Here is a 107,988-nt window from a genome sequence, read left to right on the forward strand (position 1 = left end):
GTGAAGTCGATCCGCGCCGCGAGGGCCGCGCTCGTCGTCCGGAGCACCGAGGCGTAGGCGCCGTCGGCGGGGAGACGCAGGTCGACGTCGGCGTGCTTGGCGGTCGACGGGACGGTGACCTCGGACATGGGCTTCCTCGGGGAGCAGGCGTGGACGAACGGGATGGGCGATGCTGTGCGACGGCCGATCACGTGGAGGTGGTCGACGCCCCGGGCGGCACGGCGTCCCACCCGAGACGATGCGACAGGGCCGGTGTCGGGACTACTCCCCAGACACCGGCCCTGGCAAACGCGAGACGGAGACGCTCAGGCCTTCTTGGTCTCCCAGAAGATGTCCGCGATCTCGTCGATCTTGGCCAGCAGCTGGTCGGCGACCTCGGCGTCCATCGTGCCCTTGGTGCCGGTCGCGCCGGCGAGCTTGGTCGCCTCGTTCACCAGCGTGTGCAGCTGGGGGTACTTCTCGAAGTGCGGAGGCTTGAAGTAGTCGGTCCACAGCACCCAGAGGTGGTGCTTGACCAGCTCGGAGCGCTGCTCCTTGATCAGCACCGCGCGGGTGCGGAAGTCGGGGTCGTCGCTGTCGTTGACCTTGGCGATGACGGCCTTGATCGACTCGGCCTCGATCCGGGCCTGGGCCGGGTCGTAGACGCCGCACGGCAGGTCGCAGTGGGCCGAGGCCTCGACGGTGGGGGCGAAGAGTCGCGCGAACATGGCGTTTCCTCTCGGAGGGCCCGGGGCGATGTGCCTCAGGCGGCGGTCGGCATGAGAAGTGCAGGATCCGGACGCAGCGCCCGTTCCCTGAAGCGTGGAACTCTGGGGACACTACTCCTCATGCCGGACGACGCGACCACCCCTCCGCCCGTCGGAGCGACGGCCGGGCGAGCCCGGTTCGGCATGGCCATCGTGCGTGGCGGGTCGATGGTGCCGACGTTGGCTGCGGGGGACCGTCTCCTGGTCGGCTACCGCCGTAGGCCCCGACCCGACGACCTGGTGCTGGCCCGCTTCCCCGACGGCCTCATCGTCGTCAAGCGCGCGGCGGAGCGACGCGGCGGTGGCTGGTGGCTCACCAGCGACCAGCCCTCGATCGGGGTGGACTCCCGACACCGGGGCGTCATCGCCGACGACGCCGTGCTCGGCGTCGTGCTGGCCAGGCTCTGGCCACGTCCTCGCCTGCGCTGGTGATGTCGACGGGCTCTGCGCCGGGTCCCGGGGCGTGATGGTGCTCCGGCGCTCTCCCGCTCGAGCGGTGCATGCCCGCGAGACCGATGCCGGCGGCCGCGAGCCGTATGGGAGGATGAACGATCGTGACCGCTGCTGACTCACGACCCCATCCCCATGCCGGCGACCCCGTGTTCGACCTGCATGTCGGAGGCAAGATGCAGACCGTCTCGACGGTCGCGCTCGAGGGTCCTGACGATCTCTCGCTCGCCTACACGCCCGGAGTCGCCCTGGTGTGCGAGGCGATCGCAGCCGACCCGGAGATGACGCAGCACTACACCTGGGTGCCCAACACGGTCGCCGTGGTCACCGATGGCACCGCGGTGCTCGGCCTGGGCGATATCGGTCCCGCCGCCGCCATGCCGGTGATGGAGGGCAAGGCGGTGCTCTTCAAGCAGTTCGGCGGGGTCGACGCCGTCCCGATCTGCCTGGACACCACCGACACCGAGGAGATCATCGAGACCGTCGTGCGGCTCGCGCCGAGTTTCGGCGGTATCAACCTCGAGGACATCTCGGCCCCGCGATGCTTCGAGATCGAGGATCGGCTCAAGGAGCGCCTCGAGATCCCGGTCTTCCACGACGACCAGCACGGCACCGCCGTGGTCGCGCTCGCCGCGCTGGTGAACGCGCTCAAGCTCACCGGGCGTCGGCCCGAGGACACCCGCGTCGTGATCTCGGGCGCGGGCGCCGCAGGTATCGCGGTGGCCAAGATCCTGCTCGGCGGCGGCATTCGTGACCTCGCGGTCACCGACCGCAAGGGTGTGCTCCACTCCTCGCGCGACGACCTGACCCCGGCCAAGCGCGCGCTCGCGGAGATGACCGCCGACGTCACCGGCCGTCAGGGTTCGCTCGCGGACGTGCTCGACGGCGCCGACGCCTACCTCGGGCTCTCCGGCGGCACGGTGCCCGAGGAGGACGTCGCGCGGATGGCGCCCGACGCGATCATCTTCGGCATGGCGAATCCCACGCCGGAGGTGCACCCCGACATCGCCCGCAGGTACGCGCGCGTGGTGGCCACGGGGCGCTCGGACTTTCCGAACCAGATCAACAACGTGCTCGCGTTCCCCGGCATCTTCCGGGGTGCCTTCGACGTCCGCGCGACCGCGATCACCGAGGGCATGAAGCTCGCGGCGGCCAACGCGCTGGCTGAGCTCGTCGGCGACGAGCTGAGCGAGGACTTCATCATCCCCTCGCCCTTCGACCCCCGTGTGGGACCGGCGGTCGCCACCGCCGTCGCCGCTGCGGCGCGCGCCGACGGCGTCGCTCGGCTCTGATCCGACCCGGCACTGCGGTCTTCGGCCTGCTCGGCTACTGACCGCCGGCGTTGGGATCACGCCACGCGCGCTCGAACGGCAGTCGCCAGGCTCGCGGAGCGATGAGCTGGTGGATGGCGTTGGGCCCCCATGAGCCGGGCTGATAGCTGCGCACCGGCGGTGTCGCCCGCAGCATCTGCTCCGACTTCGCCCACAGCGTCTCGACGCCCTCGGCCGAGGTGAAGAGCGTGCGATCACCGCGGATCGCATCGTGGATCAGCCGTTCGTAGGCCTCCAGGACGGCGTAGCGCCCGCTGGTGTCGACGGTCGCGAACTGCATCGACAGCTTCTCCAGCTTCATCCCCGGCCCGGGCCGCTTGCCATAGAACGACAGCGAGATCCGCGAGTGGTCCGCCAGGTCGAACGTGAGGTGGTCCGGGCCCGCCGTCCCCGCGTTGGAGCCGTCCGGGAACATCGTCAGCGGCGGCTCCTTGAAGGCGATCGAGATGATCCGGGCGCCCTCGGCCAGTTTCTTGCCCGTGCGGAGGTAGAACGGCACGCCGGCCCAGCGCCAGTTGTCGATCTCCACCTTCAACGCGATGAACGTCTCGGTGTCGGAGTCGTCGGCGACCTGGTCGGCGTCGCGGTAGCCCGCGTACTGCCCGCGCACGACCTGTGTCGGGTCGAGCGGGCGCATGGACCGGAACACCTTCAGCTTCTCCTCGCCGATCGGTCCCGGCTCGAGCGAGGTCGGCGGTTCCATCGCCATGAACGCGAGCACCTGCATCAGGTGTGTCACGACCATGTCGCGGAAGGCTCCGGTGCCCTCGTAGAACGCGATCCGGTTCTCCAGCCCGAGCGTCTCCGGCACGTCGATCTGCACGTGGTCGATGAAGTTGCGGTTCCAGATCGGCTCGAAGAGGCCGTTGGCGAAACGGAACGCGAGGATGTTCTGCGCCGCTTCCTTGCCGAGGAAATGGTCGATGCGGAAGACCTGGTCCTCGTCGAACACCGCGTGTACCTCGGCGTTGAGGGCCTGGGCGGAGGCGAGGTCGGTGCCGAACGGCTTCTCCATGATCACCCGGGATCGATCGACGAGGCCGGCCTCGCCCAGTTCGCGGATGACGTCGCGTGCGGCGCGCGGCGGCACGCTCAGGTAGTGCAGACGGCGGACGTCGGCGGGGTCGCCGAGCTCCGCCTCGCATTCGCCGACCAGGCGGGCCAACGCCTGCGCGCCGTGCGACGTCGGGATGTAGCGCAGTCGGCTGCCGAACTCGCGCCACCGGTCGTCGGTGATGTCACCCTCGCCGAACTCCTCGCAGGCCGCCCGTGCCAGCCGTTCGAACGCGTCGCGGTCGATCTCCTCGAGCGAGGTGCCGATCACCCGCACATCGGGCATCAGCTTGGCCTCGAAGAGATGGAGCAGGCCTGGCAGGAGCTTGCGTTGGGCCAGGTCTCCGGTCGCGCCGAACAGCACGACGACGTTGGGGTGATCCATACCCCGACGGTAGTGCGGCCGGCACACCGGTAGGTGACAGCCAGGTGTCGGTCGCCGACGTCGGGGTCGCGAACCGTCAGTAGGGTCGAGGGCATGTTCGCCGTGTACGCCGAGTCCTTCTCCTCCGACAGCCCGCTCGACGGCCTGGTGATCGGCGAACAGCCCGATCCCGTGGTGCCGGAGGGGTGGACGACGGTCACCGTCAAGGCTGCCTCGCTGAACCACCACGACGTGTGGTCGCTCCGCGGTGTCGGCCTCAAGCAGGAGCAGCTCCCGATGATCCTGGGCTGCGATGCGGCCGGCGTCGACGCCGACGGCAACGAGGTCGTCGTCCATGCCGTGATCAGCGACCCGGGTTGGCGTGGCGACGAGACCTTCGACCCTCGTCGCTCGCTGCTCTCCGAGCGTCACCCGGGCACGTTCGCGGCGACCGTCGCGGTGCCGCGCTCCAACGTCGTCCCCAAGCCGGCGTCGATGTCGTGGGAGGAGGCGGCCTGCCTGCCGACCGCATGGCTGACCGCCTACCGGATGCTTTTCACCCGCGGCCAGCTCAAGGCCGGCGACACGGTGCTCGTGCAGGGGGCGGGCGGCGGCGTCGCGACGGCCTGCATCATCCTTGCCCGCGCGGCGGGCCTGCGCGTGCTGGCCACCAGCCGCGACGAGGCCAAGCGCGCCCGCGCGATCGAGATCGGCGCGCACGAGGTGTTCGAGTCCGGCGCCCGGCTGCCGGTCAAGGTCGATGCGGTGATGGAGACCGTCGGGCGCGCGACCTGGTCCCACTCGATCCGTGCACTGCGACCGGGCGGCTCGATCGTGACCTCCGGTACGACGTCCGGCCCGAAGCTGGACGACGCCGAGCTGACCCGGATCTTCTTCCTCCAGCTCAACGTCATCGGCTCGACGATGGGGACGCGTGACGAGCTCGCCGCGCTCGTCACGATGCTGGATGCGACCGGCACCCGCCCCCTGATCGACCGCGTGCTGCCGATGGAGCAGGCCGTCGAGGGCTTCGCTGCCATGGCCGAGGGCGACGTCTTCGGCAAGATCGTCTTCACCCGCTGACGTGCGCCACCTGGTCACCGGTGCAGGATCGGGCATCGGCGCAGCCCTCGCCGATGCGCTGCACGCGCGCGGGGACGATCTGGTGCTGCTCGCGCGATCGCCGGAGCGTGCCGAGGACCTCGCCGCGCACTACCCGGGAGCGCAGGTCATCGTCGCGGATCTCGCCGCTCCCGGCTCGGTCGGCCCCGTCGAGCTTCCCGGTCGGCTCGACTCGGTGGTCCATGCCGCTGGTGTGGTGGCTCTCGGCGAGGTGGCCGGCCTCGAGGAGGAAGCGCTGCGCACCCAGCTCGAGGTGAACCTGGTCGCACCGATCCTGCTCACCCGAGCTGCCCTGCCCGCGCTGCGTGCCGCGCGCGGGACCGTCGTCTTCGTCAACTCGACGGCGGGGCTCACCGCGAGCGCCGCGTGGGCGGCCTACGCCTCCTCCAAGGCGGGGCTCCGCGCCGTCGCCGATGCTCTACGTGCCGAGGAGGCTCAGCGTGGAGTGCGGGTGACGACGGTGTTCCCCAGCCGCACGGCGACGCCGATGCAGGCGCAGGTCCACGCCGAGGAGGGCCGCGACTACGACCCCGCCGACTGGATGAGCGCGGCGTCGGTCGCGGCGAGCATCGTGCATGTGCTCGATCTGCCTATCGACGTGGTTGCGCCCGAGATCGTGCTGCGCTCCAACGCTCGTTGACAGGTGGATCCGCACTGAGCCTAGATCCACCGGTTCTCGCCGGCTGCGCGACACCATCCGGGCGCGTTGGCGGCGTCGCCCACGCTCGTCGGTGCCACCAGACCGCCGTCGCGCGGGCGCCCTGCCACCACACCCGCCTGGTGCCGCTCGCCACGCCGACAATCGGCGGACCCAGGCTCAGGTGAGCGGCGGGCGCCGATCGGCCCACGGACGGGCCTTCTCGAGCTGTGCCGCCAGGCGCAGGAGCAGACCGTCCTCGCCGAGTCGGCCCACGAACTGAGAGCCGATCGGCAGGCCGTCCTCGGTCCAGTGAAGCGGCACGCTCATCGCCGGCCGACCGGTCAGGTTCGCCAGTTGGGTGTAGGGCACCCAGCCGAGATTGTCCTTCACCAGCTGGTCGACGATGGGCGTGTGCCGCAGCAGGCCGCCGGCCCGCGCTGTGAGCAGCCCACGCTGCGCCAGCCGCATCGGCAGCGGCTGCTCGAAGGCGCCGATCCGCGGGGGAGGGGTGGCAGTGGTCGGGGTCAGCAGCAGGTCGTACTCGGTGTGGAACTCCGCGAGACGCCGCACCGCGACCTGGCGGTTCGCCACGGCCTCGAGGAAGTCGACGGGGCTCGTCGCTCGGCCGATCGCCGCCATCAGCAACGTATCGTCCTCGAAGTCGCTGTCGGTGGCCGACGTCGCTCGCTTCGCATCGGCGACCGAGTGGGCGCAGTGCGCGAACCACGTGGTGAGGAAGTCCTTGGCGAGTGCGGCGTCGTCGAACGGCGCGCTGTCGAGTTCGACGACGTCGTGGCCGAGGTCGCGCAGGAGGTCGGCGGTGCTCTGCGCCGCCGCCAGAGCCTCGGGATGCGGATCGGGGTTGATCGTGCTCGCGGTGCAGACACCGATGCGCAGGCGAGGAATCTCCGCGCCGACCTCCGCCGCGTAGTCGGAGCCGACCGCGGGCAGGAACGGGGAGTCCGGAGCAGCGCCCGCGAGCACGTCGAGCATGGCCGCTGTGTCGCGGACCGAGCGCGAGATCACGCCGTCGGTCGCGGTGCCACCGAGCGCCTCGCCGAAGTGCGGACCGGAGGGGATCAGCCCGCGGCTCGGCTTGAGGCCGAACAGTCCGCAGGCCGAGGCGGGGATCCGGATCGAACCGCCGCCGTCGCTCGCGCCGGCCACCGGGACGATTCCCGCGGCCACCGCAGCAGCCGACCCACCCGAGGATCCGCCCGGGGTGTGGTCGAGGTTCCACGGGTTGCGCGCCGGCCCGTAGAGCGCGGGCTCGGTGATGCCCTTCGCGCCGAACTCCGGCGTGTTGGTCTTGCCGAACACGACGAGGCCGGCGTCGAGCCAACGCTGGACGACGTGGGAGTTCTCGGTCGCCCGCAGCTGCGACAAGGACCGAGATCCGCCGCTGGTCGGGTAGCCGGCCAGGTCCTGGTGCAGGTCCTTCAGCAGGAACGGCACGCCCTCGAACGGCCCTCCGGGAACAGCCTCGTCGCGATCGACATCGACGACGATGGCGTTGATCTGGTCGTTGACCTCGGCGGCGCGAGCTCGCGCTGCGGCCAGCACCTCGCGCGGGCTGACGTCGCCGTCGCGGATGAGCTCGGCCAGCGCCACGGCGTCGTGGTCTTGATAGTTCTCCACGCTGCGCAGCGTAGCCACGCCGGCCGCGCCGAGGGGGCACCTCGTGGTCCGGCGGTGTCAGTCCGTGCTCGAGCGCCAGCGCAGGGCACCGATGAGGACCATCCTGAGCTGGGTGCGCGCGGTCTGGGCCACCCGCGCCTCGGCCTCAGGTCTGCCCGCTGCGAGCAGGATCTGCTCGGCGGTCGCCACCATGGCTGTGACGATCAGGTTGGAGAGCACGCGCAGGTCCTCGCTCGACCACACGTCGGTACCCGGGAAGCGGGCGAGGTCGGCAGCGAGCTCGCGCTCGCAGAGCTCGATCTCGTGGCGGATGCTGTGCCGCACCGCCGGCGGGCCGGCCGTGCGCTCGCGGGCGATGAACGCGAAGTGGTCGTGCTCTTCCTTCACGTGGCGTGAGAGCACGTCGACCGAACTGTCGACGATGTCGGCGAAGGCAGGGTCGCTGCGACGTACGTCGCGCAGCATCGCGCGCAGTGAGACGAACGACTCGTCGACGAGGGCGAGGCCGAGGGACTCCAAGGAGTCGAAGTGCCGGTAGAAGGCCGTGGGCACGATGCCGACCTCTTTGGCCACCTGGCGAAGCGAGAGGGCCACCAGGCTGCTGCCTTCGCACAGGCGCAGAGCGGCGTCGAGGATGGCGCGCCGAGTGCGCTCCTTCTGCTCGATTCGCGTCACGGTCACCGCAGCAGTCTAGAGAAACTCATCGGGTAAACGGCTGTACACCGTGGTGAGGCTCACGCACGGTGGTGGTTGACGGTCCAGGGAGAGAGTCTCCATGCTTTGAGTGTACGAACGTTCACTCATTTGGAGGACGCATGAGCACGATGACCCCGGTCGCCCTGGCAGGCGTGGTCGGCCGCGGCGTGCTGCGCTCGCGCGTGGTCGCAGCGTTGACCTCGCCGCACGGTGTGGACCGCTACCTCGAACTGATCAATCCGATGTGGGCTGCCGACGAGGTCCGGGCACGCGTCATCGGTGTGCGTCGCGAGACCGATGGCGATGCTCCCGTGGCGACTCTCACGCTCCAGCCGACGTCGACCTGGCGCGGTCACCGCGCGGGCCAGTACGTCCAGGTGGGCGTGGACCTCCCGGGCTCGGCCAAGCGGCTGACGCGTTGCTTCACGATCTCCTCGGCCGCCTCGATGCCCGGGGAGACGATCACCCTCACCGTGCGGGCGCACGACGAGGGGCAGGTCTCCAAGTTCCTGGTGCGAGAGGCGCGCGAGGGCCAGATCCTGCACCTGAGTCAGGCGCAGGGTGAGTTCACGCTCGACGAGAGTCCCGCGACTCCGACGAACAACCACCTCGTGTTCATCACCGGGGGGTCGGGCATCACGCCGGCGATGTCGATGGTCCGCACGCTGCTGCGCGACGGCTACGACGGCACTGCGGGTCGACGCGTGACCTTCCTGCACTTCGCCCGCTCCGTCGAGGACCAGATCTTCGCCGCCGAGCTCGCCGAGGTCGCCGAGCAGGACAACGGCGTGGCGGTGCACCTGCGTTACGGCGACCACGTGTTCTCCGAGTTCGAGCTGCGCCGCCTGGTGCCGGACTTCCGCGACGTCGACACCTGGGCGTGCGGTCCGGCCGGTCTCATGGAGTTGATCCACCAGGCCTACGGCGAGAGCCCGCGTCTGCGCACCGAGTTCTTCAAGCCCCCGCGCACCAGTGCCGGCTCGGCCGAGGGCGACGTCGACTTCAGCGTCTCGGGCGTCGAGGCAGCCAACACCGGCGAGACGCTCCTGGAGCAGGCCGAGGCACTCGGCCTGAAGCCCGAGTTCGGATGCCGGATGGGCATCTGCTTCTCCTGTACCGCCCGCAAGACAGACGGCACGGTGCGCAACGTGCTGACGGGCGTGGAGTCCTCCTTGCCCGACGAGGACATCCAGATCTGCGTCACCGCGCCGCTCGGCGACTGCTCGGTCGACCTCTGACCTGCACGCCACCTGACATTCCGCACACGACCGCCGACCGACGAGAGGACAGCGATCATGACCGCCGCACCGACCTACCCCGAAGCCCTGCTGGAGAGCGTGGATCTCGATGAGACCCGCCGACTGACCGCCGAGGAGCTGGAGCAGTTCGGCGCCGAGATGGACGCCATCCGCCAGCGCATCCTGGCCGACCTCGGCGAGGCCGACGCGACCTACATCCGCAACGTACTGAAGACCCAGCGCGGGTTCGAGGTGGCCGGGCGCCTCCTGTTCTACCTGCCGCCGGCATGGCCGCTGGCCGTCGCGTCGCTGAGCATCTCCAAGATCCTGGAGAACATGGAGATCGGCCACAACGTGATGCACGGCCAGTACGACTGGATGGGCGACCCCGGCCTCAACTCGCGCATGTACGACTGGGACAACGTCTGCCCGGGTGAGCAGTGGAAGTACAGCCACAACTACATCCACCACACGTTCACCAACATCGTGGGCAAGGACCGCGACATCGGCTACGGCATCCTCCGCATGGACGAGGACCAGAAGTGGCACCCGTACTACCTGGGGAACCCGCTCTATGCGTTCCTGCTCATGGTGTTCTTCGAGTGGGGCGTGGCGATGCACGACCTCGAGGTCGAGAACATCGTGCAGGGCAAGCGGAAGCTGGAGGAGAACAAGTCGCTCCACGCCGGCATCATGCGCAAGGTCAAGCGACAGGCGCTCAAGGACTACGTGCTCTTCCCCGCGCTCACCGGCCCGCTCTTCCCGCTCACCTTCGCCGGCAACGTGGTCGCGAACCTGGTACGCAACGTCTGGGCGTTCAACATCATCTTCTGCGGCCACTTCCCGGCCGGTGTCGCCACCTTCTCCGAGGAGGAGTGCGAGAACGAGACCCGGGGCCACTGGTACTACCGGCAGCTCCTCGGCTCGGCCAACATCGACGGGGGCCGGCTGATGCACCTGATGAGCGGCAACCTGTCCCACCAGATCGAGCACCACCTCTTCCCCGATCTGCCGGCGCGCCGCTACCCGGAGATCGCGGGCGAGGTTCGTGAGATCTGCCAGCGCTACGGCCTGCAGTACAACACCGGCCCGCTGCACAAGCAGCTGCTGAGCGTCGGCAAGAAGATCTGCCGGATGGCGCTCCCGCCGCGTGGCGGCGCCTGAGACACTGACGGCATGGGTGACGAACTGACACCGCAGGGCCCCGATCGGCTCTCCAAGTCCGAGATCGGCAAGGACGTCGTGCAGTCCACTGCTGAGGCTGCGGCGACGACGGTCGGCGAGGTCGCGACCATCATCACCGGTGCGGTGAAGGACGTCGCGACCGCCATCGGCGGCTTCGCCACCGAGGTGTTCGAGATCCGTGAGTCGGCGCGCAAGGCCAGCCAGGAGCACGACGACCCGTTCGGTGCTTGAGGAGCGAGCCCAGCGAGCGTCTCGAGACCCGGTGAGCCGAAGGTCGCTCTCGGGCGCTGACCGGTGGTCGAGGAGGTCGCTCTGCGACTGTCACGAGACCCGGTGGGTGCAATGACCGCACCGAGCCCCGTGAAGCGCTCAGTGGAAGCGGAGCCGGAAGTCGGTCTGACGGAAGGACGCCAGCTGGCGCGCCTCGCGCATGAAGGCGAGCGGTCCGTCAGGGGCGAACTCCCAGCGGGCGCGGGCGGGCAGTGCCTTGGCGTTGCCCGACATCACCGCCCTCTTCTCGCCGCCTCCTTCGGGTAGTTCGGGCTGCCACACGTCGCCCTTGAAGGGGATGCGCGGCGCGACGCGCGAGACGTCGGTGAATCGCGCGGAGGCGATCGGCGCGCGATCGAGGCTGGCCGACCACGACGAGGTGGTGACCGGGCCCCGGCGCACCGATTCGTAGTCGAAGTCGCACAGCCACTTCGGGATCGCCCACAGCTCGCGTCCGCCGGCCACCGACGCGGGGCTGTCGACCCAGATGTCGGTGATGGTCACGGCCTTGTCATGGCCCTCGTCGGCGCGGGTGGCACGCGCCACCAGCAACTCCCCGTACGTGAGAGGGCTGCCTTCCTCGTAGGAGACGAACGCCGCACCGTAGATGCCGGCGGGGCGGGTCGCGTCCACGTCACGCTTGAGCTTGAACACCGTGAGCCAGAGGGAGCCGACCATGTCCCACGGGGTTGCCGGGTAGGCGACTCTCTCGTAGGGCAGATCCACGCTTTCAGTCATGACCGTGACAATAGGGTGACGTCGTGATCGTGGTGAACCGGTTCCGTGTTCCGGCCAGCGAAGGCACCTCGTTCCGTCAGGACCTCCAGCGCGCGCACGCGTCGCTGGCGGAGCGCCCCGGATATCTCGGCGGCGAGGTGGGCCGCAACCTCGACGATCCCGAGCTCTGGGTGCTCACCACCCGGTGGGAGCACGTCGGCGCCTACCGTCGCGCGCTCTCCTCCTACGACGTGAAACTCCACGCGGTCCCGACGCTCGGACGCGCCGTGGAGGAGCCGAGTGCCTACGAGGCCGTCGAACCGGGGGCCGTGCTCAATATCGAGTCGCCGCGCTCGTTAGGCTGAGGAACGCCCGACAGCCAGTCGCGCGTCCATCTCGCACAGGAGCAGAACACGTGGCCAAGCCGCCCCCGTCCACCGTCGACACCGTCGTCTCCCTCGCCAAGCGTCGGGGATTCGTCTACCCCTGCGGCGAGATCTACGGCGGCACCCGCTCGGCGTGGGACTACGGCCCGCTCGGGGTGGAACTGAAGGAGAACATCAAGCGGCAGTGGTGGCGCTCGGTCGTGCAGTCGCGCGACGACGTGGTCGGCCTCGACTCCAGCGTCATCCTGCCCCGGCAGACCTGGGAGGCGAGTGGGCACGTCGCGACGTTCACCGATCCGCTCACCGAGTGCCAGTCGTGCCACAAGCGCTTCCGCGCCGACCACCTGCAGGAGTCGGCCGCGGAGAAGCAGGGCGTCGACGACCCCGACAGCATCGACCTGGCCACCCTCGCGTGCCCCAACTGCGGGACGCGAGGCGCCTGGACCGAGCCGCGTCAGTTCTCGGGCCTGCTCAAGACCCACCTGGGTGTCATCGAGGACGAGTCGGGCCTGCACTACCTGCGTCCCGAGACCGCCCAGGGCATCTTCTTGAACTTCGCCAACGTGGTGACGAGCCAGCGGATGAAGCCCCCCTTCGGCATCGCCCAGATCGGCAAGAGCTTCCGCAACGAGATCACGCCCGGCAACTTCATCTTCCGCACCCGTGAGTTCGAGCAGATGGAGATGGAGTTCTTCGTCAAGCCGGGCGAGGACGAGGAGTGGCACCAGTACTGGATCGACACCCGCACCCAGTGGTACGTCGACCTCGGGATCGACCCCGACAACCTGCGCCACTACGAGCACGCGCAGGAGAAGCTCAGCCACTACTCCAAGCGCACCGTCGACATCGAGTACCGCTTCCGCTTCGCCGGCTCGGAGTGGGGTGAGCTCGAGGGCATCGCCAACCGCACGGACTTCGACCTCTCCACTCACGCCCAGCACTCGGGCAAGGACCTCAGCTACTTCGACCAGGCCAACAACGAGCGTTACGTGCCCTACGTCATCGAGCCCGCGGCGGGCCTCTCGCGCAGCCTGATGACGTTCCTGGTCGACGCCTACACCGAGGACGAGGCTCCCGACACCAAGGGCGGCACCCGCACCCGGACGGTGCTGCGCCTGGACAAGCGGCTCGCCCCGGTCAAGGTCGCGGTGCTGCCGCTGAGCCGCAATGCCGACCTCTCGCCCAAGGCGCGCGACCTCGCGGCCGAGCTGCGACGCACCTGGACCGTCGACTTCGACGACGCCGGCTCGATCGGCAAGCGCTACAGCCGGCAGGACGAGATCGGGACGCCCTACTGCGTCACGGTCGACTTCGACACGCTCGAGGACGGCGCGGTCACGGTGCGTGAGCGCGACACGATGGAGCAGTCGCGGGTCAGCCTCGAGGGCATCTCCACCTACTTCGCCGAGCGCCTGCTCGGCTGCTGAGGTGGAGGCGGGCGTGCGACTGCGTATCGGTGGTGCGCTCGCCGTGCTCGCGCTCGCAGGCTGCGGGGGCGGGTCGGGTGCGCCCGAGACGCCGTCGCCGTCGGACTCACCGAGCCCATCGGCGACCGCCAGCCCGGCGGCATCATCGGGAGCGTTGCAGAGCGAGCCCTACCTCGAGGTGCCTGACGGCGTCACGTTGGCGCCGCCCGGCACCGAGCGACGTCTCAAGGAGGCCGCGGTCGCGGCGTGGATGCCGCGGCAGGACCTCGTCGGCGTGCTCGAGGTCGACGTCCGTCGCCTGGAGCGCACCACCGTCGCTCGTTCCCTGACCGACTACTCCCTCGACGTCGGGGCGCGCGACGTCGTGCCGTACTTCGTGCACCTGCTCGTGCGCAACCGAGGCGCCACCGATCTCGGCAACCGCCAGGTGCCCCTCTACGCGGTGACCGACGCGCAGGAACTGGTCGGCCCGACCGGCATCGAGCAGGACTTCGCCGAGTGCCCGGGGTCGCTGTTGCCGGCGGTCTTCGCCCCGGGTGACCTCGCCCGCTCGTGCCTGATCTTCCTGATGCCGGCCGGCCGTTCCTTGAGCGCCGTCATGTTCCGGCCGCCCGAGGGCATCGTGCCGATCACGTGGACCGGTCCGGTCACCAACCTCGCGCAGAAGGATCGAGGTGGGCGACGCGCCGAGATCCCTGCGGACGAGCCGACCGCCGAGGCGCCGGACGACCCGGGTTCGTCTCCCGAGGTGTCCCCAAGGCCCTGATCTCGGCGGGATCGCGCGATGATGGGGGAGTGACGACGACTGCCGCTCCCGGGTTGCGCCTGGGCGACCTCGAGGTGGCGACGCCCGTGGTGCTCGCGCCGATGGCGGGCATCACGAACGCGGCCTATCGGCGACTGTGCGCCGAGCAGGGTGCCGGCCTGTACGTCTGCGAGATGATCACCTCGCGCGGCTTGGTCGAGCGCGACGCCATGACCCTGTCGATGCTGGCGTTCGACGACATCGAGACGGTCCGCTCGGTACAGCTCTACGGCACCGACCCCGAGTACGTCGGTCGTGCCGCGGAGATCCTCTGCGCCGAGTACGGCGTCGCGCACATCGATCTGAACTTCGGCTGCCCGGTTCCGAAGGTGACGCGCAAGGGCGGCGGCGGGGCCCTGCCGTGGAAGCGCACCCTGCTGGCCCGGATCCTCGAGCGAGCGGTGGCCGCCGCTTCGGCCTACGACGTCCCGGTCACCATCAAGACCCGCAAGGGTCTCGACGATCACCACCTGACCTATCTGGACGCCGGTCGGATCGCGCAGGAGGCCGGCTGTGCCGCGATCGCCCTCCATGGTCGTACCGTCGCCCAGGCCTACTCGGGGGTCGCCGACTGGGACGCGATCGGCGAACTGGTCGAACACGTCGACATCCCGGTGCTCGGCAACGGTGACATCTGGGAGGCGGCGGACGCCCTCAGGATGGTCGAGCAGACCGGTGCCGCGGGCGTCGTCGTCGGGCGCGGGTGCCTCGGCCGCCCCTGGCTGTTCCGCGATCTCGCGGCGGCGTTCGCCGGCGAGCGGGTCGCGACCCTCCCCACGCTCGGGGAGGTCGCCGCGATGATGCGACGTCATGCGGAGCTCTTGTGCCACCACATGGGGGAGGAGCGCGGCTGCAAGGAGTTCCGCAAGCACGTCACCTGGTACCTCAAGGGTTTCAGGGCGGGCGGTGAACTGCGTCGATCGCTCGGCCTCGTCGACTCCTTGGCTGCCCTGGACGACCTGCTGGCGGTGCTCGACCCGACCGAGCCGTTCCCCGTCACCGAGCTGGGGTCCCCGCGCGGGCGTCAGGGCTCGCCCCGCGAGCGGGTCGTCCTGCCGGAGGGCTGGCTCGACGACACCGATGGCACCGGGCTGGTGCTCGCCGAGGACGCGGGGGAGACCAGCGGGGGGTGACCAGCAGGGGTGACCGGGATCATGCGCCGGGAATCTGACGATGATTCAGATTTCTCCCAGCACCTGTGCTTGACTCCTTGACCGTGCCCGTCGGGTGACCGGCGGGCACTGTCCTGTCAGCAACAGCAAAGGATCAGCGCTGTGGCAGATCACCGCCACAAGCGGGACACCGATGCCCGCCGTCCGTTCCGGATGACCGCCGTCGCGGCCCCCCTTGCGGTCGTCGCGACCGCTTCCGCGGTCACGTGGGGGATCGTCGACTCCGACCCCGCCTCGACCGCCCAGATCACCTCGGCCGACGCGCCCGTGCGCGCCGATGCGGCCGCTGCTGCGGCCGACGCCGTCGGCACCGACGTCCGCGCGACGGCGTCGCGCAGTGGCGCGCGCCGCGACTCGGCCGAGCCGCTCAGCCAGGTCGATCGCCTGCTGCGTCCGAAGGCCAAGCGCCGCGCCATCGCGCAGGCCAAGCCCCAGCAGTGGACGACCGAGAACCTGAACCTGTGGACCGAGCCCGGCAAGCGGGCACGCAAGACGGGCGAGATCGAGGCCGGTTCCGTCGTCCGCCCGACGGGTCGCGAGCTCTACGGCCGCCAGGAGGTCGTCTGGGGCAAGAAGCAGACCCGGTGGGTCAGCGTCGGCTACCTGTCGAAGGAGAAGCCGTTCGCCCTCGGCGGCGACTGCACCAACGGCACGTCGGTCCCCTCCGGCGTCAGCCCGAACGTCGCCAAGGTCCACGCGGCCGTCTGCGCCGCGTTCCCGGAGATCACCACCTACGGCACCTTCCGCAGCGACGGTGAGCACAGCCAGGGGCTCGCCGTCGACATCATGGTGAGCGGCGACCGTGGCTGGGAGGTCGCGGAGTTCGTCCGCAAGTACTACGCCGAGCTCGGTGTCTCCTACGTGATCTACGCCCAGAACATCTGGTCGGTCGAGCGCTCCGGCGAGGGGTGGCGGGGCATGAGCAATCGCGGCTCGTCGACGGCCAACCACTTCGACCACGTGCACGTCACGACGTTCTGACCCCGTCCCCGACGCACTCCTAGCGCGCGGCCTCGTAGTCCGCGGTCTGCGGTCGCCAACCCGGCGGTCCGAAGACGTAGCCCAGTTTGTCGCGCACGGTCGGTGCGGCGCGGACGTCGCGCGCGATGGCGGCGTACTCGTGGGTCTGCAGGCGCCAGATGTTGTAGGTGCCGACCGGCGTCGTCAGTCCATAGGTCGGTCGGTGCTCCTCGGCCTGGAAGGTGCCGAAGAGCCGGTCCCAGATCACCAGGATCCCCGCGTAGTTGCGGTCGAGGTAGAGGGGGTCGCTGCCATGGTGCACCCGGTGGTGCGAGGGGGTGTTGAACACGAACTCGTACGGCGCCCAGAGTTTGCCGATCCGCTCGGTGTGCACGAAGAACTGGTAGACGAGGTTCACCGAGAACCCGAAGAAGACCAGCGCCGGTGGCACGCCGAGCAGCGGGAGCGGCAGCCACACGACGAGCTCGGCCGAGTTGTTCCACTTCTGGCGCAGCGCGGTGGCGAAGTTGAAGTACTCGCTGGAGTGGTGCGCCTGGTGGGTCGCCCACAACAGTCGGACCCGGTGGGAGATCCGGTGCGACCAGTAGAAGAGCACGTCGACGGCGACGATGGCGATCGCCCACGTCCACCAAGCGTCGGACGGCAGCTGCCAGGGCGCCACGTAGGCGAAGAGCGCGGCGTAGACCACCAGCCCGAGCGCCTTCCACGCCGTCAGGGTGGCGATGGAGACCACTCCCATGGTCAGGCTGGCCGTCGCGTCACGTCGCTCCATCCCGCCCCGAAGCGGCAGGGCGCGGCCGTCGGCTGCGCGCCGTTCGGCCGCTGGGCGTTCATCACCTAGCAGCGCCGCCGCCACCGCCTCGAGGGTCACGAACACCGCGAAGAAGGGGACGGCGAGCGCCACCGGGTCGCGCAGCGGCGGGGGGACGGCGTCCCAGAGGTCGGCGAGCATGTCCGGATGGTAGGTGAGCACGGTCGCGCCGTCTCGCGGTTGGGCTGGTGCCGATCGGCGGGTCGCACCGTCACGGGCGTCGGTAGAGTCGCCGCCGATGTCTGCGCACCTTCCCGTCGGTCAGATTCCGGCCGACGATCTCTATGACGAGGTCGATCGCGAGCGGTGCCTGCCCGAGCCGCCCAAGCGAGTCGATGCGCCGGTGCGGACGGCGTTCGAGCGCGACCGCGCCCGGGTGGTGCACGCGGCGTCGTCGCGACGGTTGGCCGCCAAGACGCAGGTGGTGGGGCCTCAGTCCGACGACTTCGTGCGCAACCGGCTCACCCACAGCCTCGAGGTCGCGCAGATCGCCCGTGACCTCTCGCGGGCGCTCGGCAGCCAGCCCGACATCGCCGAGACCGCGGCTCTGGCGCACGACCTCGGGCACCCACCGTTCGGTCACAACGGCGAGCGGGTGCTCGCCGACCTCGCGAGTTCGTGTGGCGGCTTCGAGGGCAACGCCCAGACGCTGAGGCTGCTGACCCGTCTGGAGGCCAAGGCGTTCGACGGGGACCGCTCGGTCGGCCTCAACCTGACCCGGGCGACGCTCGACGCGTGTACGAAGTACCCCTGGCCGATCGCCGACGCTGCCCCTACCGGGGGCGTGCACGGTGACGGCGTCGAGGTGACTGGCCGCAAGTTCGGCGTCTATGACGACGACCGCCCCGTGTTCGACTGGATGCGTCGGCCTGGCGTGGGCACGCGACGTTGCGTCGAGGCGCAGATCATGGACCTCGCCGATGACGTCGCGTACTCGGTGCACGACGTCGAGGACGCGGTGGTCGCGGGTCGGCTCGACCTGGCCCGCGTGGATCGCGAGGCGGTGTGGGCGACCGTGCGCGACTGGTACCTGCCGGAGGCGGACGACGCCGAGCTCGACGACGTCCTCGACGAGCTCGAGGCCGTCGCCAGCTGGCCGCAGCACGAGTACGACGGCACGCGACGTGGCCTGGCTGCGCTGAAGAACCTCACCAGCGACCTGATCGGTCGCTTCTGCGGAGCAGTCCAGCTGGCGACGTTCGCATCGACCGAGGGACCCCTGGTGCGCTACCGCGCCGACCTGGTCCTGCCCGAGCGCACCCTCCTGGAGATCGCGGTGCTCAAGGGGATCGCCGCCCGGTACGTCATGCAGGCCGCCGACCGCGTTGACCTCTTGAGCCGACAGCGCGAGCTGCTGTCCGAACTCACCACCGAGGTCTGGAACCGCGGCGAGAGTGCGCTGGACCGTTCGTTCGCCGCCGACTGGGCGACGGCCACCGACGACGCAGCGCGCCTGCGGGTCGTCATCGATCAGGTGGCGTCGCTGACCGACGCCAGTGCGGTCGCCTGGCACGCCCGGCTGCTGCCGTCGTCCCCAGCCTGACGTCGCGACCGCGCCGTCTGCCGACGGCGTCACTACACTCCACCGTTGTGGCTGGCCGGTTTCGCGAGGAGGACATCGCCGCGATCCGCGAGAAGGTCCGGATCGACGAGCTGATCGGCGAGTACGTCACGCTCCGCAACGCCGGCGGCGGCTCCTCGAAGGGGCTGTGCCCCTTCCACGACGAGAAGACGCCGTCCTTCTACGTCACGCCCGCTCGGGGTTTCTTCCACTGCTTCGGTTGCCAGGAGACCGGCGACGCCTTCTCGTTCCTGATGAAGATGGACGGTCTCTCGTTCGTCGACGCCGTCGAGCGGCTCTCGGACCGGGTGGGACTCCAGGTGCGCCGCGAGGAAGGCGACGGACGCGACGACCGTCCCAAGGGCCCGCCGCGACAGCGGTTGATCGAGGCGAATCGCGCCGCTCAGGAGTTCTACGCCGAGCAGTTGAACGGTCCGGACGCCGTGGTCGGGCGGCAGTTCCTCCACGAGCGCGGCTTCGATCAGGCCGCCGCGCAACTCTTCGGTGTCGGCTTCGCGCCGCGAGACGGGGAGGCGCTGCTGCGGCACCTGCGCGGGCGGAAGTTCCGCGACGAGGAGATCGTCGCGGCGGGCCTGGTGAAGATGGGTCGCTCGGCCTACGACGCCTTCCGCGGACGGTTGGTGTGGCCGATCCGCGAGTCGAGCGGGGCGACGATCGGCTTCGGAGCGCGCCGGCTTTTCGACGACGACCGCAACGGGGCGAAGTACCTCAACACCACCGAGACGACGCTGTACAAGAAGAGCCAGGTGCTCTACGGCATCGACCTTGCACGCCAGGCGATCGGGCGCGAGTCGCGCGCCGTCGTCGTGGAGGGGTACACCGACGTGATGGCCTGCCACCTCGCAGGCATCACCACCGCGGTGGCGAGCTGCGGTACGGCGTTCGGCGACGAGCACATCAGGGTGCTGCGCCGGTTCCTCCATGACGACGAGGGATTCCGCGGCGAGGTGATCTTCACCTTCGACGGCGACGCCGCCGGGCAGGCCGCCGCGATGAAGGCGTTCGCCGGGGATCAGCGCTTCGTCTCCCAGACCTATGTCGCCGTCCAGCCGGAGGGACTCGATCCGTGCGACCTCCGCCTGCGCGACGGCGACGAGGCGGTGCGAGCACTCGTCGGTGGGCGGGTCCCGCTGTACCGGTTCGTGCTGGCCAATGTCGTCGGGCGCTACGACCTTGACCGTGCCGACGGTCGGATCGACGCCCTGCGCGAGGGGGCGCGACTCGTCTCGAGCGTGCGCGACCGGGCCAAGGTCGACGCCTTCGCCCGCGAGCTGGCCGGCATGGTCGGTGTCGACGTCGAGCAGGCGCGCGCGGAGGTCCGCCGGGCCGAGCGCCGTGGCCCCGCGGAGGAACAGCCCCGTCCCACCGCCGCGCACGCGCAGCCACCGGCGGAGCCGGCCCCTGCGCCGGTGAGGTTGCCCGATCCACGTGACCCGCGCTTCATGGTCGAGCGGGAGACGCTCAAGCTCGCCCTCCAGCACCCGATGGCGATCGGCCGCACCACTGCGGACGTGCGCCCCGACGATTTCGCGCATCCGCTCTACCGTGCGGTGTGGCGCCTCGTCGAGGCATCGGGCGGCACGGTCGCCGGCGCCTCCGATGCCGCGTGGGTGGGCCGGGTGCGTGACGCGTCGGATCAGCCAGTGGTGCAGACCCTGATCGGTGCGCTCGCCGTCGAGCCGCTTCAGACGCTGCGCGAGCCGGATGCCGGCTACGTGGTGCAGTTCGTGGTGCGTCTGCAGGAGCTCGCCATCCAGCGCCGTATCGAGGATGCCCGCTCGCGCCTGCAGCGCATCGACTTCACCGACGACGGTGGCGAGGGGCAGCGGGTGCTCGCCGAGGTCGCGGCCCTGGAACAGCAGCGGCGTACGCTGCGCGAACGGTTCAGCGGAGGAGCCTGACATGCGAGCACGACGCCCGTTCCGACGTGGCAGCACATCCACGATCGCGCTGCCGCCCGGTGAGCGGCTGCTGGCATCGGCGAGCATCGAGGACGACAGGGAGCTCGGCGGTACCCGTGACGCGCTCTACCTGCCGCGGGACGGCGGTGGTCACCAGCGGCTCGCGTGGGAGGACGTCGAGGCGGCCGCCTGGGACCTCGAGACCTCGGAGCTGGTCGTGAGCGAAGTCGGCACCTGGGGTGAGGCGCGCCCCGAGCACCGCCTCGTCGTGGCCGAGCCCGGCCGACTGCTGGAGCTGGTGCGTGAGCGGGTCACCGCGAGCGTCGTCTACCAGCGACATGTCGCACTCGGTGCCCGTCGCGGTCTGCGGGTGATCGCCCGTCAGGCGCCGGGTCGGCGAGGCGAGATTCGGTGGATCTACGAGTACGACCGCGGCGTCGATCCGGAGGACCCGGAGGTCCGCCTGGCGGCCTCGGAGGCCCTGGTGTCGGCCCAGGAGGAACTGGGCCTCGCCGGCTGACGCCGTCCCCGCGACGACCAGGGGTGTCGATTGGTGCGGTCGTCGTCGGGGTTGCTAACCTTGGCGCCGCCATCCCCTGTAGCTCAACTGGCAGAGCATTCGGCTGTTAACCGGAGGGTTGTTGGTTCGAGTCCAACCGGGGGAGCAGATGCTGGGCCCGATCGCGCGAGCGATCGGGCCCAGCGTGATTTCCGGCCTCGGAGACTCTGGGCTGTTCGGCGTCGCCGTTCAGGGTGCCGGTGTTATTTTGGGCCGTCGGCATGGGCCGGCTCCTGTCTCCCTGCCGTGAGGACCCGATGACCGACGACGTCCCGGCCAGCCGTTCAGCCGGCTCGCGCCGTGCCCCGCGGTCCTCCCGCCGTCCGCGTCGCTCCCGCCCTTCGGGCGGTGCCCGGGCGCTGCGTCCGGCCGCACCGTCGCAGCCGGAGCGTCGGCCCGGCGAGCCGCGACGTACGCGCACGATCGGCGGCACCGTCGGCATGACGGTCCTGGGGGCGTTCGCGCCCGGTACCGGCTACCTCTTCGCCGGACGTCGTGCGCTCGGCGCCGTGGTGCTGATCGTCTGGATCGGTGCGCTCGGCGCGATCACGTGGTACTTCGGGCGCGACGTCGACACCGCTCTCGATCTCGCCTTCGACCCCACCCTGCTCAAGATCGTCGCGGGTGGCCTGGGCGTGCTGCTGGTGGTGTGGGGGTCGATCACCCTGACGTCGCACCTGCTGGTGCGACCACGGCGTAGGTCCCGCACCCACACCGTCGTCGGCTACGTGACGCTGGCGGCCGTGCTGCTGGTCGGCGCTGCGCCGGTGCTCCGCGTCGCCCAGTACGTCCTGGTCACCGCCGACACCGTGGAGACGATCTTCGCCGACGACGTCGAGAGCGCGACGATCCCGACCGAGGCGACCGAGGAGGATCCCTGGGCCGGTCAGGACCGGGTCAACGTGCTGCTCCTCGGTGGCGACGGGGGAGAGGGACGCACGGGGGTCCGCACCGACACGGTGATCCTGGTCAGCATCGACACCAAGTCGGGCAAGACCATCATGTTCAGTCTGCCGCGCAACATGATGAACGCGCAGTTCCCCGACGACAGCCCGCTCCACGACCTCTACCCCGACGGGTACCAGACCGGTCTGGGCGACCCCGGCTACGACATGCTCAACGCGATCTACGGCCAGGTGCCGGTGCTGCACCCCGGTGTCCTGGGCAAGAGCGACAACGAGGGCGCGGACGCCGTCAAGCTCGCGGTGTCGGGCTCGCTGGGCATCCCGGTCGACTACTACCTGCTGGTCAACCTCGCGGGCTTCCGCGCCGTCGTCGACGCGATCGGCGGGATCACGGTCAACATCAACGAGCCGGTCGCGATCAACGGCAACACCGACGCCGGCATCCCGCCGACCGACTACCTCCAGCCGGGGCCCGACCAGCACCTCGACGGCTTCAAGGCGCTCTGGTACGCCCGCGGCCGCTACGGCTCCGACGACTATGCGCGCATGGAGCGACAGCGCTGTGCGATCGACGCGCTGATCGAGGCCGCCGATCCCGTGACGATGCTCAAGCGCTACGTCGAATTGCTCAAGGCCGGCCAGGACATCGTCTACACCGACATCCCCCGGCGTCTCGGCTCGGCTTTCGTGCAGCTGCTGTTGCGGGTCAAGGACGCCAAGGTCCGCTCCGTGGTCTTCAAGACCTCTGACAAGTTCTTCTCTGGCGACCCGGACTTCGACTACATGCACGACCTGGTCCAGAACGCCATCTATCCGCCCAAGAAGGTCGGAGGCAAGGGCCGCGAGCAGCGTCCGGAGGCGGAGAACCCCAAGGACGCCTGTGCCTACCAGCCCGCCGACGGCGCGAGCGTCTCGGCCAGCGACTGAGCGCTCGACCGGGCTCCACTAGGCTGCACACCCCTGGGGCGGTAGCTCAGTCGGTCAGAGCAGAGGACTCATAATCCTTGGGTCGTGGGTTCGAGCCCCACCCGCCCTACGAGCCGGAGCTCCGGTCACAGGTACCGGTCGCGGAAGTCCACGAGCAGAGCGCGCCCCTCGGCCATCGCGGCGGTGAACTCCTCCACCAGCGGGTCGAGTCCGGACGTCGTGCCGGCGGCGCCCTCGAGTTCGAGCGCCCGTGACGACTCCCCGGCGCGCACCAGACCCAGGTTCAGCGCGCTGCCGGTGATCTTGTGCGCGACGGCGCGTAACACGACCGGGTCGCCGGCTGCGATCGCTGCCCGCACGCCGTCCTCGGCGGCTTGGGAGTTGACCTGGAAGTTCCCGATCGCGCGCTGGAGGTAGGAGGTGTCGCCGGGGTCGATCTCGCGCAGCATCTCGAGCCGCTCGACGTCGAGGCTGCCTCTCGGGGCACCTGCGAGCAGGTCCGTCGTGACGGTCGTCGCAGGTGGAGCCTGCGTCGGCTGCTCGCCGCTCTGCACCCACCGATCGAGCAGCGTCGCCAGGGCGCCGGGGTCGACGGGCTTGGTGAGGAAGTCGTCCATCCCCGCGGCGAGGCAACGCTCCCGCTCGCCGTCCACGGCCGTCGCCGTCATCGCGATCACCGGCACGTGTCGGCCCGTCGTGGACTCGCGCTCGCGCAGCGTCCGCGTCGCCTCGTATCCGTCGAGCACCGGCATCTGGACGTCCATCAGGACGACGTCGTAGGTGTTCTTCGCCAGCAGGTCGAGCGCCTCCTCACCGTGCTGGGCGATCGCGACCAGATGGCCCATCCCCCGCAGGATCCCGGTCGCGACCATCTGGTTCACCGGGTTGTCCTCCACCACGAGGACCGAATGCGCGGCAGCGGCGGGCTGGGTGGGCGGGGAGTGCATCAGCGGGGGTGTGCTCACGGGGGCCAACCGGTCCAGGAGCGTCGTCCGGAGGTGATCGCTGGTGACCGGGCGCTGCAACACCACGGGTGCGACGTCGGCGACGGCCGGAGTCGTGTCGTCGCCGAGCAGTGCCAACACGACGGTTCGTCCGAGTCCGGCACGGTGCCCGGCCAGGCCGACGAACGCGTCGACCTCGGAGGCACTGGCGGCCTGCACGACGACGAGCTCGTAGGGGTCCCCGGCGTTCACGGCCTGGCGCAGTGCGAGTACGGCGTGAGTCTGCTCGACGGCCGTCGAGGCGCGCAGGCGCCACCACCCGAGCAGCTCTCGAAGTGCGCGCGCGCGGGACGGCTGAGCATCCACGATGAGCACGCGCCGCCCGGACAGTGCTGCACGCGCATGGTCGTCGAGCGCGTTGGTCACGTGGGAGCTCTGGCCCACTGGCACGGTGAACGCGAAGACGCTGCCCCCGTCGGGGTTCGGCGCGTAGGAGATTCGCCCGCCCATCGCCGCGACGACTGCCCGTGCGATCGCCAGCCCCAGTCCGGTGCCTCCGAAGCGCCGGGTGGTGGAGGCGTCGGCCTGCGTGAAGGGCTCGAAGATGCGGGCGACCTGGTCGGGTTCGATGCCGATCCCGGTGTCGCGCACCTCGAACCGGATCACCACGTCGTCGTCGAGGCGCGACTCGACGCCCGCGTGGAGTTCGACGCTGCCACCCGGGCTGAACTTGACGGCGTTGGAGAGCAGGTTGAGCAACACCTGCGAGATACGCGTGGGGTCGCCGAGCGCGGCGGTCGGGATGTCGTGGTCGCACGCCACGATCAGGTCGACGTGGCGGTCTCGTGCGTTGGCCGCCAGCATCCGCACGACCTGGTCCATCACCGAGCGCACGTCGACCTCGACGCGCTCGATCTCCAGTTGGCCGCCTTCGATCTTGCTGAAGTCGAGCACGTCGTTGATGACGTCGAGCAATGCTCGGGAGGCGACTTGGATCCCGCTGGCGAATCGATGCTGTTCGCCGTCCAGGCTGGTCCGCAGCAGCAGTTCGTTCAAACCGACGATCCCGTTCAGCGGGGTGCGGATCTCGTGGCTCATCGTGGCGAGGAAGTCCGACTTCTGGCGGGATGCCTCCATGGCCGCGTCGCGTGCTTCGGCGAGGCGTCGCGCCGTCTCCTCGCGCTCGGCGACCCGGCTGAGCTGGACGGCGACGTCGGTCACCATCTGCTCGATCATCGCGTGGCGCGTCAGCGGTGGGTCCGAGGTGATCGTCCCGACGGCGTGCACGCTGTCGCCGAGCATGATGGGGAAGGCGATCATCAGCCGTGCCGTGTCCCAGACCGGCCGGCGCGCCTCGCGCGCCATCTCGGCCAGCGCGATCTCCTCGGCGGTCGCGTCGTCGTCGACCGCCAGGAGGTCGCCGTCGGTCGCGCCGTCCGCGCCGGAGGGCTCGATGACGAAGCCGCACGCCCGTCGCCAGTCGTCGTGGGCCACGAGCGCGGGCCGTGCGAGAGCGAGGACCTCGCGCAGGGAGTGCGCCTCGTTGGCGATCGTCGCCACGGTGCGCATGAAGGCGCTCTGGTTGACCTCGTCGCGCAGCGCCGCTTCGACGTCCCGACGTCGGTCGTGGGCGTTCATCGCCTCGGCTCCGCCGCGATGCGGAAACTGTCGCCGACGGCGACCAGCTGGAGGTTCACCGTGTCGACCCTGAGTCCCTTGCCCACCAGGTTGTAGCGGTAGCGATACGTCACGGTGAGCTTCTCCGGATCGGCTTCGAAGTCCAGCAACCTCGGGTTGCGAACGCTGCCCCAGAAGTTCTGGTAGCCCGGACTCCTGCGCTGGAACTCCGGCGTGAGCTGGGCGAATCCCTGCGACGGATTTGAGCTCGCCGTCGCGAGGTAGGACTCGATGAAATTCTCCATCTGTTCGTTGGTCGGAGCCTGCGTGCTCGGGCTCGAAGGTGTGTCCGCGGGGTCGGTCTCCTCGTCCTCGACCCCTTGCGACGTCTCGCTCCCGCGCATCGGTAGAGCGGCGTCCTGCGGATCCGCCTGCACCAGAAGCACCACGATGGCGGTGATGAGCAGCGCCATCATCCCGCCGACGACGAGGGGGAGGGCAGCACGTCGCCGTGAGCCGTGTGACGCGCGCGGCGGGTCGGCCGGGAGGTGATGGGTGACGTCGACCCGCGTCACGCCGGGTGGTCCCGATGCGGGCGTCAGCGGCAGGATCGCTGCTGGCACCTGGTGAGATTGGTCGGCCGCGGCCAGCGCGGCGAGTTGCTGGGCGACCTGGGCCATCGACCATCGCCGCCCTGCGTCTCGCACCATCGTGACGCTCAGGAGTGCGTCGAGGGAGGAGCCGTCGTCCAGGCGCGGGGGCTCCTCGTGCACGATCCGGTACATCGTCCCGAGCACGTCGTCGCCCACCTCGTACGGCGGGCGTCCGACGAGGCCGTGGAAGAGGGTGGCGCCGAGCGACCAGACGTCGCTCGCCGTCGTCGCACTCGCCCCCGAGGCCACTTCGGGAGCGAGGTAGGCGGGGGACCCTGTCACCAGCCCGGTCTGGGTGAGTCCGACATCGGTCAGGGCGCGGGCGATGCCGAAGTCGGTCAGTCGCACGGTCCCGTCGTCGCCGACCAGGATGTTGGACGGCTTGACGTCGCGGTGAACGATCCCCTGCTCGTGGGCCGCGGCGAGGGCCGCAGCGCAGCGTGCGAGGATCGGGACGAGGACGGCCGGTGGCACCGGACCCTGACTGCGCACCAGATCGGCCAGGCTCTGTCCGGCGACGTACTCCATCACCAGCCAGCGCTGGTCGCCGTCCTCGACGAGGTCGAAGACGCCGATGATGTCGGGGTGGGGGAGCGCGGCAGCCAGGCGGGCCTCCCGCTCGGCGCGGACCGCGTTCTCGGAGGCATCGCGGTCGGGGGCGGCGCCGACCCGCTTGATCGCGACCGGTCGATCCAGCACGGAGTCGTGGCCTTGCCAGACCGCGCCCATCCCGCCTCGACCGATCTCCCGGTCGAGGCTGTATCTGCCACCGATCACGTTCAACGTCCTTCCCGCCGGGATCCACGGTAGAGCGTCGTCCAGGTGGGATCCCATCCACACGGGGGAGCGTGAGATACGGCAGGCTGGACCCACAAGAAGACGCGCGACGATGAGAGGCACGACGACGTGACCGTGGATTCAGCCCTGCTCGGTGACCTGGAGTGGCGCGGGCTGGTGGCCGATAGCACCGACCGCGAGGCGCTCCGAGAGGCGCTGTCGACGAGCAGCGTGCGCTTCTACGTCGGATTCGATCCCACCGCCCCGAGCCTGCACATGGGCAACCTGCTGCAGCTGGTCACTGCTCGTCGTCTTCAGGACGCCGGCCACACGCCCTTCCTCCTCGTTGGCGGGGCGACGGGCATGATCGGCGATCCGCGCGACTCCGGCGAACGGACTCTCAACGACGGTGACACCGTGAAGGAGTGGACCGAACGGCTCCGTCGACAGATCGAGCCGTTCCTCTCCTTCGAGGGGGCGAACGCCGCCACGATGGTGAACAACCACGACTGGACCGCGGACCTCTCGATCATCGACTTCCTCCGCGACGTCGGCAAGCACTTCCCGGTCAACCGGATGTTGGCCCGCGACACGGTGCGCAAACGTCTCGAGGCCGGCATCAGCTACACCGAGTTCAGCTACGTGCTGCTCCAGTCGATGGACTACCTGCACCTGTACCGCACCCACGGCGTCACGTTGCAGTTCGGCGCCACCGACCAGTGGGGCAACGTGACGGCGGGCGCGGAACTGATCCGGCGGTCCGACGGCGGGCACGCCCACGCGTTCGTGACACCGCTCGTGACCAAGGCCGACGGCACCAAGTACGGCAAGTCCGAGGGTGGCGCGCTCTGGCTCGACGCTCAGATGATGGCGCCCTACGCCTTCCATCAGTTCTGGCTCAACGTGGAGGACGTGAAGGTGGGCGAGATGCTGCGTCTGTTCACCTTCCTCTCACACGAGGAGATCGAGGCTCTCGAAGCCGCCCATGCCGAGAAGCCCTTCCTGAGGCAGGCGCACAAGCGCCTGGCCGACGAGGTCACCTCGTTCGTCCACGGGGAGCACGAGACCGCGCAGGCCAGGGCAGCGGCCGCGGCCCTGTTCGGTGGAGCCGACCTGCGGGAGCTCGACACCGCGACGGTGGCCGCGGCGTTGAGTGAGGCGGGGGTGACGCCGATCGAGCGTTCCGCCGAGCTCCCCTCGATCGTCGACCTGCTGGTGTCGACGGGGCTCGTCGCCAGCCGAGGAGAAGCGCGCCGCACGATCGACGAGGGTGGCGCGTACGTCAACAACGTGCGGGTCGAGGGCGTCGATTCCACCCTCGACGAAGGCGACCTTCTCGGTGGCGCGTGGGTGGTCCTGCGGCGCGGGAAGAAGAAGTTCGCCGGCGTCGAGGTGCGCTGAACGATGACCGCGGACGGGCGCTGGCTCGCCTCGCTCGAGGAGCGAGCGAGGTTGGCTCTGCCCGCGCCTGTCTTCGAGTACCTCCACCACGGCGCCGGCGAAGGTCGAGTGGCACGGCGCGCCGTCGAGGCATGGCGCGAGATCGACCTGTGGCCCGGGGTCCTCGGTGACGTCACCGATGTCGACTCGTCGGTGACGATCCTCGGTCGATCGCAGGGCCTCCCGTTCGGAGTTGCTCCGACGACGCTCCAGCGCGCCGTCCACCCCGAGGGTGAAGTCGCGATGGCGCGCGCGGTAGCCGCAGCCGACGGCCTGCTCGTCGTGTCGAGCAACGCCGGCTCGACCTTCGCCGAGATCGCCGCGACCGGTGTGCGTTGGTGGGTCCAGTGCTACCTCCCGCAACGACGCGACCTCGCCGTCCCGCTGCTCGATCGGGCACGCGAGGCCGGGGCCGAGGCTGTCGTCCTGACCGTGGACACCCCGGTCGTGGCGACCAAGTACGCGAGCACTCCGACGGTGTGGGACGTCGTCGACCCCACGATGCTGAGGGTCAACTTCGATCCCGGGTACGAGGATCGTGCCGGGTCGGCGAAGGCGCTGGACCTGACGCGTCACGACGTCGGCTGGCTGTCCGACCTCACCGGGCTGCCGGTCGTGGTCAAAGGCGTGCTGCGACCCGAGGACGCGCACGTCGCTGGTGTGGCCGGTGCCGCAGCCGTCTGGATCTCCAACCACGGCGGGCGGCAACTGGACCGCGCGCCGACGACGGCTCGCGCACTCGCGGCCGTGCGAGCCGAGGTGGGTCGAGACATCGAGCTCTACGTCGACGGTGGCATCCGCTCCGCTCTCGACCTGGTGACCGCGTATGCGCTGGGCGCCGACGCAGTCTTCCTGGGCCGGCAGCCGCTGTACGCCCTGGTGCACGGAGAGCCCGGGGTTCGACAGCTGTGCCGAACGATGCTCGACGACGTCGTCGAGTCGCTGCGGCTGTGCGGCGCAGCGAGCGTGCACGACGTGCGGAGCGCCGCGCTACCCCGGCCCTGACCTGGGCAAACGCGGATGTGGCCCGCGCCACACGCGTTCGATTTGCAAGGAAGCAGGGAAGTGTCTAATGTTCTCGAAGTCGCCAGGGAGCGGCGGAGAACAAGACGGTCAGTCGGGTTCTCGGCCCCAAGGCGGCCACCTTCGGACTCTGAGGAGTCAGATCATCAAGGTGCGCGCGTGAGCGTGACACCAGATCTGAGGATCAGGATCCGGAACCAGTGCCTTCGTGGGCCGAGTGATTCGGTGTGCGCTGAGTGCGTCTGATGTTTGAGAACTCAACAGTGTGTCATAGTCGACGGAATTAGTTTGTATGCCCTGTCTTTTTGATTGGGTTTGTTTTTTTCGGCAATGATTCTGGCAAATGCTTTTTTGTCGGGGTTTGTTTTGCTGGGTTTGATTCTTTCTATGGAGAGTTTGATCCTGGCTCAGGACGAACGCTGGCGGCGTGCTTAACACATGCAAGTCGAGCGGTAAGGCCCTTTCGGGGGTACACGAGCGGCGAACGGGTGAGTAACACGTGAGTAATCTGCCCTTCACTCTGGGATAAGCACTCGAAAGGGTGTCTAATACCGGATACGACGCACGCACGCATGTGCTGTGTGTGGAAACTTTTATGGGTGGGGGATGTGCTCGCGGCCTATCAGCTTGTTGGTGGGGTAATGGCCTACCAAGGCTTCGACGGGTAGCCGGCCTGAGAGGGTGACCGGCCACACTGGGACTGAGACACGGCCCAGACTCCTACGGGAGGCAGCAGTGGGGAATATTGGACAATGGGCGGAAGCCTGATCCAGCAACGCCGCGTGAGGGATGACGGCCTTCGGGTTGTAAACCTCTTTCATCATCGACGAAGTCCAGCTTTTTGTTGGGTGACGGTAGGTGGAGAAGAAGCACCGGCCAACTACGTGCCAGCAGCCGCGGTAATACGTAGGGTGCGAGCGTTGTCCGGAATTATTGGGCGTAAAGGGCTCGTAGGCGGTTTGTCGCGTCGGGAGTGAAATCACTGGGCTTAACCGAGTGCTTGCTTTCGATACGGGCAGACTTGAGGCATTCAGGGGAGAACGGAATTCCTGGTGTAGCGGTGAAATGCGCAGATATCAGGAGGAACACCGGTGGCGAAGGCGGTTCTCTGGGAATGTTCTGACGCTGAGGAGCGAAAGTGTGGGGAGCGAACAGGATTAGATACCCTGGTAGTCCACACCGTAAACGTTGGGCGCTAGGTGTGGGATCCATCCACGGGTTCCGTGCCGTAGCTAACGCATTAAGCGCCCCGCCTGGGGAGTACGGCCGCAAGGCTAAAACTCAAAGGAATTGACGGGGGCCCGCACAAGCGGCGGAGCATGCGGATTAATTCGATGCAACGCGAAGAACCTTACCTGGGTTTGACATACGCCGGAAGCCTGCAGAGATGTGGGTCTCTTTGATACCGGTGTACAGGTGGTGCATGGCTGTCGTCAGCTCGTGTCGTGAGATGTTGGGTTAAGTCCCGCAACGAGCGCAACCCTCGTCCTATGTTGCCAGCACGTTATGGTGGGGACTCATAGGAGACTGCCGGGGTCAACTCGGAGGAAGGTGGGGATGACGTCAAGTCATCATGCCCCTTATGTCCAGGGCTTCACGCATGCTACAATGGCCGGTACAAAGGGCTGCGATCCCGTGAGGGGGAGCGAATCCCAAAAAGCCGGTCTCAGTTCGGATTGGGGTCTGCAACTCGACCCCATGAAGTCGGAGTCGCTAGTAATCGCAGATCAGCAACGCTGCGGTGAATACGTTCCCGGGCCTTGTACACACCGCCCGTCACGTCACGAAAGTCGGCAACACCCGAAGCCGGTGGCCTAACCTCTTGTAGGGGGGAGCCGTCGAAGGTGGGGCTGGCGATTGGGACGAAGTCGTAACAAGGTAGCCGTACCGGAAGGTGCGGCTGGATCACCTCCTTTCTAAGGAGCATGCATTACGCACGCCACGCGATTGGGTGCCCGTTGTGGGTGTCTGGGGTGTTGGTGTGGAGTGGATGTTCGTTGGTGGATCCGTCGATGAAGAGTCTTCCTGTCTGGGTTGGCTTGTTAGTACTGCCTCTTTGTGGGTGTGGAACGCGGGTCTTTCTGGGTGGGTGGGGTTTGGCACACTGTTGGGCCCTGAGGCATCAGGTGCTCGCTCGCTGGTTGCGGGTTGGGTCTGGTTGGTTTCTTGGTGTTTGTGAAGTGGATAGTGGACGCGAGCATCTAGCCCGCCTTGTATCGCATCTGCCCTGGTTTTGTCTGGGTGTGGGTGTGGTGTGGTGGGTTGGTGTTTATATGTAGTGTGTGTCTCTGTTTGCAGCATATTTGTTGTAGATAGTTGTTGTTTGTCACGTGTTGTTGATGCTGGATTCAGCTGGTGCTGTGGCTTGTCTCGTGCCTGCCGGTGAGGTGGGTGTGGTGGTTGGTTGTGGTGTTGGTTGAGTGTTTGTGTTGGCAAGTGTGATAGGGCACATGGTGGATGCCTTGGCATCGAGAGCCGATGAAGGACGTTGGAGCCTGCGAAAAGCCCTGGGGAGTTGGCAACCGAGCGTTGATCCGGGGGTGTCCGAATGGGGAAACCTAGCCGCAGTCATGTGCGGTTACCCGCGCCTGAATAAAATAGGGCGTGTGGAGGGAACGTGGGGAAGTGAAACATCTCAGTACCCATAGGAAGAGAAAACAATAGTGATTCCGCGAGTAGTGGCGAGCGAAAGTGGATCAGGCTAAACCTGTTTCGTGTGATACCCGGCAGGGGTTGCGGGGCAGGGGTTGTGGGAGCGCTCATATCGGTCTGCCGGCTGGTGAGACAGTAAGAAAACACAGATGAAGTTGAAGCCCGTTGGAAAGCGGCGCCGTAGAGGGTGATAGCCCCGTAGTTGTAAGTCTGTGTCTGTCGAGTGATTTCCCAAGTAACACGGAACTCCTGAAATTCTGTGTGAATCTGGCGGGACCACCCGTTAAGCCTAAATACTTCTCGATGACCGATAGCGGACAAGTACCGTGAGGGAAAGGTGAAAAGTACCCCTGGCGGGGAGTGAAATAGTACCTGAAACCGTGTGCCTACAATCCGTCAGAGCCCGGCTGCCCCTTGTGGGTGTTGGGGTGATGGCGTGCCTTTTGAAGAATGAGCCTGCGAGTTTGCGTTGTGTTGCGAGGTTAACCCGTGTGGGGTAGCCGTAGCGAAAGCGAGTCCTAATAGGGCGTTTGAGTAGCGCGATCAAGACCCGAAGCGGAGTGATCTATCCATGGGCAGGTTGAAGCGCGGGTAAGACCGCGTGGAGGACCGAACCCACTTAGGTTGAAAACTGAGGGGATGACCTGTGGATAGGGGTGAAAGGCCAATCAAACTCCGTGATAGCTGGTTCTCCCCGAAATGCATTTAGGTGCAGCGTTGTGTGTTTCTTGCCGGAGGTAGAGCACTGGATAGCCGATGGGCCCGACCAGGTTACTGACGTTAGCCAAACTCCGAATGCCGGTAAGTGAGAGCGCAGCAGTGAGACTGCGGGGGATAAGCTCCGTAGTCGAGAGGGAAACAGCCCAGACCATCAGCTAAGGCCCCTAAGCGGTGACTAAGTGGAAAAGGATGTGGAGTTGCAGTGACAACCAGGAGGTTGGCTTGGAAGCAGCCACCCTTGAAAGAGTGCGTAATAGCTCACTGGTCAAGTGATTCCGCGCCGACAATGTAGCGGGGCTCAAGTCATCCGCCGAAGCTATGGCATTCACACCCGGTTTTCCGGTGAGCCCGTAAGGGTGTGTGGATGGGTAGGGGAGCGTCGTGTCAGCGGTGAAGTTCCGGAGTGATCCTGGGGTGGAGCTGACACGAGTGAGAATGCAGGCATGAGTAGCGAATCACGGGTGAGAAACCCGTGCGCCGAATGATCAAGGGTTCCAGGGTCAAGCTAATCTGCCCTGGGTAAGTCGGGACCTAAGGCGAGGCCGACAGGCGTAGTCGATGGACAACCAGTTGATATTCTGGTACCGGCAAAATAGCGCCCATGATGAGGCCGGTGATGCTAACCATCCGAAGCTGTGCTTACTGATCCCTTCGGGGTGAGGGGGCGCAGTGGAGCATGGGATCCGATCCGGTAGTAGTCAAGCGATGGGGTGACACAGGAAGGTAGCCCAACCACGCCGATGGTAGTGCGTGGGTAAGCATGTAGGGCGGGACCTAGGCAAATCCGGGTCCCTGACTTTGATGTCGAGCTTGAGATGTGATGCCGACCCCTGATGGGGGAAGTGGGTGATCCTATGCTGTCGAGAAAAACCTCTAGCGAGCTATGCGCCGCCCGTACCCTAAACCGACTCAGGTGATCAGGTAGAGAATACCAAGGCGATCGAGTGAACCATGGTTAAGGAACTCGGCAAAATGCCCCCGTAACTTCGGGAGAAGGGGGACCTGATCCGTGAACGGACTTGCTCCGGGAAGCGGTGATGGTCGCAGAGACCAGGCCCAAGCGACTGTTTACTAAAAACACAGGTCCGTGCGAAGTTGTAAGACGATGTATACGGACTGACTCCTGCCCGGTGCTGGAAGGTTAAGAGGACCTGTTAGACCACTTCGGTGGTTGAAGCGGAGAATTTAAGCCCCAGTAAACGGCGGTGGTAACTATAACCATCCTAAGGTAGCGAAATTCCTTGTCGGGTAAGTTCCGACCTGCACGAATGGAGTAACGACTTGGGCGCTGTCTCAACCATGGACTCGGCGAAATTGCACTACGAGTAAAGATGCTCGTTACGCGCGGCAGGACGGAAAGACCCCGGGACCTTTACTATAGTTTGGTATTGGTGTTTGGTTCGGCTTGTGTAGGATAGGTGGGAGACTGTGAAGCATTCACGCCAGTGTTTGTGGAGTCAACGTTGAAATACCACTCTGGTCGTACTAGATGTCTAACCTAGGTCCATGATCTGGATCAGGGACAGTGCCTGATGGGTAGTTTAACTGGGGCGGTTGCCTCCTAAAAAGTAACGGAGGCGCTCAAAGGTTCCCTCAGCCTGGTTGGCAATCAGGTGGCGAGTGTAAGTGCACAAGGGAGCTTGACTGTGAGACAGACATGTCGAGCAGGGACGAAAGTCGGAACTAGTGATCCGGCGTCGGCATGTGGAAGCGACGTCGCTCAACGGATAAAAGGTACCCCGGGGATAACAGGCTGATCTTCCCCAAGAGTCCATATCGACGGGATGGTTTGGCACCTCGATGTCGGCTCGTCGCATCCTGGGGCTGGAGTAGGTCCCAAGGGTTGGGCTGTTCGCCCATTAAAGCGGCACGCGAGCTGGGTTTAGAACGTCGTGAGACAGTTCGGTCCCTATCCGCCGCGCGCGTTGGAAACTTGAGAAAGGCTGTCCCTAGTACGAGAGGACCGGGATGGACGAACCTCTGGTGTGCCAGTTGTCCCGCCAGGGGCACGGCTGGTTGGCTACGTTCGGAAGTGATAACCGCTGAACGCATCTAAGCGGGAAGCACGTTTCAAGATGAGGTTTCCCACCCCTTTGTGGGTTAAGGCCCCCAACAGATGATTGGGTTGATAGGCCGGAGGTGTACAGCAGCAATGCCCAGCCGACCGGTACTAATAGGCCGAGGGCTTGCCTCACAAACCCTCAACCAACACCACAAACAACAACACACACATATTCGTGTACAACACCACCCTGTACTCCGGGGCATGTGTTGATGCCGTGTTCGCGTCCACACCACACACAAACCCCGTAAACCAACACCCCCACCAGATGGGGTGTGTTTCACAGAGTTACGGCGGCCATAGCGACAGGGAAACACCCGGCTCCATCCCGAACCCGGAAGTTAAGCCTGCCAGCGCCGATGGTACTGCAACCGCGAGGCTGTGGGAGAGTAGGACGCCGCCGAACAAACATTCGCCGTAGAGGCCACCGCAAGGTGGCCTCTACGCCATTTAGGGCATGGTCGCTCTAGTCTGGACGCGACGTGTCCGACATATCGAACAGAACAACGGGAACGAGAGGCGGCCATCGTGGCTGAGGACCGGCGCAAGCGCGGCGAGAACCCGCGTGCCCGAGGTGGCGACAGCGCGCGACGTGATGGTGTTCGCGGTGGCGCTGGGCGATCGACGAGCGGCCGTGACAGTCGGTCGGGTGGCCGCGACGGCGAGAGAGGTGGAGCTGGCAGCGCCGGCGCCGACGGACGTCGTTCCTCCCAGGTTCGCCGCGACGGCGGTCGGTCCGGCCGTGACGGTGACGCTCGCTCCCGTGGACGCGACTCGCGGCCCCCGCGTGTGGAGAAGGAGCGGTCGGTCGACCAGGCGACCTATGACGGCCCGCCGCTGCCCGACGACATCACCGGCGCTGAGCTCGACCGTGCGATCTCGGCGCAGTTGAAGGGTCTCCCGGAGAAGCTCGCAGCGCGTGTGGCGCGGCATCTGGCTGCTGCCGGGATCTTGGTCGATGACGATCCCGAGACGGCGTATCGCCACACCCTCGCCGCGCGGGCCCGCGCCCCGCGTCTCGCCGTGGTGCGCGAGGCGGTCGGGGAGGCGGCCTACGCCGCCGGGCATTACGCCGAAGCCCTGGCGGAGTTGCGCGCCGCGAAGCGGATGAACGGTGCGACCGCCTACTTGCCGATCATGGCCGACTGCCACCGCGCCCTCGGGAAGCCGCAAGAGGCGCTGAAGCTGGCGAAGAGCCCGTCGGTCGTGAACTTCACGCCGGAGGCCAAGGCGGAGATGACTCTCGTCGAGGCCGGAGCGCGTCGGGACCTCGGGCAGATCGACGCCGCGCTTCGAACGCTCGAACTCGCTCCGCTGAACAGCAAGAGCCGGTCGTCCTGGGTGGTGCGCCTGCGCTACGCCTACGCCGACACCCTGGTGGCCGCGGGTCGTGATCGGGACGCTCTGGCGTGGTTCCATCGCACCCACGCCATCGACAGTGACGAGCTCACCGATGCGGCCGAGCGCGCCGAGGAGCTCGAGCGCCGTTCCTGACCGCATCGGGGCCATCCATGCTGTGGTTCCGACCGCGGCGTGCGCCGCTTGGTGCGATCATCACGCCCATGACCGACATCAAGCGACCTGCCCTCGAAGGTACGGTCGCCGTTCGTGACAACCGGCGTCTGAGTTTCGCCGAGTACGGCCAGCCGCGCGGGCGCGCTTTCGTGTGGCTGCACGGCACCCCTGGCGCGCGCCGCCAGATCCCGATCGAGGCGCGTGCCTATGCAGATGCCCATGGTCTGCGGATCATCGGGATCGATCGGCCCGGCATCGGGTCGTCGACGCCGCATCTCTACCGCGACATCGTCGACTGGGCCGATGACCTGAGGCTGCTCCTCGATGCTCTGGCGATCGATGACGTGCGGGTGATCGGTCTCTCGGGCGGCGGACCGTACGCCCTCGCTGCCGGTGCCGCACTCCCGGACCGGGTTCACGGTGTCGGGGTGCTCGGCGGCGTCGCGCCGACCCGCGGTCCTGACGCCGCGGACGGGGGGATCATCCAGTTGGCGGTGAGGCTCGCGCCCGCTCTCGCGACACTCCGAGTCCCGTTGGGAATCGGCCTGACCGGGGCGATCCGCGTCGTCAAGCCGTTGGCGGGCGCTGGTCTCGACCTCTACGCCGCCGTGCAGCCCCCTGGTGACAAGAACCTGCTCGCGCGGCCCGAGTTCAAGGCGATGTTCCTCGACGACCTGCTGAACGGCAGTCGCTTCCAGACCCTGGCGCCCCTCAACGATCTGGTGCTCTTCACCAGGGAGTGGGGCTTCAGCCCCACCGACGTGAAGGTCCCGGTGATCTGGTGGCACGGGGACGCCGATCACATCGTCCCGTTCGACCACGGGAAGCACGTGGTCTCCCTGCTCCCCGACGCCGAGTTGCGCGTCATCGACGGCGAGAGCCACCTCGGCGGCCTCGGCATCGCGGAAGAGGTGCTCTCCTCCCTCCTAGCGGTGCGGTGAGCGTCGCGATCTGGCGATTGCCGCTGGCATTGAGGCGCACCATGGGCCACAATGGAGCGCACAACTTCACATCAGTCCCGTGAATCACCTGCATCTGTGTCGAGCCCGCTGGGGAAGGCGTTGCTCGCGCCGGAGATGAAGGAGACCCACGTGACCACTCAGAGCTTCGACTCAGGAAGCTTCCACGCAGGTACGCCGCGCTCGACGACGCGGGGTGTGCTCTACGTGCACACGGCGCCGTCCGCGCTCTGCCCGCACATCGAGTGGGCCGTGGCCGGCGTCCTCGGCGCGCCGGTCCAGCCCGTCTGGACGCCTCAGCCGGCGCAGCCCGGCAGTTATCGCAGCGAGCTGTCGTGGAGCGGCGAGGCCGGCAGCGCCGCCTCGATCGTCTCGGCGCTGCGCGGGTGGAGTCACCTTCGCTTCGAGATCACCGAGGAGCCGACGGCATCGACCGAGGGCTCGCGATACTCCTTCACCCCGGATCTCGGTGTGTTTCACGCGGTCACCGGACTCCACGGCGACATCATGATCCCCGAGGACAGGCTCAAGGCCGCCGTGGTGCGCTCAGCCCTGGGCGAGTCCACGATCGAGCTGGAGATCGACAAGCTTCTCGGCAAGCCCTGGGACGACGAACTCGAGACGTTCCGGTACGCCGGAGACGGCGCCCCGGTGCGCTGGCTGCACCAGGTCGTCTAGCGACCGCAGGCGGTCGGCGCCACGAGCGAGGCGACCGACCGCTCAGCCGGACGAACGGGTGAAGCGGAAGAACGTCGCCTTGACCCAGCCGTCGCGCAGTTCGCGGCCGCGCTGCCAGGTCACCTTCATCTCCAGGCGGTGCTTGCCGTAGACGGTCGAGGCTCGGCAAAGATCCAGCGTGAGGCGACCAACGGCAGGGTCGGAGTCCTTGTCGATCGCGTAGGACGCCAGCCGACGCCCGTTGGGATTGATCACGATGATCTCGGCGGCCCACTCGTTGGTCGGGGCATTCACCTTGTACTGCAACGTGTAGTCGTGGCAGCCGCGCTTGAGCACGTGGTTCGCCGAGGTCACGGTGCCCCACGGGTACCGCGGCTTCTTCGCCTCCGCAGCCGGCACGGCGTGCACGAGACTGGCGAGCACGGCCGCACCAGCGACAGCTCCGGTGATCCTGCTACGCAGCATGCTTGGCCACTCCCGTCAGTCGCTGGCGTCGGTCAAACCTACCAACGGCCGGGGCGGGATGTGGTCACGGTCACGTGGTGAGCGTGAACCGGATACGAGTCAGAGCGGGATGTTGCTGTGCTTGCCTCGCAGGACGCCGTCCCGCTGGACGGCGTCCATGATCGCGCCCGCGATCGCCGACCGCGTGCGCGCGGGTTCGACCACCTCGTCGACGACACCGATCTCGACGGCCTTCTCGACCCCTCCGGCGATGCGCTCGTGCTCCGCGGCGAGCTCGTTCTCCACCTGCGTTCGGATGTCGGGGGAGACCTCGGCGAGACGCCGGCGATGCAGGATGCGCACAGCCGCGACGGCGCCCATGACGGCGACCTCGGCCCCGGGCCAGGCGAACACCCGCGTCGCCCCCAGGGAGCGCGAGTTCATCGCGATGTAGGCGCCGCCGTAGGTCTTGCGGGTCACGAGCGTGATCCGCGGTACGACGCATTCGCCGAAGGCGTGCAGCAGCTTCGCGCCTCGTCGTACGACGCCGTCCCACTCCTGTCCGACACCCGGGAGATAGCCCGGGACGTCGACGACGACGACCAGCGGGATGCCGAAGGAGTCGCACATCCGGACGAAGCGCGAGGCCTTCTCCGCCGAGGCGGAATCGAGGCATCCGCCCAGACGCAACGGGTTGTTGGCGACCACGCCGACGGTACGGCCACCGAGTCGTCCCAGAGCCGTGACGACGTTCGGCGCCCAGCGCTCGTGCAGCTCCTGCACCGTGCCCTCATCGAGGAGCTTGCCGATGAGCGGGTGGACGTCGTAGGCACGCTTGCGCGACTCCGGCAGAGCCGCCTCCAGGTCGACGTCGGTGACGGCATCGAGGTCGAGGCTGCCTTGGGCGCCGACCAGCGCGGCGACGTGTCGCGCGCGGCCGAGGGCCTCCTCCTCGGACTCGGTGACGATGTGCACGACGCCGGATCGGCGGCCATGGGGCTCGGGGCCGCCCAGTCGCAACATGTCGACGGCCTCGCCGGTCACCGAGCGGACGACGTCGGGGCCGGTCACGAAGATGCGTCCCTCGGGTCCGAGGATCACGACGTCGGTGAGGGCGGGACCGTAGGCGGCTCCACCGGCTGCGGGTCCGAGAACCACCGAGATCTGCGGGATCACTCCGGAGGCCTGCGTCATCACGCGGAAGATCCGACCGACCGCGTGCAGGGACAGCACGCCCTCGGCCAGTCGCGCCCCACCGGAGTGCCACAGGCCGATGATCGGAGTGCCGTCGGTCATCGCCCGGTGGTAGGCCTCGACGACGATGCGGCAGCCGATGTCGCCCATCGCCCCGCCCATGACGGTGGCGTCGGAGCAGAAGGCCACGACCGGGGTGCCGTCGACGGTGCCGGTGGCTGCGGCCATGCCGGAGTCCGTGGCGAGCGGATCCTCCGAGATGAGCTCGAGGCTGCCGGCGTCGAGCAGAGCGGCCAGGCGCAGCAGCGGGTTGCGGGGGTCGTTGCCGCGCGATGGACGGACCGGAATGGGCGGGCTGGTGACGGTCACGTGGTCTGGTTTCCGATCTCTTGGAGGTGTCGAGACCTCGGAGAGGCCGCGCGCCCTCTTAGACGCTGCCGATGATGACGGCGACGTTGGCGCCGCCGAAGCCGAAGGAGTTGTTCAGCGCGGCGACGTCGCCGGCGGGAAGATCGCGGGGCTTCGTCGCGATGTCGAGCTCGACCTGGGGGTCCTGGTGGTCGAGGTTGATCGTGGGCGGCGCCATCCGATGGTGGACGGCGAGCACGGTGGCGACGGCCTCGAGCGCACCGGCTCCGCCGAGCAGGTGACCGGTCATCGACTTGGTGCTGGTGACGACGACGCGGTCCACGTGCGAGCCCAGGGTCGCGTGGAGCATCAGACCCTCGGCGATGTCGCCCTGGGGCGTGGAGGTCGCATGGGCGTTGACGTGCACGATGGCGCTCGGGTCGATGTCGGACTCGAGCAGCGCTCGCCGGATCGCGCGTGAGCCTCCGCGACCGGCGGGATCCGGTTGGGCGATGTCGTGGGAGTCGGCGGTGATGCCGGCGCCGAGGATCTCGGCATAGATCCGTGCGCCCCGGGCGCGGGCGTGCTCCTCGGACTCGAGCACGAGCACACCGGCGCCCTCGCCCAGCACGAAGCCGTCGCGTCCGGTGTCCCACGGCCGGCTGACCGCGGTCGGGTCGCCGCCCTCCTCGCTGCCGGTCTTCGACAGCGCCATCATGTTCGCGAAGGCGGCCATCGGCAGTGCGTGGATCGCCGCCTCGGTTCCGCCCGCGACCACCACGTCGGCGCGGCCGAGACGGATCTGGTCGACGGCGAGGGCGATGGCCTCGTTGCCGGAGGCGCAGGCCGAGACCGGCGTGTTCACCGCGGCCCGAGCCCCGACGTAGAGGCTCGCGTTCGCCGCCGGACCGTTGGCCATCAACATCGGCACGGCCAGTGGGGACACGCGACGAGGGCCCTTGGCCAGCATCGTGTCGTAGTTCGACAGCAGCGTGGTGACGCCGCCGATGCCGGATGCCAGCGCGACGCCGACGCGATCGCCGTCCAACTCGCCGGCGGCCTGGGGGACGTCCAGTCCGGCGTCCCGCCAGGCCTCCATCACCGAGACCATCGCGAGCTGGCTGCTGCGATCGAGACGCCGGGCCTTGACGCGATCGAGGACCTCCGTCGGCTCTACCGCTGCGCGAGCGGCGATCTTGACGGGCAGGTCCTCGACCCAGTCCTCCTCCAGACGGCGTACGCCGGAGCGCCCGGCGAGAAGTGCGTCCCAGGTACTCGGGACGTCACCCCCGACCGGGTTCGAGGTGCCGAGGCCGGTGACGACGACGCGGGTGCGGCTCTTGTCGCCCATGTCCGGGTGTCTCCTTCGGTGCAGTGCTGATGCGTGTCGGTGTGCGCGGGCGGTGAGGATCAGGCGGAGGCGCGCTCGATGTAGGCGACGGCGTCGCCGACCGTCTTGAGGTTCTTCACCTCGTCGTCGGGGATGGTCACGCCGAACTTCTCCTCGGCGGCGACGACGACCTCGACCATCGAGAGCGAGTCGACGTCGAGGTCGTCGACGAAGGACTTGTCGANTGGGGGCGGCCCGCGGCGCCTCGCGGGCGGTGACTGGGGTGGTGGCGCCTACGGCAGGACGACGACCTGGGCCGCGTAGGCCAGGCCGGCGCCGAAGGCGATGAGCAGGGCGACGTCGCCGCTACGGGCGTCGCCGTCCTCGTAGAGTCGCGCGAGCGCGAGGGGGACGGACGCCGCGGAGGTGTTGCCCTGGTCGGCGACATCGCGGGCGATGCGCACCGAGTCCGGCAGCTTCATCGCGCGGGCCATGGCGTCGGTGATGCGCATGTTGGCCTGATGGGGAACGAAGCAGTCGAGGTCGTCGACGGTGATGCCGGCCCGGTCGAGAGCCTGCAGCCCGATCTTGGCCATCGTGAAGGAGGCCCAGCGGAACACCGCGGCGCCCTGCATCGTCAGGTGGGGTGTGATCGGCGTCGGGCTGGCCATGACGTCGCGCCAGTCCTCTCGCTGGCGGATCAGGTCGAACTGCTCGCCATCGGAGCCCCAGACGACGGGCCCGATCGCGGGCACCTCGCTCGGACCGACGACGGCGGCGCCGGCGCCGTCGGCGAAGATGAACGCGGTTCCGCGGTCGGTCGCGTCGAGGATGTCGGTGAGGCGCTCGACGCCGATCACGAGCACATGCCGAGCGCTGCCTCCTCGCACCATGTCGGCGGCGAGGGTGACGCCGTGGGAGAACCCGGCACAGGCCGCGGAGATGTCGAACGCGGCCGGTTCCTCGCAGCCGAGCTCGGTGGCGATCGCCGGGGCGATGGCCGGGGTCTGCATGAGATGGCTCACCGTGGCGACCACGACCGCGTCGATCTGGCGGGCGTCGATGCGGGCATGCGCGAGCGCCTCGCGGGCAGCCGCGACGCTCATCATCTGCACCGACTCGTCGGGTTCGGCGAAGCGCCGCGTGCGGATGCCCGAGCGCTGCTGGATCCATTCGTCGCTGCTGTCGATGGCGTCGACGACCTCGGAGTTGGGCACCAGACGTCGCGGGCGGTAGGCGCCGATGCCGAGGATGCGCGCGTGCGTGCCGGTCGTGGTGGCCAGCACGCGGGGCGCGCCGGTCGCAGCGGCCTGGCTCACTCCACACCGTCCGGGTGCAGTCGTACGAGGGGCTGACCGGGGGAGACGAGATCGCCGTCCTCGACGAGCCACTCGACGACCTGACCGCCGTGCACGGCGGTCACCGGGATCCGGTCGCGCAGGCTGCTGACGCCGCCGATCTCGGCTCCCGCGTTGAGTGCCAGGGTGGCGCGGGCCTCCTCGGTGAGGTGGAAGGTGCCCTTGGCGGGCGAGACGACCATGCGCCAGGTCGGCGTGGTGTTGATCAGGGATCCCTCACCGTGTTTGTCGACGAAGGCGCGGGCGTCGTCGAGCTGGTCGGGCGTCTTCAACGCGAAGGTCTCCACGCCCTTGAGTGCGCGCTTGGCGATCCCGGTCAGCGTGCCGGCCGGCGGCATCTCCAAGATGCCGGTGACGCCCAGGTCGGCCATCGTGTCGAGGCAGAGGTCCCACCGCACCGGGCTCGAGATCTGCGCGACGATGCGACGCAGCACTTCGCGGCCTTCGTGAAGGACGTGACCGTCGGCGTTGGAGATGATCGGGATGCGTGGGTCGTGGACCGAGACGGCGGTGGCGAGTCCGGCGACGTGACCGACCGCGGGAGCCATGTGCTCGGTGTGGAAGGCGCCCGCGACCGAGAGCGGGATCAGGCGGGCCTTGACCGGCGGGTCGCCCGCGAGCGCCGCGAGCTGGTCCAGCGTGCCCGCTGCGACGATCTGACCCGGCCCGTTGTCGTTGGCGGGCGTCAGCCCGTGGCGCTCCAGCACCGCGAGGACCTCGTCGCGATCGCCGCCGAGGACGGCGGTCATGCCGGTCGGCGTGACCGCCGAGGCCCGCGCCATGGCCTGGCCGCGCTCGCGGACGAGCACCATCGCCTGCTCGGCGGTGATCGCGCGTGCGCCGGCTGCGGCGGCCAGTTCGCCGACGCTGTGCCCGGCGACCGCGCCGATCCGTCCGAACGCGTCGGCTGGGTGCGGGAAGAGCTCCAGCGAGGCCACGAGGGCCGTGGCCACCAGGAGTGGCTGGGCGATCTGGGTCGCGCGGATGGTCTCGGCGTCGGAGACCGAGCCGTGCTCGGCCAGGTCGATGTCGGCGACCGTCGAGAGCCAGCCCAGACGGGTGGCGAAGGTCGGGTCCTCCAGCCACGGGACGAGGAAGCCGGGGGACTGGGCACCTTGGCCGGGGGCGACGATCACGAGCACGGTTCCACTCTGGCGGTCCTGGCAGCGCGACACGGAGGTGGACGCGGACGAACTTCGGACGGTCATCTCTGTAGGTTTCCTACAAGGACGGTGTGATCGATCGCGGGCCGTCCTGGCCCACATCGTGGCGAACCGCGAGGTGCGCTGTCAGGGTGCCGGACGCATGGCGAGGCGCCCGAGGACGAGAGCAACCTGCAGGACGAAGGCGTCCCGCGGGTCCTGGGGCGAGTAGCCGGTGATCTCGGCGATCTGGCGGAGCCGGTACCGCACGGTGTTGACGTGGACGAAGAGTGTGCGGGCGGAGCCTTCGATGGCACCGCCGTGGCCGAGGTACACCGCGAGCGTTTCGGCGAGTTCGCCGCGCGCACCGACCAGGGGGTGGTGGATCTGGTCGATCAGGAACCGGCGGGCGTGCCCGTCTCCCGCCAGGGCACGCTCGGGCAGGAGCTCGACGCTCAGTACCGGACGCGGCGCGTCCGGCCACCCGGGTGCGGCGCGATGCGCCGCCAGTGCGGCACGCGCCGAGATGTGGGCGTGCTCGAGGTCGGCGCTGACCGGCCCCGAGACGACGGGTCCGTCACCGAAGAGGTCGACGAGGCGGGCGGCGGCGGTGCGTGCGTCGTCGACCCCACCGAGGAGGACCACCAGCCGGTCGCCCTGTGCGGCGCACAGAGCATCCATATCGGCCGCTCGGGCGGCGCGCCGCACGGCATCGAAGACGTCGGTCTCGGTGCGCTGGGCGGGGAACGAGCCCAGGACGACGGCGACATCGCCGCGCGCACTCCACCCGACGGCGCTGGCGCGGGAGAGCACTGCTTCGTCGGCCTCGCCACGCAGGACGGCATCGACGACCAGCGCCTCGAGACGTGCGTCCCAGGCTCCACGCATCTCGGCGGCGCGGGCGTAGACCTCGGCGGTGGCGAAGGCGACCTCGCGGCCGTAGGCCAGGATCGCCGCGCGGACGTCGGCGAGGTCCTCGGGTGCGAGGAGCGCGTCGACGTCGTTCTCCACCACGGCGATGGAGAGGCGCACCAGGTCGACCGTCTGCTGCAGGCTGATCGTGCCGGCCAGGGCACGCGGTGCAGCGCCGAAGACCGATGCCGCCAGCGCGAAGGACTCGGTCCTGGTGGCACTCTCGCGGTCGGCGCTCGGGCCGACCTCGGTGGGACCCGCCTCCTCGCGGTACCAGTCGACGAACGCCCGGACCCCGGCCTGGACGATCTGGCCGACCCATGCGCGCTCCTCGGCGCCGAGCTCGGCGAACCAGGGCAGGTCGTCGTCCATCCGGGAGAGCGCTGAGCTGCACAGCGTGCCGGTGGCCCGGACGAGCGTCGTGGCCGCCCGATCCCGGGGCGTGTCACTCGCCGTCGCCATGGGTGGAGCGTACCGTCGCGGCACGTGCGGCCCGGGGCAACCCGATGTAGGAATCCTCTGAATCGCCGCGGTTAGCCCGTCTCACCGTCGTCCGGATGTCAATTCCTTGTTACGGAACGGCGCGACCGCGCCCGGAGCGGGTGCGGTCGTGGTTGAATCCTGAACCGGTTCCGTGGCCGCAGCGATGCCGTCGATGGGTCCGCCGGATCCGAGGGAGGGGCTCATCATGGGTGGGAGTCGAGGCGGGACGAATGTTCCGCGGCATGGCGGGCACGTGGGTGAGCGCCAGGATCCTCCGGCCGAGGTCCAGTACGTCACGTTGCACGGTCACCGCCGCGCATTCGTCAAGACCGGGTCTGGCCCCGCGGTGCTGTTGCTGCATGGCCTCGCGTGCGATCACACGACGTGGTCGCCCGTGATCGAGGCACTCGCCCAGCGCTACACGGTGATCGCCCCCGACCTCCTGGGGCACGGCAAGTCCGCGAAGCCACGTGCTGACTACAGCGTCGGTGGCTACGCCAACGCGATGCGCGACCTGCTGACGGTGCTGGGCATCGACAAGGTCACCGTCGTCGGCCACAGCTTCGGCGGCGGCGTGGCGATGCAGTTCGCCTACCAGTTCCCCGAGCGGACCGAGCGGATGATGCTCGTCGCCTCAGGCGGACTCGGACCCGAGGTGACGCCGATCATCCGGGCGATCACCACGCCGGGCTATCACCAGCTGGTGGGGGTGCTGACGGTCCCTGGCGTTCGGCATCTCGGTATCGCGGGCTTGCGGGGTCTGGCCTCGACCGGATGGAAGAGCACCCGCGATCTCGCAGAGATCGCCGAGATCTACGAGACCTTCCGTGATCCTGACGCGCGTGCCGCGATCCGCCACGTCGTCCGCGCGGTGGTGGACTGGCGCGGACAGATCGTCACCATGGCCGACCGTGCCTACCTCACCGAGGCGATGCCGATGGCGGTGGTCTGGGGGCGCGACGACAAGGTGATCCCGGTGCGCCATGCCAGCAACGCCGCCGCGCTCGCGCCGAACGCCCGGATCGAGGTGATCCCCAATGCCGGACACTTCCCGCACAAGGACCACCCCGAGCGATTCGTGAAGATCCTGCATGACTGGATCTCCACGACCCGTCCGGCGGTCTACTCCCGTGCGAAGTGGCGCACGCTGCTGCGCGCGGGGCAGGTCGGTCCGCTCTCGCCGGTCGGCGGGACGGTCACCGACTTGTCGGCGCGCGTCCAGGCCTGACCCTCAGCCGCGACGCTTGCTCGACCACCGACGATCGCGACTCGTCCCTCAACCGTGCCGGCTGCTGTTCGACTCGCCGGGTCTCGACGCGCTTTCGCGACTTCGTTCCTCAGTCGCGACGCTTGCTCGACCACCGACGATCGCGACTTCGTTCCTCAGTCGCGATCACGCGTCGCCGCCCTCCTGGAGAACGCCGGCGACGGCGGTGGCGTCGTCGATGCGGTACTGCGCGGCGGCCTTGGCGACCAGGGCCGGCTCGATCTCGCCGGCGTCGGCCAGGGCCTGGAGCGCCCGGACGACGACCGACTGGGCGTCGATGCGGAAGTACCGGCGGGCGGCCGGACGGGTGTCGGCGAAGCCGAATCCGTCGGCGCCGAGCACGCAGTAGTCGCCCGGAACCCAGCGGGCGATCTGGAGCGGCACCGCCGACATGAAGTCCGAGACGGCGACGAACGGCCCCTGGGCGCCCTCCAGTGCGCTGGTGACGTAGGGGATGCGCTGCGGTGCGTCGGCGTGGAGCAGGTTCCAGTCCTCGGCGGCCACGGCGTCGCGTGAGAGCTCGTTCCACGACGTGACCGACCAGGTGTCGGCCTGCACGCCCCACTCCTCGGCGAGCAGACGAGCAGCCTCGTCGATCCACGGATAGGCGACACCGGACGCCATCAGCTGCACCCGCGGGCCGGTGCCGTCGGCCTTCGCGACGGCGTGGAGACCGCGCAGGATCCCCTCGACATCGACGTCGTCCGGCTCGGCCGGCTGCGTCACGGGCTCGTTGTAGACGGTGAGGTAGTAGATGACGTTCTCACCGTCGGGGTGCTCCTCGGTCGAGCCGTACATCCGCTCCAGGCCGGCTCTCATCACGTGCCCGACCTCGTAGGAGAACGCCGGGTCGTAGTGGACGACGGCTGGGTTGGTGGCGGCGAGGAGCGGCGAGTGTCCGTCGGCGTGCTGGAGCCCCTCGCCGGTCAGGGTGGTGCGGCCGGCCGTCGCCCCGATCAGGAAGCCGCGGGCGAGCTGGTCGGCCATCGCCCAGATCGAGTCACCGGTGCGCTGGAAGCCGAACATCGAGTAGAAGATGTAGAACGGGATCATGTGCTCGCCGTGGGTGGCGTAGGCCGAACCCGCCGCGGTGGCCGACGCCATCGCACCGGCCTCGGAGATGCCCTCGTGGAGCATCTGACCCTGCGGCGACATCTTGTAGGACAACAACATGTTGCGGTCGACCGACTCGAAGGTCTGACCATGCGGGTCGTAGACCTTCGCGCTCGGGAACATCGCGTCCATGCCGAAGGTGCGGTACTCGTCCGGCGCGATCGGCACCAGGCGCGGACCGATGCCCTCGTGCTTCATCCAGTCCTTGAGCAGGCGGACGGCGGCCATGGTCGTGGCGACCTTGTTCGTGCCGGCGCCCTTCTTCAGGGCCGCGTACGTCGAGTCGTCCGGCAAGGTGAGCGGTGTGGCGCGCACGGTGCGCTGCGGCAGCGAGCCGCCGAGCTGACGACGTCGCTCGAGCATGTACTCGATCTCGGGGGAGTCGGCACCTGGGTGGAAGAACGGAGCGGTGCCGGTGGCCTCGTAGGCGGCGTCGAGGTCGCGGTCGCTCACCGGCAGGTAGAGCCGGTCGCGGAAGCGCTTGAGGTCCTCGCGCGTGAGCTTCTTCATCTGGTGGGTGGCGTTCTTGCCCTCGAGAGCGTCGATGGTCCAGCCCTTGATGGTGTGGGCCAGGATCACCGTCGGCTGACCGACGTGCTTGGTGGCGGAGTCGAAGGCGGCGTAGACCTTGCGGTAGTCGTGCCCGCCACGCGGCAGCTTCTCGATCTGCCGGTCGGTCATGTGCTCGACCATGGCGCGCAGGCGCGGGTCGGCGCCGAAGAAGTGCTCGCGGTTGTAGGCGCCGCTCTCGACCGAGAAGGTCTGGAAGGCGCCGTCGGGAGTGGAGTTCATGGTGTTGACGAGCACGCCGTCGACGTCGCGGGCCAGCAGGGCGTCCCACTCGCGGCCCCAGACCACCTTGATGACGTTCCACCCGGCGCCGCGGAAGTTCGACTCCAGCTCCTGGATGATCTTGCCGTTGCCGTTCACCGGCCCGTCGAGCTGCTGGAGGTTGCAGTTGATGACCCACGTGAGGTTGTCGAGCTCCTCGCGGGCGGCGATCCGGATGGCGCCCAGCGACTCCGGCTCGGCCATCTCGCCGTCACCGAGGAACGCCCACACGTGCTGGTCGGAGGTGTCCTTGATGCCGCGGTTCGCCAGGTAGCGGTTGAAGCGGGCCTGGTAGATCGAGTTGATGCCCGTCAGGCCCATCGAGACTGTCGGGAACTCCCAGAACTCGGGCATGAGCCGTGGGTGCGGGTAGGACGAGAGTCCCGCACCGGTGCCGTGCTGGACCTCTTGGCGGAAGCGGAAGAGCTGCTGCTCGTTCAGCCGGCCCTCGAGGTAGGCGCGTGCGTAGATACCCGGCGAGGCGTGACCTTGGATGAAGATCTGGTCGCCGCCGCCGGGATGCTCCTTGCCGCGGAAGAAGTGGTTGAAGCCGACCTCGTAGAGGCTGGCCGACGACTGGTAGGTCGCGATGTGGCCGCCGACCTCCAGGCCCTTGCGGTTGGCGCTCGAGACCATCACGGCGGCGTTCCAGCGGATGAAGGCGCGGATCCGACGTTCGATGTCCTCGTCGCCGGGGAACCACGGCTCACGCTCGGGCGGGATCGTGTTGATGTAGTCGGTGCTGCGCAGGGCCGGCACGCCGACCTGGGTCTCGCGGGCGCGCTCCAACAGCCGCAGCATCACGTAGCGAGCGCGAGCGCGACCTCGTTCGTCGACCAGCGAGTCGAAGGAGTCCAGCCAGTCCTGGGTCTCGTCCGGATCGATGTCGGGCAGCTGCGTGGGCAGCCCCTCGTGGATGACCGATGGGGCCGACGGGGCGGGCGCGTTGTCTCCACTCACCCGACCATCGTGGCACGCGGGTGTACTACTACGAAGTAGTGAAGTTTATGGTCGCCGGACGGGTGATCACGTGCGGTTCGCCGACGCCGGCGCACGCCATTTCGTGGGTCGCCGGGACCGCTGTGGAAGGTGCCGGAGACGCGCCGATGCGGACCTGCGGTTGCGGAAGTCGTGCCGACTCCGCTGGACTAGGCGGAACCCCGGGCGACTTGCACGCGGCCGGGCGCCCCAGAAGCACACAGAAACCGGAGGATCCAGTGAGCTCGACCGCGGGTACCGGCGCCACGTCGGCGACCGACCCGACCGCCGCATCCGGCCCCGCCCAGCGCATGGGATTCCGGGCCGGGATGGTGGTCCAGGAGCTCGGCTGGGACTCCGACACCGACGATGCCCTGCGCGTCGCGATCGAGGACGCCATCGACGCCGACATGGTCGACGGCGACTACGGCAACGTGGTCGACGCGGTCCTGCTGTGGTGGCGCGACGACGACGGCGATCTGGTCGACGGCCTGGTGGACTCCCTGACCGACCTCGTGGGCGGCGGCGCGATCTGGCTGCTGACACCGAAGATCGGTCGTCCCAACAGCGTGGACGCTGCCGATGTCGCCGAGGCGGCACCGATCGCCGGACTCTCCCAGACCACCACGGCGTCGGTGTGCAAGGACTGGGCCGCCACCAAGCTCGTCGCGCCGAAGACGCCTGCCTGATCCGCGCCCGTCCCGAGCCCTTCCGCGCCGTCACCTGATCACCCCGATCGCCCGAGCCCACGCCCCCGGATGAGCCACCGATGACGGAGACGACGTCGCTGCCCCGACGCGTTCGCGTGGGCTACGGGCTCGGTTCGGTGGCGACCGGTGCCTTCGGCACCGTGCCGGGCCTGATGCTTCTCCCGTACCTGACCGACACCCTGGGTGTGACGGCTCTCGTCGCAGGTCTGGTCGTCCTGCTCCCCAAGGCCTGGGACGTCGTGCTCAATCCGATCGCCGGTCGGATCAGCGATCGCAGTGACCATCCGCTCGGGCCGCGGCGGCCCTTCCTGCTGCGCGCCGGCCTTCCGCTGGCTCTGGCCTTCGCGCTGATCTTCGCCTCGCCGGGCTTCTCCAACACCGTGGTCGAGACGGCGTGGGTGCTGGTGTTCTTCCTCGCTGCCGCGACGGCCTACGCGTTCTTCCAGGTGCCCTACGTCGCGATGCCGGCGGAGATGACGACGTCCTACCTCGAGCGCACCCGCCTGATGACCTGGCGGGTGGCGATCCTCGCGTCGACGATCCTGGTCGCCGGCGCCAGCGCGCCGGCCATCCGTGACGCCGTGGGAGGGCGCGACGGCTATCGCTTGATGGGCGTGGTGATGGCCGTCCTCATCCTGGCGGGCGTCATCGGGGCCTATCGCGGCACCCGCCGCGCGCCGGTGGGGCGCGCGACGCCGGGCCCGGGCACGTTGCGCGACCAGCTCCGGATCGTCGCCGAACAGCGCCAGTTCAGGCTGCTGCTCACCACGTTCGTGCTGCAGGCGCTCGCCACGGGCGCGATGCTCGCCGGGGTCGACTACCTCGCCGGCGACGTCCTCGAGCGCAGCGGTGCCGCGACGATCCTCTTCGTCTGCTTCGTCGGCCCCGCTCTCGTCCTGACACCCCTGTGGGCTCAGCTCGGCTCGCGGATCGGGAAGAAGCGCGGCTACGTGCTCTCGTCCTCGGTGCTGCTCGTCGGCGCGGTGATCGCGTCGACGGCGCAGGTCGCGCCCGCCCCCGTGGTCTTCGCGGCCGTGGGGCTGGTGGGCGTCGGCTACGCCGGCTGCCAGGTGTTCCCCCTTGCGATGCTGCCCGACGTCGCGGCGGTGGACGCGCGCACCAGCGGCACGAGCCGGGTCGGCGTCTTCACGGGCGTCTGGACGGCGGGCGAGACCCTCGGACTCGCCGTCGGGCCGGGCCTGTTCGCCGTGGTGCTCGCCGTCGGAAGCTATCGCTCGGGCACCACGGGCGACATCGTGCAACCGGACTCCGCACTCACCGCCATCACCCTCGGCTTCTCCGTGGTGCCGGCGGCGCTGGTTCTGCTCAGCCTGTGGTGGTTGGGCCGCTACTCCCTCGACGCCCAGGAGGTCGACCGATGACCGAGCAGTTGCGCCGCCGTCTGGATGAGCTGCGAGCGAACGACCTCCCGGTGCACGGGGGGCGCACGCTCGCCTATGTCTACGACTCCGGGTTGGCCGAGGTCGACGCCGTCGGCCGTGAGGCGGTCGCGGCCTTCGCGGGGACCAACGGGCTGGACCCGACGGCGTTCCCCAGCCTGCTGCGGATGGAGAACGATCTCGTCGCGATGGCCTGCGACCTCCTCGACGCACCCGCAGGCGCGGTCGGCACGGTGACCTCCGGGGGGACCGAGTCGGTGCTGCTCGCCGTCCAGGGGGCTCGTGATGCGCGCCCCGACGTGCCGGGCCGCCCGAACCTGGTCGTACCGGACACGGCGCACGCCGCGTTCCACAAGGCCGCGCACTACTTCGGGCTCGAGACGCGCATCGTGCCGGTCGGCCCCGACCATCGGGCCGACGTGGAGGCGATGATCGCCGCGATCGACGACAGCACCGTGCTCGTGGTCGCCAGCGCGCCGTCGTACGCCCACGGGGTGATCGATCCGGTCGCCGCTCTCGCGGCCGCTGCCGCCGAACGCGGCATCCGGTGCCACGTCGACGCGTGCATCGGCGGGTGGGTGCTCGGATGGGCAGCGCGACTCGGCCGGGAGGTCGTGCCGTGGACGTTCGCCGTCGACGGCGTCACCTCGATCTCGGTGGACCTGCACAAGTACGGCTACGCCCCCAAGGGCACCTCCTTGCTCCTGCACCGCTCGGCGGAGCTTCGTCGTCCGCAGTTCTTCGCCTGGGCGGACTGGCCGGGCTACACGATGCTCAACACCACGATGCAGTCCACGAAGTCGGGCGGTCCGCTTGCGGGTGCCTGGGCCGTCGCCCAGCACCTGGGCGAGCAGGGCTACCTCGACCTCACACGCGCAGCGCTGGACGCCACCGACGTCATCGCCGGCGTGGTGGAGCGCACCGAGCACCTGCACCTGCTGTGCCGGCCCGATTCGACGCTGATCGCGCTGCGGACCGACGAGGCGCTCGATCCCTTCACGTTGTGCGACGAGATGGCAGCGCGCGGCTGGCACGTGCAGCCTCAGCTCTCCTACCGCACCCAGGGGCCCACGGTGCACCTCTCGGTGAGTGCGGGCACCGCCCAGCACCTCGCGGAGTTCGAGGAGGCGCTCGCCGCCGCCGTGGCCGCGTCCGTCGCCGCCGGGCCGGTGCAGGTCGACGACGGCGTGGCCGCGGTCGTCGCGGCGCTGGACCCGACGTCGCTCAGCGACGAGGACTTCGACGGTCTGCTGGCCGCCGCGGGCCTGATCGGTGATGCCCCCGGCGATGGTGGGCAGGCCCTGGCACTGCCCGAGCGGATGGCGGAGGTGAACGCGCTGCTCGACCTCGCGACGCCATCGTTGCGCGAAGCCGTCCTCGTGGCCTTCCTGGACCGTCTCAGCCGCCCGGTGGGGTAGGCGCGCTGCCGGAGGTCGATCTCCTAGTCTGGGGTCCGTGCCCTCCAAGATCAGCGCTGGCGTCTCCTCGGCCGGCACCTCCCTCAAGGTGCTGGGTCGTGCCGGGATCATCCGTCCGTACTCGCCACTGGTGCTCGGCCGGCTGCTGAAGACGTTGCGCGCCTGGGGTACCGGACCTGCGGGAGGTTTCACCTCTCTCGCTCTGCGGGCGCCGGACCAGGTGGGCCTCATCGACGAGCGGGGCTCACTCACCTTCGGCGAGCTCCACTCCCGGTCGAACTCACTGGCTCGGGCCCTGCGTGAGCGCGGTGTGGGCGAAGGCGACGGCGTCGCCATCATGTGCCGCAACCACCGCGGGTTCATCGACGCGAGCATCGCGGCCGCGAAGCTCGGCGCCGACGCCCTCTACCTCAACACCGCGTTCGCGGGCCCCCAGCTGGTCGAGGTGCTCGAGCGCGACAAGCCGAGCGTCCTCATCTACGACCAGGAGTTCACCGGCCTCGTCGCGAAGGCAGACGTCGATCTCACGATCATCGGGTGGTGCGACGATCCGGTCGACGGGGTGGACACCCTGGACGCCCTGATCGAGACCCACGACGACGCCGACCACACGCCGCCGGAGCGGCACGGTCGCACGATCATCCTGACCTCGGGCACCACCGGAACGCCCAAGGGCGCGCCGCGCAACGAGGCCGGCATCGACGCCGCCGTCTCGCTGCTCTCGGGGATCCCGCTCAAGTACGGCTGGCGCACCCACGTGGCCGCGCCGCTCTTCCATACCTGGGGGTTCGCCCACTTCGCGCTCGGCATGCTGTTGGGCTCGACCCTGGTGCTGCGGCGCAAGTTCGACCCTGAGACCTTCCTGGCGACCATCGAGGACGAGCGGTGCGACTCCGCCGTTGTCATCCCCGTGATGCTGCAGCGTGTGCTCGCGCTGCCGGAGGAGATCCAGCGCCGCTACGACGTCCCGACGCTGCAGGTGGTGGCCAGTTCGGGATCGGCGCTGCCCGGCGACCTGGCGACGACCTGGATGGACCGCTTCGGCGACAACCTCTACAGCATCTATGGCTCCACCGAGGTGGCCTACGCCGCCATCGCGGGCCCGCGCGACCTGCGCGCCGCGCCCTCCACTGCGGGCAAGCCGCCGTACGCGACCGTCGTCAAGATCCTCGACGACCAGGGCAGCGAGGTACCCGACGGCACGTCGGGCCGCATCTTCGTCGGCAACGGACTGCTCTTCGAGGGCTACGTCGGCGGGGGACACAAGGAGGTCATCGACGGCCTGATGTCCTCCGGTGACGTCGGTCGTTTCGCCGAGGACGGTCGCCTCTACGTCGAGGGCCGTGACGACGAGATGATCGTCTCCGGCGGGGAGAACGTCTTCCCCAAGGAGGTCGAGGACTGTCTCGCGCGCCACGACGGCGTCACCGAGGTCGCCGCGATCGGCGTCGACGACGACGAGTACGGCAAGCGACTGCGTGCGTTCGTCGTGCTGGCCGAGGCGAGCGGGGTCACCGAGGACGACCTCAAGGGGTGGGTGAAGGAGAACCTCGCGCGCTACAAGGTGCCGCGGGAGATCGTCTTCCTCGAGGAGCTGCCCCGCAACGCGACCGGCAAGGTGCTGAAGCGGGAGCTCGTCCAGCACTCGGAGGAATCGAAGGACCAGGCCGACACGGGCGATCGAGACGCGTGAGCATGGTGCCCGTCGGCGCGCAGGCGCCCGACTTCATGTTGCGCGACCAGTTCGGCCAGAACGTGCGGCTGCGCGACTTCCGTGGCCGCAAGTCGGTGCTGCTGCTCTTCTACCCGTTCGCGTTCTCCGGGGTGTGCACGGGCGAGATGTCGGGTGTGCGCGACCGACTCGCCGACTTCGTCACCTTCGACACCGAGGTGCTGGCGATCTCGTGCGATCCCGTCTACGCGCTGCGCACATTCGCCGACACCGACGGCCTCAACTTCCCGTTGCTCAGCGACTTCTGGCCGCATGGTGAGGTCTCGCGCGCCTACGGGGTCTTCGACGAGGAGCGTGGAGCACCGACGAGGTCGTCGTACGTGCTCGACTCCACTGGCGTCGTGCGATGGTCGGTGGCCAATCCGCTGCACGAGAGCCGCGACCTGCACGCACACCTGAAGGAGCTGCGCACCGCCGTCGAACCGGTCTAGACGGGCTGGAGATTCTTGAACGAGTTCACGGGTTCTGCTGGATTCCCTCGGCAGCCCGGCTAGTATTCAATTGTCGAACCGCTGGTGACCCGAGACGCCAGCGGTTCGACTCGTTTTCGGACGCTTCTCGCCGCGCGGCCCGGTTCGTCGTGCCCGTGCTCGCCGACTAGGCTTGATGTCCGTTCGGACGTGTAGCTCAGCGGTAGAGCGCCTCCCTTACAAGGAGGTGGTCGGGGGTTCGATCCCCTCCGCGTCCACCCAGCTCGAGGTCTTCCTGCTGCGATCGGGCCTCAGGAGGTACCGACCGGTGCCAGCGGCCGGAAGCGCGGCTCCGGGTCGGTGTCATCGGCAGTCGGGCGGACGAAGTCGTAGCCGGCGGTGAGCACCACCTCGGCCTCGGCCTCGGCAGCGGTCCGCGCTCGATCCAGGCACTCGGTGTGGAGCGGCGGGGAGTGGAACTCGTTGCGTGCCACTTCGCCGGCGTCGCCGAGGAACGCGATCGGCCGCCCGAGCGGCCGGCCACACGCCCCGCAGAGTCGCGCCAGGGCACACTCGGTCACCTTGCGACGTGTCAGGACGCCGTCGGGCCAGGCGAACAACGTGCTCACCCGCGAGCGCCCTCCTTGGTGCGAGACCAGCCGCCGAGCTCGGTGCGACGTTCCTGGCGGTCCTCGTGATGCAGCCGCCCGTGCTCGATCGTGACGTCCTTGCCCGTCGGCGGCCGGTCGTCCGAGGTCATCTTGTTCGGCAGAGCGAGCTTGTGGATGGTCCGCAGCACCTGGCCGTACTGCTTGTACAGGGGGCCGGTGGTGTAGGGGATCTCGTACTTCTCGCACAGGGCGCGGATCTCGGGGGAGATCTCGGCGTAGTGGTTGCTGACGAGGTCGGGGAACAGGTGGTGCTCGATCTGGTAGCCGAGGTTTCCGCTCATGATGTGCAGCAGCTTGCCGCCCTCGAAGTTGGCCGTGCCCAGGATCTGGCGCAGGTACCACTCGGCACGCGTCTCGTCCTCGAGTTCCTCCTCGGTGAAGTGCAGGGCGCCGTCGGGGAAGTGGCCGCAGAAGATGATCAGGTACGCCCACACGTTGCGCATCACGTTGGCCGTGGCGTTGGCCTTGAGCGTCGACTTCCACTGGCGTCCGCTGAGCGCCGGGTAGAGCACGTAGTCCTTGACGATCTGGTTGCGGCCCTTCTTCAGGATCTGGCGCAGCTGGCGCTTCATCTCCTTCGGGTCCTTCTTACCCGTGCGGATCGCTTCCAGGTCGAGGTCGTGCAGTGCCACGCCCCATTGGAAGAGCCCGGCGAGCAACGCGTTGTAGACCGGCTGCCCCAGGTTGACCGGGTGCCACTTCTGCTCGCGCGCCATCCGCAGCACGCCGTAGCCGATGTCGTTGTCGTAGCCGAGCACGTTGGTGAACTGGTGGTGGATGTAGTTGTGGCTGTGCTTCCACTGCTCAGCTGGCTGCCCGGTGTCCCACTCCCAGGAGGAGGAGTGGATCTCCGGATCGTTCATCCAGTCCCACTGCCCGTGCATGACGTTGTGGCCGATCTCCATGTTCTCCAGGATCTTGGCCAGGCCCAGCGAGATCGCACTCGCCGCCAGGATCGGACGCCGGTACCGCGGCTCGAGCGGGGAACTCACGATCATCCCGATGCGGGCGGAGGCCGCCATCCACCTCTGGGTGCGGATGACCCTCCGGATGTAGGCGGCGTCGGCGGCGCCTCGGGCCTGTTCGACACGTTCGCGGATGGCGTCGAGTTCGCGCCCGATCGCCTCCACGTCGGTGTCGGTGAGGTGGCAGTACTCCTGGACGTCTGCGATGGCCACGTCGGTCTCCTGAGGTCGGTGAGATGTTGGTCGTCAGATGGCGAGCGTGCAGGGCCCGACCGGGACGGTCACGCAGGTCTGCACCTGCTCGTTGGGCTGGTTGAACTCCTCGCCGGTACGCAGGTCGCGGACGGTGCCGTTGATCTTGGTGACGGTGCAGGTGTGGCAGATCCCGACCCGGCAGCCGTACGGCATGCCGACGCCGGCGTTCTCGCCGGCTTCGAGCACCGTCGTGGCGCCGTCGACCTCGATCTCCTTCAGCGAGTTGCGGAAGGTGATGGCACCGCCCTCGCCGCCGTCGGTCCCGAGCTGGAGGGAGAACCGCTCGAGGTGGAGCAGGTCCCCGATCTGGTGACGCTCCCAGTGCGCTTCGACGGCGTCGAGCATCGGCGCCGGACCGCAGGCCCAGGTCTCACGCTCGCGCCAGTCCGGCGCGAGGGCATCGAGCCCGGCGAGGTCGAAGATGCCCTGGTCGTCGGAGAACCATTCGTGCACGGTCAGGCTGGCGTGCTTCTCGTGCAACGCGGCCAGCTCGCTGCGGAAGATCATCCGCTCCGGCGTCGTGGAGGCGTAGTGCAGGACGACGTCGCTCATCGTGTCGCGACGGTCCAACGTGCGCAGCATCGACATCACCGGCGTGATCCCGGAACCGCCCACCAGGAAGAGCGACTTGGCCGGGGGCGGGTCAGGCAGCACGAAGTCGCCGCTGGGCGTCGCCAACCGCACGATGGTGCCGGGCTCGAGGCCGTTGACCAGGTGGTCGGAGAGGAAGCCCTCGGGCATCGCGCGCACGGTGATCGCGAGCGTGCGTCCCGACCTCTTCGGCGGTGAGCTGACCGAGTAGGAGCGCCAGTGGAACTTGCCGCCGATGTCCACGCCGATGCCGACGTACTGGCCGGGACGATGCTGGTAGCGCCACCCCCAGCCGGGGCGGATGACGAGCGTGGCGGCGTCGTCGGTCTCGGGGATGACCTTCTCCACCCGGCCGCGTAGCTCGCGCGAACTCCACAGCGGGTTGAGCAGCGTCAGATAGTCGTCGGGGAGCAGGGGTGTGGTGAGCTTGTCCGCACCCTTGCGGACGCGTTCCCAGGTGCCCTGCTTCGGTGCCCGCGTGTCGCTGCTCACCAGCTCAGCGAACACCTATTCACTGAACGCGTCAATCACCCGGCCGCGTCAGCATCGTGTCGTCGCATCGAGATCGGCCACGGCAGGGGCCTGCCTCAGATTCCGCTCACGCGGTCCCATCCGTTCTCATCGTCGCTCCGAACGACCGGGAGAGGCCCGTGCCGGCTCCGTGGGGGTGACCGGTGCGGGCCTCGTCCGGTGTTCAGCCCGGCAACCGACACGGTGAGAGCACTCTCATGTCGACTTCACGGCGGCCTCACGCCCGCGCGATGGAGTTCCTTCACCACACCACAGGCCGGACCCCCGGCCCGACGGAAGGAACACCCATGACCAAGCGCCCCCTTCTGACCGGCGGAGCCCTCGGTGTCGCCGGGCTCGTCGCTGCCGGACTTCTCGCATGGCCGACCACAGCCACCGCCTCGGTCCAGCTCGACGACGACCAGTTCGTCAAGCGCAACGAGGACACCCCCGAGCTCGCGCTCGTCGATGACGACGACGATGACGACGACACCGGGCGTGACCGGGTCGCCGAGAGGCTCGTGCTGAAGGATGGCAAGGCGGTCGCGCGCAAGTCCGCCGACACCGATACCAACACCCGGGCGCAGACGCGTACCCGTGGCACGCGCACGTTCGACAGTCGACCCAGCCGCACCGGCGGCCGATCCGGCGTGGACGACAGCCGCGACCGTCAGGTGCGCGACTGGACCTTCGACGGCGGCGACCGCACGATCGACTGGTCGCGCCACGACACCGACGACCGCAGCCGCAACAACACCCGCGGACGCTGACATGACCGCCGCCCTGATGACCTCCGGACCCGTCGTGGCGGGCGCCCGGGCCGTCGACGGAGCCGACGCCGCGGCGTCGGAGTGGCGTCTGGGCGGGGGAGATGCGATCACCCCCGAGCTGACCGCGATGCGGCTGCTCGGGGGTGGGTCGGCCTACGAGGCCTACCTCGCGTTCGACGACGTCACCGCGCTGCCGGTCGTCGTCAAGATCGTGCGCCCCGACCAGGTATCCGACGTCGAGACGCTCTACGGACTCGAGCGCGAGGCGATGGCCCTGACGGTCGCCAACCACCCGGTCGTGGTGCGTCACCTGCGCCACGACCTGGACGGCGAGCGCCCGCACCTGGTGCTGGAGTGCGTGGACGGCCCTCGCCTGTCGAGCCTGGTCCGCCGCCACGGACGCCTCGCGCCCCAGCAGTACCTGGCGTTGGGGATCGACGTCGCTGCGGCGCTGCACTTCTTCCGGCAGGTCGACGTGTGCCACCTCGACATCAAGCCGAGCAACATCATCATGGGCGCGCCCGCGCGGCTGATCGACCTCTCCGTGGCACGCAACAGCGCGAACGCCGCGGACCTGCGGTCGCCGATCGGCACCGATGCCTACATGGCGCCCGAGCAGGCCGTCGCAGGCACCTCGACGTCGACCGTTGGGGCTGTCGGCGCGTCAGCCGGCGTGCCGGGCTTCGCCAGCGACGTCTGGGGTCTCGGCGCGACGCTGTTCCACGCCGTCGCGGGCTATCGGCCCTTCGACGACGGCGACCGCGATGCCACGCACCTGGAAGACCGGTTCCCGCAGGTGCTCGACGAGCCGCGCGCCCTGCCCGACGACGTCCCGGCGCCGGTCGTGGACGTCGTCCGCGCGATGCTCGCGCCTCGGCCCGAGGAGCGCCCCGAGCCACGCGAGGTGGCTGCCGCGCTGGAGCCGGTGCTGGCGGCGCAGCCGCGTGCGAAGCTCAGCTTCAAGGCGCGCTGAGCCCGTCAGCTGTTGAACCGGTATCCCATGCCGCGCACGGTGCTGATGGAGTGTGCCCCGAACTTCTTGCGCAGGTATCCGACGTAGACGTCGACCACGTTCGAACCGGGATCGAAGTCGAGGCCCCAGACGTGGTCGAGGAGCTGCTCGCGGGAGAGCACGTGCCCCGCGTTGAGCATGAAGGTCTCGGCCAGGGTGAACTCGCGGGCGGACAGATCGACGTCGCTGCCCTCGACGCGAGCGCGCCGAGTGCGGAGGTCGAGGCTGACGCCGCCGGCCAGCAGCACGTCCGAGCGTGGCTCGGAGCCTGCTCCCGTGCCCTGCTGCCGGAGTCGGAGCCGGACGCGCGCCAGCAGCTCGGCGAAGCGGAAGGGCTTGGGCATGTAGTCGTCGGCGCCGCCCTCGAGCGCGGAGACGGTGTCGCCGACCGAGTCGCGCGCGGTCAGCACGATCACGGGCACCGTCGAACCCTGGGCACGCAGGTTCTCCAGAACCTCGAACCCGTCCATGATCGGCAGGCCGATGTCGAGCACCACCAGGTCGTGCTCGCCGCTCAGCGCCTCGTCCAGGCCGCTGTGGCCATCGGTCGCGATCGTGGCGACGTGCCCCTCGGCGCGCAGGCCCTTGGCGACGAAGGAGGCGATGCGCTCCTCGTCCTCGACGATCAGGATGCGGGCCACGGGTTCTCCTGGGGGTCACGGTCGTGAGGGTGCTCGGCGCGGCCGGGCTCGGGCGCCAGGGCTCCGGCGGTGAACGGGACGGCGATCACGAAGCGCGCGCCGTCACGGTAATCGGCGTCGAGCCAGACCTGCCCGCCGTGGGCCCGCGCGATGGCGGTGACGATCGAGAGACCGAGCCCGAAGCCCTCGGTGCCCTGCTCGCGGCGTGCGCGGCCGAAGCGCTCGAAGATGCGCGCACGATCGGCCTCGGGGACGCCCGAACCGGTGTCGCGCACCCACCACAGGGCCCCGTGGGCGTCGACGGCCGAGCCGAAGGCGATCGTGTCGCTCTCGCTGGTGTGCTTGAGGGCGTTGTGGGCCAACTGCAGGAGTGCCTGGGTGACGCGCTGCTCGTCGGCCACCACGCGGGCGATGCCGGGCGGGCGTTCGTCGACGATCCAGGTCCGGTCGCCGAGCCCCGTCGCCTTCGCCAGCACGGTCTCGGTCAGGTCGCCGACGTCGACCGACGCCGGGTGGAGGAAGTCGGGCCTCTCGGAGGCGGCGAGCAGGATGAGGTCGCCGACCAGTCGCGACATCCGGTCGACCTCGTCGAGCAGCAGCTCGCGGGTCTCCTCGACGTCGACCGGTGCGTGGGCGTCGAGCAGCTCCAGGTGTCCTTGCATGATCGTCAGGGGAGTCCGGAGCTCGTGGCCGGCGTCGTCGAGGAGGCGTCGCTGGCCGACGAAGGCCGTCTCGAGGCGTTCGAGCATGTGGTTGACCGTGTGGGTCAGCGCGGTGATGTCGTCGTTGCCCTGGACGGGCAGCCGGCGCGAGAGGTCGGTCTCGGAGATCTCCTCGGCGGTGCGCCGGAGCACCCGCAGCGGGGCGAGCAGGCGTCCGGCCTGGCTGAAGGCAAGGCCGGCCAGCATCAGCAGCGAGAGCGCGGCCACGATCGCGTAGGTGCGCATGGTGTCGAGCAGGTCGGCGTGGTCGTCGTCGAGCAGCTGGACGGCGAGCATCGCGCCCGAGACGACGGCGCCGGTCTCGTCAGGCTGACTGATCGGTTGGCTGGCCACGACGACCTCGCCCAACGGTGTCGTCAGTCGCGCCGTCCCGCCGGACTCGACCAGCGGGGTCACCTCCTCGCGAAAGGCGGGGTCGGTGGTGAGCTCGTCGGCGGCGGGGAACTGAAGTGCGGGCCCGTCGCCGATCCAGGCGATGAGGATCTCGTCGTCGTCGGGCACGTTGCGCTCCATGACGGTGCGCATCGTCGCTCGGAGCGTCGCCCCGCGGTTGCGGGTGTCGGCGACACCCTTGTCGAACTCGTCGAGCTCCTGCTGGGCCTCGGCGATGGCCTGGTCGTCGAGACGGCGCTGTTCCACGAGGTAGACGAAGAGCCCCGCGACGATGAGTCCCAAGGCAGCCAACAAGGTCACCCCGGCGGTCAGGCGTACGCGGACGGGTGTGCCCATCCGACGTCGGACGGGTGGAGCGTGCACGACCACGTCGCCGTCCTCGGTGCGGGCCGCGGGGTGGGCGGTCAGTCGTCGTCCTCGTCGTCGCGCCCGCGCCGGTCGTCGTCGCCGTCACGACGATCCTCGCGCTTCTCGCGGGCGTCCTCACCGCGCTCCTCGCGGGCTTCCTCACGACGCTCCTCGCGCTCCTCGCGGGCATCTTCGCGCGCGTCCTCACGATCGTCGTCGTCGCCGACCACGCCAGGGGTGGGAGGGACCAGTTCGACGTCGTCGTCGCCGTCCTCGTCGTCGTCGAGGGGGCGAGCCGGAACCGTGCGGGAGGGAGACGGCGTGCGGTCGATCGACGGGCCGGGCGAGATCACGATCGGCTCCCGACGGGGAGGCTCGTCGGCCGCGGTGGTGAGGATCGATCCGGCGGCGAAGCCGGCCACCGGCAGCACCAGCGCGCCGACCATGAGGGTCTGCCAGCGGAGGTTCATGAGGTCCACGATCCTGCACCAGCGTGGGGTGGGTGTGAAGTCGGGATGAGAGCTCTCTCATGCTCACGCCAGCCCCTCGGGCGACTGTTCGGCGCAGATTCGCGACCGTTCGGCGCTGTCGCCGATCCGGCATCCGCCCGGGTCGGCGGACGGTCCTACAGTGGCGGCCATCACAGGTCGCGTCGCAGGAGGCAGTCTCGATGTTCGTTGCATTGACGGTGCTCGACTTCATCGACCGGGCGGTCAGGGTCTACCGCGACCGGGTCGGCGTCGTCGACGAGCCGGATCAGCCCGCCTCTTCGCTGGGCGAGCTGACCTACGGCGAGATCGGCGACCTCGCCCGACGGCAGGCGGCGAAGCTCGACGAGCTCGGCATCGCCGTCGGGGACCGGGTGGCGGTCGTGAGCCACAACAGCGCCCGGCTGCTGACCTCGTTCTTCGGAGTCTGCGGCTCCGGACGCGTGCTGGTCCCGGTGAACTTCCGGCTCCGCCCCGACGAGGTGCGCTACATCGTCGAACACTCCGGTGCTCGCGTGCTGCTGATCGACCCCGAGCTCGACGACGTCCTGGCCGACGTCGGCGCCGAGCACCGGTTCCTGCTGGGCGACGACGAGCACCTCTACGCCGCTCCCGGTGTCGAGCCGCGGGCATGGGAGCCCGACGAGAACGCCACGGCCTGCATCAACTACACCTCCGGTACGACCGCTCGACCCAAGGGCGTTCAGATCACCCATCGCAACATCTGGACCAATGCGGTGACCTTCGCGATGCACGCCCAGGCCGGCGACCGCGACGTCTACCTCCACACGCTGCCGATGTTCCACGCCAACGGCTGGGGGTGGCCGTTCCTGGCGACGGGGCTGGGCATCAAGCAGATCGTGCTCCGCAAGGTGGACGGCGAGGAGATCCTGCGTCGGGTCCGCGACCACGGCGTCACCGTGATGTGCGCGGCGCCCGCCGTCGCTGCCGCGGTGCTCGAGGCCGCGCAGACCTGGGAGGGGGAGATCCCCGGTCGCGATCGCGTGCGGATCATCATGGCCGGAGCTCCGCCGCCGACGAAGACGGTCGTGCGCGTGCAGGAGGAGCTGGGGTGGGAGTTCATCCAGATCTATGGCCTCACCGAGACCTCGCCGTTGCTCACGTTCAACCGAGGCCGTGCCGAGTGGGACGACCTCCCGGCCGAGGAGCGTGCCCGACTGCTGACCCGCGCCGGCGCACCGGCGCTCGGCGTCACGCTCTCGATCTCGGAGCCGGACGAGGAGGGTGAGGGTGGCGGCGAGGTGCTGGCCCGCTCCAACGTCGTGCTCGAGGGGTACTGGGACCAGCCCGAGGAGACGGAGAAGGCGCTCGCCGGTGGCTGGTTCCACACCGGTGACGGCGGCGATCTCGGTGCCGACGGCTATCTCGCGATCTCGGACCGGAAGAAGGACGTGATCATCACCGGCGGCGAGAACGTCTCCTCGATCGAGGTCGAGGACGCGCTCTTCTCCCATCCAGACGTCGCCGAGGTCGCCGTGATCGGCGTGCCGAGCGAGAAGTGGGGGGAGACGATCAAGGCACTGGTGGTGCTCGCCGACGGCGCCACCGTCACCGAGGCCGATCTGATCGCCTGGTGCAAGGAACGGCTCGCCGGGTACAAGGCCCCGACGTCCGTGGAGTTCCGCGACGAGCTCGCCCGCACGGCGACGGGCAAGCTGCAGAAGTTCAAGCTGCGGGCGCAGTACTGGGAGGGCCGCGACCGCCAGGTGAACTGAGCCGGGGCCGGAGCGCTCGCTACGGTGGCGTCGTGGCCCAGGTTCCTGCACTCGACGACGTCGTCCGCCTGCTGCATCAGTGGTACCCGCCGCACACCGCGGAATCCTGGGACGCCGTGGGGCTGGTGTGGGGGGAGCTGGATCAGCGCGTCGGGAAGATCCTCTTCGCCGTCGACCCGACGCCGGAGGTCGCGCAGGAGGCCGCGGAGTGGGGCGCGGATCTGCTGGTGGTGCACCACCCCCTCTTCCTCAAGCCGGTGCACGGAGTCGCGGCCACCACCCCCAAGGGCCGCACCCTCACCACGCTGATCAAGGCGGGCTGCGCGCTGCTCACCGCGCACACGAACGCCGATCAGGCGCTCGGCGGGGTCAGCGAGGCGCTGGCGACGGCGCTGGGCCTGGGCGAGCAGCAGCCGATCACGCCCGCCCCCGGTGACCCGGTCGACAAGCTCACCGTCTACGTGCCGACCGACGCCGCCGCGATCGTCCGCGCTGCCATCGCCGAGGCGGGGGCGGGACAGATCGGCAACTACGACTTCGCCTCGTTCTCCTCCGACGGCACGGGCCGGTTCCGCCCGCTCGACGGGGCCGAGCCGATGATCGGCACGGTCGGAGCGATCGAGGAGGTCGCCGAGGTGCGCATCGAGGCGGTGCTGCCCCGCGGCAGGCGCGCCGCGGTCGTGCGGGCGATGCGTGCGGCGCACCCCTACGAGGAGCCCGCCTACGACGTCGTCGAGGTCGCCGACTCCGAGATCGGGGCGACGGGGACCGGTCGGATCGGCACCATCGCCCGGATGCCGCTGGGCGAGTTCGCCCAGATCGTGGCCGACGCCCTGCCGCCGACGGCGCAGGGGGTGCGTGTGGCGGGAGATCCCGCGCGCAGTGTGCGCCGGATCGCGGTGTGCGGCGGCGCGGGCGACTTCCTGCTCGACACGATCCTGCGCACCGACGCCGACGTGTACGTCACCAGCGACCTGCGCCACCATCCCGCCGCTGAGTTCCTCGAGCGTGCGGCAGGGGGCGAGGACGGCGGACCAGCTCTGATCGACGTCGCCCACTACGCCGCCGAGTCGACCTGGCTGCCGGTCGTCGAGGCTCGGCTGCGCGAGGTCCTGGGCGAGGGCGTGGAGACCCGCGTGAGCGAGATCAACACCGACCCGTGGACAATGCGCCTGTGAAGGCCGACGCGTCCGCCCAGCTCCGACTGCTCGATCTCCAGGCGATCGACGCCCGGGTCGACCAACTGCGCCACCAGCGCTCCCACCTGCCCGAGCTCGCCGAGATCGCCACGCTCGCCGCCTCCCGTGGCGAGGTCGAGGGGCAGCGCATCGACCACCAGATCGTCGTCGACGACCTCACGGTCGCCCAGGCCAAGGCCGACGCCGACGTCGAGCAGGTCAAGGCCCGTCGGTCCCGCGATCGTGAGCGCATCGACATGGGAATGGTCACCAGCCCCAAGGACCTCGAACACCTCCAGCACGAGCTCACCTCGCTCGAGCGACGGATCTCCGTGCTCGAGGACGAGGAGCTCGAGGTGATGGAGCAGCTGGAGAGCGCCCAGGCCGCCGTCGCGGAGCTGGAGCAGAAGCTCGCGGCCCACGACGAGCGGATCGCCGAACTGTCCTCTGTCCGCGATCAGCGGTTCGCCGAGATCGACCGCGAGCTGGAGTCGGCCATCGCCGACCGGGCGCCGGCCGTGGCAGACATCCCCGAGGCGCTGCTCGCGCTCTACGAGAGGCTGCGCGCGAGCAAGGGTGGCGTCGGTGCCGCCGAACTTCGCGCCCGTCAGTGCGGTGGATGCCGCCTCACCCTGGACAACGCCGAGCTGGCCTCGATCCGCGGACGCGCCGCGGATGACGTCGTGCGGTGCGAGGAGTGCACGCGGATCCTGGTGCGCACCGCCGAGAGCGGACTGTGAGCGAACCGACCAGCGATCCGGTCGCCGGCCCGACCGGTGGGCCGGTCATCGACGCCGTCGTCATCGAGGCCGACGGCGGCTCCCGCGGCAATCCGGGGCCGGCGGGGTACGGCGCTGTCCTCAAGGACGCGGCGACCGGTGCCGTGCTCGCCGAGGAGGGCACGACCATCGGCCGGGCGACCAACAACGTGGCCGAGTACTCCGGCCTGATCGCCGGGCTGCGCCTGGCTGCGGAGTTCGCGCCCGAGGCCGACATCGAGGTCCGGATGGACTCCAAGCTCGTGGTCGAGCAGATGTCGGGCCGCTGGAAGATCAAGCACCCCGACATGCGGCCGTTGGCCGCCGAGGCCCACCGGCTGGCGCCCTTCGGCACCGTCTACACCTGGATCCCGCGGGCCCAGAACAGTCACGCCGACCGGCTGGCCAACGAGGCACTCGACGGCAAGCGCTCCGGCGTCTCGGTGCCGGCCTCGACCCAGGGTGCCCTGCTCGGCGTCGAGCCCGAGCCGGCCGACTCCCTGATCGAGGAGATCCAGGAGCCGGCCACCCCCGCCTCGAGCGTGCAGCAGCAGACGCGCGGGTGGTCGGGCGCGGGGGCGACCACCACGCTGGTCGTGGTGCGCCACGGCGTCACCGTGCACACCTCGGCCAAGCGGTTCTCCGGGGGGCTCGGCGGCGACAACCCCCCGCTCAGCGACGAAGGACGGGACCAGATCCGCGCGGTCGGTTCCTGGCTGGCGCCGCTCGCCGACTCCATCGACGTCGTCGTGGCCTCGCCGGTGCGCCGCACGCGCGAGTCCGCCGACCTCATCGCGGAGGCGCTCGGCGTCGAGGTGGTCGAGGAGCCCGGCTTCGCCGAGATGGAGTTCGGTCACTGGGACGGTCTGACCTTCGGCGAGGTCGCCGAGCAGCACGGGGAGGAGCTCACCGCCTGGCTCGGCTCGTTGGACGCCGCGCCGTCGGGCGGGGAGTCGTTCCGTCAGGTGCAGGAGCGGGTGATGGCCGGCCTCGAGCGACTCCTCGCCACCCACGCCGGACGCACCGTCGTCGTGGTCAGCCATGTGACGCCGATCAAGACGCTCGTGGCCGACGCCGTCACCGCACCGCTGGACGCGGTGTTCCGGATGGAGCTGCAGCCGGCCTCGGTCACGGTCCTGTCCTACTTCGAGTCCTCGCCGACGGGCAGGCCGGGGCCGCGTGCCTCGATGCGTCTCTTCAACGCGCTGCCGCCCTCACGGGATCCGTTCGCCGGCGGACTCTCGTAGCAACCACCGTCCCAGCAGGAGGCTCACCCCACGTGGGTGACGACGACGTCGAGCTGGGTGCCCTTGGCGGTCGGTGCGCCGACCTCGACGTGCCAGCCGAGCTCGATCAGCGCGGCGGCCAGTGCGGCCGGAGTGCGCGGCGTGCGGCCGTCCTCCACCAACGCCCGCACGATGCGGCCCTTGGTGGCTTTGTTGAAGTGGCTGACCACCGACCGCTTGCCGTTCGCCTCGTGCAGCACCCGCACGGTCGCCACCCGGGACGCCATCTCCGACGGCGGGCGCCAGAACGCCGCATACATCGTGGAGCGCAGGTCGATCAGCAACCCCGAGCCGACGGCGTCCGTCACGGCCGGGCCGAGGTGCGCGCGCCAGTGCGCGGCCACCGGGCCGAGGCTGGGGAGTACCGCGTCGCCGGAGAGCCGGTAGCTCGGGATCCGGTCGCCCGGGCGCACCATCCCGAACAGCGACGAGGTGACAGCGACCCGCGCGGTCGCGCGACGCCGTGCGGCCGCATCGAGCGTGGCCAGGCCGAGGGCATCGAAGAGGACGCCGGTGTAGACGGCGTCGGCGCGGGCGGTCGCGCTGGTACGCAGGGCCGCATTGAGTGCCGTCAGCTCGGGTTGGGTGGCAGGGATGCCCAGGGTGGCGGTCGCTGTTGCGGGGTCGTCGGCGCAGAGGGCGACGAGCGCGTCGAGCACAGCCGCCCGCGCCGACGTCAGGATGGGAGAGCCGAGGGCTTCGAGCTCGAGAGGCTTGCCACGGATGGGTCGGGCCTTGCCCTCGCTCGGCGGCAGCAGGATGAGCACGGGTCGTTACGTTAGGGCCATGCCGAGCAACCGACGGGTGCGGGTCCAGACCGACGACGCGGCGGCCATCGCGTTGATCCGCGAGGGCGTCACGCAGATCCGAGCCGAGCTGGGGGTCAGCGCGGACTTCCCGCCCGACGTGCTCGCCGCCGCGGCATCGGCCGTCGCGGCGCCACGACTTCCACAACTCGATCGCACCGACCTGCCGATGGTCACGATCGACCCCGAGGGTGCCCGCGACCTCGACCAGGCGCTGCACATCGAGCGCGCCGAGGGTGGCGGCTACGTCGTGCACTACGCGATCGCCGACGTCGCGGCGTTCGTCGCGCCGGGCGACCCGATCGATCTCGAGGCGCATCGACGCGGCGAGACCCTCTACGGCGCCGACTCCAAGGTGCCTCTGCATCCTCCGCTGATCTCCGAGGACGCCGCCTCGCTCGTGCCGGACCAGGTGCGTCCGGCGCTCCTGTGGACCATCGCCGTCGATCGCTCCGGCGAGGGCACCGACGTCCGGGTCGAGCGGGCCCTCGTGCGCTCGCGTGAGCAGCTCTCCTACGAGGAGGCCCAACGACGTCTGGACTCTCCCGAGGACGGGTCTGCGAGCGAGGTGCTGGAGCTGCTGCGCGAGGTGGGGGAGTTGCGGATGGCGCGCGACGCGGCGCGGGGTGGGGTCTCGCTGCCCCTTCCCGAGCAGGTCATCGACGCCGAGGGCGGCGAATGGCACCTGGAGTTCCGCTCTCTCCTCCCGGTCGAGGAGTGGAACTCCCAGATCTCGCTGCTGACCGGTTTCGGCGCGGCGACGCTGATGATCTACGCGCGCGTCGGCATCCTGCGCACCTTGCCACCGCCGGATCCGCGCGACGTCCAGCGCCTGCATCGGGTGGCCGCCGCACTCGGCGTCGCGTGGCCGGCCGAGACGATCTACCCGGACTTCGTGCGGGCGCTCGACCCACGGCGTCCCGACCACGCGGCGGTCATCGTGGCCAGCGCGCGGCTGCTGCGCGGCAGCGGCTACGTCGCCTTCGACGGCGAGGTGCCCGCGGAGCCGCAGCACGCGGCGCTGGCCTCGGAGTACGCCCACGTGACCGCGCCACTCCGCCGTCTGGGCGATCGGTACGCCGGCGAGGTGTGCCTGGCGATCTGTGCCGGGACCGCCGTGCCGGACTGGGTGCTCGCCGCGCTGCCGGCGCTGCCCGGCGAGCTGCAGCGATCGGCCCAACGGGCGCGCTCCTACGAGCGCGCCGTGATCGATCTCGCCGAGGCAGCGCTGCTGGCCTCCCACGTGGGTGAGGAGTTCGACGCGGTCGTCGTGTCGGTCCGCGAGAAGGAGCCCACCACCGGTGCCGCCGTCGTCGCGGCACTCGGACTCGAGGCGCCGCTGAGCAGCGCCGGCGATCCGCTGCCGCTCGGCACCGCCGTCCGGGTGCGGCTGGCCTCGGCCGACGTCGCCACGCGCCAGGTGACGCTCACCCTGGTGTGACCGTCGATTCAGGCTGAGCGTGGATCTAGGCTGAGCCCTCGACGAACGAGCGGAGGACGGCGTCGGGGTGCTCCCAAGCGGCGCGGAACGCCGAGTGCAACGGCAGCGCGAGGACGTCGTCGACACGCACCCAGCGGTGTCCGTCGCTCTCCGAGCGGTCGCGCAGCTCGGGCAGCGACGCCGAGACGGCGAGCACCGTCTCGTAGGTCCAACCGCCGCAGTCGGCCACCCAGGAGTCGCGGATGTCGACCGAGCCCGGTTCGACGCCGAGCTCCTCGTAGGACTCCCGGACGGCGGCCTCGACCGCGCTCTCGCCCCTCTCGCGAGCGCCGCCGGGGATCGACCACGTGCCGCCCTGGTGCGCCCAGCGCGCCCGCAGCTGCAGGAGGACCGAGCCCTCGTGCGCGATGAGCAGCCCTGCGGCGCCACGTGGTCCCCAGTGGGCGTGGCCGCGATCGCATGTCGCCCAGCTCATACTGTCCATCCTACCCTTGTGAAAACTTTCACAAACAGTGGTGGTGAGCATTCGCGCTACCTACGGTCGATGACATGGGCTCTCTGCTCGACGTCGTCGCCGTGTCACTGACCGAACCGGCCGGGCTGCTCCCCGCCCGCCAGCAGATGGCGTTCTCGCTGGGTTGGCACATCGTGCTGGCGTGTTTCGGCGTCGCGTTCCCCACGATCATCTTCGTGATGCACCTGCGGGCGATCCGCCGGCAGGACGAGGTGGCCCTGCGGTTGGCGCGACGGTGGTCGAAGGTCTCCGCCGTGCTCTTCGCGATCGGCGCAGTCTCGGGGACGGTGCTGAGCTTCGAGATGGGGCTGCTCTGGCCCGGGCTCATGAGCACCTACGGCGACGTCCTCGGGTTGGCATTCGCGTTCGAGGGTCTGGCCTTCTTCCTGGAGGCGATCTTCATCGGTCTCTATCTCTACGGATGGGATCGGATGCCACCGCGACGGCACATCTGGATGCTCGTGCCGATGGCGATCACCGGAGTGGTCGGCACGTTCTGCGTGCTTGCGGTGAACTCGTGGATGAACAACCCGACCGGATTCCGGCTGGTCGACGGCGAGGTGGTCGACGTAGATCCCTGGGCGGCGATGTTCAACCCGGGGGTCTGGACGATGTTTCTCCACATGTGGCTCGCCGCGTTCATGGTGGCCGGCTTCGCGCTCGCGGCGGTCTATGCCGCTGGCATGCTTCGCGGGCGGCGCGATGCTCATCACCGGCTGGGGTTCATCGTGCCTTTCGCCTTCGCCTCGGTGGCAGCCATCGCCCAGCCGTTCGTCGGGCACGTGCTGGGGTCGCGCCTCGCTGAGACTCAGCCGGCCAAGCTCGCCGCCTTCGAACTGGCGACCGAGACCGAGGGCCCCGCACCGCTGCGTCTGGGGGGCATCTACGTCGACGGCGAGGTGCGCCACTCGATCGACATTCCCGTGCTTGGTTCGTTGATCGCGCGCAACTCACTCACAGCCGAGGTGCCGGGGCTGGATCAGGTGCCGGTCGAGGATCGGCCGCCGGTGAACCTGACGCGGTGGTCGTTCCAGACGATGGTGGGTGTCGGCACGCTGCTGGCGTTGCTGAGCGCGGTGTTCTGGGTCGCGCGACGACGCGGGCGTGACCTTCTGCAACGTCGCTGGTTCCTCCGGACGGTGGTGTTGGCAGGACCGCTCTCGGTGGTTGCGCTGGAGGCAGGGTGGATCGCGACCGAGGTCGGACGTCAGCCCTGGGTGGTCTACGGCTACCTCCGCACGGTGGACGCCGCGGGGGAGAACAGCGGACTGTGGTGGCTCTTGGGAGCGACGATGGTCCTCTACACCGCGATGACCACCGCGGCCGTGCTGGTGCTGCGATCGATGGCTCGGCGCTGGCGAGCCGGTGAGGAGCATCTGCCCAGTCCTTACGGGCCCGAGCGCCTGGGCGAGTCGCAGACCGAGGGGGTACGAGCGTGAGTCTGGAGACCGCCGTGGCGCTGGCGATGTTCGCCGGCGTCGCCTTCTACGCCCTCTTCGGGGGTGCCGACTTCGGCTCCGGCTTCTTCGACCTCACGGCGGGGGGTACCCGACGCGGTGCTGCGGTCAGGGCGCAGATCGATCGCAGCATCGGCCCGGTGTGGGAGGCCAACCACGTCTGGCTGATCTACGTCCTGGTTCTGGCCTGGACGGGGTTCCCGGTCGCTTTCGCGGCGGTCATGCAGACGCTGTTCGTGCCGCTCGTGCTGGCGCTCGTGGGAATCGTGTTGCGCGGCGCCTGCTTCGCCTTCCGCAAGTACGCCGCCACCGTCGCGCAAGCGCGAGTGTTCGGCGCGATCTTCGCGCTGTCCTCGGTCACCACGCCGTTCTTCCTCGGCGCCGTGGCCGGAGCGATCGCCTCGGGCCGGGTCCCGGCGAGCGGCGTGGGGGACCGCTGGACATCGTGGCTGGCTCCGCTGCCCCTGGTCACAGGCGTGGTGTCGGTGGGGATGTGCGCGTTCCTCGCCGGTGTCTTCCTCACCGCAGACGCCGACCGCGGTGGCCGGATGGCGGTCGCACGATCGCTGCGACGTCGCACGCTCGCGGTGGGTGCGACCTCGGGTGCGATCGTGTTGGCGGCCCTGATCCCCGTGCGTCACGACGCTCCGACGCTGTGGTCGGGTTTCGCGGACCGCGCGGCTCCGCTGGTTTTGCTGTCGGCCGTCGCGGGCCTGACCGCATTGGTGCTGCTCGCCGCCGGACGCGCCGCCTGGGCACGGGTGGCGGCCGTCCTGGCGGTGTCGGCCGTCGTCGCCGGGTGGGCGCTGGCTCAGTCCCCGTGGCTGCTGGTCGACCAGCTCACGATCGCCGAGGCGGCCGGCCATCCCGCCACGTTGCAGGGTCTACTGGTCGCGGTGGGCCTCGCGGCCGTCCTGGTGCTGCCGAGTCTGGGCTACCTCTTCCTTCTGACGCAGAGCGAGCGGTGGAGCCGATGATCGAGGCCCGCGGCCGCCGTTCCCCCCGGCGCTGATCGAGGCGAGCCACGCGTTGTACGCGGCGAGCTCTGCATGATCGTCGCGGGCGGCCTGTCGCTCGTAGCGAGCCGCGTCGCGACGGTCGGATCGGAACCACTGGACCAGCAGGGCGACGAGCACCATGACCAGCGGCACCTCGCTGAGTGCCCAGGTGATGGCGCCGCCGAGATTCTGGTCGGCGAGGAGGTCACGGGAGAACGGACGGTCCAGCAACTCGTAGTAGCCGCCGCCCAGCACTGTGTCGGAAGCCATGATCGCGATGGCGAAGAACGCGTGCGCGGGCATGGTCAGCACAAGCAGCCCGAGGCGCGCCAGATGCGGAAGGCGCCGGGGCAAGGGAGCGCTGCCGATGATGTTCTCGTAGAACAGCAGCCCGACCGCGAGGAAGTGCACCTCCATCGCGGCGTGGCCAAGATGCTGGCGCATCAAGAAGCCGAAGAGATCGGTGAAGTAGACGACATAGAGACTGCCGACGAACAGCGCAGCTGCGATGAGCGGATTGCTCAGCAGCCGAGCCGGCCGGGACCGTAGCGCGCCGGCCAGCAGGTGACGGGGCCCGGTGGCGCCCGGTTCGCCGCCACCGGGAAGTGCGCGTAGCGCGAGCGGGATAGGCGCCCCGAGCACCAGCAGCAGAGGTGCGATCATCGACAGCAGCATGTGGCTGACCATGTGGGCGCTGAACATGACGTGGGAGTACACCCCGACGCCGCCGCAGGTGGCGTAGGCGATCACGGCCAGGCCGGCGAACCAGGCCACCGTCGGCCCCCACGGCCAGCTCTCACCTCGCCGCCGCAACGTGATCAGCGCGACGATGTAGGCGGCCGCTCCGAGAAGCACGACGGCGAGCCCGACACCGGAGACGGTGACGCTGGTCAGCAGACGTTCGGGAGTGGGCGGAGGAGGGATCGGACCACTGAGCAGCGTCTCGGCGAGAGTGGTGTAGAGATCGCCCACGGGCGGCGGAGTGCGGGAGAGGCCGACTCCGATTCCGACAGTCGCAGCCAGGACGAGTACCTCGATCCCGGTGATCCGGGCGACGGTCGACCACGGTGGCGTGTCCACAGCCGGACGGTTCGTCCGATCGACGACTTCGTCGACGGGGCAGCTCTCCGGTGACGTGACCGTGCGTGATGCTGCCGCCAGCACGATGGCACGAGCCCGCTGCGCGACCAGCAGGACGAGGGTGAGGGTCAGTGCCTTGAGCGCGGCGATCCGTCCGTAGTCGGTCGTGGCGAACCCTGCCGCGTCGCCGACTCGGACCCAGGCGTTGATCAGTCCGCTCACGGCGACGACCCCCACGCACCAGGTGGCGAGGGCACCGAAGCGCTGCGCCGCGCGCAGGCGGATCGGCGCTGGTGCGCCGAACGACCACCACAGCGCCGCCAGGCCGGCGATCCAGACCGAGGCCGCGAGGATGTGGAGTGCGAGGCTCACCACGGCGGTGTCGTGACTGCCACCTGACGCCGCGTGCCCTGCCGCGGCAGGGGGCAGCAATGCGACGCAAGCAGCTGCGAAGAGCCACCAGACCTCGCGCGGTGTCAGGAGCCAGCGGCTCGCGACCGCGATCAGGGTCGCGAGGCCCGCCTGGGCGAGCATCACGCGGCCGTCCTCGGTCTGGATGAGCGCACCGCGCAGGGTCGTCCACGGAAGCCGCCAGACCGGGATCGCGAACTGGTCGGACACCTGGAGGACCGCGATCGCGGCCGCGCCCACGCCCCACGTCGCGGCAGCGAGTCGCACTGACGCCAGGGCGCGCAGGGCCGGCCCCTCCACGGCGTCCTCGACCCGCAGTCCCATGAGCAGCGGGGCGAGGATCCCCGCCAGGGTCGCGATCGCCGCCAGGTCGGTCACCGCGCCCATCACCGGCAGTCCCCACCCGGTGACCCGGCCAGGATCGGGCAGGCCTGCCGGCTCGGGCTCAGGAGCCCCGCCACCGAGGAGGAGGACGACGATCGTCGCGGTGATGCCCACTGAGATGGCACCGACCGCGAGCAGGCGACGTCGTCGCCGCAGCCTCATGGACGGGCTCGACGGGCCACCGCACCGAGCGCGAAGGCTGCCGCGAAGAGCGCCAGCGCCACGCCGAACTGCCACGCCGCGAGGCGATCGAGCAGACCGGGTTCGGGCCGACCGGGCGATGCCGCACCCGGCTCGGACGAGGTGGCGAGCTCTGCTGCCTCCGGCTGTCCCTCGGTCGAGGAACCAGTCGAGGACGGCGCGACGTCGCTCGGTTCGCCGACGTCGAAGAACCACTCGTCGCTGACAGGATGCCCGTCCTCGGAGACGACGCGGAACGCGACGGCGTAGGTGCCTTCCATGTTCGCGGGCATCTGCTGGGTGACGGTCGTGGTGTCCAGGCTCGCCTCGGCATCGCTGCGGGTGCCGTCGGGGGCGGTGATCACCACGTAGGCGGGATCCTGCATCGGCTCGCTGAAGGAGAGGGTCACCGTGCTCGGAGCGGCGTCGAGTCTGGCGCCGGCCTCGGGCGTCGAGGAGACGAGAGCGGCGTGAGCCGCGGCGGGAGGTGCAGTGGAGAGGGTGAGCGCGGTGCCCATCGCCCAGCACATCGCCAGAGCCGATGTCAGCGATGCCGCTCGCCGACGTCGGGCGCGCGCGCCGGTGCCCGTGATCACCACAGCGTCCTCCAGTAGTCCCAGAAGCGTTCGAGGATGGCCGTCGCGATGACCAGGTACCAGGTCAGGAGGATCAGGTAGCGCACGTCCCACAGCCGCTCACCCCATCCACCGCGGCGACGTGCGAGCCCGAGCACCGTCCACACGGCGAGGAAGAGGGTGACGGCCCACACACCCAGGCACCAGGGGCAGAGGGCGCCGATCTCGTAGAGGCTCTGATAAGCCAGCCAGTGCACGAAGACGGCTCCGAGCATCGACCCCATCGCCAGTCCCGCGTGTACCCACGTCGGCAGCGGCACCCGGGCAGCGAGGAGCACGCCCATCGCGACGACGATCGCGAAGCCGGCGATGCCGATCAACGGGTTGGGGAATCCGAAGGCCTCGGCCTGATCGGTGATCATGACCGAGCCGCAGGAGAGCACCGGATTGAGATCGCAGGCCGGCCGGAAACTCGGGTCGGCGAGGATCTTGTACTTGTCGATCGCCAGGGTCAGAGCCGCCGCCAGACCGACCGCTCCGGCGGCGACGTAGGCGACGCCGGTCGCAGAACTGGTGCTCAGTTGGCTGCGGATCGGAGCCGGCTCGGGGGAGGCGGTGTCACCGGCATCGAAGGTGACGTCGGCTCCGGTCTCGGTCACGAGTTCTGGGCCTTCTCCACCGCGGCGCTGATCGTCGCCGGATCCGAACTCTCGAGCGTGGTCCCGTCGACGACGATGGTCGGTGTGCTGGAGATGCCGCCGGCCATGACCTGCTCGGTGGTGCGCTTGACCCACCCGCCGTAGACCTCGTCCTCGATGCACTGGCCGAGGTCCTCCGACGTAGCGCCGGCCTCGCGGGCGATCGCGGCGATCTCCGCGTCACTCAGGCCCGCGCCGCCGTCCTCTGGCGGCTGCTGGACGAACATCTGCTCGTGGAATGCACGCCAGACCTCGGGGCCCTCGCTCATCACACAGGCCGAGGCGTTGAGGGCGCGACTGGAGTAGCGGGTCGACGTCGCACGGTCGAGGAAGGCGATCCCGCGATAGGCGACCCGGGCGATGCCGTCGTCGATGTAGCTCCCGATCAGCTCCCCGCTCATCGCCTCGAAGGCCTTGCAGGCCGGACACTGCAGGTCCTCGACGAGTTCGATCAGCACGGGCGCGTCGGGGCTTCCGATCACGAATGCTCCCGTGTCGTCGACCTGGGTCGGAGCGGGGCCGCGGCCGGCCGCGACGTCGTCACGACGATCGCGCTCCCGGAGCACGACCACGGCGACGGTGACGACGATCGCGATGAGAACCAGGCCGATACCGGCCTGGAACATGACGGCGCGGCGACGCTCGGCCGCCTTCTGCTGGCGCACGATCTCGGCGGCCGCAGCGCGCCGGGTGGACTTGTCGTTCTTCTTGCTCATCTGCTCGCTCCTGGAGAAGTAGTGGGATCAGTCGCGGGCCGCGATGAGCGCGCGACCGAGGTAGTCCTCGCTGTCGTCACGAACCCCGGGCAGGACGGCGTAGACCGCCGAACCGATCGTGCTGATCCACTGATTGAGTCGGTCGTTCTGTGCCAAGCGCTCCTGGATAGGCACGAACTGCGTCGGCAGATCGCGAGCGAAGGCGATGAAGATCAACCCGCTGTCCTCGCCCGTGGGGCGATCCGGATCGGGCTGGGTGTAGTTGTAGCCCCGTCGATGGAAACGCTGCCGAGGGTCGTCGGTGCGTGCTCGCCGGATGTGTGCCGCCGGGTCGATGACAGGGAAGCCGACATCGTCGGTGGCGTCGAAGTCGGGTTCGTCGAACTCGGCTCCGCCGGTCAGGGGTGCGCCGTCGGCCAAACGTCGTCCGACCGCGAACTCCCGACCGGGCCGATCGACGCGATCCCAGGTGTCCAAGTCCATCCTGACGCGGCGCACCGCCATGAACGTCCCGCCGGCGAACGCCGCCCCGTGGTCGTCGGCTTCGGCCCACACCAGGCCGGCAAAAGCCGGGTCGGCCTCGGTCGGATTCACCGTGCCGTCGACCTGGCCCATCAGGTTGCGCATGGTCTCGGTGCCGGGGACAGAGCCATGGGCGCGGCGGAAGCCGTCTTGGACCCACCGTGTCCGCGAGAACGCCCGAGAGTCCTTGAGCAGCATCCGGCGTGCATGCGCCACCGTCACGGCGTCGTCGGCGCAGATCTGGACCACGAGGTCGCTCTGCCCCCATCGTGGCAGGAGCCTGTCGGTGGCGAAGTGCGGCAGAGCGGTCAGGTCCAGGCGTCGTGCGGTGGGGATCAGCGTGGTGGCCACGCGCGGTCCGATGCCGACGGTGACCGTGAGACGTGCGGGAACCGTCGCCAGCTCCGGTTCGGTGTCGGCCAGGGCCCGCTGGCCGGCGGTGAGCCGGGCGATGTCGTCGCTGAGGACGCGCAGCAGCCGTGCCAGCGCCGGGCCGTCGACCTCGGGAAGCAGGTCGAGGCCGAGAAGAGAGAGATGGGCCTGCGGTGGGGTCGCGACGCCCGCCTGGTGAGCGCCGTGGAACGGGACGGTGCTCTGCCCGGCCGAGGGCGAGAGCACCGTCGCTCCCGTCGTGCGTCCAGCGATTGTCTCGGTCGCTGCGGCGGCCAAGGGCGCCGAACTCCACCCGAGACCGGCACCGCCGAGGGCGGCGGCACCGGTCTGGAGGGGGCGGGGGCGGCCGGGGGCGCCCACGCCCGCGACATCGGCTCGATGGTCGCGGGCCGAGGTCACGAGGAGCTGCCGTGGTCGCCGGAGTGCTCGCCGTCCATGTCGTGCGAGTCGCCCATGTCGCCCATGTACTCCTCGTCGGCGCCGTCGAACTCCTTGACGAGGGCGTCGATCTCCATCGTCGAGCCGTCGTCGAGGGTGAGCTTGATGATCACCGACTCGCCGGGCTCGACGGCGCGGGTCAGGTCCATGATCATCAGGTGATCACCACCGGGCTCGAGCAGATGCTCGCCGCCCGGATCGATGGTGAAGCCGCCCTCCTTCTGGCGCATCTTCATCGTGCCGTCCGCCGCCACGGTCTCGTGGAGCTCCATCGAGGTGGTGATGTCGCTCGAGGCGCCGACGATCGTGATCGGCGCGTCGCTGGAGTTCACCAGGGTGCCGAAGGCAGCCGTCATGCCCGACTCGGCGGCCTTGACATAGGGGTCGGTGACGCTCAGCGCGGCCGACTCGGGCGCTCGGGAGGAGGTGTCGGTGCTGCTGGACTCCTCCGAGCCCGCCGTGCTCGGGGCGGGCGCGTCATCGGAACCGCACCCGGTGAGGACGGCGAGCCCGAGGGCTGCTGTGGCCAGAGCGGAGGTCGCGCGGGCGCGCGGGGAGAGAGTGATACGCATGGTGGATCCTTCACGGGTTCAGTGCGCTGACAGCGCACGCGAGAGGCCCTGACGGGCCGACCCCGTCAGGGAAGTGGGAGAACGCGCAAGGACGCAGGCGGGCCGCGGATGCCGGCCGTGACGAACGATGCCCGGGTGATCGGTCCGTGTCGGTCCGTCCGGGCGTGTGAGGTGTCCGCGATCGGGATCAGGATCGGCCTGGGGAGGCGCGGCAGCAGCCAGCGCACGGCTTGGGCGACGACGCGGAGGAGTGCCTGCTCGGCCCCGGCCGCCGCGATCGCCGTCACTGCAGCGATCGTCACGTGGCCCAGCAGCATGGCCCCGCCGCCGTACGGGTCTGCCGTGGTGTGGTGGTGGCCACCTGAACTGGCCAGGAGCAGGTGGCCGGAGCCCTGCACCGCGAGAGCCCCGGCCGCGGCCGCGGGCAGGCTCGGCCGCCACTGCGCGAGCCCGGCTGCGACGCCGAGGCCGATCCCGATCAGGATCAGCAGCGTCGCAGGGGACGGCTGGTGACCCGAGACGAGGCCGTGCGCCGCCCACGCGCCGAAGCCGCTGATGGACCCCGACACCATGGCGCGAGCACTCCGCCAGCGGCGGTAGGTCTCACGGCTCGACACGGTCCATCCTTCGCTCCTCGGCGCACTCGGCGCGGGAGATCAGCCTACGGGGTGGGCAGAGCGTCGAATGTCAGGCGTCCCTGTCACGAGCCTGTGGGCGCAGGGATCAGGTCAGGCTCCGCTCCAGGGTGACGCACAGATCGCGGACGCACTCGTCGAGTGACTCACCGGTGGACGTGCTCAACAGCGCCAGGGTCAGCTCGGCGACGAGGAGCGCGCCACCGGCGAGCTCGGTGGGTTCGTCGAAGGAAGCCAACATCTCCCGGGCACCCGCGTGGTCGCCCCGTCCGCGCGCGGCGAGAGCGCCCGCCACACGCTGGGCGGCCTCGACGACCGGCGCGAGCTCAGCGGCGCGTGACGTGCTCACGCGATGAGGCCGGTCGTCTGGGTGCGGGCCTTCTCGAAGCGCTCGGCGACGTCGGCCCAGTTCACGATGTTCCACCACTGCTGGACGAAGGTGGCCTTGTCGTTGCGGTACTGCAGGTAGTAGGTGTGCTCCCACATGTCGAGCATCAGCAGCGGCACCATGCAGACCGGCACGTTCCCCTGGTGGTCGAAGTGCTGGATGATGTAGGGCCGCTGGGCGAGCATGTCCCAGGTCAGGACGGACCATCCCGATCCCTGCACGCCGAGTGCGTTGGCCTGGAAGTGCGCGCGGAACTTGTCGAACCCGCCGAAGAAGTCCTCGATCATCTGCGCCAACTCTCCCTCGGGCTTGTCTCCGCCGTCGGGGGACATGTTGGGCCAGAACACCGAGTGATTCACGTGCCCGCCGAGGTGGAAGGCGAGGTTCTTCTCCAGGGTCGAGAGGCTGCCGAAGGACTCCTTCTCGCGCGCCTCCGCGAGCTGCTCGACAGCGGTGTTGATGCCGGAGACGTAGGCGTTGTGGTGCTTGGAGTGATGCAACTCCATGATCTCGCCGGAGATGTAGGGCTCCAGGGCTGCGTAGTCGTAGGGCAGTTCGGGCAGGGCGTAAGTCGACATCGGCGCTCCTTGCTGGGAAAGGGGAGTCGAGCGTATTGCAAGTTATTTGCAAGAACCAATAAGACGCGAGACGACGTCCCGGCACTCCCGGAGCACTGCTACGGTGCGCCCGCCGTCCCGGAGCGGATGACAGGAGCACCGATGTCGCGTCTGGGATCGCCTCGACCCGCAGGAACTGCGTCCTCGACCCGGATACGCGTGGCCCGCGGCTGCTGGACCGGTCTGGTCTCCGCAGCCGGCGCGGTTATCGCCCACGGTTACGCAGCGGGCGGCGACTTCTCGGGTGGCGCGTTCGTCGCCGTAGGCTTGATCACCGCCGTTGCGGTGGCCGTCTCGTGCGCCGTGGCCCGGCGGGTGAACTCGGGATGGGTGCCGGTCGTCGTGGCGCTCGCCGTTCAGGGTGCTGCGCATCTCGCGCTCGCCGGGGGATCGCACCACCATCCTTCGGGCCCGAACTCGGCGTCGACACTGATGTTGACGTTGCATCTCAGCGTCGCCGCGCTCGCCGCCGGGCTCGCGCTGGGCGGCGACCGGGTTTTGGTGAGGGCGGCGGCTGCGGCAGTGCTCTCCTGGCTCCACCGGGTGCGCTACGACGGCTCACCGCTGATCGCGGCTCCGCTGCGCGAGGTGCGTCCGCAGGTCTACCGCATCCACGCCTCCACTGGTGTCGTCACGTTGCGAGTGACGCGCGGCCCCCCGCGACGATCTCGCTGACCTGCTTCGACGCACGCCGCCACCCCTCCACACGAGGTCGGTGGCCGAGACGTGCATATTCACCCGACTCATCCGACCGTCGGCCGGCGCGAGCGCCCGGCGACGTCGGACACTTCACCGCGCCCGCGCGTGCGTGCTTCGCGCCGCCGTGGGCAGAAAGCGACACGACATGGCACTACTCGACGACGCCGCTCTCGCGGCACGCGATGCGTCCGGACCTACGGAGACGCGACGCGGCAAGCGCACCAACTGGTTCGCCGCCTTCTGGAGGTGGCACTTCTACGGCTCGATCATCGTCATCCCGGTGCTGCTGGTGCTCACCATCAGCGGCATGACCTACATGTTCCGCGCCCAGATCGACGACTGGACCCATCCGGGTGTCCTGACCGTCTCGGCGCCCGCGGGCGGGGAGAGGCTGAGTCTCGCCGAGCAGGAGGAGGCCGTCCGCGCGGCCTTCCCCGATCGGAGCATCCTCTCAGTCACCGACAATCTCGAGGAGCGCGCGACGGTCTTCGTCACCGACCTCCACGGGGAGAGCCGCAATGTCTATATCGACCCGTTCCGTGCCGAGGTGACCGGTGACCTCGCACCGGATCAGCTCGTCTCGGACTGGGCTGAGCGCATCCACGGGACCCTGCTGATCGGCGACACCGGCGACCGCATCGTCGAACTCGGGGCGAGTTGGGCGATCGTCTTGACGATCACGGGCTTCATCATCTTCTTCCTCGGACGGCGGCCGCGTGCCGGTGCACGAGCCAAGGGCCTGCGCGGAGCGCGGCTTCGCGGCACGCATGCCGTGGTGGGCCTCCCGGTCGGCCTCGGCATCCTGCTGCTGGTGGTCTCCGGGTTGCCGTGGACCGGCGTCTGGGGCGAGAAGGCGCAGAACCTGGCCGCGGACAACGGCACCTCGTTCTGGGGGGCAGACCCGGGCGCGGAGTCGACGCTCGGCGACCTGATCGAGTCAGCGGACGGAAAGTCGGGTCCGGCGGGCTGGGCGGTCGCCAACGGACCGACCGCCGAGAGCGACCCGGGGGCGCTCGCGCCCTCGGGTGAGCCTTCGACCGGTGATGAGGACTCGGGCCACGCCGGACACGGCTCGGGGGGTGCGGATCCGTCGCCGGAGTGGAGCGGCCCGACGGTCTCGATCGACGACGCGATCGCCGCAGCCGCACAGGTCGGTGCGCCAGGCCCCTACTTCGTCACCTACCCCGGCGACGAGCGCGGAGTGTTCAGTGTCTTCGGGTGGCAGTGGTCCAACAACGGGAACCCGGCTGCATCCGATGTCACCCAGGAGCTCACCGTCCACGTCGACCAGTACTCCGGGAACGTCGTCGGAGAGTACGGCTACGACGACTACTCGGCGCTGGCCAAGACGGTCAGCCAGGGCATCGCGTTGCATGAGGGCCGCAGGTTCGGAGCGGTCAACACAGTGATGACCACGGTGTTCTGCCTGGCGGTGATCTTCATGTGCATCTCCGGCCCGGTCATGTGGTGGCGTCGCCGCGGCACCGCCTCGGGGCTCGCGGCTCCGCGGGCCCGCCTGCCGATCTTCGGCAACTGGCTGCTGCTGATCGCCGTCGCCGCACTGGGTGTCTTCCTGCCGCTGTTCGGGATCTCGCTGATCGCGATCCTGCTGCTCGACCAGTTGGTGATCCGACGGGTACCGGCGATGTCGAGGTACTTCGCCAGCGCCTGAGCCCAGGAAGATGCGGTGCGCAGGCGGGGCGAAACGGCGTCGCCTGCGCACCGGCTCACGTGGAGGGCTGGCGCCCATCCAGTGGCGGCGGAGTCGGCCGCCGGCGAGGCGCTGCTAGATTGCGATCGCCGTGGTGCACGGGAAGCCGGTCTGATGCCGGCGCGGCCCTCGCCACTGTAGCCGTCGAGCACGGCGACCCCTGCGGTGCGAATCAGCGCGACGAGTCTGTCGGGCCGAGGAGCACCGGGCCACTGGGCGCGAGCCTGGGAAGGTCGGTCGTCGGGTGTTGACACGGAAGCCAGGAGACCGGCCACGGCGCACGTATCCACGAGGGTTTTGGAGGAATACATGCGCAGCCGACCCCTGCCGCTTTTCAGCACCACGTCCATCCGTCGCACCGGCCTGGGGATCGTCTCCCTCGCCACGGTCCTCGCTCTCGCCGGATGTGCTGGCGAGCCCGAGGCCGACAAGACCGCGAGCGAGCCTGGTCAGTCCGGCGTGGCAGATGCCGCCTACCCGGTGACGATCGAGAGCTGCGGTCGCAGCACCACGCTCGACGCGCCACCGACGCGTGCGGTCACGCTCAACCAGGGCGCCACCGAGGTCGCCCTCGCTCTCGGCGTCGCAGACCAGATGGCGGGTACCGCCTACATCGACGACCAGGTGGCCGACCAGTGGGCCGATGCCTACGCCGCCGTTCCGGTGCTCTCCGCGGAGTACCCGACCGGGGAGGAGTTCCTCGCCGCCGAGCCGGACTTCGCCTACGCCTCCTACGTGAGCGCCTTCGATCGTGAGGTCGCCGGAACCCAGGACGACCTCGAGGGCGACGGCATCGCGACCTACCTCTCGCCGTTCGGCTGCGAGGACAAGGAGCTGCGTCCGGCGCCGTCCTTCGACGCCGTGTGGGACGAGATCGACACCGTCGGTGCCGCCTTCGGTGTACCCGAGCGGGCTGCTGAGCTGCGCACCGCGCAGGAGGACGCACTCGCTGCCGTGGCCGACGAGGCGAGCGGCGAGGGCGTCACGGTGCTCTGGTACGACTCCGGTACGAAGACGCCGCTCGTGGGAGCCGGTGACGGTGGCCCGGGTCTGGTGATCGAGGCGACCGGCGCGGAGAACATCTTCGCCGACCTCGAGGGCAGCTGGGCCGACGGCAACTGGGAGGACGTCGTCGAGGCCGACCCCGACGTCATCGTCCTGGTCGACGCCGCCTGGGATGCCGCCTCCGCCAAGCGCGAGCACCTCGAGAACGACCCGGTGCTGAGCAAGCTGACCGCCGTCGCGCAGGGCCGTCTGATCACGATCGCCTACTCCGAGTCGACGCCCGGGGTGCGCATGGTCGACGGCGCCCGCCATCTGGCCGAGGGCATCGCGGCACTCGACCTCGGGTGAGTCGAGCTCTCGCCGTTCGGACGGCGCCGGTGGCCCTGGTGGTCGTCGCTGCGCTCGCGTTGTTCGCGAGCATGGCGGTGGCCCTGGGCATCGGCGCCGTCCGCGTACCCACCGCCGATGTCGTCGAGGTGGTGCTACGCAGGCTCAACGTCGGCGACTTCGACGTCCGCCTGCTCGACGACCAGATCGTGTGGCAGCTGCGGGTGCCACGCGGACTCGGGGCCGCCGCGGTCGGTGCCGGGCTGGCGATCTGCGGTGTCGTGCTCCAGGCACTCACCCGCAACGACCTCGCCGACCCTTACCTGCTGGGCCTCTCCAGCGGGGCGGGCGTCGGCGCCGTCACGGTGATCGTGCTCGGCGTCTCCTTCGCGGGCTTCGTCGGCTCGACGGCGGTCACGGCGGCAGCACTCGTCGGCTCGCTCGCGGCCCTGCTCCTGGTGCTGGTGATCTCCGTGGGCCGCGGTGGCGAGCTGCCCCCGGCTCGCACCGTGCTCGCCGGCGTCGCCGTGGGCCAGGTCGCGACGGCCTACACCTCGCTCATCGTCATCGTCGACGGCGACAGCCATGCCGCACGCCGCGTGCTGGAGTGGACCCTCGGCTCGGTCGCCGGCCTGCGCTGGCCGAGCGCACTCGTGGTCACCGTCGTCGCCCTGCTCGGGGTGGTCTTCTTCAGCGCCCTCGCCGACCATCTCGATGCCTTCGCCTTCGGCGAGACCGCCGCGCGCTCGTTGGGAGTCGACGTCGTGCGCCTGCGGTGGGTGCTCCTCGTCGGGACGGCGTTCGTGACGGCCGTGCTGGTGGCCTACGCGGGGGCGATCGGCTTCGTCGGCCTGGTCGTGCCGCACATGGTGCGCGCGGTCGTCGGGCCGCGACATCGCCTGCTCCTGCCGCTCTCGGCACTCGTCGGTGCCACCCTGCTCGTGCTCGCCGACCTCGGCGCGCGCACCGTCGTCGAGGGCCAGGAGGTGCCGATCGGCGTCGTCACCGCGGTGATCGGTGCCCCCTTCTTCGCGGTCCTGCTGCGCCGTAGTCGGAGCGCGACGTGAACGCCCTCGTCGCACGGGACCTGACCTGGTCGGTCAAGGAGCGCACCATCGTCGACGTCGAGCACCTCGAGTTGCGGGCTGGTCGGTTGACGGGACTGCTCGGACCCAACGGCTGCGGCAAGACGTCGTTACTGCACCTGCTGGCGGGGGTGCGCCGTACCGGCGCCGGTTCGGTGCGTCTGGGAGAGACCGACGTGGTGCGGCTCTCCGCCCGCGAGCGCGCCCGCGTGCTGGCGTTGGTGGAGCAGCAGGCCGCGACCGCCCTCGACCTGACTGTCCGCCAGGTCGTCGAGCTCGGTCGCGTGCCCCACCGGATCCGCGTCGGCATCCCGGAGCGCGACGTCGGCGGGGCCGACGCCATCGCGAGGGCGGTCGAGGCGACCGACATCGCCGACCTGCTCGATCGCACCTGGCAGCACCTCTCCGGAGGCGAACGGCAACGCGTCCACCTGGCGCGGGCGCTCGCCCAGGAGCCGCAGGTGCTGCTGCTGGACGAGCCGACCAACCACCTCGACCTTCGGCACCAGCTCACCCTGCTCACCCAGGTACGCGACGTGGGGATCACCACCGTGGCCGCGTTGCACGACCTCGACCTCGCCGCGGCGTTCTGCGACGACCTCGTCGTGATGTGTGCCGGGCGGATCGTGGCTTCGGGTCCGACGACGGAGGTCCTGACCAGCGCCCTGGTCGCCGAGGTCTACGGCGTCGCCGTCGACGTCGCGCCGCACCCGACCCGCACGGGGATGCACGTGCGATGGTCGGGGGTGCTGGCATGACCACGGATCCGCGGGTTGTCCTGGTGGGCATGTCGCACGGCGAGGTCGCCGCACGCGCTGCGCTGCTCGAGCTCGCGCGCCCGCACGGCGCCCGTCTCGCTTATCTCCAGGCCGGCACACCGTCGGTGGTGGGGGTGCTGGACGACCTCGCCGATGCCGATGGAGCGGGGCGCCCTGCGCGCATCGTGCTCGTCGGCGTCAAGCTGGGTCGGCTCGGGCCGGGGGCATCGTGGCTGCGCAGGATCGTCGCCCACTGGTGGCGCGAGCGGACCGGGCCGCGCCCGACGCTCGACGTCGCGACCACGCTGGTCGCCGACGCCGCGGAGCTGCGCGCGGTGCTCGACCCGGCTGCCGGTCTCACCCGCGCCGTCTCCGACGGGGGAGCCGGGCTCACCTCGGCCGCCTGGGAGGACGTGCCCCAGCACCGCCACCAGGTGCTCGTCTGCCGCGGCCCCCGGTGCGCCGCCCAGGGCGCTGAGGCTGTGGCCGAAGCGCTGGCCCTGGAGCTGATGAGCCTGGGGCTGGGCGACGACGACGTGCTCGTCACCCATACCGGCTGCCAGTTCCCCTGCAACCAGGCTCCCGTCGTCACGGTGCAGCCCGACGACGTCTGGTACGGCGGGGTCGACGCGGACGTCGTCCGCGCGATCGCCCGACAGCACCTCGCCGCGCACACACCCGTGGCATCCCACCGACTGACCCGATCGATCCGGAACACCCAGGACCCCGGGAGGGACCACTGATGCGCATCGCCCTGCTCTCCACCTCCGACACCGACCTGCTCTCGGCGCGCGCCGCGAGCCGCCTCGGTGCCGACTACGTCTACGCCAATCCCTCGCGGCCCGGACACCAGTCGATGGCCGCGGTCATCGAGGGTTGCGACCTCGTGGTCGGACGGATCCTCGGTTCGCCCCAGGACCTGTGTGGTGGCTTCCGCCGGATCCGCGAGACCGGGATGCCGATGGTCGTGCTCGGCGGGGAGCAGCAGCCCAGCGCGGAGCTGATGGAGCTCTCCTCGGTGCCGATCGGCATCGCCGCGCAGGCCCACCGCTACCTCGCGCAGGGTGGCCCAGAGAACCTGCGACAGTTGCACGCCTTCCTCTCCGACACGGTGCTGCTCACCGGTGACGGCTTCGAGGAGCCGGTGGAGATCCCCGAGTGGGGGTGGGCCGAGCGGGGCTCCTCCACCGCCAGCACGGCGGTGCAACCGGTGGTCGAGGAGGTCCGAGGAACGAGGACGGTCTCGAAACCCCGCGTCGGCGTCCTCTACTACCGGGCGCACGAGGCGAGCGGCAACACGGCGTTCGTCCATGCCCTCGCCGACGCCATCGACGCGACTGGGGAGGCTGTCGGGCTGCCGATCTTCGCGGGCTCGCTCCGCGCCGCCCCCGACGCTCTCTTCGCAGACCTCGGCACGCTCGACGCCCTGGTCGTCACCGTGCTCGCCGCCGGCGGCAGCACCCCGGCCGGTGCCAGTGCAGGCGAGGACGACGAGTCGTGGGACGTCGAGCGGATCGCCGCCCTGGACATCCCCGTCCTGCAGGGGCTCTGCCTGACGTCGAGCCGCGCGGAGTGGGAGGCCAACGACGACGGCGTCACGCCTCTCGACTCCGCCACCCAGGTCGCGATCCCGGAGTTCGACGGCCGGATCATCACGGCGCCGTTCTCGTTCAAGGAGATCGATCCTGATGATCCGGCTGGTCTGCCCCGATATGTCGCCGACGCAGAGCGATGCGGTCGCGTAGCCCGGATCGCCGTCAACCACGCGCGTCTGGGCCACATCCCGGTCGAGGATCGCAAGGTGGCGCTGATGCTCTCGGCCTACCCGACCAAGCACAGCCGCGTCGGCAACGCCGTCGGCCTCGACACGCCGGTCTCGACGATCCGGCTCCTGCGCCGGATGCGCGGGGCCGGCTACGACCTCGGTGGTCCCGGCGCGATCCCGGGGCTCGACCTCGACGACGACACCGTGGCCGGTGACACGCTCATCCACGCCCTGATCGACGCCGGTGGCCAGGACGAGGAATGGCTCACCAACGCCCAGCTGACCGAAGCCCACGTGCGGATCAGCAAGGCCTCCTACGACGCCTGGACCGCCGACCTCCCTCCCGACCTGCGCTCCGACATCGAGGAGGCCTGGGGGCCCTCGCCGGGCACCCTGTTCGTCAACGACGCCGGCGAGATCGTGCTCGCGACGATCCAGGCGGGCAACGTGGTGCTGCTGATCCAGCCGCCGCGCGGCTTCGGGGAGAACCCGGTGGCGATCTACCACGATCCCGACCTCGCGGTGACCCACCACTACCTGGCGGCCTACCGCTGGCTCGCCGCTGCCGAAGACGACGGCGGCTTCGGAGCGCACGCGGTGGTGCACCTGGGCAAGCACGGTTCGATGGAGTGGCTGCCGGGCAAGAACGCCGCGCTCTCGGCGTCCTGCGCCACCGACGCCGCGATCGCCGACCTGCCGCTGATCTACCCGTTCCTGGTCAACGACCCGGGCGAGGGCGCTCAGGCCAAGCGCCGAGCGCACGCCACGATCGTGGATCACCTGATCCCGCCGATGGCCCGAGCGGAGTCCTACGGCGACATCACCCGGCTCGAGCTGCTGCTCGACGAGTACTCCAACATCGCCGCGATGGACCCGGCCAAGCTGCCGGCGATCCGTGGCGAGATCTGGCAGCTGATGCAGGCGGCACAGATGCATCGCGACCTCGGGCTGGAGGAGCGACCGGAGGACGACGACTTCGACGACTTCCTGCTGCACGTCGACGGTTGGCTGTGCGAGATCAAGGACGCGCAGATCCGCGACGGCCTGCACGTGCTCGGCGCCGCCCCGCAGGGCGAGGCGCGGGTCAACCTGGTGCTCGCGATCCTGCGTGCGGCCCAGGTCTGGGGCGGGCAGTCCCACGCCGTGCCCGGGTTGCGGGCAGCACTCGGCCTGAAGGAGGGAGCCGAAGCGGCGGTCGCGGTCGACGCCATCGAGGAGAAGGCGCGAGCTCTGGTGCAGGCGATGGAGGTCGCCGGCTGGGACGTCGCCGCCGCGGCCGGACTCCACCCGGACCCGCAGGTCGTGCAGGTGCTGGAGTTCGCGGCCACCCAGGTGGTGCCGCGGCTGGCAGGCACGACCGACGAGCTCGACGCCGTGCTGCACGCCCTCGGCGGTGGCTTCGTTCCTGCCGGGCCGAGCGGGTCTCCGCTGCGGGGCCTGGTCAACGTGCTGCCGACGGGCCGCAACTTCTACACCGTCGACCCCCGTGCTGTGCCCTCGCGCCTGGCCTGGCAGACCGGTCAGGCGATGGCCGAATCGCTGCTGCAGCGCCACCTCGACGACACCGGCGAGTACCCGACGTCGGTCGGGCTCTCGGTGTGGGGCACCTCCGCGATGCGCACCAGCGGCGACGACGTCGCCGAGGTGCTCGCCCTGCTCGGCGTCCGTCCGGAGTGGGACGAGGCCTCCCGCCGCGTGCGGGACCTGACGGTCGTGCCCCTGGAGGAGCTGGGACGGCCGCGCATCGACGTCACCGTGCGGATCTCCGGTTTCTTCCGCGACGCCTTCCCGCACGTCGTCGCGATGCTCGACGACGCCGTCGGCCTGGTCGCGTCGCTGGAGGAGCCGCTGGACCGCAACTTCGTGCGGGCCCACACCCAGGCCGACCTCGCCGAGCACGGCGACGAGCGCCGCGCGACCTCCCGGATCTTCGGCTCCAAGCCGGGCTCCTACGGCGCCGGCATCCTGCAGGTGATCGAGTCCGGCACCTGGCGCTCCGACGACGATCTCGCGGAGGTGTACACCGCGTGGGGCGGGTTCGCCTACGGACGCGGGCTCGACGGCGTCGCGGCGTCGGAGGACATGCGCACCAACTACCGGCGGATCAAGGTCGCGGCCAAGAACATCGACACCCGCGAGCACGACATCGCCGACAGCGACGACTACTTCCAGTACCACGGTGGGATGGTCGCCACGATCCGAGCGCTCACGGGCTCGGAGCCGAAGGCCTACGTCGGCGACTCGACCACGCCCGACGCCGTGCGCACCCGCACCCTGCAGGAGGAGACCAACCGCGTCTTCCGCTCGCGGGTCGTGAACCCGCGCTGGATCGCCGCGATGCAGCGGCACGGCTACAAGGGCGCGTTCGAGCTCGCCGCGACCGTCGACTACCTCTTCGGCTTCGACGCCACCGCGGGCGTCGTGCACGACTGGATGTATGAGTCGTTGGCGAAGGAGTACGTGCTCGACGAGACGAACCAGGAGTTCATGCGGACCTCGAACCCGTGGGCGTTGCGCGGCATCGTGGAGAAGCTGCACGAGGCACGCGACCGTGGCCTGTGGGCCGAGCCCGATCCGGACCTCCTGGCCGCGCTGCAACAGGTCTACCTCGACCTCGAAGGCGACCTGGAGGACCGGTGATCATCCGAGTCGTCGGCTTCGGCATGGGGCCCCAGCACGTCACGCCGGAGGCCGCGGCGGCGCTGCGGGCGTCGTCGTACGTGCTCGCGGTCAGCAAGCGGGACGACGACCCGCTGCTCGCCGTCCGCCGCGAGGTCGCCGCGGCGTACGGGCTGGACGTCGTCGCCGTCGAGGACCCTGCCCGGGACCGTGACGACCCGGCCGACTACGACGGCGCCGTCCGCGACTGGCACGAGGCGCGGTCGCACGCGTGGGGTACCGCTGTCGCGGGCCGGCCGGGCGATCCCGCCTTCCTGGTGTGGGGCGACCCCGCGCTCTACGACTCCACGCTGCGCGTGGTGGACCGGCTCGCGGCACGGCTCGACGCCGACGTCGAGGTGGTCGCCGGCATCAGCGCGCCGCAGCTGCTCGCGGCGCGGCACCGGGTGGTGCTCCACGAGGTCGGCCACCCGGTGCACGTCACCACCGAGCGTCGGCTGCGCGGCGACGGCGCGGGCCGGGCAGCGCAATCTCGTCGTGATGCTCACCAGCGGTGCCGCGTTGACGGGCCTGGAGCAGTGGTCGATCTGGTGGGGGGCCAACCTCGGTCATGGCTCGGAGCGGCTGGTCGCCGGCCGGGTCGGGCACGTGGCCGAGGAGATCGCCTCGGCTCGGGCGGCCGTGCGGGCCGGGGCCGGCTGGGTGATGGACCTCTACCTGCTCCGCGCCCCCGACCCAGGAGAGCTGCCATGACCCGGCCCGACCGCGACGTGCTGCTCTGCCGCGACTGCTGCTGCGGCACGAGCAAGCACCCCACGACCGACCACGCCGCCCAGCGCGACGCCGTCGAGGCGTCTGCGGGGGAGTGGGACGGGGAGCGGGTGCGGGTCCGCGTCGTGGACTGCCTCGACGAGTGCGACCGCAGCAACGTCGTGCTGGTGCGCGACTTCACGGTCCCGGGACGCCGTCCGAAGGACGTCTGGCTCGGTGGTGTCCTCACCGAGGCCGCGACGTCCGCGCTGGCCACCTGGGTGCGTCGCGGCGGCCCGGTGCCCGAGGCGCTCGCTCCGCTGATGTTCCGGGGCAAGCGCAGTTGATCGCTACGATCGCCGCCCATGGACGCGCCGCAGACTTCCGTCGCGGTGCCGACGTGATCGCCGCAGCCGTGCCGGCGCCTCGCCTCCCGGGCCGGGCGGTGCTGGTCGTGCCCGTGCGCGAGCTCGAGGACGTCGTGCGCGAGCGCACCGCACACCACGACGCGACGTTCCTCGGTGTGGACGACGCCTTCTGCAACGCCCACATCACGTTGCTCGGGCCCTGGCTCGATGATCCCGACGACGCCGACCTCGCCTCCGTCGGTGCGATCGCTGAGTCCACGCCGCCGTTCGACGTCACGCTCGGCCGGGTCCGGGAGTTCCCCGACGGCCTGCTCTACCTCGCGCCGGAACCCGACGCCGGGTTGCGGTCCCTGACGGCGGCGCTGATGGCCGCGTTCCCGCAGTGCCCGCCCTACGGCGGAGCCTTTCCCGAGCCGACACCGCATCTCACGATCGAGCACCGCGCCTCCGGTCTCGACGCCGACGACGTCCGCGCGCTGCTCGGCGACCGCCTCCCGGTGACGAGCCGGGTGGAGCGGATCGACCTCCAGTGGTGGGCCAACGACGACTGTCACGTGCGGGCCTCGTGGAGGCTCGGCTGATGGCCGGGCTGCTGGTCGCCGGCACCACCTCCGATGCCGGCAAGAGCGTCGTGACGACCGGCCTGTGTCGCGCGTTCGCGCGCCGCGGTGTGCGGGTGGCTCCGTACAAGGCACAGAACATGAGCAACAACTCCATGGTCGTGCGCGACGCGCGCGGGTCGACCGGCGAGATCGGTCGGGCCCAGTGGATCCAGGCGCTGGCCGCCCGCGCCACGCCCGAGGTCGCGATGAACCCGGTGCTGCTCAAACCCGGCACCGATCGCCGCAGCCACGTCGTGCTGATGGGGCAGCCCTCGGGACACGTCGACGCACGCGACTTCGTGGACGGTCGCCGTCGTCTGGCCGCCGCCGCGCACACGGCGTTCGACGACCTCGCCGCGCGCTATGAGGTCGTGGTGGCCGAGGGCGCGGGCAGTCCGGCGGAGATCAACCTGCGGGCCGGCGACTACGTCAATCTCGGCCTCGCCCGGCATGCCGACCTGCCGACCGTCGTGGTCGGCGACATCGACCGCGGTGGAGTCTTCGCCGCGTTCTACGGCACCCTGCACCTGCTCGACCCGGCCGACCAGCGGATGATCGCCGGCTGGATCGTCAACAAGTTCCGGGGCGACGTCTCGCTGCTGCAGCCCGGCCTCGACGAGCTGAGCGCACGCACGCTGCGACCCTTCTTCGGGGTCCTGCCGTGGCACCCCGACCTGTGGCTCGACAGCGAGGACGCCCTCGATCTGGAGGGCCGCCGCGAGCACGGCGGCGCGGCGCGTGCCCGGGTCGCCGTCGTCCGGTTGCCGCGGATCTCCAACTTCACCGACGTCGACGCCCTCGGCCTCGAGCCCGACCTCGACGTCGTCTTCGCCAGCACGCCCCGCGGACTGGCCGACGCCGACCTGATCGTGCTGCCCGGCACCCGCGCGACCCTGGCCGACCTCGGCTGGCTGCGCGCGCGGGGACTCGACCGGGCCATCCTCGCTCACGCGGCCGCCGGTCGACCGGTGCTCGGCATCTGCGGCGGCTGCCAGATGCTCGGTGAGGAGATCAGCGACCCCGACGGCGTCGAGGGCCCGGGCACGGACGCACCCGTGTCCGGACTCGGCCTGCTGCCCTTGCGCACCGTGTTCGGCGTCGAGAAGGTGCTGCGCCTGCACGAGCCCGCGGGCTACGAGATCCACCACGGCCAGGTCGGCGGAGAGCGTGTCGCCGACGCGGTCGGCGGCACGATGGTGCACGGGTCCCTCGAGGACGACGCGACCCGCGCGGGCTTCCTGCGCGACGCCCTCGGCGTCACCTCGCGCGCCTCCTTCCCGGCTGCGCGCGAGCGGCGTCTGGACCTGCTCGGCGATCTGGTCGAGCAGCACCTCGACGTGGACGCTCTGCTCGAGCTGGCCCACCGCGGCCCGAACGGACCGGGATCGTGAGGGTCCTGGTCCTGGGTGGCACCGGCGAGGCCCGCGCCCTGGCCGCGGCTCTGGTGGCCGACGGCGACGAGGTGCTGACCTCGCTGGCGGGCCGCGTGTCGAACCCGGCGCTGCCGGTCGGCCAGGTGCGGATCGGCGGCTTCGGCGGCATCGACGGGCTACGCGAAGCCGCGGCTGCGTTCGACGTCGTGGTCGACGCGACCCATCCGTTCGCCGCCACCATCTCCGCACATGCCGCGCTGGCCTGCCCGGAGCTGCTCCGGCTCCAACGCCCCGGCTGGGAGCCGCTCGGCGACTGGCGCGAGGTGGCCGACCACGGCGAGGCGGGCGCCGCCGCCCCGTCGGTCGCGCGCCCGGTCCTGACGGTGGGTCGGCAGTCGCTCGCGGCCTTCCGCGACCACGTTGCCCACCGCGCAGCCCTGGTGCGCGTCGTCGAGGCACCGCCCGCGGGCGAGGTGCCGCCGGCCTGGTCGCTCCTGCGCGACCGCGGCCCCTACGACGTCGCGGGGGAGACGACGCTGATGCGCGAGCACGGCATCGACGTGCTCGTCACCAAGGACTCCGGTGGCGCGATGACGCGTCCCAAGATCGACGCCGCTGCAGCGCTCGGCGTCCCCGTGATCGTCGTCCGCCGTCCTGCCGTGCCCCCCGGAGCCACGTGCGTGGACGACGTCGCCGCCGCCAGGCGATGGGTGCGAGCGCGAGGAGGGCGGCGACCTGGACCCGTCGTGCGAGATGCCGCGCGGCCATGAGGTCCTGGGCGGAGGGCGGCCCGCCGTCGCCGAGGAGGTGCCGGTCCTCGACCCGGCCGGCGTAGACGTTCACCCCGCCCAGACGGACGCCGAGTCCGCCGGCGAAGGCGGCCTCGATCGGCCCGGCGTTCGGGCTGGGGTGGCCGGCGGCGTCGCGGCGCCACGTCCGGGCGGCGCGGCGCGGGTCGGGGCCCAGCGCCACGGCCAGCGCTGCGGTGAGCCGGGAGGCAGGCAGGTTCGCGACGTCGTCCAACCTCGCCGCCGCCCAGCCGAAGTGCCGGTAGCGCGGGCTGCGGTGGCCGATCATCGCGTCGAGGGTGTTCACGGCGCGGTAGCCGAACAGTCCGGCAGGCCCGAGCACGGCACCCCACACCAGCGGCGCGACCACGGCATCGGAGGTGTTCTCCGCGACCGTCTCGATCGCGGCGCGCGCGACACCTGCCTCGTCGAGAGAGGCGGTCTCGCGTCCCACGATCCGTGCTACCCGACGGCGTGCTGCGGGCAGGTCGCCCGTGACCAGACGGCGCTCGACGGCTGCCGCCTCGCGGTCGAGGGTCGTACCGCCGAGCACCACCCAAGTCGCCACCGCGGTGCCGACCGTGCCCTGCGGAAACGCTCGACCGACCAGGACCGCGCCGCCCACCAGCAGCGCGACGTGGACGACGCCGTGTGCGCGGTCGTTGCCGTAGCTGCGCTGTTCGACCGCCCCGGCGAGACGGCCGAAGCCCGCCACCGGATGCCATCGGGCAGGATCGGCGAGCAGACGGTCGGCGGCGAACCCGAGCGCCAACCCGGCCCAGCGATTCCCGCGACTCATCGGAGGTCTCCATGCAGGTGCTCGTGACCGGCGGCGTGCGCTCGGGAAAGTCGCGCCACGCCGAGTCGCTGCTGCGCGAGCGTCCCGCCGTCCGCTACGTGGCACCGGGGCCCGTGCTCGACGACGCCGACTGGGCCGCGCGGATCGCGGCGCACCGTGCCCGCCGTCCGGCGTCGTGGGAGACGGTCGAGACCCATGATCTCGCCGTCGCCCTGCAGACCGACGTCCCGCTGCTGATCGACTGTCTGGGCACCTGGCTGACGGCAGCCATCGACGCCGCCGACGCCTGGGAGTGGCCGGCCGACGAGCTGACGGACTGGGTGGTCGACCAGGTCGGCACCGCGCTCGCAGCCGTGCGCGGCGAGGTGGTGTGGGTGACCAACGAGGTCGGGATGGGCGTGGTGCCCGCACACCGGTCGGGTCGCCTCTTCCGCGACCTGCTCGGCACGGTCAATCAACACATCGGCGCCGCCTGCGACGAGGTGCACCTCGTGGTCGCCGGGCGCGTACTGCGGCTTCACGAGGCCATCTAGAGCAGGCACGCCGCCGCCAGCAGCAGGGCCGCGAAGACCGTCTCCACTGCAGCGCCCATCACGTCCCCGGTCACGCCACCGAGGCGGCGAACGCAGCGGACGATGAGCACGACCACCACCAGCGCGGGTACGACACCGAGCAGCAGCACAGCCGCGACGGCGATCGGCGTCGGGACGACACCGATGAACGAGAGCCCGAGGCCGTCGGGGCGAGCGCCAGGAACCGGGGTGGCGCAGACCAGCCACAGTGCGACCCGGGAGAGGCAGACCAGCAGCCCACCGAGCAGGGCATGCCGCAGGTCGGCGGTCAGACCCGCCAGGCAGGCCGCCTGCACGCCGAGCACCACGATGACCGCCACCGTGCCTGCGGGGCCCGACGTCCCGGACTTCATCACCGCCAGCGAGCGCTCGCGGTCGTAGGAGGAGGTCAGCCCGTCGGCGACGTCGGAGAGGCCATCCCAGTGCAGCGCACGCGTGCCGAGCGCGAGCACGCCGACGGCGATCAGGCCCACGGCGAGCGGCGCAAGGTCCAGTGCTCCGCCTGCCCACAGCACCGTCGCGACGGCGATGCCCAGCGGTAGGACGGCGAGTGGTGCGAGCAGGATCGCCCCCCGCGCGGTCGACGGCGTCACCGACCGTGGTGCCCCGACCGGCAACACCGTGAGGGTGCCGGCGGCCAGGCGCCACGCGTCGAGCGACATCGGATGCCGGTTCAGAGCAGGTCGGCGAGCAGGGCGACGTCGCGCAGGAGAGCCACGGCGCTGCGCACCACCGGGACGGCGGCGACCGCACCGCTGCCCTCGCCGAGTCGCAGGTCGAGGTCCAGCAGCGGGCGGAGACCGAGCTTCTCCAGGGCCAGGCTCTGAGCCGGTTCGGTCGAGCGGTGCCCGGCCGCGAACCACGCGGCGGCGCCGGGGTCGATCGCGTCGGCGAGCAGTGCGCAGGTGACCGCCATCAGGCCGTCCAGCAGCACCGGGACGCCGGCGCGCGCCGCCGTCACCTGGAACGCCGTCGCCGCCGTCAGGTCGGCGCTGCCCAGAGCCGTCAGGCAGGTCCGCGGGTCGTTCCCACGGTCGCCGACACGGGCCAACGCCTGGGCCACGATCGCGGTCTTGCGGATCAGGCCGTCGTCGTCGACACCCGTGCCGCGCCCGACCACGAGGTCGGCGGGCAGGCCGAGAGTGGCGGCGATCATCGCCGCCGACGGGGTCGTGTTGCCGATGCCCATATCGCCGGAGATCAGCAGGTCGGCGCCCGCCGCGATCTCCTCCTCGGCGACAGCGACGCCGACGGCCCACGCGGTGTCGTGCTGCTCGGGCGTCAGTGCGTCGTCGAGGTGGATCGGGCGCGAACCGCGGCAGACCCGCCATGGTCCGGCACGCTCGTCGTCGACCGCGACGTCGATGACGCGCACGCCGACGCCGTGTGCCCGTGCCAGCGCGTTCACTCCACCCCGGCCGGACTCGAAGGTCGCCACCATCGCTCGGGTGATCTCGGAGGGATAGGCGCTGACGCCGTGCGCCGCCACGCCGTGGTCACCGGCGAAGATCGCGAGCCGGACGTCGTCCACCGGACGCGGCGGCACCTCGCCCTGGCACGCGGCCAGCCACACGCCGAGGTCGGCGAGCCGGCCGAGGGCCCCGGCAGGTGTCGCGAGAGCGGCGACCCGCTCCTGTGCCGCCCGCCGGGCGTGCTCGTCGGGTGCTCTCACAGGCTCGCGACCAGCTCGCGACGAGCCTGCTGGGCCACCGCGGCGACCTGGAGCCGGCTCACCAGGAAGGTCAGGCCGAGGCCGATGACGCTCCACATCGTGACCAGGGTGAACAGCGAGGCAAGCCGGAAGTTCCAGAGCACGTCGGCCGGGAAGGCGCCGATCTCGTTCACGGTCGGCAGGGCGGTCGTCGCGACGACCGCGACCGCCGTGTAGCCGACGACGGCGATCGCCGTGGCCAGGTAGGCGCCGAGACGCTCGTAGAGCCGGACGGCGACGACGACCGCGACGATCGCGGCCACCACGGAGATGCCGACGAGCGTGAAGTAGTCGGCCGTGCGGGCGCCGATCGTGTCGCCGCTCCCGACCGCCGGCGGGTTCGGCGGGTACTTCAGGAACGGCACCAGGGTGTAGGCCAGGAATCCCACCCCGGCGACGAGCGTCGTCGACTGCACCGGCGTGAGCCGGCCGAGTCGTCCGACCGCGCCGGCCGCGATCAGGGCCATCAGGCCGCCGAGCGCGACGCCGATCGCCAGGGTGCCGGTGAGCAGACCCCAGGTGCGTTGGTTGTCACGGCTGACCTCGGTGCCGGCGTCCTCGCTGTGACTGTGGCCCGCCGGTGCGTCGCCCTCGGCGTCGTCGTGGCTGTGGGCGGCGTCCTCGGGAGCCGCGGCGGCGCCGGACTCCTCGAGGGCGATGGCGGTCTCCACGTGCGGCTCGCCCACCTGGTGGGCGACGAAGAAGGAGGCCAGACCGGCCAGGAGGCCGACCAGGAGACCGCGGACCAGGAAGGCGCGAGCGTTCATGTCTCGACTCCTGCCGTTCTCAGTGGCAGGGGTAGCCGAGCAGGTGGCGTCCGTCGTGGACCCACTCGTGGATGGCGTTGCCCGAGGGGATCGACACCGCGCCCTGGTCGGCGGAGATGAAGAAGATGACGATCAGCGCCAGCAGTCCGAAGAGCAGCGCCCACGGGGCGAGCTCGCGCAGCGGGATCGCCGGGATCGCGATCGGCTCGGCTGCGGGATTGACGATGGCAGAGGGAGACGACATGAGTTCCTCCTTCAGGGTTCTGCGCCCTGGTCGATGCGGATGGATGCAGTCCGTCGGGTCTGACTCCACCGCGTCGTCGTCCCGATCGGATCGGGGCTCGGAGGCGATGTCACAGTAGCGCGACTGTGCCGGAATCCCACCGGCTTCCTCGGGGCTGCAGACGGAGCCTAGGGCATGGTCGGGGCGGTGCTGCAGAGGTCCGCCAGCCGGTCCAGGACGACGTCGATGACGACCGGCGGGCGCGCGGCGATTCGCACCCATGAGGCATCGAGACCGGGGAAGGTGTCGGCGCGTCGCACCGCGATGCCGGCGTCGCGAAGCCGTGCGTGCACGCCGTCGCCGACGCGGGCGAGCACGAACGGCGCACCCGAGGGCACGTGGTGGACGCCGAGCCGGGTGAGACCCTCGGCGAGGTGGGTACGCCACAGGCGCAGCTCGGTCGCGCGTCGCTCGGACTCCGCGAGCGCCATCGGTGTCGAGCAGGCCAGCGTCGCAGCCAGAGCCGGGGTCGAAAGCGCCCACGGCGCCTGCTGCGCGCGCAGGCTCGCCACCACGGCCGCGTCGCCGACGACGTAGCCGGCACGGATGCCGGGCATCGACCAGTGCTTGGTGAGGCTGCGACTGACCAGGAGTCCGGGCAGCTCGGAGTCGCCGGTCAGCGACGGGTGCTCGCCGGGCACGGCGTCCATGAACGCCTCGTCGACGAGCACCACCCGGCCCGGCCTCAGCAGCGCCTGGACCGTCGCTGCCGGATGAAGCACCCCCGTGGGGTTGGTCGGATTGCCCACCACGACCAGGTCGGCGTCGTCGGGCACCAGTGCGGGATCGAGGCCGAACGGCTCCGGCAGCACCACCGCGGTGACGTCGTGCCCGGCGGCGAGCAGCGCGGCGTGCGGCTCGGTGAACTGCGGGTGGACGACGACGGCGCGCTGCCAGGGGCGTGCCCGCGCGAGCAGGGTGAACGCCTCGGCGGCGCCGGCGGTGAGCAGCACGTCGTCGGGTGAACGGGCGTGGCGAGAGGCGACGGCGGCCGTCGCATCGCCGGCGTCGGGGTAGCGGGTCGAGTCGCGGATCCCCTGCAGCAGAGCCGATTCGAGCCACTCGGGCCGGTCGCCGGAGTACACGTTGACCGCCAGGTCGAGCAACCCGGCGGTCGCCTCGGCGTCGCCGTGATGGTGCAGGTCTGGCCCGGTGCTAGCCACGGGAGCACGCCTCGGCGAAGCGCTCGGCGAGCAGCGGATGCCCGGCCCAGTGCGTGTGGAGGTAGGAGGCGTGCAGCGTGGGAGAGGCGAAGCCGGTGGGCGCGCCGTCGATCGTCCAGGCAGGAGTCGGGCCCGCGGCCGGCAGCGTCGTGGTGCGGTGGAACTCGTGGCCGGTGACCTGTTCTCCGCGTCGGGTGAGCAGCGAGTCGCCGGGCGCGTGGGCCACCGGGTAGCGCAACGTCAACCGCGGTGCCATCGCCGCCTCGACGTCGAGCGCGCCCGCCATCGCCACGCCGTCGAGACTGCGGGCGAGGTAGAGCAGGCCGGCGCACTCGGCGACCGTCGGCAGGCCGTCGCGGACGGCGTCGCGCACCTCGCGCATCAGAGCCGTGTTTCCCGACAGGTCGCCCGCGTGCATCTCCGGGAAGCCGCCGCCGAGGTAGAGCCCGGTCGTGCCGGCCGGGAGGCCCGCGTCGGTCATCGGGTCGAAGCGCACCACCTCGCCCCCCGCCGCCCGCAGCAGCTCCTCGGTCTCGGCGTAGGTGAAGGTGAACGCACGGCCGCCGGCCATCGCGATCACTCCGCCGCGCTGGTGGTGCGTGACGACGCTCGACGCCGACCACGCCGTCGCATCGAGGTCGGGTGCGGTCGCCGCCAGGGCGAGCACGGCGTCCAGGTCGACGTGGGCGGCGACCTGATCGGCGAGTCGGTCGAGGGCCGATGCCGACAACTCGCGCTCGTCGGCGGGCACCAGGCCGAGGTGTCGCGAGGGGGCGCTGATCGCCTCGTCGCGGGGCAGGGCACCGAGCACGGGCAGGCCCGTCCGGGCGACGGCCGAGCGCACCTCGGTCTCGAGACGTGGCGATCCGACCTGGTTGAGGATGACGCCGACGACGTCGATCGAGGCGTCCCAGGTCGCCATCCCGTGCACGACCGCGCCGAGCGATCGCGAGGAGCGCGCGACGTCGACCACCAGCACGACTGGGGTGCGGGTCAGGGCGGCGACGTGGGCGGTGGAGGAGAAGCCGTCGCCGCCGATCCGGCCGTCGAAGAGGCCCATGACGCCCTCGATCACCGCGACGTCGGCCGGCCGCGGCGTCACGGCACCGTGGACCAGCAGCGGGACGACGAGAGCCTCGCCGACCAGGTGCGGGTCGAGGTTGCGCCCCGGGCGACCGCAGGCCAGTGCGTGATAGCCGGGATCGATGTAGTCGGGGCCGACCTTGTGTCCCGAGACCTCCAGCCCGCGGCGCCGCAATGCCGCCATCAGGCCGGTCGACACGGTCGTCTTGCCCGAGCCCGTCGCCGGTGCGGCGATGACGAGTCGGGGGAGCCGGGCAGGCGCGGGTGCCGTCACCATTCGATGCCCGACTGGCCCTTCTGGCCGCGCTGCATCTGGTGCTTGACCAGCCCCATCTCGGTCACGCAGTCGGCGATCTCGATCAGCGCCGGGTGCGCGCGTCGCCCGGTCACGACGACGAACTGCCGGCCCGGCCGGTCGCGGAGCGTGCTCACGACGTCCTCGACGTCGACCCAGCCCCACTCCATCGGATAGGTGAACTCGTCGAGCACGTAGAGGTCATGGCGCTCCTCGGCGATCCGGCGCTTCACCTCCGCCCAGCCCTCGGCGGCGTCGCGGGCATGGTCCTCGGCCGAGCCCTCCTTGCGCGACCACGACCAGCCCGAGCCCATCTTGTGCCACTCGACCGGCCCGCCCTCGCCGGTCTGCTCGTGCAGCTCGCCGAGCCGCTCCAGCACCGTCTGCTCTCCGATCCGCCACTTCGCCGACTTCACGAACTGGAACACCCCGACGTTCCACCCCTGGTTCCAGGCGCGGATCGCGAGCCCGAACGCGGCCGTCGACTTGCCCTTGCCGTCTCCGGTGTTCACCAGGAGCAGCGGCAGTCGACGCCGTTGAGCGGTGGTGAGGCCGTCGTCGGGGACGACGTCGGGAACGCCGCGCGCCATCAGGCGACCCGCTCGCGCACGACGTCGGTCAGTGCGCTGGCGCTGACCTCGGCGAGCAGGAGGTGCTCGGCGCGGAGCCGGGCGGCCAGGATGCCGGCGAGGCCCAAGCGCATCGCACCGGACTCGCAGTCGACCACGACACCGGCCACGCCGGAGGCAGCGAGCTGGTCGGCGACGTGGTGGGCGCGGACGAGAGCATCCGCGCCCGCGTTCGCTCGGCCGTCGGTGACGACCACCAGGAGCGCGCGCCGTCGCGGATCTCGGGTGCGCTCGACGGCGAGCAGGCGCGCCGCTTCGGCCAGTCCCTCGGCCAACGGTGTGCGGCCACCCGCGGGGAGGTCGTCGAGCCGACGCGCTGCGATGTCCACCGAGCGCGTCGGCGGCAGGGCCAGCTCGGCGTGCTGACCACGGAACGTGACCAGGCCGACCTTGTCGCGCCGCTGGTAGGCGTCCAGCAGCAGGCTGAGGATGGCGGTCTTGACCTGCTCCATCCGGCGGCGCGCGGCCATCGAGCCGGACGCGTCGACGCAGAAGAGCACCAGGTTCGACTCTCGGCCCTCACGGGTGGCCACCCGTAGATCCTCGCCGCGCAACCTCATCGGCTCACCGGTCGACGCTGCGCCCGCGGGACGCCCGCGAGCGACCTGATGCGGCGCCGCCGCGCGGAGGGTCTCCAGCAGATGCACCGCGCCGGTGTCGCCGGGACGCGCGCCCACGCGCCGTCCGGTGTCGGTGACGGCGCGGCTACGGCGCCCCGCCTCGCCCCGACCGGCGCCGGCGACGCTGAGGAGCCGCGCGCGGAACGGGGTGCCGGCCGTGGAGGGTTGCGAAACGCTCTGGCTCGGCGCGCCCCCGTCGGTGGTCGAGGAGCGAGTGGCGTCGCTCGACTCATGCCCGGTGGGCGACTCGAGGCCCGGTGAGTCGGTCGGCCGATCGGGAGCAGCGTCCCCGTCCGGACCACCAGCACCACCAGGACCACCGGGTCCATCAGGGCCATCGGGTCCGTCGGGGTCCGGGTCCGGCTCGGGCTCCTCGCCGAGCAGCTCGTCGAGCAGCGACTCGTCCAACCCGGGGGCATCGAACGGGTTGCGGCGACGGCGATGGGGGAGCGCCAGTCGTGCGGCGACGCGGACGTCGTCCAGCGTCACCTCGCGGCGACCCTCCCAGGCGGCGTGCGCGGCGGCGGTGCGCGCCGTCACGAGATCGCCGCGCAGGCCGTCGACGTCGAACGCCGAGCACACCTCGGCGATCCGGAGCAGCATCGCGTCGCCGAGCTCGACCTGGCCGACCGCGGTTCGGGCCTCCGCCAGTCTTGCGGTCAACTCGGTCTCGGCGTGCGCGTAGGCGGCGTGGAAGGCAGCGGGGTCGGCGTCGAAGGCCATCCGCCGTCGCACGACCTCCACCCGCAGCGCGGGGTCGCGGGGGGCGGCGACCTCGACGGTCAGCCCGAAGCGGTCGAGCAGCTGCGGGCGCAGCTCGCCCTCCTCGGGGTTCATCGTGCCCACGAGCACGAACCGCGCCTCCCGCGAGACCGACACGCCGTCCCGTTCGACGGTGCATCGCCCCATCGCGGCCGCGTCGAGCAGGACGTCGACCAGGTGGTCGTGCAGCAGGTTGACCTCGTCGACGTAGAGCAGGCCGCGGTGCGCCTTGACCAGCAGCCCGGGCTCGTACTCGGCCTTCCCCTGCGCCAGAGCCTTCTCCAGGTGCAAGGAACCGAGCACGCGGTCCTCGGTCGCGCCGACCGGCATCTCGACCAGCGGCACCGTCGTGCCGTCCGCCAGCGGTGGCAGGACGGCGGCGAGTGCGCGCACGATCGTCGACTTCGCCGTGCCCTTCTCGCCGCGCACCAGGACGCCGCCGATCTCGGGGCTGATGGTCGTGAGCACCAGCGCGAGCGACATGTCACCGGGGTCGACGACCGCGGTGAAGGGATAGGTCTGACCTGAGGCCGGCATGTGAGGCTCCCGCTCGTCCGCCTGGGTGGATGGACGTCGCGAGGCCGGTCTTCGGACTTCTCGGATCGACCTGCCCGATGTTCAGGGCGTGCCGTCCGAGTCACCGCAGCGGGCCTGTGCCGGACTCTCACCGGCTTCCCAGATTCTCCCCTCGAGCCCGGCATCGAGCCGAGCCGTCGGGGCACCTCGCAACCAGCGCACGATAGCGTCACGGCCCGTGGATCCCCGACCCCCGACGCGTTCGCGGACGCCGATCGATGTCGTCGGCATCGGCGCGGAGGGCTGGTCAGGACTCAGCGTCGAGGCCCGCGAGGTGATCGCGAAGGCCCCACGTCTCCTGGGATACGGCCGCCACCTCGGGCTCGTGCCCGAGCAGGCCGGGCAGGAGCGCCGCCAGTGGGACGGCGTGGTGGACCTGGGTGCGGATCCGTGGCTGTCGACCGATCAGCCCGTGGTCGTGCTCGCCTCCGGCGACCCGCTCGTCTCGGGGATCGGCTCCGCGCTGGTCGACAGCTTCGGGGAGTGCGTCCGCATCCACCCGGCGCTCTCGTCGGTGGCGCTGGCCCGAGCGCGGATGGGCTGGCGTGCGGAGACGACCACCGTGGTGACCGTCGTCGGACGGCGGCACGAGGCCGTGCTGCGGCACCTCGCCCCCGGTCACCGCCTGCTCGTGCTGACCTCCGATGCCTCCTCCCCGGACGTCGTCGCGGCGCTGCTGCGCGACGCGGGCTACGAGCGGAGCCGTATGACCGTGCTCGGCGATCTCGGTGCTGCCTCGGAGTCACGACTCGAGGGCAGGGCCGGCGACTGGTCGCACACCTCGCCGGCCCTGCACGTGCTCGCCCTCGAGCTCGACGGTCCGTCCGTCGCCGGGTGGACGGCCGGACTCCCTGACGACGCGTTCGAGCACGACGGCCAGCTCACCAAGCGCGACGTCCGCGCCAGCGCCCTGGCCCGGCTCGCGCCACAGCCGGGTCAGGTGCTGTGGGACGTCGGCGCGGGAGCGGGTTCGATCGGCATCGAGTGGATGCGCGCCCATGCCACCTGCAGTGCCGTGGCCTTCGAGCGTCACCCTGACCGGCGGGCTCGGATCGCCCGCAACGCGGCGCGTCTCGGCGTTCCGGGGTTGGAGGTGGCCGGTGATGCCGCCACCCTGTTCGACGTCGGGTGCGCGCACCCGGCACCCCACGCGGTCTTCGTGGGCGGTGGCGCCACCACGCCCGGCCTGATCGACCTGTGCCGCGACCGACTGCTGCCGGGGGGACGTCTCGTCGTCCACGGTGTCACCCTCGAGACGGAGCGGCTGTTGCTCGACGCCTACGCCACGCACGGTGGCGAGCTGACCCGGATCGCCGTCGAGACGACCGCTCCGATCGGGACGTTCACCGGCCGGACGCCGGCCCGCGCCGTCACGCAATGGTGCTGGACCAAGGCTGAGGAGGGCCGATGACGGTTCACTTCGTCGGAGCAGGCCCTGGTGCCGCCGACCTGATCACGGTGCGGGCGATGACCCTGCTGGGGCAGGCCGACGTCGTGCTCTACCCGGGTACCTACATCGACCAGGCCGTGCTCGCGCACTGCGACGGCGCCCGCGTGGTCGACACCCAGGACCTCGACCTCGAGCAGATGGTGCAGATCATGGTCGAGGCGCACGCCGCCGATCTGGACGTCGTCCGCCTCACCAGCGGCGATCCGTCGGTGTACTCGGCGCTGGCCGAGCAGACCCGTCGTCTCGACGAGGCCGGCGTGCCGTGGGACGTCACTCCGGGAGTCGCCGCCTACGCCGCCGCCGCCGCCGTGGTCGGGCGCGAGCTGACGGTGCCGCTCGTCGCCCAGTCGGTCGTGATCACGCGAGCCCAGGCGCGCTCGACGCAGATGCCGGCGGGGGAGTCGCTGGCCGCGTTCGCCGCGACCCGGGCGACGCTGGCGGTGCACCTGGCGATCACCCGCGTCCGCGACGTCATGGACGAGGTCGTCGAGCACTACGGACCTGCCTGCCCGGTCGTCGTGGTCTACCGCGCGAGTCAGCCCGAGCAGATCGTGCTGCGCGGCACGGTCGCCGACATCGCCGACCGGGTCGAGACCGCGGGGCTGCGGCAGGCCGCTGTGATCCTCGTGGGCGAGGCCCTGCGTCGCGACGACGTGGGCACTCCGGGTTTCAGCGGCGGGGAGTCCTACCTCTACTCGTCCACACGCGACCGGTCGACGAAACGCTAGTGCCGCTCGACCCCACGATCAGCAGGCACTTCATGTCGATCGTGGCGGCGTCGAGATCTCCCAAGGTCGTGACGAGGAGCGACTCCTCCGCACGCCCGATGTCGCGACCGACGACGACCGGTCGATCGGCGGGCAGCACCTCCAGGAGCAGCTTCTGGGCCGCCACGACCTGCTCGCGCCGTGAGCGCGACGCCGGGTTGTAGAGCGCGATCACCAGGTCGGCCTCGGCGAGGCTGCGCAGCCGGTGCTCGATCGTCGTCCAGGACTTGAGCCGGTCGCTGAGGTTGAGCACCGCGAAGTCGCCGCCGATCGGTGCGCCGGCGCGGGCAGCCACCGCCTGGACTGCGCTGACGCCGGGCAGCACCCGTACCTCGACGTCGTCGTACTCGTCGGCGATCTCGAAGACCGCGGCCGCCATGCCGAACACGCCGGCGTCGCCGCCGGAGACGACGGCGACCCGCTCGCCGGAACGCGCGAGGTCGAAGGCGAGCCGCGCACGGTCGACCTCGACGGTGTTGCCGGATGCGTGCCGCGTCAGCCCGGCGCGCTGCGGGACCCTGGCGACGTAGGGCGCGTAGCCGACGACGTGGTCGACCTCGGCGAGCGCCGAGCTCGCCTCCGGCGTCATCCAGGCGTCCGGGCCGGGGCCGAGGCCCACGACGAGGAGCTCGGCGGCGTCCCGATCCCGGTGGTCGAGCTTGCCGACACCCGGTGCGGGGCTCCGGTCTCGATGGTCGAGCCGGTCTCGGTGGTCGAGCTTGCCGAGACCCGGCGCGGTGTCGCCCGGCACCACGATCAGCGAGAAGTACGGCACGTCGGCCGGGTCGACGTCGGTGACCGGCAGACGTCGCTCGTCGGTCATGGAGGCGCGTTCCACGTACACCGCGCCGTCGAGCCGGCCCGCCGCCTCCAACGCCCGACGGACGGCCGGGAAGGTACGGCCGAGCTTCATGATCACGGCGCCGTCGGTGTCGGCCAGTCGGCGCGCCAGCTCCGCCTCGGGCAGGGTGCCGGGCAGCACGGTGAGCACGTCGGTCTGGCGCACCAGCGGCACCTGGGCGGCGGCGGTGGCGGCGGCGAAGGCGGGCACCCCCGGCACAACCTCGGCCTGGAAGTCGGGAGCCAGTCGGTCGTGCATGTACATCGCCGAGCCGTAGAACAGCGGATCGCCCTCGGCGAGCAGCACGACGTCGCGGCCCGCTGCGAGGTGCGCGCGGAGACGCTGCGCCGCGGCCTCGTAGAAGTCGGCCATCGCGCCGGCGTAGCCGCCGGGGTGGTCAGTGGTGCCGGTCGTCACCGGGTAGCGGAGCTCCTCCTCGATCACGCCCGGACGCACATGGGCATCGGCGATCCGGCGCGCGTGCGAGGACTTCCGGACGCCGGCATGGAACGCCACGACGTCGGCCGCGGCGATCAGGCGTGCTGCCTTGAGCGTGATCAGCTCCGGATCACCCGGCCCGAGCCCCACGCAGAAGAGCCGCCCGGCCGCCGCGGCCGGCAGGGCTGTCACTCCTCCTCCGAGGCGAGCGCGTTGATGGCCGATGAGGCCATCGCGGAGCCGCCGCGGCGTCCGCGCACCGTCACGAACGGGACGTCGACGCCATGGTCGTCGGCGAGCGCGATCAGGGCGTCCTTGGACTCGGCCGCGCCGATGAAGCCGACCGGGCAGCCGATGATCGCGGCCGGCCGGGGGGCGCCGTCGATGAGCATCTCCATCAGGTGGAACAGCGCTGTCGGTGCGTTGCCGATCGCGACGACCGCTCCCTCCAGGTGGGGCGCCCAGAGCGAGACGGCGGCCGCGGTGCGGGTGGTGCCCCACGCGCGGGCGAGGGTGGGCACCTCGGGGTCGGTCAGCATGCAGTGCACGGCGTTGCCCGCCGGCAGCCGGCTCGCGGTGATGCCCATCGCGACCATCCGCGCATCGCACAGGATCGGCGCGCCGGCGGCGAGCGCGGCGCGGCCGGCAGTGCCGAGCCGGGGGTGGACGACGAGGTCGGGGACCAGGTCGACCTGACCGCTGCCGTGGACCATCCGGACAGCGACCTTCTCCGCATCGGCCGGCACGCCCGCGAGGTCGGTCTCGGCCCGGATCGTGGCGAAGGAGTCCACGTAGATCGCCGGGCCGTCCTTGACGTAGGCGTAGTGCCTCGACGGTGGGGTCGGGGGCAGCGGGTTCACAGGATCTCCTCGGCGGACGGACGGGTGCTGATCTGGTCGGTGAGCAGGACGCCGCGCCACGGCGTGACGACGAGTTCGGCGCTGCGGGCGGCGAGAGCGGCGACGGCGGTGGCGTCCAGGGCGCCGCCGACCGCTGCGACGTGGACGTCGTCGAACGGTAGGGGCGGGGGAGCCGGTGCGGCCCTCGCGCGTGGATCGGCGGGCCGAGGGGGAGCGAGCGGTACCGGCAGCTCGTCGACGTGCCAGGGTGCGTCGTCGCCGTCCCCCCGCACGCGGAGGAACTCGACGGCGAGCGCGAGCAGCTCGCCGACGGCGTCACCGAGCCCGACCACCTGTCCCCAGCCCCCCCCCGCGCGA

90 protein-coding genes, 3 tRNA genes, 3 rRNA genes, 4 pseudogenes and 3 riboswitches are annotated in these 107,988 nt (G+C 70.1%); of the genes and pseudogenes, 56 read left to right on the forward strand and 44 right to left on the reverse strand.

Annotated elements, in window-relative coordinates; genetic code table 11:
- Nucleotides 1-305: 305 nt before the first annotated feature.
- On the reverse strand, nt 306-707 hold the full coding sequence (gene sodN / locus KSO97_RS11840) for a superoxide dismutase, Ni (protein WP_232679112.1): 402 nt from the start codon (nt 705-707) through the stop codon (nt 306-308).
- Between the two features lie 120 nt (nt 708-827).
- On the opposite strand from sodN, the gene KSO97_RS11845 reads away from it, so the two are divergent.
- Together KSO97_RS11845 and KSO97_RS11850 are read left to right on the forward strand one after the other, a co-directional pair.
- Entirely contained in the window at nt 828-1,178 is a 351-nt protein-coding gene (locus tag KSO97_RS11845) for a S24 family peptidase (RefSeq protein WP_232679113.1), read from the forward strand.
- Nucleotides 1,179-1,372: 194 nt separating this feature from the next.
- The gene (locus tag KSO97_RS11850) at nt 1,373-2,488 is read left to right on the forward strand and encodes an NADP-dependent malic enzyme (RefSeq protein ID WP_232679352.1); all 1,116 of its coding nucleotides are present in this window, start codon (nt 1,373-1,375) and stop codon (nt 2,486-2,488) included.
- Nucleotides 2,489-2,522: 34 nt separating this feature from the next.
- Here the strand turns inward: KSO97_RS11850 and zwf are convergent, their stop codons facing one another.
- Nucleotides 2,523-3,965, reverse strand: coding sequence for a glucose-6-phosphate dehydrogenase (zwf, locus tag KSO97_RS11855; protein WP_232679115.1), 1,443 nt, complete (start codon nt 3,963-3,965; stop codon nt 2,523-2,525).
- 93 nt (nt 3,966-4,058) lie between these two features.
- Here zwf and KSO97_RS11860 point away from each other — a divergent pair, with 93 nt between their 5' ends.
- On the forward strand, nt 4,059-5,027 hold the full coding sequence (locus KSO97_RS11860) for a zinc-binding dehydrogenase (protein ID WP_232679117.1): 969 nt from the start codon (nt 4,059-4,061) through the stop codon (nt 5,025-5,027).
- 1 nt (nt 5,028) lies between these two features.
- Nucleotides 5,029-5,706, forward strand: a complete 678-nt coding sequence (locus KSO97_RS11865) for an SDR family oxidoreductase (RefSeq protein WP_232679119.1) — start codon at nt 5,029-5,031, stop codon at nt 5,704-5,706.
- 177 nt (nt 5,707-5,883) lie between these two features.
- Here KSO97_RS11865 and KSO97_RS11870 read toward each other — a convergent pair whose 3' ends face one another.
- The gene (locus KSO97_RS11870) at nt 5,884-7,344 is read right to left on the reverse strand and encodes an amidase (RefSeq protein ID WP_232679121.1); all 1,461 of its coding nucleotides are present in this window, start codon (nt 7,342-7,344) and stop codon (nt 5,884-5,886) included.
- A 57-nt stretch (nt 7,345-7,401) separates the two neighbouring features.
- Nucleotides 7,402-8,025, reverse strand: coding sequence for a TetR family transcriptional regulator (locus KSO97_RS11875; protein WP_232679123.1), 624 nt, complete (start codon nt 8,023-8,025; stop codon nt 7,402-7,404).
- 134 nt (nt 8,026-8,159) lie between these two features.
- Here KSO97_RS11875 and KSO97_RS11880 point away from each other — a divergent pair, with 134 nt between their 5' ends.
- Genes KSO97_RS11880 through KSO97_RS11890 form a run of 3 tightly spaced genes read left to right on the forward strand, consistent with a single transcriptional unit; the run spans nt 8,160 to nt 10,694 of the window.
- Nucleotides 8,160-9,278 carry a ferredoxin reductase gene (locus KSO97_RS11880; RefSeq protein ID WP_232679125.1) on the forward strand — a complete coding sequence of 373 codons (1,119 nt, stop codon included), beginning with the start codon at nt 8,160-8,162 and terminating at the stop codon, nt 9,276-9,278.
- Between the two features lie 57 nt (nt 9,279-9,335).
- Nucleotides 9,336-10,442: an acyl-CoA desaturase gene (locus KSO97_RS11885; protein ID WP_232679127.1), complete on the forward strand. Its 1,107-nt coding sequence runs from the start codon at nt 9,336-9,338 to the stop codon at nt 10,440-10,442.
- 12 nt (nt 10,443-10,454) lie between these two features.
- Nucleotides 10,455-10,694 (forward strand): hypothetical protein, encoded by a 240-nt coding sequence (locus KSO97_RS11890; protein ID WP_232679128.1) that lies wholly within the window; start codon nt 10,455-10,457, stop codon nt 10,692-10,694.
- A gap of 138 nt (nt 10,695-10,832) precedes the next feature.
- Here the strand turns inward: KSO97_RS11890 and KSO97_RS11895 are convergent, their stop codons facing one another.
- Complete coding sequence (locus tag KSO97_RS11895; protein WP_232679129.1) at nt 10,833-11,471, reverse strand: acetoacetate decarboxylase family protein; 639 nt, start codon at nt 11,469-11,471, stop codon at nt 10,833-10,835.
- 23 nt (nt 11,472-11,494) lie between these two features.
- Between KSO97_RS11895 and KSO97_RS11900 the strand changes: the two genes are divergently transcribed.
- The 5 genes from KSO97_RS11900 (at nt 11,495) to KSO97_RS11920 (ending at nt 16,221) form a co-directional block, all read left to right on the forward strand.
- Nucleotides 11,495-11,815, forward strand: coding sequence for an antibiotic biosynthesis monooxygenase family protein (locus KSO97_RS11900; protein ID WP_232679131.1), 321 nt, complete (start codon nt 11,495-11,497; stop codon nt 11,813-11,815).
- Between the two features lie 50 nt (nt 11,816-11,865).
- Entirely contained in the window at nt 11,866-13,263 is a 1,398-nt protein-coding gene (locus tag KSO97_RS11905) for a glycine--tRNA ligase (protein WP_232679132.1), read from the forward strand.
- A gap of 13 nt (nt 13,264-13,276) precedes the next feature.
- Complete coding sequence (locus KSO97_RS11910) at nt 13,277-14,029, forward strand: hypothetical protein (protein ID WP_232679134.1); 753 nt, start codon at nt 13,277-13,279, stop codon at nt 14,027-14,029.
- A gap of 29 nt (nt 14,030-14,058) precedes the next feature.
- Nucleotides 14,059-15,201, forward strand: coding sequence for a tRNA dihydrouridine synthase DusB (dusB, locus tag KSO97_RS11915; RefSeq protein WP_308188296.1), 1,143 nt, complete (start codon nt 14,059-14,061; stop codon nt 15,199-15,201).
- A 141-nt stretch (nt 15,202-15,342) separates the two neighbouring features.
- Nucleotides 15,343-16,221, forward strand: a complete 879-nt coding sequence (locus KSO97_RS11920) for a mucin-2 protein (protein WP_232679135.1) — start codon at nt 15,343-15,345, stop codon at nt 16,219-16,221.
- A gap of 19 nt (nt 16,222-16,240) precedes the next feature.
- Here the strand turns inward: KSO97_RS11920 and KSO97_RS11925 are convergent, their stop codons facing one another.
- Entirely contained in the window at nt 16,241-17,173 is a 933-nt protein-coding gene (locus tag KSO97_RS11925; protein ID WP_232679136.1) for a sterol desaturase family protein, read from the reverse strand.
- Nucleotides 17,174-17,270: 97 nt separating this feature from the next.
- Between KSO97_RS11925 and KSO97_RS11930 the strand changes: the two genes are divergently transcribed.
- The 6 genes from KSO97_RS11930 (at nt 17,271) to KSO97_RS11955 (ending at nt 23,015) form a co-directional block, all read left to right on the forward strand.
- The gene (locus tag KSO97_RS11930; RefSeq protein ID WP_232679138.1) at nt 17,271-18,575 is read left to right on the forward strand and encodes a deoxyguanosinetriphosphate triphosphohydrolase; all 1,305 of its coding nucleotides are present in this window, start codon (nt 17,271-17,273) and stop codon (nt 18,573-18,575) included.
- A 47-nt stretch (nt 18,576-18,622) separates the two neighbouring features.
- Nucleotides 18,623-20,515 (forward strand): DNA primase, encoded by a 1,893-nt coding sequence (dnaG, locus tag KSO97_RS11935; protein ID WP_232679140.1) that lies wholly within the window; start codon nt 18,623-18,625, stop codon nt 20,513-20,515.
- Nucleotide 20,516: 1 nt separating this feature from the next.
- Entirely contained in the window at nt 20,517-21,035 is a 519-nt protein-coding gene (locus tag KSO97_RS11940; protein ID WP_232679142.1) for a hypothetical protein, read from the forward strand.
- 72 nt (nt 21,036-21,107) lie between these two features.
- Nucleotides 21,108-21,180: transfer RNA gene (locus tag KSO97_RS11945), tRNA-Asn, on the forward strand.
- 151 nt (nt 21,181-21,331) lie between these two features.
- Nucleotides 21,332-22,906 carry an LCP family protein gene (locus tag KSO97_RS11950; protein WP_232679144.1) on the forward strand — a complete coding sequence of 525 codons (1,575 nt, stop codon included), beginning with the start codon at nt 21,332-21,334 and terminating at the stop codon, nt 22,904-22,906.
- Between the two features lie 35 nt (nt 22,907-22,941).
- A tRNA-Ile gene (locus tag KSO97_RS11955) sits at nt 22,942-23,015 on the forward strand.
- A gap of 16 nt (nt 23,016-23,031) precedes the next feature.
- On the opposite strand, the gene KSO97_RS11960 is transcribed toward KSO97_RS11955, so the two are convergent.
- A complete protein-coding gene (locus tag KSO97_RS11960) occupies nt 23,032-25,488 on the reverse strand; it encodes a hybrid sensor histidine kinase/response regulator (RefSeq protein ID WP_232679146.1) in 2,457 nt (818 codons plus the stop codon).
- Entirely contained in the window at nt 25,485-26,897 is a 1,413-nt protein-coding gene (locus tag KSO97_RS11965) for a serine/threonine-protein kinase (RefSeq protein WP_232679148.1), read from the reverse strand. The genes KSO97_RS11960 and KSO97_RS11965 overlap by 4 nt, the downstream gene beginning before the upstream one ends.
- A gap of 129 nt (nt 26,898-27,026) precedes the next feature.
- Between KSO97_RS11965 and tyrS the strand changes: the two genes are divergently transcribed.
- The 8 genes from tyrS to KSO97_RS12005 all read left to right on the forward strand — a co-directional run bounded on the left by tyrS (nt 27,027) and on the right by KSO97_RS12005 (nt 37,946).
- On the forward strand, nt 27,027-28,298 hold the full coding sequence (gene tyrS / locus KSO97_RS11970) for a tyrosine--tRNA ligase (protein WP_232679150.1): 1,272 nt from the start codon (nt 27,027-27,029) through the stop codon (nt 28,296-28,298).
- Between the two features lie 3 nt (nt 28,299-28,301).
- Nucleotides 28,302-29,342 (forward strand): alpha-hydroxy acid oxidase, encoded by a 1,041-nt coding sequence (locus tag KSO97_RS11975; RefSeq protein WP_232679152.1) that lies wholly within the window; start codon nt 28,302-28,304, stop codon nt 29,340-29,342.
- 402 nt (nt 29,343-29,744) lie between these two features.
- Nucleotides 29,745-31,276 (forward strand): 16S ribosomal RNA (locus tag KSO97_RS11980).
- A gap of 514 nt (nt 31,277-31,790) precedes the next feature.
- A 23S ribosomal RNA gene (locus KSO97_RS11985) occupies nt 31,791-34,926 on the forward strand.
- 157 nt (nt 34,927-35,083) lie between these two features.
- A 5S ribosomal RNA gene (gene rrf / locus KSO97_RS11990) occupies nt 35,084-35,200 on the forward strand.
- Together the 16S, 23S and 5S rRNA genes form the textbook arrangement of a ribosomal RNA operon.
- 383 nt (nt 35,201-35,583) lie before the next feature.
- Entirely contained in the window at nt 35,584-36,288 is a 705-nt protein-coding gene (locus KSO97_RS11995; protein ID WP_232679154.1) for a tetratricopeptide repeat protein, read from the forward strand.
- A gap of 68 nt (nt 36,289-36,356) precedes the next feature.
- On the forward strand, nt 36,357-37,250 hold the full coding sequence (locus tag KSO97_RS12000; protein WP_232679156.1) for an alpha/beta fold hydrolase: 894 nt from the start codon (nt 36,357-36,359) through the stop codon (nt 37,248-37,250).
- A 150-nt stretch (nt 37,251-37,400) separates the two neighbouring features.
- The gene (locus KSO97_RS12005; protein ID WP_232679158.1) at nt 37,401-37,946 is read left to right on the forward strand and encodes a DUF3145 domain-containing protein; all 546 of its coding nucleotides are present in this window, start codon (nt 37,401-37,403) and stop codon (nt 37,944-37,946) included.
- 42 nt (nt 37,947-37,988) lie between these two features.
- Here the strand turns inward: KSO97_RS12005 and KSO97_RS12010 are convergent, their stop codons facing one another.
- From KSO97_RS12010 to KSO97_RS12040, 7 genes and pseudogenes are all read right to left on the reverse strand, one after another.
- Nucleotides 37,989-38,411, reverse strand: a complete 423-nt coding sequence (locus KSO97_RS12010) for a hypothetical protein (protein WP_232679160.1) — start codon at nt 38,409-38,411, stop codon at nt 37,989-37,991.
- A 99-nt stretch (nt 38,412-38,510) separates the two neighbouring features.
- Nucleotides 38,511-39,932, reverse strand: coding sequence for a carboxyl transferase domain-containing protein (locus KSO97_RS12015; RefSeq protein ID WP_232679356.1), 1,422 nt, complete (start codon nt 39,930-39,932; stop codon nt 38,511-38,513).
- Nucleotides 39,933-40,011: 79 nt separating this feature from the next.
- On the reverse strand, nt 40,012-41,283 hold the full coding sequence (locus KSO97_RS12020) for a beta-ketoacyl synthase (protein ID WP_232679162.1): 1,272 nt from the start codon (nt 41,281-41,283) through the stop codon (nt 40,012-40,014).
- A gap of 59 nt (nt 41,284-41,342) precedes the next feature.
- Nucleotides 41,343-41,504 (reverse strand): annotated as a pseudogene (locus tag KSO97_RS12025) (acyl carrier protein); the annotation flags it as partial.
- Nucleotides 41,505-41,555: 51 nt separating this feature from the next.
- Nucleotides 41,556-42,581, reverse strand: coding sequence for a beta-ketoacyl-ACP synthase III (locus tag KSO97_RS12030; protein ID WP_232679164.1), 1,026 nt, complete (start codon nt 42,579-42,581; stop codon nt 41,556-41,558).
- Nucleotides 42,578-43,762: an acyltransferase domain-containing protein gene (locus tag KSO97_RS12035; RefSeq protein ID WP_232679166.1), complete on the reverse strand. Its 1,185-nt coding sequence runs from the start codon at nt 43,760-43,762 to the stop codon at nt 42,578-42,580. Before KSO97_RS12035 ends, KSO97_RS12030 begins: the two co-directional genes overlap by 4 nt.
- 147 nt (nt 43,763-43,909) lie before the next feature.
- Entirely contained in the window at nt 43,910-45,136 is a 1,227-nt protein-coding gene (locus KSO97_RS12040; RefSeq protein WP_232679168.1) for a CdaR family transcriptional regulator, read from the reverse strand.
- A gap of 274 nt (nt 45,137-45,410) precedes the next feature.
- On the opposite strand from KSO97_RS12040, the gene KSO97_RS12045 reads away from it, so the two are divergent.
- Complete coding sequence (locus KSO97_RS12045) at nt 45,411-46,385, forward strand: alpha/beta fold hydrolase (protein ID WP_232679170.1); 975 nt, start codon at nt 45,411-45,413, stop codon at nt 46,383-46,385.
- A gap of 165 nt (nt 46,386-46,550) precedes the next feature.
- Here KSO97_RS12045 and aceE read toward each other — a convergent pair whose 3' ends face one another.
- Entirely contained in the window at nt 46,551-49,328 is a 2,778-nt protein-coding gene (gene aceE, locus KSO97_RS12050; protein ID WP_232679172.1) for a pyruvate dehydrogenase (acetyl-transferring), homodimeric type, read from the reverse strand.
- A 257-nt stretch (nt 49,329-49,585) separates the two neighbouring features.
- Between aceE and KSO97_RS12055 the strand changes: the two genes are divergently transcribed.
- The 6 genes from KSO97_RS12055 to KSO97_RS12080 all read left to right on the forward strand — a co-directional run bounded on the left by KSO97_RS12055 (nt 49,586) and on the right by KSO97_RS12080 (nt 55,294).
- Nucleotides 49,586-50,035, forward strand: a complete 450-nt coding sequence (locus KSO97_RS12055) for a DUF3052 domain-containing protein (protein WP_374198506.1) — start codon at nt 49,586-49,588, stop codon at nt 50,033-50,035.
- Between the two features lie 80 nt (nt 50,036-50,115).
- A complete protein-coding gene (locus KSO97_RS12060; RefSeq protein ID WP_232679174.1) occupies nt 50,116-51,438 on the forward strand; it encodes an MFS transporter in 1,323 nt (440 codons plus the stop codon).
- Entirely contained in the window at nt 51,435-52,874 is a 1,440-nt protein-coding gene (locus tag KSO97_RS12065; RefSeq protein ID WP_232679176.1) for an aminotransferase class V-fold PLP-dependent enzyme, read from the forward strand. Before KSO97_RS12060 ends, KSO97_RS12065 begins: the two co-directional genes overlap by 4 nt.
- A 37-nt stretch (nt 52,875-52,911) precedes the next feature.
- Nucleotides 52,912-54,567 carry an AMP-binding protein gene (locus KSO97_RS12070; protein WP_232679178.1) on the forward strand — a complete coding sequence of 552 codons (1,656 nt, stop codon included), beginning with the start codon at nt 52,912-52,914 and terminating at the stop codon, nt 54,565-54,567.
- Nucleotides 54,568-54,569: 2 nt separating this feature from the next.
- Nucleotides 54,570-55,037 carry a peroxiredoxin gene (locus tag KSO97_RS12075; RefSeq protein ID WP_269782422.1) on the forward strand — a complete coding sequence of 156 codons (468 nt, stop codon included), beginning with the start codon at nt 54,570-54,572 and terminating at the stop codon, nt 55,035-55,037.
- A 185-nt stretch (nt 55,038-55,222) separates the two neighbouring features.
- Nucleotides 55,223-55,294, forward strand: a tRNA-Val gene (locus KSO97_RS12080).
- A 33-nt stretch (nt 55,295-55,327) separates the two neighbouring features.
- Here the strand turns inward: KSO97_RS12080 and KSO97_RS12085 are convergent.
- From KSO97_RS12085 to KSO97_RS12095, 3 genes are read right to left on the reverse strand one after another with little or no spacing between them, the layout of a single operon-like run.
- The gene (locus tag KSO97_RS12085; RefSeq protein ID WP_232679181.1) at nt 55,328-55,645 is read right to left on the reverse strand and encodes a hypothetical protein; all 318 of its coding nucleotides are present in this window, start codon (nt 55,643-55,645) and stop codon (nt 55,328-55,330) included.
- Nucleotides 55,642-56,865 (reverse strand): acyl-CoA desaturase, encoded by a 1,224-nt coding sequence (locus KSO97_RS12090; RefSeq protein ID WP_232679183.1) that lies wholly within the window; start codon nt 56,863-56,865, stop codon nt 55,642-55,644. Before KSO97_RS12090 ends, KSO97_RS12085 begins: the two co-directional genes overlap by 4 nt.
- Before the next feature lie 33 nt (nt 56,866-56,898).
- Nucleotides 56,899-57,990 (reverse strand): ferredoxin reductase, encoded by a 1,092-nt coding sequence (locus tag KSO97_RS12095; RefSeq protein WP_232679185.1) that lies wholly within the window; start codon nt 57,988-57,990, stop codon nt 56,899-56,901.
- A gap of 326 nt (nt 57,991-58,316) precedes the next feature.
- Here KSO97_RS12095 and KSO97_RS12100 point away from each other — a divergent pair, with 326 nt between their 5' ends.
- The gene (locus tag KSO97_RS12100; RefSeq protein ID WP_232679187.1) at nt 58,317-58,778 is read left to right on the forward strand and encodes a hypothetical protein; all 462 of its coding nucleotides are present in this window, start codon (nt 58,317-58,319) and stop codon (nt 58,776-58,778) included.
- A gap of 1 nt (nt 58,779) precedes the next feature.
- Nucleotides 58,780-59,751, forward strand: coding sequence for a serine/threonine-protein kinase (locus KSO97_RS12105; RefSeq protein WP_232679189.1), 972 nt, complete (start codon nt 58,780-58,782; stop codon nt 59,749-59,751).
- Between the two features lie 5 nt (nt 59,752-59,756).
- Here KSO97_RS12105 and KSO97_RS12110 read toward each other — a convergent pair whose 3' ends face one another.
- Genes KSO97_RS12110 through KSO97_RS12120 form a run of 3 tightly spaced genes read right to left on the reverse strand, consistent with a single transcriptional unit; the run spans nt 59,757 to nt 62,364 of the window.
- The gene (locus tag KSO97_RS12110; protein WP_232679190.1) at nt 59,757-60,431 is read right to left on the reverse strand and encodes a response regulator transcription factor; all 675 of its coding nucleotides are present in this window, start codon (nt 60,429-60,431) and stop codon (nt 59,757-59,759) included.
- Nucleotides 60,416-61,915: a HAMP domain-containing sensor histidine kinase gene (locus KSO97_RS12115; RefSeq protein ID WP_232679192.1), complete on the reverse strand. Its 1,500-nt coding sequence runs from the start codon at nt 61,913-61,915 to the stop codon at nt 60,416-60,418. Before KSO97_RS12115 ends, KSO97_RS12110 begins: the two co-directional genes overlap by 16 nt.
- Nucleotides 61,916-61,950: 35 nt before the next feature.
- Nucleotides 61,951-62,364 (reverse strand): hypothetical protein, encoded by a 414-nt coding sequence (locus KSO97_RS12120; RefSeq protein WP_232679194.1) that lies wholly within the window; start codon nt 62,362-62,364, stop codon nt 61,951-61,953.
- A 200-nt stretch (nt 62,365-62,564) separates the two neighbouring features.
- Here KSO97_RS12120 and KSO97_RS12125 point away from each other — a divergent pair, with 200 nt between their 5' ends.
- The 4 genes from KSO97_RS12125 to KSO97_RS12140 are packed head-to-tail and all read left to right on the forward strand — an operon-like array spanning nt 62,565 to nt 67,301.
- Nucleotides 62,565-64,118: an AMP-binding protein gene (locus KSO97_RS12125; protein ID WP_232679196.1), complete on the forward strand. Its 1,554-nt coding sequence runs from the start codon at nt 62,565-62,567 to the stop codon at nt 64,116-64,118.
- Between the two features lie 32 nt (nt 64,119-64,150).
- Entirely contained in the window at nt 64,151-65,296 is a 1,146-nt protein-coding gene (locus KSO97_RS12130; RefSeq protein WP_232679198.1) for a Nif3-like dinuclear metal center hexameric protein, read from the forward strand.
- The gene (locus KSO97_RS12135; protein ID WP_232679199.1) at nt 65,293-66,036 is read left to right on the forward strand and encodes a zinc ribbon domain-containing protein; all 744 of its coding nucleotides are present in this window, start codon (nt 65,293-65,295) and stop codon (nt 66,034-66,036) included. The genes KSO97_RS12130 and KSO97_RS12135 overlap by 4 nt, the downstream gene beginning before the upstream one ends.
- On the forward strand, nt 66,033-67,301 hold the full coding sequence (locus KSO97_RS12140) for a bifunctional RNase H/acid phosphatase (protein ID WP_232679201.1): 1,269 nt from the start codon (nt 66,033-66,035) through the stop codon (nt 67,299-67,301). The genes KSO97_RS12135 and KSO97_RS12140 overlap by 4 nt, the downstream gene beginning before the upstream one ends.
- 23 nt (nt 67,302-67,324) lie before the next feature.
- Here KSO97_RS12140 and yaaA read toward each other — a convergent pair whose 3' ends face one another.
- Entirely contained in the window at nt 67,325-68,107 is a 783-nt protein-coding gene (gene yaaA, locus KSO97_RS12145) for a peroxide stress protein YaaA (protein ID WP_232679203.1), read from the reverse strand.
- 19 nt (nt 68,108-68,126) lie between these two features.
- On the opposite strand from yaaA, the gene KSO97_RS12150 reads away from it, so the two are divergent.
- On the forward strand, nt 68,127-69,587 hold the full coding sequence (locus KSO97_RS12150; RefSeq protein WP_232679204.1) for an RNB domain-containing ribonuclease: 1,461 nt from the start codon (nt 68,127-68,129) through the stop codon (nt 69,585-69,587).
- A 25-nt stretch (nt 69,588-69,612) separates the two neighbouring features.
- Here KSO97_RS12150 and KSO97_RS12155 read toward each other — a convergent pair whose 3' ends face one another.
- Nucleotides 69,613-70,062 carry an NUDIX domain-containing protein gene (locus KSO97_RS12155; protein WP_232679206.1) on the reverse strand — a complete coding sequence of 150 codons (450 nt, stop codon included), beginning with the start codon at nt 70,060-70,062 and terminating at the stop codon, nt 69,613-69,615.
- Nucleotides 70,063-70,136: 74 nt separating this feature from the next.
- Between KSO97_RS12155 and KSO97_RS12160 the strand changes: the two genes are divergently transcribed.
- Both KSO97_RS12160 and KSO97_RS12165 read left to right on the forward strand, forming a co-directional pair.
- Nucleotides 70,137-71,540, forward strand: a complete 1,404-nt coding sequence (locus KSO97_RS12160; protein WP_232679208.1) for a cytochrome ubiquinol oxidase subunit I — start codon at nt 70,137-70,139, stop codon at nt 71,538-71,540.
- On the forward strand, nt 71,537-72,535 hold the full coding sequence (locus tag KSO97_RS12165; protein ID WP_232679210.1) for a cytochrome d ubiquinol oxidase subunit II: 999 nt from the start codon (nt 71,537-71,539) through the stop codon (nt 72,533-72,535). The genes KSO97_RS12160 and KSO97_RS12165 overlap by 4 nt, the downstream gene beginning before the upstream one ends.
- On the opposite strand, the gene KSO97_RS12170 is transcribed toward KSO97_RS12165, so the two are convergent.
- From KSO97_RS12170 to KSO97_RS12210, 9 genes are all read right to left on the reverse strand, one after another.
- Nucleotides 72,443-74,593 (reverse strand): cytochrome c oxidase assembly protein, encoded by a 2,151-nt coding sequence (locus KSO97_RS12170; RefSeq protein ID WP_232679212.1) that lies wholly within the window; start codon nt 74,591-74,593, stop codon nt 72,443-72,445. The genes KSO97_RS12165 and KSO97_RS12170 overlap by 93 nt on opposite strands.
- Nucleotides 74,590-75,207, reverse strand: coding sequence for a copper resistance CopC family protein (locus KSO97_RS12175; RefSeq protein ID WP_232679214.1), 618 nt, complete (start codon nt 75,205-75,207; stop codon nt 74,590-74,592). The genes KSO97_RS12170 and KSO97_RS12175 overlap by 4 nt, the downstream gene beginning before the upstream one ends.
- Nucleotides 75,204-75,845: a vitamin K epoxide reductase family protein gene (locus KSO97_RS12180; RefSeq protein ID WP_232679216.1), complete on the reverse strand. Its 642-nt coding sequence runs from the start codon at nt 75,843-75,845 to the stop codon at nt 75,204-75,206. Before KSO97_RS12180 ends, KSO97_RS12175 begins: the two co-directional genes overlap by 4 nt.
- Nucleotides 75,842-76,600 (reverse strand): thioredoxin domain-containing protein, encoded by a 759-nt coding sequence (locus KSO97_RS12185; RefSeq protein WP_232679218.1) that lies wholly within the window; start codon nt 76,598-76,600, stop codon nt 75,842-75,844. The genes KSO97_RS12180 and KSO97_RS12185 overlap by 4 nt, the downstream gene beginning before the upstream one ends.
- A 27-nt stretch (nt 76,601-76,627) precedes the next feature.
- Nucleotides 76,628-77,740, reverse strand: a complete 1,113-nt coding sequence (locus KSO97_RS12190; protein ID WP_232679220.1) for a Dyp-type peroxidase — start codon at nt 77,738-77,740, stop codon at nt 76,628-76,630.
- 170 nt (nt 77,741-77,910) lie between these two features.
- Nucleotides 77,911-78,525 carry a copper chaperone PCu(A)C gene (locus KSO97_RS12195; protein ID WP_232679222.1) on the reverse strand — a complete coding sequence of 205 codons (615 nt, stop codon included), beginning with the start codon at nt 78,523-78,525 and terminating at the stop codon, nt 77,911-77,913.
- 65 nt (nt 78,526-78,590) lie between these two features.
- On the reverse strand, nt 78,591-79,142 hold the full coding sequence (locus tag KSO97_RS12200) for a hypothetical protein (RefSeq protein ID WP_232679224.1): 552 nt from the start codon (nt 79,140-79,142) through the stop codon (nt 78,591-78,593).
- 106 nt (nt 79,143-79,248) lie between these two features.
- Nucleotides 79,249-79,509 (reverse strand): hypothetical protein, encoded by a 261-nt coding sequence (locus KSO97_RS12205; RefSeq protein WP_232679226.1) that lies wholly within the window; start codon nt 79,507-79,509, stop codon nt 79,249-79,251.
- Nucleotides 79,506-80,126 carry a superoxide dismutase gene (locus tag KSO97_RS12210; RefSeq protein ID WP_232679227.1) on the reverse strand — a complete coding sequence of 207 codons (621 nt, stop codon included), beginning with the start codon at nt 80,124-80,126 and terminating at the stop codon, nt 79,506-79,508. The genes KSO97_RS12205 and KSO97_RS12210 overlap by 4 nt, the downstream gene beginning before the upstream one ends.
- Nucleotides 80,127-80,324: 198 nt before the next feature.
- Here KSO97_RS12210 and KSO97_RS12215 point away from each other — a divergent pair, with 198 nt between their 5' ends.
- From KSO97_RS12215 to KSO97_RS12265, 11 genes are all read left to right on the forward strand, one after another.
- A complete protein-coding gene (locus KSO97_RS12215; protein ID WP_232679229.1) occupies nt 80,325-80,840 on the forward strand; it encodes a hypothetical protein in 516 nt (171 codons plus the stop codon).
- 169 nt (nt 80,841-81,009) lie between these two features.
- Complete coding sequence (locus tag KSO97_RS12220; protein WP_232679231.1) at nt 81,010-82,536, forward strand: PepSY domain-containing protein; 1,527 nt, start codon at nt 81,010-81,012, stop codon at nt 82,534-82,536.
- A gap of 114 nt (nt 82,537-82,650) precedes the next feature.
- A riboswitch (cobalamin riboswitch) is annotated at nt 82,651-82,866 on the forward strand.
- A gap of 18 nt (nt 82,867-82,884) precedes the next feature.
- Nucleotides 82,885-83,928, forward strand: coding sequence for an ABC transporter substrate-binding protein (locus KSO97_RS12225; protein ID WP_232679233.1), 1,044 nt, complete (start codon nt 82,885-82,887; stop codon nt 83,926-83,928).
- Between the two features lie 71 nt (nt 83,929-83,999).
- Nucleotides 84,000-84,974: a FecCD family ABC transporter permease gene (locus KSO97_RS12230; protein WP_374198507.1), complete on the forward strand. Its 975-nt coding sequence runs from the start codon at nt 84,000-84,002 to the stop codon at nt 84,972-84,974.
- On the forward strand, nt 84,971-85,750 hold the full coding sequence (locus KSO97_RS12235) for an ABC transporter ATP-binding protein (protein ID WP_232679237.1): 780 nt from the start codon (nt 84,971-84,973) through the stop codon (nt 85,748-85,750). Before KSO97_RS12230 ends, KSO97_RS12235 begins: the two co-directional genes overlap by 4 nt.
- Nucleotides 85,747-86,493: a ferredoxin gene (locus KSO97_RS12240; protein ID WP_232679239.1), complete on the forward strand. Its 747-nt coding sequence runs from the start codon at nt 85,747-85,749 to the stop codon at nt 86,491-86,493. The genes KSO97_RS12235 and KSO97_RS12240 overlap by 4 nt, the downstream gene beginning before the upstream one ends.
- Nucleotides 86,493-90,155, forward strand: coding sequence for a cobaltochelatase subunit CobN (gene cobN / locus KSO97_RS12245; protein WP_232679241.1), 3,663 nt, complete (start codon nt 86,493-86,495; stop codon nt 90,153-90,155). The genes KSO97_RS12240 and cobN overlap by 1 nt, the downstream gene beginning before the upstream one ends.
- Nucleotides 90,152-91,231: an SAM-dependent methyltransferase gene (locus tag KSO97_RS12250; protein ID WP_232679243.1), complete on the forward strand. Its 1,080-nt coding sequence runs from the start codon at nt 90,152-90,154 to the stop codon at nt 91,229-91,231. Before cobN ends, KSO97_RS12250 begins: the two co-directional genes overlap by 4 nt.
- The gene (locus tag KSO97_RS12255; RefSeq protein ID WP_232679245.1) at nt 91,228-91,833 is read left to right on the forward strand and encodes a 2'-5' RNA ligase family protein; all 606 of its coding nucleotides are present in this window, start codon (nt 91,228-91,230) and stop codon (nt 91,831-91,833) included. Before KSO97_RS12250 ends, KSO97_RS12255 begins: the two co-directional genes overlap by 4 nt.
- A complete protein-coding gene (locus tag KSO97_RS12260) occupies nt 91,833-93,245 on the forward strand; it encodes a cobyric acid synthase (protein WP_232679247.1) in 1,413 nt (470 codons plus the stop codon). Before KSO97_RS12255 ends, KSO97_RS12260 begins: the two co-directional genes overlap by 1 nt.
- Nucleotides 93,242-93,997 (forward strand): cobalt-precorrin-6A reductase, encoded by a 756-nt coding sequence (locus KSO97_RS12265; protein ID WP_308188297.1) that lies wholly within the window; start codon nt 93,242-93,244, stop codon nt 93,995-93,997. Before KSO97_RS12260 ends, KSO97_RS12265 begins: the two co-directional genes overlap by 4 nt.
- 40 nt (nt 93,998-94,037) lie before the next feature.
- Here KSO97_RS12265 and KSO97_RS12270 read toward each other — a convergent pair.
- Nucleotides 94,038-94,814, reverse strand: a pseudogene (locus tag KSO97_RS12270) (CobD/CbiB family cobalamin biosynthesis protein); the annotation flags it as partial.
- Between the two features lie 11 nt (nt 94,815-94,825).
- Here KSO97_RS12270 and cobU point away from each other — a divergent pair.
- A complete protein-coding gene (gene cobU / locus KSO97_RS12275; RefSeq protein ID WP_232679250.1) occupies nt 94,826-95,347 on the forward strand; it encodes a bifunctional adenosylcobinamide kinase/adenosylcobinamide-phosphate guanylyltransferase in 522 nt (173 codons plus the stop codon).
- On the opposite strand, the gene KSO97_RS12280 is transcribed toward cobU, so the two are convergent.
- The 7 genes and pseudogenes from KSO97_RS12280 to KSO97_RS12315 form a co-directional block, all read right to left on the reverse strand.
- Nucleotides 95,344-96,048 carry an adenosylcobinamide-GDP ribazoletransferase gene (locus tag KSO97_RS12280; protein ID WP_232679252.1) on the reverse strand — a complete coding sequence of 235 codons (705 nt, stop codon included), beginning with the start codon at nt 96,046-96,048 and terminating at the stop codon, nt 95,344-95,346. The genes cobU and KSO97_RS12280 overlap by 4 nt on opposite strands.
- A gap of 11 nt (nt 96,049-96,059) precedes the next feature.
- Entirely contained in the window at nt 96,060-97,058 is a 999-nt protein-coding gene (cobT, locus tag KSO97_RS12285; RefSeq protein WP_232679254.1) for a nicotinate-nucleotide--dimethylbenzimidazole phosphoribosyltransferase, read from the reverse strand.
- Nucleotides 97,055-97,864, reverse strand: a complete 810-nt coding sequence (locus tag KSO97_RS12290) for a CbtA family protein (protein ID WP_232679255.1) — start codon at nt 97,862-97,864, stop codon at nt 97,055-97,057. The genes cobT and KSO97_RS12290 overlap by 4 nt, the downstream gene beginning before the upstream one ends.
- Before the next feature lie 19 nt (nt 97,865-97,883).
- Entirely contained in the window at nt 97,884-98,108 is a 225-nt protein-coding gene (locus KSO97_RS12295) for a CbtB-domain containing protein (RefSeq protein ID WP_232679257.1), read from the reverse strand.
- Between the two features lie 34 nt (nt 98,109-98,142).
- Nucleotides 98,143-98,288: riboswitch (cobalamin riboswitch) on the reverse strand.
- A pseudogene (locus KSO97_RS18470) lies at nt 98,276-100,670 on the reverse strand (cobyrinate a,c-diamide synthase). Its footprint overlaps the riboswitch before it by 13 nt.
- A complete protein-coding gene (cobO, locus tag KSO97_RS12310) occupies nt 100,664-101,278 on the reverse strand; it encodes a cob(I)yrinic acid a,c-diamide adenosyltransferase (protein ID WP_232679264.1) in 615 nt (204 codons plus the stop codon). The pseudogene KSO97_RS18470 and the gene cobO overlap by 7 nt, the downstream one beginning before the upstream one ends.
- Complete coding sequence (locus KSO97_RS12315; protein ID WP_232679284.1) at nt 101,278-103,236, reverse strand: VWA domain-containing protein; 1,959 nt, start codon at nt 103,234-103,236, stop codon at nt 101,278-101,280. Before KSO97_RS12315 ends, cobO begins: the two co-directional genes overlap by 1 nt.
- Nucleotides 103,237-103,260: 24 nt before the next feature.
- Nucleotides 103,261-103,440, reverse strand: a riboswitch (cobalamin riboswitch).
- A 13-nt stretch (nt 103,441-103,453) separates the two neighbouring features.
- On the opposite strand from KSO97_RS12315, the gene cbiE reads away from it, so the two are divergent.
- Both cbiE and cobM read left to right on the forward strand, forming a co-directional pair.
- Nucleotides 103,454-104,686: a precorrin-6y C5,15-methyltransferase (decarboxylating) subunit CbiE gene (cbiE, locus tag KSO97_RS18330; RefSeq protein ID WP_232679286.1), complete on the forward strand. Its 1,233-nt coding sequence runs from the start codon at nt 103,454-103,456 to the stop codon at nt 104,684-104,686.
- Nucleotides 104,683-105,453 carry a precorrin-4 C(11)-methyltransferase gene (cobM, locus tag KSO97_RS12325; protein ID WP_232679288.1) on the forward strand — a complete coding sequence of 257 codons (771 nt, stop codon included), beginning with the start codon at nt 104,683-104,685 and terminating at the stop codon, nt 105,451-105,453. Before cbiE ends, cobM begins: the two co-directional genes overlap by 4 nt.
- On the opposite strand, the gene KSO97_RS12330 is transcribed toward cobM, so the two are convergent.
- From KSO97_RS12330 to KSO97_RS12340, 3 genes and pseudogenes are all read right to left on the reverse strand, one after another.
- Nucleotides 105,395-106,963, reverse strand: coding sequence for a precorrin-2 C(20)-methyltransferase (locus tag KSO97_RS12330; protein ID WP_232679290.1), 1,569 nt, complete (start codon nt 106,961-106,963; stop codon nt 105,395-105,397). The two genes, cobM and KSO97_RS12330, sit on opposite strands and share 59 nt — an antisense overlap.
- Nucleotides 106,960-107,622, reverse strand: coding sequence for a precorrin-8X methylmutase (locus KSO97_RS12335; protein ID WP_269782440.1), 663 nt, complete (start codon nt 107,620-107,622; stop codon nt 106,960-106,962). The genes KSO97_RS12330 and KSO97_RS12335 overlap by 4 nt, the downstream gene beginning before the upstream one ends.
- A gap of 5 nt (nt 107,623-107,627) precedes the next feature.
- Nucleotides 107,628-107,988: pseudogene (locus tag KSO97_RS12340) on the reverse strand (hypothetical protein); the annotation flags it as partial.

The organism is Nocardioides sp. R-C-SC26 (genome assembly GCF_021246465.1).
GTDB lineage: Bacteria > Actinomycetota > Actinomycetes > Propionibacteriales > Nocardioidaceae > Nocardioides.

What these genes read in the sequence shown, in the direction of transcription:
- cobO (WP_232679264.1), bottom strand. Translation starts at nt 101,278, where the DNA reads ATGGCGCGCGGCGTTCCCGACGTCGTCCCCGACGACGGCCTCACCACC.
- KSO97_RS12160 (WP_232679208.1), top strand. Translation starts at nt 70,137, where the DNA reads ATGGGCTCTCTGCTCGACGTCGTCGCCGTGTCACTGACCGAACCGGCC.
- KSO97_RS12220 (WP_232679231.1), top strand. Translation starts at nt 81,010, where the DNA reads ATGGCACTACTCGACGACGCCGCTCTCGCGGCACGCGATGCGTCCGGA.
- KSO97_RS12225 (WP_232679233.1), top strand. Translation starts at nt 82,885, where the DNA reads ATGCGCAGCCGACCCCTGCCGCTTTTCAGCACCACGTCCATCCGTCGC.
- KSO97_RS12230 (WP_374198507.1), top strand. Translation starts at nt 84,000, where the DNA reads ATGGCGGTGGCCCTGGGCATCGGCGCCGTCCGCGTACCCACCGCCGAT.
- KSO97_RS12185 (WP_232679218.1), bottom strand. Translation starts at nt 76,600, where the DNA reads ATGAGCAAGAAGAACGACAAGTCCACCCGGCGCGCTGCGGCCGCCGAG.
- KSO97_RS12040 (WP_232679168.1), bottom strand. Translation starts at nt 45,136, where the DNA reads ATGGCGACGGCGAGTGACACGCCCCGGGATCGGGCGGCCACGACGCTC.
- KSO97_RS12105 (WP_232679189.1), top strand. Translation starts at nt 58,780, where the DNA reads ATGACCGCCGCCCTGATGACCTCCGGACCCGTCGTGGCGGGCGCCCGG.
- cobU (WP_232679250.1), top strand. Translation starts at nt 94,826, where the DNA reads ATGCAGGTGCTCGTGACCGGCGGCGTGCGCTCGGGAAAGTCGCGCCAC.
- KSO97_RS11850 (WP_232679352.1), top strand. Translation starts at nt 1,373, where the DNA reads ATGCAGACCGTCTCGACGGTCGCGCTCGAGGGTCCTGACGATCTCTCG.
- KSO97_RS12280 (WP_232679252.1), bottom strand. Translation starts at nt 96,048, where the DNA reads ATGTCGCTCGACGCGTGGCGCCTGGCCGCCGGCACCCTCACGGTGTTG.
- KSO97_RS12125 (WP_232679196.1), top strand. Translation starts at nt 62,565, where the DNA reads ATGTTCGTTGCATTGACGGTGCTCGACTTCATCGACCGGGCGGTCAGG.
- KSO97_RS11925 (WP_232679136.1), bottom strand. Translation starts at nt 17,173, where the DNA reads ATGCTCGCCGACCTCTGGGACGCCGTCCCCCCGCCGCTGCGCGACCCG.
- KSO97_RS11885 (WP_232679127.1), top strand. Translation starts at nt 9,336, where the DNA reads ATGACCGCCGCACCGACCTACCCCGAAGCCCTGCTGGAGAGCGTGGAT.
- KSO97_RS11895 (WP_232679129.1), bottom strand. Translation starts at nt 11,471, where the DNA reads ATGACTGAAAGCGTGGATCTGCCCTACGAGAGAGTCGCCTACCCGGCA.
- KSO97_RS12295 (WP_232679257.1), bottom strand. Translation starts at nt 98,108, where the DNA reads ATGTCGTCTCCCTCTGCCATCGTCAATCCCGCAGCCGAGCCGATCGCG.
- KSO97_RS12170 (WP_232679212.1), bottom strand. Translation starts at nt 74,593, where the DNA reads ATGAGGCTGCGGCGACGACGTCGCCTGCTCGCGGTCGGTGCCATCTCA.
- KSO97_RS12315 (WP_232679284.1), bottom strand. Translation starts at nt 103,236, where the DNA reads ATGCCGGCCTCAGGTCAGACCTATCCCTTCACCGCGGTCGTCGACCCC.
- KSO97_RS11960 (WP_232679146.1), bottom strand. Translation starts at nt 25,488, where the DNA reads ATGAACGCCCACGACCGACGTCGGGACGTCGAAGCGGCGCTGCGCGAC.
- KSO97_RS12195 (WP_232679222.1), bottom strand. Translation starts at nt 78,525, where the DNA reads ATGCGTATCACTCTCTCCCCGCGCGCCCGCGCGACCTCCGCTCTGGCC.
- KSO97_RS11860 (WP_232679117.1), top strand. Translation starts at nt 4,059, where the DNA reads ATGTTCGCCGTGTACGCCGAGTCCTTCTCCTCCGACAGCCCGCTCGAC.
- KSO97_RS12120 (WP_232679194.1), bottom strand. Translation starts at nt 62,364, where the DNA reads ATGAACCTCCGCTGGCAGACCCTCATGGTCGGCGCGCTGGTGCTGCCG.
- cobN (WP_232679241.1), top strand. Translation starts at nt 86,493, where the DNA reads ATGCGCATCGCCCTGCTCTCCACCTCCGACACCGACCTGCTCTCGGCG.
- KSO97_RS12290 (WP_232679255.1), bottom strand. Translation starts at nt 97,864, where the DNA reads ATGAACGCTCGCGCCTTCCTGGTCCGCGGTCTCCTGGTCGGCCTCCTG.
- KSO97_RS11880 (WP_232679125.1), top strand. Translation starts at nt 8,160, where the DNA reads ATGAGCACGATGACCCCGGTCGCCCTGGCAGGCGTGGTCGGCCGCGGC.
- KSO97_RS12075 (WP_269782422.1), top strand. Translation starts at nt 54,570, where the DNA reads ATGGTGCCCGTCGGCGCGCAGGCGCCCGACTTCATGTTGCGCGACCAG.
- KSO97_RS11890 (WP_232679128.1), top strand. Translation starts at nt 10,455, where the DNA reads ATGGGTGACGAACTGACACCGCAGGGCCCCGATCGGCTCTCCAAGTCC.
- KSO97_RS12150 (WP_232679204.1), top strand. Translation starts at nt 68,127, where the DNA reads ATGCCGAGCAACCGACGGGTGCGGGTCCAGACCGACGACGCGGCGGCC.
- cobM (WP_232679288.1), top strand. Translation starts at nt 104,683, where the DNA reads ATGACGGTTCACTTCGTCGGAGCAGGCCCTGGTGCCGCCGACCTGATC.
- KSO97_RS12210 (WP_232679227.1), bottom strand. Translation starts at nt 80,126, where the DNA reads ATGTCGACTTACGCCCTGCCCGAACTGCCCTACGACTACGCAGCCCTG.
- KSO97_RS12020 (WP_232679162.1), bottom strand. Translation starts at nt 41,283, where the DNA reads ATGGGCGACAAGAGCCGCACCCGCGTCGTCGTCACCGGCCTCGGCACC.
- KSO97_RS12240 (WP_232679239.1), top strand. Translation starts at nt 85,747, where the DNA reads ATGACCACGGATCCGCGGGTTGTCCTGGTGGGCATGTCGCACGGCGAG.
- KSO97_RS11930 (WP_232679138.1), top strand. Translation starts at nt 17,271, where the DNA reads ATGTCTGCGCACCTTCCCGTCGGTCAGATTCCGGCCGACGATCTCTAT.
- KSO97_RS12060 (WP_232679174.1), top strand. Translation starts at nt 50,116, where the DNA reads ATGACGGAGACGACGTCGCTGCCCCGACGCGTTCGCGTGGGCTACGGG.
- KSO97_RS12260 (WP_232679247.1), top strand. Translation starts at nt 91,833, where the DNA reads ATGGCCGGGCTGCTGGTCGCCGGCACCACCTCCGATGCCGGCAAGAGC.
- sodN (WP_232679112.1), bottom strand. Translation starts at nt 707, where the DNA reads ATGTTCGCGCGACTCTTCGCCCCCACCGTCGAGGCCTCGGCCCACTGC.
- KSO97_RS12065 (WP_232679176.1), top strand. Translation starts at nt 51,435, where the DNA reads ATGACCGAGCAGTTGCGCCGCCGTCTGGATGAGCTGCGAGCGAACGAC.
- KSO97_RS12010 (WP_232679160.1), bottom strand. Translation starts at nt 38,411, where the DNA reads ATGCTGCGTAGCAGGATCACCGGAGCTGTCGCTGGTGCGGCCGTGCTC.
- KSO97_RS12100 (WP_232679187.1), top strand. Translation starts at nt 58,317, where the DNA reads ATGACCAAGCGCCCCCTTCTGACCGGCGGAGCCCTCGGTGTCGCCGGG.
- KSO97_RS11975 (WP_232679152.1), top strand. Translation starts at nt 28,302, where the DNA reads ATGACCGCGGACGGGCGCTGGCTCGCCTCGCTCGAGGAGCGAGCGAGG.
- KSO97_RS11845 (WP_232679113.1), top strand. Translation starts at nt 828, where the DNA reads ATGCCGGACGACGCGACCACCCCTCCGCCCGTCGGAGCGACGGCCGGG.
- KSO97_RS11950 (WP_232679144.1), top strand. Translation starts at nt 21,332, where the DNA reads ATGACCGACGACGTCCCGGCCAGCCGTTCAGCCGGCTCGCGCCGTGCC.
- KSO97_RS11940 (WP_232679142.1), top strand. Translation starts at nt 20,517, where the DNA reads ATGCGAGCACGACGCCCGTTCCGACGTGGCAGCACATCCACGATCGCG.
- KSO97_RS12000 (WP_232679156.1), top strand. Translation starts at nt 36,357, where the DNA reads ATGACCGACATCAAGCGACCTGCCCTCGAAGGTACGGTCGCCGTTCGT.
- zwf (WP_232679115.1), bottom strand. Translation starts at nt 3,965, where the DNA reads ATGGATCACCCCAACGTCGTCGTGCTGTTCGGCGCGACCGGAGACCTG.
- KSO97_RS12155 (WP_232679206.1), bottom strand. Translation starts at nt 70,062, where the DNA reads ATGAGCTGGGCGACATGCGATCGCGGCCACGCCCACTGGGGACCACGT.